111 protein-coding genes and 1 rRNA gene (1 of these 112 cut by a window edge) are annotated in these 112228 nt (G+C 70.8%); 20 read left to right on the top strand and 92 right to left on the bottom strand.

The genetic code is table 11. From position 1 onward, the window contains the following. The 4 genes from AC5RUW_RS08055 to AC5RUW_RS08070 form a co-directional block, all read right to left on the bottom strand. Window positions 1-187: ribosomal RNA gene (locus AC5RUW_RS08055) — 16S ribosomal RNA — on the bottom strand; the annotation flags it as partial. A gap of 701 nt (window positions 188-888) precedes the next feature. After that, entirely contained in the window at window positions 889-2202 is a 1314-nt protein-coding gene (gene tyrS / locus AC5RUW_RS08060; RefSeq protein ID WP_494160222.1) for a tyrosine--tRNA ligase, read from the bottom strand. 13 nt (window positions 2203-2215) lie between these two features. After that, window positions 2216-4483, bottom strand: coding sequence for a HelD family protein (locus AC5RUW_RS08065; protein ID WP_494160223.1), 2268 nt, complete (start codon window positions 4481-4483; stop codon window positions 2216-2218). A gap of 261 nt (window positions 4484-4744) precedes the next feature. Next, window positions 4745-5296 (bottom strand): adenine phosphoribosyltransferase, encoded by a 552-nt coding sequence (locus AC5RUW_RS08070; protein ID WP_494160224.1) that lies wholly within the window; start codon window positions 5294-5296, stop codon window positions 4745-4747. 184 nt (window positions 5297-5480) lie between these two features. On the opposite strand from AC5RUW_RS08070, the gene AC5RUW_RS08075 reads away from it, so the two are divergent. After that, complete coding sequence (locus AC5RUW_RS08075; RefSeq protein WP_494160789.1) at window positions 5481-6476, top strand: aldo/keto reductase; 996 nt, start codon at window positions 5481-5483, stop codon at window positions 6474-6476. Between the two features lie 49 nt (window positions 6477-6525). Here the strand turns inward: AC5RUW_RS08075 and AC5RUW_RS08080 are convergent, their stop codons facing one another. The 12 genes from AC5RUW_RS08080 to argC form a co-directional block, all read right to left on the bottom strand. Further along, window positions 6526-7200 carry a DNA-3-methyladenine glycosylase gene (locus AC5RUW_RS08080; RefSeq protein ID WP_494160225.1) on the bottom strand — a complete coding sequence of 225 codons (675 nt, stop codon included), beginning with the start codon at window positions 7198-7200 and terminating at the stop codon, window positions 6526-6528. A gap of 55 nt (window positions 7201-7255) precedes the next feature. Next, window positions 7256-8095, bottom strand: coding sequence for an SRPBCC domain-containing protein (locus AC5RUW_RS08085; RefSeq protein WP_494160226.1), 840 nt, complete (start codon window positions 8093-8095; stop codon window positions 7256-7258). An 85-nt stretch (window positions 8096-8180) separates the two neighbouring features. Beyond that, window positions 8181-9005: a maleylpyruvate isomerase family mycothiol-dependent enzyme gene (locus AC5RUW_RS08090; RefSeq protein WP_494007419.1), complete on the bottom strand. Its 825-nt coding sequence runs from the start codon at window positions 9003-9005 to the stop codon at window positions 8181-8183. 58 nt (window positions 9006-9063) lie between these two features. Next, complete coding sequence (locus AC5RUW_RS08095; RefSeq protein ID WP_494160227.1) at window positions 9064-9582, bottom strand: pyridoxine/pyridoxamine 5'-phosphate oxidase; 519 nt, start codon at window positions 9580-9582, stop codon at window positions 9064-9066. Window positions 9583-9666: 84 nt separating this feature from the next. Then, window positions 9667-11151, bottom strand: a complete 1485-nt coding sequence (argH, locus tag AC5RUW_RS08100; RefSeq protein ID WP_494160228.1) for an argininosuccinate lyase — start codon at window positions 11149-11151, stop codon at window positions 9667-9669. A 2-nt stretch (window positions 11152-11153) separates the two neighbouring features. Next, a complete protein-coding gene (locus AC5RUW_RS08105) occupies window positions 11154-12362 on the bottom strand; it encodes an argininosuccinate synthase (protein WP_494160229.1) in 1209 nt (402 codons plus the stop codon). A gap of 156 nt (window positions 12363-12518) precedes the next feature. Further along, window positions 12519-13049, bottom strand: a complete 531-nt coding sequence (locus tag AC5RUW_RS08110; RefSeq protein ID WP_494008072.1) for an arginine repressor — start codon at window positions 13047-13049, stop codon at window positions 12519-12521. A 5-nt stretch (window positions 13050-13054) separates the two neighbouring features. Continuing rightward, window positions 13055-14056 carry an ornithine carbamoyltransferase gene (gene argF, locus AC5RUW_RS08115; protein WP_494160230.1) on the bottom strand — a complete coding sequence of 334 codons (1002 nt, stop codon included), beginning with the start codon at window positions 14054-14056 and terminating at the stop codon, window positions 13055-13057. Beyond that, on the bottom strand, window positions 14053-15366 hold the full coding sequence (locus AC5RUW_RS08120; protein ID WP_494160231.1) for an acetylornithine transaminase: 1314 nt from the start codon (window positions 15364-15366) through the stop codon (window positions 14053-14055). The genes argF and AC5RUW_RS08120 overlap by 4 nt, the downstream gene beginning before the upstream one ends. Continuing rightward, on the bottom strand, window positions 15363-16307 hold the full coding sequence (gene argB, locus AC5RUW_RS08125; protein ID WP_494160232.1) for an acetylglutamate kinase: 945 nt from the start codon (window positions 16305-16307) through the stop codon (window positions 15363-15365). The genes AC5RUW_RS08120 and argB overlap by 4 nt, the downstream gene beginning before the upstream one ends. A 16-nt stretch (window positions 16308-16323) precedes the next feature. Next, entirely contained in the window at window positions 16324-17535 is a 1212-nt protein-coding gene (argJ, locus tag AC5RUW_RS08130) for a bifunctional glutamate N-acetyltransferase/amino-acid acetyltransferase ArgJ (RefSeq protein WP_494160233.1), read from the bottom strand. After that, a complete protein-coding gene (argC, locus tag AC5RUW_RS08135; protein ID WP_494160234.1) occupies window positions 17535-18566 on the bottom strand; it encodes an N-acetyl-gamma-glutamyl-phosphate reductase in 1032 nt (343 codons plus the stop codon). The genes argJ and argC overlap by 1 nt, the downstream gene beginning before the upstream one ends. 138 nt (window positions 18567-18704) lie before the next feature. Here argC and AC5RUW_RS08140 point away from each other — a divergent pair, with 138 nt between their 5' ends. Then, window positions 18705-19670, top strand: a complete 966-nt coding sequence (locus tag AC5RUW_RS08140; RefSeq protein ID WP_494160235.1) for a quinone oxidoreductase family protein — start codon at window positions 18705-18707, stop codon at window positions 19668-19670. 17 nt (window positions 19671-19687) lie between these two features. On the opposite strand, the gene AC5RUW_RS08145 is transcribed toward AC5RUW_RS08140, so the two are convergent. The 3 genes from AC5RUW_RS08145 to pheS form a co-directional block, all read right to left on the bottom strand. Continuing rightward, window positions 19688-20338, bottom strand: a complete 651-nt coding sequence (locus AC5RUW_RS08145) for an HAD family hydrolase (RefSeq protein ID WP_494160236.1) — start codon at window positions 20336-20338, stop codon at window positions 19688-19690. Between the two features lie 118 nt (window positions 20339-20456). Beyond that, complete coding sequence (pheT, locus tag AC5RUW_RS08150) at window positions 20457-22997, bottom strand: phenylalanine--tRNA ligase subunit beta (RefSeq protein ID WP_494160237.1); 2541 nt, start codon at window positions 22995-22997, stop codon at window positions 20457-20459. After that, window positions 22998-24077 carry a phenylalanine--tRNA ligase subunit alpha gene (gene pheS / locus AC5RUW_RS08155; RefSeq protein WP_494160238.1) on the bottom strand — a complete coding sequence of 360 codons (1080 nt, stop codon included), beginning with the start codon at window positions 24075-24077 and terminating at the stop codon, window positions 22998-23000. It abuts the gene before it with no gap. A gap of 200 nt (window positions 24078-24277) precedes the next feature. Here pheS and AC5RUW_RS08160 point away from each other — a divergent pair, with 200 nt between their 5' ends. From AC5RUW_RS08160 to AC5RUW_RS08175, 4 genes are all read left to right on the top strand, one after another. Then, the gene (locus AC5RUW_RS08160) at window positions 24278-24667 is read left to right on the top strand and encodes an eCIS core domain-containing protein (RefSeq protein ID WP_494160239.1); all 390 of its coding nucleotides are present in this window, start codon (window positions 24278-24280) and stop codon (window positions 24665-24667) included. Window positions 24668-24719: 52 nt separating this feature from the next. Continuing rightward, window positions 24720-25808, top strand: a complete 1089-nt coding sequence (locus AC5RUW_RS08165; RefSeq protein ID WP_494160240.1) for an Rv2578c family radical SAM protein — start codon at window positions 24720-24722, stop codon at window positions 25806-25808. Window positions 25809-25906: 98 nt separating this feature from the next. Beyond that, window positions 25907-26287, top strand: coding sequence for an ArsR/SmtB family transcription factor (locus AC5RUW_RS08170; protein ID WP_494160241.1), 381 nt, complete (start codon window positions 25907-25909; stop codon window positions 26285-26287). Beyond that, window positions 26284-26775: an SRPBCC family protein gene (locus AC5RUW_RS08175; protein WP_494160242.1), complete on the top strand. Its 492-nt coding sequence runs from the start codon at window positions 26284-26286 to the stop codon at window positions 26773-26775. The genes AC5RUW_RS08170 and AC5RUW_RS08175 overlap by 4 nt, the downstream gene beginning before the upstream one ends. Window positions 26776-26802: 27 nt before the next feature. Here AC5RUW_RS08175 and AC5RUW_RS08180 read toward each other — a convergent pair whose 3' ends face one another. Then, window positions 26803-27261, bottom strand: a complete 459-nt coding sequence (locus AC5RUW_RS08180; RefSeq protein ID WP_494160243.1) for a (deoxy)nucleoside triphosphate pyrophosphohydrolase — start codon at window positions 27259-27261, stop codon at window positions 26803-26805. 251 nt (window positions 27262-27512) lie between these two features. Between AC5RUW_RS08180 and AC5RUW_RS08185 the strand changes: the two genes are divergently transcribed. Then, window positions 27513-28775 carry an MFS transporter gene (locus AC5RUW_RS08185; protein ID WP_494160244.1) on the top strand — a complete coding sequence of 421 codons (1263 nt, stop codon included), beginning with the start codon at window positions 27513-27515 and terminating at the stop codon, window positions 28773-28775. On the opposite strand, the gene AC5RUW_RS08190 is transcribed toward AC5RUW_RS08185, so the two are convergent. The 4 genes from AC5RUW_RS08190 to infC form a co-directional block, all read right to left on the bottom strand. After that, window positions 28772-29713, bottom strand: coding sequence for a TrmH family RNA methyltransferase (locus tag AC5RUW_RS08190; RefSeq protein ID WP_494160245.1), 942 nt, complete (start codon window positions 29711-29713; stop codon window positions 28772-28774). The genes AC5RUW_RS08185 and AC5RUW_RS08190 overlap by 4 nt on opposite strands. Window positions 29714-29725: 12 nt before the next feature. Then, entirely contained in the window at window positions 29726-30370 is a 645-nt protein-coding gene (gene rplT / locus AC5RUW_RS08195) for a 50S ribosomal protein L20, sunset domain variant (RefSeq protein ID WP_494160246.1), read from the bottom strand. Between the two features lie 106 nt (window positions 30371-30476). After that, on the bottom strand, window positions 30477-30671 hold the full coding sequence (gene rpmI, locus AC5RUW_RS08200; RefSeq protein WP_494007442.1) for a 50S ribosomal protein L35: 195 nt from the start codon (window positions 30669-30671) through the stop codon (window positions 30477-30479). Window positions 30672-30784: 113 nt separating this feature from the next. Further along, complete coding sequence (gene infC / locus AC5RUW_RS08205; RefSeq protein ID WP_494160790.1) at window positions 30785-31828, bottom strand: translation initiation factor IF-3; 1044 nt, start codon at window positions 31826-31828, stop codon at window positions 30785-30787. A gap of 314 nt (window positions 31829-32142) precedes the next feature. On the opposite strand from infC, the gene AC5RUW_RS08210 reads away from it, so the two are divergent. Then, window positions 32143-32592: a DUF1844 domain-containing protein gene (locus AC5RUW_RS08210; protein WP_494007443.1), complete on the top strand. Its 450-nt coding sequence runs from the start codon at window positions 32143-32145 to the stop codon at window positions 32590-32592. A gap of 85 nt (window positions 32593-32677) precedes the next feature. Here AC5RUW_RS08210 and AC5RUW_RS08215 read toward each other — a convergent pair whose 3' ends face one another. From AC5RUW_RS08215 to AC5RUW_RS08250, 8 genes are all read right to left on the bottom strand, one after another. Continuing rightward, window positions 32678-33988 (bottom strand): MFS transporter, encoded by a 1311-nt coding sequence (locus AC5RUW_RS08215; RefSeq protein WP_494160247.1) that lies wholly within the window; start codon window positions 33986-33988, stop codon window positions 32678-32680. Between the two features lie 34 nt (window positions 33989-34022). Next, window positions 34023-34871, bottom strand: coding sequence for an SseB family protein (locus AC5RUW_RS08220; protein WP_494160248.1), 849 nt, complete (start codon window positions 34869-34871; stop codon window positions 34023-34025). Window positions 34872-34874: 3 nt separating this feature from the next. Next, window positions 34875-35630 (bottom strand): bifunctional 1-(5-phosphoribosyl)-5-((5-phosphoribosylamino)methylideneamino)imidazole-4-carboxamide isomerase/phosphoribosylanthranilate isomerase PriA, encoded by a 756-nt coding sequence (gene priA / locus AC5RUW_RS08225; protein ID WP_494160249.1) that lies wholly within the window; start codon window positions 35628-35630, stop codon window positions 34875-34877. Window positions 35631-35697: 67 nt separating this feature from the next. Further along, window positions 35698-35856 (bottom strand): hypothetical protein, encoded by a 159-nt coding sequence (locus AC5RUW_RS08230; RefSeq protein WP_494007447.1) that lies wholly within the window; start codon window positions 35854-35856, stop codon window positions 35698-35700. 4 nt (window positions 35857-35860) lie between these two features. After that, window positions 35861-36499 carry an imidazole glycerol phosphate synthase subunit HisH gene (gene hisH / locus AC5RUW_RS08235; protein WP_494160250.1) on the bottom strand — a complete coding sequence of 213 codons (639 nt, stop codon included), beginning with the start codon at window positions 36497-36499 and terminating at the stop codon, window positions 35861-35863. Then, complete coding sequence (hisB, locus tag AC5RUW_RS08240; protein WP_494160251.1) at window positions 36496-37113, bottom strand: imidazoleglycerol-phosphate dehydratase HisB; 618 nt, start codon at window positions 37111-37113, stop codon at window positions 36496-36498. Before hisB ends, hisH begins: the two co-directional genes overlap by 4 nt. Before the next feature lie 37 nt (window positions 37114-37150). Next, on the bottom strand, window positions 37151-38287 hold the full coding sequence (locus AC5RUW_RS08245; RefSeq protein ID WP_494160252.1) for a histidinol-phosphate transaminase: 1137 nt from the start codon (window positions 38285-38287) through the stop codon (window positions 37151-37153). A gap of 124 nt (window positions 38288-38411) precedes the next feature. After that, window positions 38412-38783 (bottom strand): LysM peptidoglycan-binding domain-containing protein, encoded by a 372-nt coding sequence (locus tag AC5RUW_RS08250; RefSeq protein ID WP_494160253.1) that lies wholly within the window; start codon window positions 38781-38783, stop codon window positions 38412-38414. A gap of 341 nt (window positions 38784-39124) precedes the next feature. Here AC5RUW_RS08250 and lexA point away from each other — a divergent pair, with 341 nt between their 5' ends. After that, the gene (lexA, locus tag AC5RUW_RS08255; protein WP_494160254.1) at window positions 39125-39883 is read left to right on the top strand and encodes a transcriptional repressor LexA; all 759 of its coding nucleotides are present in this window, start codon (window positions 39125-39127) and stop codon (window positions 39881-39883) included. Window positions 39884-40051: 168 nt separating this feature from the next. On the opposite strand, the gene AC5RUW_RS08260 is transcribed toward lexA, so the two are convergent. Then, complete coding sequence (locus AC5RUW_RS08260) at window positions 40052-42091, bottom strand: ATP-dependent DNA helicase (protein ID WP_494160255.1); 2040 nt, start codon at window positions 42089-42091, stop codon at window positions 40052-40054. Then, window positions 42084-43649 carry a GTPase HflX gene (hflX, locus tag AC5RUW_RS08265; protein ID WP_494160256.1) on the bottom strand — a complete coding sequence of 522 codons (1566 nt, stop codon included), beginning with the start codon at window positions 43647-43649 and terminating at the stop codon, window positions 42084-42086. The genes AC5RUW_RS08260 and hflX overlap by 8 nt, the downstream gene beginning before the upstream one ends. A 132-nt stretch (window positions 43650-43781) precedes the next feature. Here hflX and AC5RUW_RS08270 point away from each other — a divergent pair, with 132 nt between their 5' ends. Then, complete coding sequence (locus AC5RUW_RS08270; RefSeq protein WP_494160257.1) at window positions 43782-44396, top strand: class I SAM-dependent methyltransferase; 615 nt, start codon at window positions 43782-43784, stop codon at window positions 44394-44396. 10 nt (window positions 44397-44406) lie between these two features. On the opposite strand, the gene dapF is transcribed toward AC5RUW_RS08270, so the two are convergent. The 8 genes from dapF to AC5RUW_RS08310 form a co-directional block, all read right to left on the bottom strand. Next, complete coding sequence (dapF, locus tag AC5RUW_RS08275) at window positions 44407-45357, bottom strand: diaminopimelate epimerase (protein WP_494160258.1); 951 nt, start codon at window positions 45355-45357, stop codon at window positions 44407-44409. After that, on the bottom strand, window positions 45354-46325 hold the full coding sequence (gene miaA, locus AC5RUW_RS08280; protein WP_494160259.1) for a tRNA (adenosine(37)-N6)-dimethylallyltransferase MiaA: 972 nt from the start codon (window positions 46323-46325) through the stop codon (window positions 45354-45356). Before miaA ends, dapF begins: the two co-directional genes overlap by 4 nt. A 2-nt stretch (window positions 46326-46327) precedes the next feature. Then, complete coding sequence (gene miaB, locus AC5RUW_RS08285; RefSeq protein WP_494160260.1) at window positions 46328-47887, bottom strand: tRNA (N6-isopentenyl adenosine(37)-C2)-methylthiotransferase MiaB; 1560 nt, start codon at window positions 47885-47887, stop codon at window positions 46328-46330. A gap of 52 nt (window positions 47888-47939) precedes the next feature. Further along, window positions 47940-48944 (bottom strand): aggregation-promoting factor C-terminal-like domain-containing protein, encoded by a 1005-nt coding sequence (locus AC5RUW_RS08290; protein WP_494160261.1) that lies wholly within the window; start codon window positions 48942-48944, stop codon window positions 47940-47942. Between the two features lie 88 nt (window positions 48945-49032). Continuing rightward, window positions 49033-50337 (bottom strand): coiled-coil domain-containing protein, encoded by a 1305-nt coding sequence (locus AC5RUW_RS08295; RefSeq protein ID WP_494160262.1) that lies wholly within the window; start codon window positions 50335-50337, stop codon window positions 49033-49035. A gap of 96 nt (window positions 50338-50433) precedes the next feature. Next, a complete protein-coding gene (locus AC5RUW_RS08300) occupies window positions 50434-51255 on the bottom strand; it encodes a regulatory protein RecX (protein ID WP_494160263.1) in 822 nt (273 codons plus the stop codon). Between the two features lie 12 nt (window positions 51256-51267). Further along, window positions 51268-52311, bottom strand: a complete 1044-nt coding sequence (gene recA, locus AC5RUW_RS08305; protein ID WP_494007461.1) for a recombinase RecA — start codon at window positions 52309-52311, stop codon at window positions 51268-51270. Between the two features lie 185 nt (window positions 52312-52496). Beyond that, entirely contained in the window at window positions 52497-52718 is a 222-nt protein-coding gene (locus AC5RUW_RS08310) for a DUF3046 domain-containing protein (protein ID WP_494160264.1), read from the bottom strand. Between the two features lie 105 nt (window positions 52719-52823). Here AC5RUW_RS08310 and AC5RUW_RS08315 point away from each other — a divergent pair, with 105 nt between their 5' ends. Continuing rightward, on the top strand, window positions 52824-53333 hold the full coding sequence (locus AC5RUW_RS08315) for a MarR family winged helix-turn-helix transcriptional regulator (protein WP_494160265.1): 510 nt from the start codon (window positions 52824-52826) through the stop codon (window positions 53331-53333). An 87-nt stretch (window positions 53334-53420) separates the two neighbouring features. On the opposite strand, the gene AC5RUW_RS08320 is transcribed toward AC5RUW_RS08315, so the two are convergent. The 6 genes from AC5RUW_RS08320 to dapA form a co-directional block, all read right to left on the bottom strand. Next, complete coding sequence (locus tag AC5RUW_RS08320) at window positions 53421-53846, bottom strand: helix-turn-helix domain-containing protein (RefSeq protein ID WP_494160266.1); 426 nt, start codon at window positions 53844-53846, stop codon at window positions 53421-53423. Between the two features lie 152 nt (window positions 53847-53998). Continuing rightward, the gene (locus tag AC5RUW_RS08325; RefSeq protein WP_494160267.1) at window positions 53999-54478 is read right to left on the bottom strand and encodes a CinA family protein; all 480 of its coding nucleotides are present in this window, start codon (window positions 54476-54478) and stop codon (window positions 53999-54001) included. After that, complete coding sequence (gene pgsA, locus AC5RUW_RS08330; RefSeq protein ID WP_494160268.1) at window positions 54475-55065, bottom strand: CDP-diacylglycerol--glycerol-3-phosphate 3-phosphatidyltransferase; 591 nt, start codon at window positions 55063-55065, stop codon at window positions 54475-54477. The genes AC5RUW_RS08325 and pgsA overlap by 4 nt, the downstream gene beginning before the upstream one ends. A 26-nt stretch (window positions 55066-55091) precedes the next feature. Further along, entirely contained in the window at window positions 55092-57983 is a 2892-nt protein-coding gene (locus AC5RUW_RS08335; RefSeq protein WP_494160269.1) for an FtsK/SpoIIIE family DNA translocase, read from the bottom strand. A gap of 105 nt (window positions 57984-58088) precedes the next feature. Beyond that, a complete protein-coding gene (locus AC5RUW_RS08340) occupies window positions 58089-59780 on the bottom strand; it encodes a ribonuclease J (protein ID WP_494160270.1) in 1692 nt (563 codons plus the stop codon). A 5-nt stretch (window positions 59781-59785) separates the two neighbouring features. Further along, window positions 59786-60706, bottom strand: coding sequence for a 4-hydroxy-tetrahydrodipicolinate synthase (dapA, locus tag AC5RUW_RS08345; protein WP_494160271.1), 921 nt, complete (start codon window positions 60704-60706; stop codon window positions 59786-59788). Window positions 60707-60790: 84 nt separating this feature from the next. Here dapA and AC5RUW_RS08350 point away from each other — a divergent pair, with 84 nt between their 5' ends. Continuing rightward, window positions 60791-61945, top strand: coding sequence for a heparan-alpha-glucosaminide N-acetyltransferase domain-containing protein (locus tag AC5RUW_RS08350; protein WP_494160272.1), 1155 nt, complete (start codon window positions 60791-60793; stop codon window positions 61943-61945). On the opposite strand, the gene AC5RUW_RS08355 is transcribed toward AC5RUW_RS08350, so the two are convergent. From AC5RUW_RS08355 to modA, 8 genes are read right to left on the bottom strand one after another with little or no spacing between them, the layout of a single operon-like run. After that, window positions 61942-62427 (bottom strand): hypothetical protein, encoded by a 486-nt coding sequence (locus tag AC5RUW_RS08355; RefSeq protein WP_494160273.1) that lies wholly within the window; start codon window positions 62425-62427, stop codon window positions 61942-61944. The genes AC5RUW_RS08350 and AC5RUW_RS08355 overlap by 4 nt on opposite strands. A gap of 9 nt (window positions 62428-62436) precedes the next feature. Then, entirely contained in the window at window positions 62437-63195 is a 759-nt protein-coding gene (gene dapB, locus AC5RUW_RS08360) for a 4-hydroxy-tetrahydrodipicolinate reductase (protein WP_494160274.1), read from the bottom strand. Between the two features lie 56 nt (window positions 63196-63251). After that, window positions 63252-63824 carry a molybdenum cofactor biosynthesis protein MoaE gene (locus AC5RUW_RS08365; RefSeq protein ID WP_494160275.1) on the bottom strand — a complete coding sequence of 191 codons (573 nt, stop codon included), beginning with the start codon at window positions 63822-63824 and terminating at the stop codon, window positions 63252-63254. Beyond that, a complete protein-coding gene (locus tag AC5RUW_RS08370; protein WP_494160276.1) occupies window positions 63817-64338 on the bottom strand; it encodes a MogA/MoaB family molybdenum cofactor biosynthesis protein in 522 nt (173 codons plus the stop codon). Before AC5RUW_RS08370 ends, AC5RUW_RS08365 begins: the two co-directional genes overlap by 8 nt. Then, window positions 64335-64829, bottom strand: coding sequence for a cyclic pyranopterin monophosphate synthase MoaC (gene moaC / locus AC5RUW_RS08375; RefSeq protein WP_494160791.1), 495 nt, complete (start codon window positions 64827-64829; stop codon window positions 64335-64337). Before moaC ends, AC5RUW_RS08370 begins: the two co-directional genes overlap by 4 nt. Before the next feature lie 33 nt (window positions 64830-64862). Then, window positions 64863-66275, bottom strand: coding sequence for a molybdopterin molybdotransferase MoeA (locus AC5RUW_RS08380; protein ID WP_494160277.1), 1413 nt, complete (start codon window positions 66273-66275; stop codon window positions 64863-64865). Then, window positions 66272-67072 (bottom strand): ABC transporter permease, encoded by an 801-nt coding sequence (locus tag AC5RUW_RS08385; protein WP_494160278.1) that lies wholly within the window; start codon window positions 67070-67072, stop codon window positions 66272-66274. Before AC5RUW_RS08385 ends, AC5RUW_RS08380 begins: the two co-directional genes overlap by 4 nt. Next, window positions 67069-67836, bottom strand: a complete 768-nt coding sequence (gene modA / locus AC5RUW_RS08390) for a molybdate ABC transporter substrate-binding protein (RefSeq protein ID WP_494160279.1) — start codon at window positions 67834-67836, stop codon at window positions 67069-67071. The genes AC5RUW_RS08385 and modA overlap by 4 nt, the downstream gene beginning before the upstream one ends. A 38-nt stretch (window positions 67837-67874) precedes the next feature. On the opposite strand from modA, the gene moaA reads away from it, so the two are divergent. Together moaA and AC5RUW_RS08400 are read left to right on the top strand one after the other, a co-directional pair. Next, a complete protein-coding gene (gene moaA, locus AC5RUW_RS08395) occupies window positions 67875-68993 on the top strand; it encodes a GTP 3',8-cyclase MoaA (protein WP_494160280.1) in 1119 nt (372 codons plus the stop codon). Continuing rightward, on the top strand, window positions 68994-69254 hold the full coding sequence (locus AC5RUW_RS08400; RefSeq protein WP_494160281.1) for a MoaD/ThiS family protein: 261 nt from the start codon (window positions 68994-68996) through the stop codon (window positions 69252-69254). Between the two features lie 3 nt (window positions 69255-69257). On the opposite strand, the gene AC5RUW_RS08405 is transcribed toward AC5RUW_RS08400, so the two are convergent. The 8 genes from AC5RUW_RS08405 to truB form a co-directional block, all read right to left on the bottom strand. Then, window positions 69258-70643 (bottom strand): M16 family metallopeptidase, encoded by a 1386-nt coding sequence (locus tag AC5RUW_RS08405; RefSeq protein WP_494160282.1) that lies wholly within the window; start codon window positions 70641-70643, stop codon window positions 69258-69260. After that, a complete protein-coding gene (locus AC5RUW_RS08410; protein ID WP_494008076.1) occupies window positions 70644-72857 on the bottom strand; it encodes a polyribonucleotide nucleotidyltransferase in 2214 nt (737 codons plus the stop codon). A 356-nt stretch (window positions 72858-73213) separates the two neighbouring features. Then, the gene (rpsO, locus tag AC5RUW_RS08415; protein WP_494007481.1) at window positions 73214-73483 is read right to left on the bottom strand and encodes a 30S ribosomal protein S15; all 270 of its coding nucleotides are present in this window, start codon (window positions 73481-73483) and stop codon (window positions 73214-73216) included. A gap of 133 nt (window positions 73484-73616) precedes the next feature. Continuing rightward, entirely contained in the window at window positions 73617-74597 is a 981-nt protein-coding gene (locus tag AC5RUW_RS08420) for a bifunctional riboflavin kinase/FAD synthetase (RefSeq protein WP_494160283.1), read from the bottom strand. Window positions 74598-74689: 92 nt separating this feature from the next. Next, window positions 74690-75400 (bottom strand): DUF4345 domain-containing protein, encoded by a 711-nt coding sequence (locus tag AC5RUW_RS08425; protein ID WP_494160284.1) that lies wholly within the window; start codon window positions 75398-75400, stop codon window positions 74690-74692. Window positions 75401-75529: 129 nt separating this feature from the next. Continuing rightward, window positions 75530-75985 carry a hypothetical protein gene (locus tag AC5RUW_RS08430; RefSeq protein WP_494160285.1) on the bottom strand — a complete coding sequence of 152 codons (456 nt, stop codon included), beginning with the start codon at window positions 75983-75985 and terminating at the stop codon, window positions 75530-75532. Then, the gene (locus AC5RUW_RS08435) at window positions 75982-76356 is read right to left on the bottom strand and encodes a hypothetical protein (protein ID WP_494160286.1); all 375 of its coding nucleotides are present in this window, start codon (window positions 76354-76356) and stop codon (window positions 75982-75984) included. The genes AC5RUW_RS08430 and AC5RUW_RS08435 overlap by 4 nt, the downstream gene beginning before the upstream one ends. A 1-nt stretch (window position 76357) precedes the next feature. Beyond that, window positions 76358-77278 (bottom strand): tRNA pseudouridine(55) synthase TruB, encoded by a 921-nt coding sequence (truB, locus tag AC5RUW_RS08440; protein ID WP_494160287.1) that lies wholly within the window; start codon window positions 77276-77278, stop codon window positions 76358-76360. Window positions 77279-77342: 64 nt separating this feature from the next. Between truB and AC5RUW_RS08445 the strand changes: the two genes are divergently transcribed. Then, complete coding sequence (locus AC5RUW_RS08445; RefSeq protein ID WP_494160288.1) at window positions 77343-78494, top strand: pyridoxal phosphate-dependent aminotransferase; 1152 nt, start codon at window positions 77343-77345, stop codon at window positions 78492-78494. A gap of 123 nt (window positions 78495-78617) precedes the next feature. On the opposite strand, the gene rbfA is transcribed toward AC5RUW_RS08445, so the two are convergent. The 5 genes from rbfA to rimP form a co-directional block, all read right to left on the bottom strand. Then, a complete protein-coding gene (gene rbfA, locus AC5RUW_RS08450) occupies window positions 78618-79085 on the bottom strand; it encodes a 30S ribosome-binding factor RbfA (protein ID WP_494160289.1) in 468 nt (155 codons plus the stop codon). 150 nt (window positions 79086-79235) lie between these two features. Continuing rightward, a complete protein-coding gene (infB, locus tag AC5RUW_RS08455; RefSeq protein WP_494160290.1) occupies window positions 79236-82097 on the bottom strand; it encodes a translation initiation factor IF-2 in 2862 nt (953 codons plus the stop codon). Window positions 82098-82229: 132 nt separating this feature from the next. Then, window positions 82230-82631, bottom strand: coding sequence for a YlxR family protein (locus AC5RUW_RS08460; protein WP_494160291.1), 402 nt, complete (start codon window positions 82629-82631; stop codon window positions 82230-82232). Between the two features lie 13 nt (window positions 82632-82644). Beyond that, the gene (nusA, locus tag AC5RUW_RS08465) at window positions 82645-83616 is read right to left on the bottom strand and encodes a transcription termination factor NusA (protein ID WP_494007492.1); all 972 of its coding nucleotides are present in this window, start codon (window positions 83614-83616) and stop codon (window positions 82645-82647) included. Next, complete coding sequence (gene rimP, locus AC5RUW_RS08470) at window positions 83617-84246, bottom strand: ribosome maturation factor RimP (protein ID WP_494160292.1); 630 nt, start codon at window positions 84244-84246, stop codon at window positions 83617-83619. A 108-nt stretch (window positions 84247-84354) separates the two neighbouring features. Between rimP and AC5RUW_RS08475 the strand changes: the two genes are divergently transcribed. Both AC5RUW_RS08475 and AC5RUW_RS08480 read left to right on the top strand, forming a co-directional pair. Then, window positions 84355-85422, top strand: a complete 1068-nt coding sequence (locus AC5RUW_RS08475) for a DUF4439 domain-containing protein (protein WP_494160293.1) — start codon at window positions 84355-84357, stop codon at window positions 85420-85422. A 55-nt stretch (window positions 85423-85477) separates the two neighbouring features. After that, window positions 85478-86467, top strand: a complete 990-nt coding sequence (locus AC5RUW_RS08480) for an aminoglycoside phosphotransferase family protein (protein WP_494160294.1) — start codon at window positions 85478-85480, stop codon at window positions 86465-86467. A 3-nt stretch (window positions 86468-86470) separates the two neighbouring features. Here AC5RUW_RS08480 and AC5RUW_RS08485 read toward each other — a convergent pair whose 3' ends face one another. The 19 genes from AC5RUW_RS08485 to AC5RUW_RS08575 all read right to left on the bottom strand — a co-directional run bounded on the left by AC5RUW_RS08485 (window position 86471) and on the right by AC5RUW_RS08575 (window position 106038). Continuing rightward, window positions 86471-87271: a sulfite exporter TauE/SafE family protein gene (locus tag AC5RUW_RS08485; protein WP_494160295.1), complete on the bottom strand. Its 801-nt coding sequence runs from the start codon at window positions 87269-87271 to the stop codon at window positions 86471-86473. Window positions 87272-87277: 6 nt separating this feature from the next. Further along, window positions 87278-89077: a proline--tRNA ligase gene (locus tag AC5RUW_RS08490; RefSeq protein ID WP_494160296.1), complete on the bottom strand. Its 1800-nt coding sequence runs from the start codon at window positions 89075-89077 to the stop codon at window positions 87278-87280. Window positions 89078-89196: 119 nt separating this feature from the next. Next, window positions 89197-89808, bottom strand: coding sequence for a hypothetical protein (locus AC5RUW_RS08495; RefSeq protein WP_494160297.1), 612 nt, complete (start codon window positions 89806-89808; stop codon window positions 89197-89199). Between the two features lie 451 nt (window positions 89809-90259). After that, on the bottom strand, window positions 90260-90964 hold the full coding sequence (locus tag AC5RUW_RS08500; RefSeq protein WP_494160298.1) for a hypothetical protein: 705 nt from the start codon (window positions 90962-90964) through the stop codon (window positions 90260-90262). Window positions 90965-91139: 175 nt separating this feature from the next. Next, window positions 91140-92030, bottom strand: a complete 891-nt coding sequence (locus AC5RUW_RS08505) for a GNAT family N-acetyltransferase (protein ID WP_494160299.1) — start codon at window positions 92028-92030, stop codon at window positions 91140-91142. Further along, a complete protein-coding gene (gene ispG, locus AC5RUW_RS08510; protein WP_494007501.1) occupies window positions 92005-93171 on the bottom strand; it encodes a flavodoxin-dependent (E)-4-hydroxy-3-methylbut-2-enyl-diphosphate synthase in 1167 nt (388 codons plus the stop codon). Before ispG ends, AC5RUW_RS08505 begins: the two co-directional genes overlap by 26 nt. A 121-nt stretch (window positions 93172-93292) precedes the next feature. Beyond that, on the bottom strand, window positions 93293-93583 hold the full coding sequence (locus tag AC5RUW_RS08515) for a YciI family protein (protein ID WP_494160300.1): 291 nt from the start codon (window positions 93581-93583) through the stop codon (window positions 93293-93295). A 10-nt stretch (window positions 93584-93593) separates the two neighbouring features. Further along, window positions 93594-94124 carry a hypothetical protein gene (locus tag AC5RUW_RS08520; protein WP_494160301.1) on the bottom strand — a complete coding sequence of 177 codons (531 nt, stop codon included), beginning with the start codon at window positions 94122-94124 and terminating at the stop codon, window positions 93594-93596. After that, the gene (locus AC5RUW_RS08525) at window positions 94121-94786 is read right to left on the bottom strand and encodes a MarR family transcriptional regulator (RefSeq protein ID WP_494160302.1); all 666 of its coding nucleotides are present in this window, start codon (window positions 94784-94786) and stop codon (window positions 94121-94123) included. The genes AC5RUW_RS08520 and AC5RUW_RS08525 overlap by 4 nt, the downstream gene beginning before the upstream one ends. 66 nt (window positions 94787-94852) lie before the next feature. Continuing rightward, entirely contained in the window at window positions 94853-96193 is a 1341-nt protein-coding gene (locus tag AC5RUW_RS08530; RefSeq protein WP_494160303.1) for a M50 family metallopeptidase, read from the bottom strand. 36 nt (window positions 96194-96229) lie between these two features. Further along, window positions 96230-97462, bottom strand: a complete 1233-nt coding sequence (gene dxr / locus AC5RUW_RS08535; RefSeq protein WP_494160304.1) for a 1-deoxy-D-xylulose-5-phosphate reductoisomerase — start codon at window positions 97460-97462, stop codon at window positions 96230-96232. 68 nt (window positions 97463-97530) lie between these two features. Then, a complete protein-coding gene (locus AC5RUW_RS08540) occupies window positions 97531-98199 on the bottom strand; it encodes an NAD(P)H-binding protein (protein ID WP_494160305.1) in 669 nt (222 codons plus the stop codon). A gap of 60 nt (window positions 98200-98259) precedes the next feature. After that, window positions 98260-99078 carry an HpcH/HpaI aldolase/citrate lyase family protein gene (locus tag AC5RUW_RS08545; protein WP_494160306.1) on the bottom strand — a complete coding sequence of 273 codons (819 nt, stop codon included), beginning with the start codon at window positions 99076-99078 and terminating at the stop codon, window positions 98260-98262. A gap of 38 nt (window positions 99079-99116) precedes the next feature. After that, window positions 99117-99713, bottom strand: coding sequence for a MaoC family dehydratase (locus AC5RUW_RS08550; RefSeq protein WP_494160307.1), 597 nt, complete (start codon window positions 99711-99713; stop codon window positions 99117-99119). Further along, on the bottom strand, window positions 99697-100344 hold the full coding sequence (locus tag AC5RUW_RS08555; protein ID WP_494160308.1) for a CoA transferase subunit B: 648 nt from the start codon (window positions 100342-100344) through the stop codon (window positions 99697-99699). The genes AC5RUW_RS08550 and AC5RUW_RS08555 overlap by 17 nt, the downstream gene beginning before the upstream one ends. A 1-nt stretch (window position 100345) precedes the next feature. Continuing rightward, window positions 100346-101107: a CoA transferase subunit A gene (locus tag AC5RUW_RS08560; protein ID WP_494160309.1), complete on the bottom strand. Its 762-nt coding sequence runs from the start codon at window positions 101105-101107 to the stop codon at window positions 100346-100348. Window positions 101108-101134: 27 nt separating this feature from the next. After that, on the bottom strand, window positions 101135-102298 hold the full coding sequence (locus AC5RUW_RS08565; RefSeq protein ID WP_494160310.1) for an acyl-CoA dehydrogenase family protein: 1164 nt from the start codon (window positions 102296-102298) through the stop codon (window positions 101135-101137). Continuing rightward, window positions 102285-104429, bottom strand: coding sequence for an acetyl/propionyl/methylcrotonyl-CoA carboxylase subunit alpha (locus AC5RUW_RS08570; RefSeq protein WP_494160311.1), 2145 nt, complete (start codon window positions 104427-104429; stop codon window positions 102285-102287). The genes AC5RUW_RS08565 and AC5RUW_RS08570 overlap by 14 nt, the downstream gene beginning before the upstream one ends. A gap of 7 nt (window positions 104430-104436) precedes the next feature. Continuing rightward, window positions 104437-106038 carry a carboxyl transferase domain-containing protein gene (locus AC5RUW_RS08575; RefSeq protein WP_494160312.1) on the bottom strand — a complete coding sequence of 534 codons (1602 nt, stop codon included), beginning with the start codon at window positions 106036-106038 and terminating at the stop codon, window positions 104437-104439. 161 nt (window positions 106039-106199) lie between these two features. Between AC5RUW_RS08575 and AC5RUW_RS08580 the strand changes: the two genes are divergently transcribed. Beyond that, complete coding sequence (locus AC5RUW_RS08580) at window positions 106200-106814, top strand: TetR/AcrR family transcriptional regulator (RefSeq protein ID WP_494007515.1); 615 nt, start codon at window positions 106200-106202, stop codon at window positions 106812-106814. A gap of 39 nt (window positions 106815-106853) precedes the next feature. Then, the gene (locus AC5RUW_RS08585) at window positions 106854-107339 is read left to right on the top strand and encodes a GNAT family N-acetyltransferase (protein ID WP_494160313.1); all 486 of its coding nucleotides are present in this window, start codon (window positions 106854-106856) and stop codon (window positions 107337-107339) included. A 107-nt stretch (window positions 107340-107446) separates the two neighbouring features. Here the strand turns inward: AC5RUW_RS08585 and AC5RUW_RS08590 are convergent, their stop codons facing one another. The 3 genes from AC5RUW_RS08590 to pdhA are packed head-to-tail and all read right to left on the bottom strand — an operon-like array spanning window position 107447 to window position 111125. Continuing rightward, window positions 107447-108925, bottom strand: coding sequence for a dihydrolipoamide acetyltransferase family protein (locus AC5RUW_RS08590; protein ID WP_494160314.1), 1479 nt, complete (start codon window positions 108923-108925; stop codon window positions 107447-107449). Beyond that, window positions 108922-109977: an alpha-ketoacid dehydrogenase subunit beta gene (locus AC5RUW_RS08595; protein ID WP_494160315.1), complete on the bottom strand. Its 1056-nt coding sequence runs from the start codon at window positions 109975-109977 to the stop codon at window positions 108922-108924. Before AC5RUW_RS08595 ends, AC5RUW_RS08590 begins: the two co-directional genes overlap by 4 nt. Beyond that, window positions 109974-111125 carry a pyruvate dehydrogenase (acetyl-transferring) E1 component subunit alpha gene (pdhA, locus tag AC5RUW_RS08600; protein WP_494160316.1) on the bottom strand — a complete coding sequence of 384 codons (1152 nt, stop codon included), beginning with the start codon at window positions 111123-111125 and terminating at the stop codon, window positions 109974-109976. The genes AC5RUW_RS08595 and pdhA overlap by 4 nt, the downstream gene beginning before the upstream one ends. Window positions 111126-111304: 179 nt before the next feature. On the opposite strand from pdhA, the gene AC5RUW_RS08605 reads away from it, so the two are divergent. Further along, window positions 111305-111796 (top strand): Lrp/AsnC family transcriptional regulator, encoded by a 492-nt coding sequence (locus AC5RUW_RS08605; protein ID WP_494160317.1) that lies wholly within the window; start codon window positions 111305-111307, stop codon window positions 111794-111796. A 206-nt stretch (window positions 111797-112002) separates the two neighbouring features. Here AC5RUW_RS08605 and AC5RUW_RS08610 read toward each other — a convergent pair whose 3' ends face one another. Next, a protein-coding gene (locus AC5RUW_RS08610; RefSeq protein WP_494160318.1) for a monocarboxylic acid transporter crosses the window boundary here: on the bottom strand, window positions 112003-112228 show its end. 1403 nt of this gene lie beyond the right edge of the window; 226 of the gene's 1629 nt are visible here — the last part of the coding sequence; the start codon falls outside the window, past its right edge; the stop codon is at window positions 112003-112005.

Raw genomic sequence — 112228 nt, forward strand, 5'->3', positions numbered from 1 at the left:
CCAGATGGTCGTATCCAGTATTAGACCCGGTTTCCCAGGCTTATCCCAGAGTCAAGGGCAGGTTACTCACGTGTTACTCACCCGTTCGCCACTAATCCACCCAGCAAGCTGGGCATCATCGTTCGACTTGCATGTGTTAAGCACGCCGCCAGCGTTCATCCTGAGCCAGGATCAAACTCTCCGTAAAAAACTACAGACACAACACCACGAACCGGGGAAAACCAGCCCGCAATGCTGCCTAAATTCGAAACCAGCTAAAAGACCGATCCCACCGCACGGGGGTGCGGCAAACCGGCCAAATAACCAATCAAAATAATTGGTATCAATAAACTTGGCACACTATTGAGTTCTCAAACAACAGACACATCCGACCTACTCGGGAAAACCGTTCCAAAACCGGAACTTCCTTTTCCCTTTCGCACCGCCGTGGTGTGTTACAATCCTAAACCCTCCAACCGCTTTCCCGCAAATCCGGGTCTTTCACCGGAAACCAGGCCAACAGGCATTCAGGACCTCCAAAACCACGGATAAAAACCGGCAGCAAAGCCACCCGGAATTCTCATCCGATCAGTTGTGAAGGGGATCGTCGCTCCGCTCTCCGGCGGGCAACAGATTCAACTATACGCACCCGGCCACCCCGCCGCAACTCGACCGGATGTGATCCCGGTCAAGCGGCCCGGTGGCCCGGAACAAGCGCGTTGAACGCGCATTTCCAGTGTAGGCATTCGGGCCGGCGGCGCAAGCCGTTCCCGCAGTCAATCTCTTCACATTGATGGATGCAGCGGAGCGCACTGCCCGCCGCCTGTCCCGGAGACGGCTCAGGCGTCCACCGCACCGGGATGCAGTGGACGCCTGAGGCGTGCCGGGACCCGGACCGGGTCCGGGAGGCTAGTTGACCGTGACCGTCGCCAGGGTGCGCTTGCCGCGGCGCAGCAGCAGCCACTTGCCGTGCAGCAGTTCATCGCTGCCGATCACGGTGTCGACGTCGGTGATCTTCCGGTTGTTCACGTACGCACCGCCGTCGCCCACCGTTCGACGGGCCTCGGAGTTGCTCTTCACGAGCTTCGACGCGACGAGCAGGTCAACGATGCCCAGGGAGTCGGCGCCCACGGTGACCGACGGCAGCTCAGCGGTCGCCGCCTGCAGCGTGGCTTCGTCCAGGTCCGCCAGCTCGCCCTGCCCGAACAGGGCAGCGGAGGCGGCAATGACCTTGTCGGTGGCTTCCGTCCCGTGGATCAGGGACGTGACCTCGTAGGCCAGCGTGCGCTGGGCCTCCCGCTTGTGGGGAGCCTCCTGCGTAACCCGCTCAAGCTCCTCGATCTCCCGCCGGCCGAGGAAGGTGAAGACCTTCAGCCGGGAGACGACGTCGGCGTCGGCGGTGTTCAGCCAGAACTGGTACATGGCGTAGGGGCTGGTCATCGCGGCGTCGAGCCAGATGGCGTTGCCCTCGCTCTTGCCGAACTTGGTTCCGTCGGAGTTCGTGATCAGCGGAGTGCCGAGCGCGTGCACGGACTTGCCCTCCACCTTGCGGATCAGCTCCGTGCCGCTGGTGAGGTTGCCCCACTGATCGGAGCCGCCGGTCTCCAGCACGCAGCCGTACTCACGGTAGAGCTCGAGGTAGTCCATGCCCTGCAGCACCTGGTAGCTGAACTCGGCGTAGCTGATGCCGTCGTCGGAGTTCAGCCGGGAGGCGACGATCTCCTTCTTGATCATCGTGCCCACCCGGAAGTGCTTGCCGATCTCCCGGAGGAAGTCGATGGCGCTCATCGGCGCGGTCCAGTCGAGGTTGTTGACCATCCGCGCCGCGTTGTCACCGTCGAAGCTGAGGAAGCGCTGCACCTGGCCCTGCAGGTAGCCCACCCACTCCGCGACGGTTTCCTTGGTGTTCATGGTCCGCTCGGCGGTGGGCCGCGGATCGCCGACCAGGCCCGTGGAGCCGCCCACCAGCGCCAGCGGGCGGTGGCCGGCCAGCTGCAGCCGGCGCATGGTCAGCAGCTGGACGAGGTTGCCCAGGTGCAGGCTCGGCGCCGTGGGATCGAACCCGCAGTAATAGGTGATCGGGTCACCGGCGAGCAGTTTTTCCAGCTCGGCTTCATCGGTGGAGACGTGGACGAGTCCACGCCACTTCAGCTCCTGCCAGATGTTGGCGAAGGTCGGGTCATTCTGCTGGGCTGCGAGGCCCGTCTGGGTATCCTGTGGCACGCTTTCCAAAGTATCAGGATTCGTCGTCGACTATCCCGGCGGGGACGCTGCCTTCCGCGATAAGACGCAGGCGCTGCGTGGGCCGCGTCATGGCGACGTACAGGTCCCCCACCTTGCCGGCGGCCGCGGTCAGCAGTTCGGACGGTTCCAGGATGACGACGCCGTCGAACTCCAGGCCCTTGGCCTCCCGCGGGTCCATCACCACGATGTCCTGCCCCGGACCGCCGGCGCCGGTGCCCACACGGGAACCGTACTGCCCGGTCAGGGCCGTGCGGACGGCGTCGAGGCGGTGGTCCTCGGTGATCACGGCCAGCAGGCCGCCGTCGAGCGCGTCGAGTTCCTCCGGCAGGACCTGCAGCAGGCGCGGAACCAGCTCCCCGGAGCCGACGCGGTCCACGATCGGAGCCCAGCGGCCCTCGCGGACGGCCTTGGGAGCGGAGACGACCAGGCCGGCGGCGTTGGCCATCCGCACCGCGGCCTCGGCGATCTGCGCCGGGGTGCGGTAGTTCACGGTCAGCTCCTCCAGGGTCCACCGCTCCCCCACGAACGGCTCCAGCGCCTGCTGCCAGCTGGTGGCGCCGGCCGCGGAGCTGGTCTGGGCAATGTCGCCCACCACGGTGAAGGACTTCAGCGGCGCGCGGCGCATCAGCAGCCGCCACTGCATGGCGGACAGCTCCTGAGCCTCATCGACCACCACGTGGCCGAAGGCCCAGGTGCGGTCCACGGCGGCCCGCTCCGCGGCGGTGAGCCGCTCTTCGGCGGCCGCGTTGTGCTCCACCAGCTCCTCGGCGGTGAGGATGCCGGCGGCGCCGGAATCCTCCAGGAAGCCCTCGGTGTTGCGGATCGCGTTCTCGGCCATGGCCAGGTCGCGCTTGCGCTGCTCCTCGCGGGCGGCATAGTCCCGCCCGGCGGAGGCATCGAGGTCGCCGAGCAGTTCGGCTGCCTCATCCAGCAGCGGAACGTCGGCCTCGGTCCAGGGCGCGTCGGGGCTGCGGCGCAGCAGGGCGAGTTCCTCATCGGTGAGGTCCGGGGCGGCCATTTCCAGGTGCCCGGGCTTGGAGAACAGCTCGCGGAGCAGGCGCTCGGGCGTCATCGGCATCCAGGCCAGGTTCAGGGCGATCCGCACGTCGCGGGCGCTGCGCACGTCTTCGGCCAGATAGGCGCGGTCGGCGCTGTTGCCGGCGCCGGAGGAGGCCTCCAGCTTCTCGGTGAGCTGCTCCGTGAGTTCACGCAGCAGGATCTTGACGAAGGTGTTGCGGGCCTCGTTGTGCGGCTTGCCGGTGGCACGGGCCTTGTCGCGGGCGCGGCGGACCTGGCGCGGGCTCAGGGTCAGCGCGGTTCCCTCGACGACGACGCGCCGCGGCTCCGGGTACAGGCGCTGCCGGTTGGCGACGGCGCGGGCGACGGTCTCGGCCATCGACAGCCGGCCCTTGATCTCGGCGACGCGCTGGTCCTCCTCGGCCACGGCACGCACGCCCGGATACAGCTCACCCACGCTGGCCATGACGACGCCGGTCTCGCCCAGCGAGGGCAGCACACGTTCGATGTAGCGGATGAAGGCGTTGGAGGGGCCGACCAGCAGCACGCCCGCGGACTTCAGCCGTTCGCGGTGGGTGTACAGCAGGTAGGCGGCCCGGTGCAGCGCGACGGCGGTCTTGCCGGTGCCGGGCCCGCCCTGGACCACGAGGACGCCGGGCATGGGGGCACGGATGATGCGGTCCTGCTCCGCCTGGATGGTGCCGACGATGTCGGACATCTGTCCGGTGCGCTTGGAGTTCAGGGCCGCGAGCAGTGCGCCTTCGCCCTGCATGGAGGCACCTTCGTCGAGCATGGAGTAATCCAGCACGTCGTCTTCGATGCCCTGCACGTCCCGGCCCTTGAGGATCAGGTGCCGGCGGCGGCGCACGCCCTGCCGTTCGAAGGCGGTCGCCTGGTAGAAGGTGCCGGCCTCGGGGGCGCGCCAGTCCACCATGAGCCGCTGCAGGTCCTCGGTGGAGAGCCCGATCCGGCCGATGTAGCGTGCCTCACCGTCGTCGAGGTCCAGGCGGCCGAAGACCAGGCGGTCGTCCACCGCGTTCAGCTGGGCCAGCCGGTCCTCGTACATGGTCGCAAAGGCGTCCCGCTCCGAACGGTTCTGGTGGGAGCCGCTGGAGTGGCTGCGGCGCACCTGGTCCAGCTGCTCCTGCTTTTCGGCGCGCAGCTCGTCGAGCCGGCGGTAGAGCCCCGCCACATAGGCGCGCTCATGATCCAGCTCGTGCTGGGCAGCGGACTTCTCAGGCATGTTCGGGTTCCCTCTCGGAAAGGCAGACCGTCAATTCTACCCCGGCGGGAAGATTTTTCCACGCCTTCTTTTGCCGGGCGGGGACCGCCACGCGGCGGCACCGCGGGCGGCCGCGGACGGGCCCGGCCGACGCCGCGCGCCGTCGCCCGCCGGGATGCCGCTGTTCACCGCGGGTTCCCTTTCGAACAGCGAAACGGCCCGGAGCTTCCGGGCCGTTTCGGTGGATCGATGGGTGCCGCGCGCCGAGGGCGCCGTCGGCGGCTAGTAGGTGACGAGCGAGGTGACGTCGTAGCCCTTCAGCGCCTGGCGGCCGCCCAGGTCGCCCAGTTCAAGGACGACGCCGAACCCGGCGATTTCCCCGCCGACCTTCTGGATCAGCCGCGCAGCGGCGCCGAGGGTGCCGCCGGTGGCCAGCACGTCGTCGAGGATCAGCACGCGGGAGCCGGCCGGCACGTCATCGATGTGGACCTCGAGGGTGTTGCGGCCGTATTCCATGCCGTAGCTCTCGGAGTACACCGGGCGGGGCAGCTTGCCGGGCTTGCGGACGGTGATGACGCCGCGGTCCGAGGCATAGGCTGCGGCGGCGGCCAGCAGGAAGCCGCGGGCCTCGATGCCCGCGACGTAGTCGAAGGTTCCCTCGAAGGTGCGGACGAAGCTGTCGACGATGGCCCGCAGGGCCGGGCCGTCCGCGAAGACAGGGGTCAGGTCCCGGAAGACGATGCCGGGCTTGGGATAGTCGGGAACCACGGCGCCGAGGCGTTCGATCGTCTCCTGAACGGTCTCGGCGGCCGGTACTGCGTTGCTTTCATTCACCCGTCCACTTTACCCGCTCCCGCCCGCCCTCCCGGGGCCTGCCCGCGCCCCTGTGGCGCTTGTCTCGCCACCTGACCGCGGCAGCGGGGACTGGAATAAAGGGGCGAAGCAGCGCGGTTGCCCTGAGTGGAACGGCCCTGCGACAGGGCCGGGATGCACCGTCGAGAATCAAGGAGTGGAGCTTATGCCCAACCTGCACGAAGCGCTCAGGAACAAGATCGGATTCGGGACGGCACCGCTGGGAAACATGTTCCGGGACATCCCCCAGGACGAGGCGCTGGCCACCGTCGAAGCCGCATGGAATGAAGGCATCCGCTACTTCGACACCGCCCCCTTCTACGGGGCTGGCCTGGCCGAATCCCGGCTGGGTGAGGTGCTCTCCGGGCACAACCGGGACGAGTATGCGCTGAGCACCAAGGTGGGCCGGCTGATCCTCGACGAGGAGGAGGACAAGGGCCCCGGCCTCTTCACCCACGGCCGGGCGAACAAGATCGCCACGGACTATTCAGCTGATGCGACCCTGCGCTCCATCGACGAGAGCCTGTCGCGGCTGAAGACCGACCGGCTGGACTTCGTGTTCATCCACGACACGTCCCGGGACTTCCTCGGCGACGAGTGGGTAACCAAATTCGACGAGGCCCGGCGCGGTGCGTTCAAGGTGCTGGCCCGGCTGCAGGATGAGGGCGTCATCAGCGGCTGGGGGCTGGGCGTGAACACCACCGAGCCCATCGAGCTGGCCCTGGACATGGAGGAGGCCGCCCCTACCATGAGCCTCTCCGCCACCCAGTACACCCTGCTCCAGCACGAGCGGGCCCTGCAGCGGATGATGCCCGCGGCACAGGAGAAGGGGACGGGCATCGTCGTCGGCGGGCCGTTCAACTCCGGCGCCCTGCTGGGCGGCGACTACTTCGACTACGCGGAGATCCCGCCGCAGGTCAAGCAGCGGATCGCCGAGCTGACCGAGGTGGCCGGGCGCCACGAGGTGAGCCTGAAGGCCGCCGCGCTGCAGTTCTCCGCCGCCCACCCGGCAGTGGCCGCGGTGATTCCCGGCTCCAGCCGCCCCGAGCGCATCGCGGAGGACGTGGCCGCCATGAAGGCCGCGATTCCCGGCGCCTTCTGGGACGAGCTGCGGGAGAAAAAGCTCATCTCCGCACAGGCTCCGGTGCCGCGTTCGGCCTAGCAGCGGCGCTGCTGAGGAACGACGCTGACCGGCGGGACGGCGTCCAGGGTTACCCTGGGCGCCGTTCCGCGTTCCGGCGCGGCAGGGCCGTGGCGCCTGCCGCCGGCCGGCGCCGCGCAACCGCGGGACGGTACTTGGAGACGGTGGGATCTCCGGCAATCCAGTACCGCCAGGGGTAGGCCTCTCCCCCGCCCTCGCCGCTGACTCCGACCCGTGGCCCGGTCGAGATGGCCTCCTGCGGCTGCGGCTGCCCGGGCAGGGTCAGCTCCAGGGGCCCGTCAAAGACGTCGGCGCCGTCGAACCGCCGGTCCAGGCCGAGGGCCTGCGCCAGGCGGGCCGGGCCGCGGGCCAGGTCCAGGTCGGTGCGCGGGTTGTTCCGCCGGCGCCGGGCCAGGTCGCGGCCTTCGACGATCTCACCGGCCCGCAGCAGCAGCCCCGTTGCGAATCCCTCTTCACCGCAGACCACGTTGGCGCAGTAGTGCATCCCGTAGGTGAAGTAGACGTAGAGGTGCCCGGCAGGGCCGAACATCGTGTTGTTCCGGGCAGTGCGGCCGCGGAAGGCATGGGAGCCGGGGTCCTGGCTGCCCATGTAGGCCTCCACCTCGGTGATCCTCACGGCCACGGCGCCGTCGTCGTCCTCGCGGCGCAGCACGGCGCCGAGCAGCCACGGGGCGGCGTCGACGGCGGGAACGGCCAGGAGGCTGCGGGCCTGCAACGAATCCATCCCCCGACGTTAGCAAGCACGCCCGGCCACCCGGGAATCGAGGGCCGGCGGGGGGTCAGTCCACTCCGCCGTAGAAGCTCCGCAGCGCGGCGAGGCGGCGTGAATCGGCATGCGGCGTGCCGCCCTGCAGGCGCAGCGCGGCGTCGTCCAGCGCCATGTGCCAGGCGGTCAGCAGCGCCGGAGCGTCCCCTCCGCCGGCCGGCAGCGGCTGGCGGACGACGGCGCGCGACCCGTCGGCGGTGTCCTCCACCTCCACCTCGGAGCCGGCGCCGATGGCCAGGGTGGCGGTGGAGTCGTTGATTGCCCCCGTCGCCTCCCGGGCACCGGCGTCGAACCAGCGCTCGAACAGGATGATGTCGCCGTGCACGGTGCCCATGGTCGGCGAGATGCTGAACTCCTCGGCGTACGCGTCGCGCAGGGCCAGCCAGGTGTCCAGGGCGAATCCGGCGCCGGGCTGGGCTCCGGCCGCCACCGAGGCGAACGCGTCCAGGATGTCCTGCCAGCCGGCGGCGCCCTCGGTGAGGAAGTCGGCCCCGTCGCTGCGGGCCCGGAAACTCAGCAGCGCTCCCCCTTCGCTGTCCAGCACCTGCCACTCGACCACGGACTCGTCTCCGAGGTCGTCCTCCCAGGTGAGCTGGAGGCTGCTGCGCGGGTTCATCTGCAGCACGGTGCCGGTGACCTCCATGCCCTGCCGGTCCAGCCGATATGCGCTGCCCTGCTCCCAGCCGGGGCTGAGCCGGCCGAGCCAGGCGGCCACCTTCGAGGGTGAGGTCAGCACATCCCAGATGTAGGCCGTCGGGTAGTCGAACCGGCGGTCGAACGCCAAGGCATACCCGTCACTGAGTTTTTCGATCCGGCCGGACGGCACGGGATGCGAGGAATCGGGAGCAGTCACGTCGGGACCTCCTGGAGAGCCGCAGGTGACAACAGGTTAGCGACGACGCCGGCGCGGCGGGAGGGGCAAGCGCCCCAACGGGTGCCTACCTGGCCAGTGCCGACGGCCAGGGCAGCAGGTCCGGCAGCCCGCCGCCGTCGACCTCCAGGGTGCCCAGGCTGGGGGTGCGCCCGGCGAGCCAGGCGGCAATGTCGCTGGCGATGCCGCGCACGGTCACCGTGTTGAAGGGCGCCGGCGAGGCCGGATTGGTCAGCACCAGCGGGTCCATGCCCGTGGGTTCCAGCCGCAGCCGCAGGCCCTCCGGCACCCGGGCCGCCAGGAAGTCGAACAGGTGGGCGCAGAGTTCCTGGCTCCAGCCGTCCGGTTCCGGCCCGCTGCCGAGATCGACGGCGTGGATCGCCAGCTCACGCCAGAGCGCCAGCCCGCCCGTCTTCACGGTCCCGTCCCGATAGGAGATGGGCGCGGCCCACGCCGCGTCGTCCAGCCGGTGGAAGGCGGCCCGGGCCCGGTCAAGCCCGGCGGCCACCCGGGTGTGCAGGTCCTCGGCGGGCAGGACGGCGTCGGCCTCGATGGCGGCGTTGCGGCCTTCCGCGCCGCCGTCGTACAGGTCGATGCGGCGTCCGTTTGCCGCGTACTCCAGCTGCCGGGCCATGCCGTGCGCGACGCCGGCGACATGGGCGAGCACGTGGCCGCGGGACCAGCCGGGCAGCAGCGACGGTGCGCGGACCTCGCTGTCGGTGAGCGCCGCGGCGTGCCGGTGGAAGTCCTCCGCTGCCTGGTCGAGGAATTCCAGCAGGCGGGAGGTATCCGGCTCGGAGGCCCCCGCGCCGGCACCGGCGGAGTGCGGCAGGCCGGATGCGGCGGCGTCGGAGCGGTCGGCGGGTGAGGGCACGGAGGTCGGTTCGCTCATGCGACCAGCCTAGCCAGCGGGGCCCCGAAGCAGCAGCCCTGTTACCCGGCCGGCAGTTTCAGAGGGTGTAGCGGTGCCGGATGTGCCGCCGGCCGGGGTCCGCCTGCCAGAACTCGATCTCCACGGGCTGCAGCGCGTAGAGCTGCCAGTCCGGGTTGGCGGGTCCGCCGGCGGACGGACGTTCCGCCCAGTCCCGGGCGGACGCGGCGTCGGAGAGCAGCACGACGGCGCCGGCGACCCGGATCTGGCGTCCTTGTTCCGCCCAGTAGAAGTTCATGGCCGCCCGCGGGTTCGCGGCCAGCTCACGGCCCTTCCGGGAGCTGCGGGCGGTGGCGAAATGCCAGCCGCTGTCGTCGAGGTTCTTCAGGATCAGCATGCGGGAGGACAGGTTGCCGGCGGCGTCCGCCGTCGCCAGCGAGAAGGCGTGCGGCTGGCGGACCCCGGCGGCGAGGGCCTCGTCCAGCCAGGCCCGGAACAGCTGCTGCGGATCCGCCGGCGCGTCGGCCGGATCGAAACCCGGCAGCGCTTCCGGGAAATCAGGCAGGGCGCGCAGCCGGCGGCGGAAGGAGTCGCTCATCGGGCCAGCGTACCGCTGCGCGGACCACGGCGAAGGGCCCGGCGGATCGCTCCGCAGGGCCCTTTACCGTGGTGCGTCCGGAACCTACCCGGCGAAGGCGCGCGCCTCGGCCAGCTGCGCGTGCAGCGCGGCCAGCTGCGCCTCGACGGCGGAGCGGGCGGTGCCGCCCTGGGAGCTGCGCGAATCCAGCGAGCCTTCGGTGCTGAGCACGGAACGGACCTCCGGGGTCAGATGCGCCGAGATGCCGGCGTAGTCCTCATCGGTCAGGTCCCAGAGCTCGACGCCGCGGGATTCCGCCAGCGCCACGGCCTCGCCGGAGAGCTCGTGGGCCTCCCGGAACGGCACGCCCTGGCGGACCAGCCACTCGGCGACGTCGGTGGCCAGCGCAAAGCCCTGCGGGGCCAGCTCCTGCATGCGTTCGGTGTTGAACCGCAGCGTGGCGATCATGCCGGAGACCGCCGGCAGCAGCACCTCGAGGGTGTCGGCGGCGTCGAACACCGGCTCCTTGTCCTCCTGCAGGTCCCGGTTGTACGCCAGCGGCAGGCCCTTGAGGGTGGCCAGCAGCCCGGTGAGGTCCCCGATCAGGCGGCCGGCCTTGCCGCGGGCCAGCTCGGCGACGTCGGGGTTCTTCTTCTGCGGCATGATCGAGGACCCGGTGGAGTACGCGTCGTCGAGCGTGACGAAGGAGAACTCCTTGGTCGCCCAGAGGATGACCTCTTCGCTGATCCGGGACAGGTCCACGCCGATCATCGACGCCACCCAGGCGAACTCCGCGTACACGTCGCGGGAGGCGGTGCCGTCGATTGAGTTCCAGACCGCGGAATCGAAGCCCAGCTCCGCGGCCACGGCGTTGGGGTCCAGGCCCAGCGAGGACCCGGCCAGCGCGCCGGAGCCGTACGGGGACACCGCCGCCCGGCGGTCCCAGTCCGCCAGGCGCTGCACGTCGCGCAGCAGCGCCCAGGCGTGGGCCAGCAGGTGGTGGCTCAGCAGCACGGGCTGGGCGTGCTGCAGGTGGGTGCGTCCGGGCATGGCGACGCCGAGGTGCGCCTCGGCCTGCTCCACCAGGGCGTCCACGGTGGCCAGCACGCCGCGGGCGATGATCCGCGCGTGGTCGCGCAGGTACATCCGGCCCAGGGTGGCGATCTGGTCGTTGCGGGACCGGCCGGCGCGGAGCTTGCCGCCCAGCTGCGGGCCGGCGCGCTCGATCAGGCCGCGCTCCAGCGAGCCGTGCACGTCCTCGTCGGACTCCGCCGGCGTGTAGGCGCCGGAGCGGACGTCGGCGTCGAGCCGGTCCAGGGCGTCCAGCATGCCCTCGAGCTCGTCGTCGGTCAGCAGCCCGGCCTTGTGCAGCACCCGGGCGTGCGCCCGGGAGCCGGCGATGTCGTAGCCGGCAAGCCGCCAGTCGAAGTGGGTGGACTTGCTCAGCGCGGCCAGCGCGTCAGCGGGTCCGCCCGCGAACCGGCCGCCCCAGAGGGCGCCCTGGACCGTCGTGCCGGGTCCGGCGACGCCGGAGGCTGCACCGGGTGCGTCGGGGCCGGCTCCTTCGGCCGGCAGCTTGCCGTTGCCCATGCCTACTTGCCCTCGGCCAGCCGCTGGTCGCGGGAGGAGGCGACCTTGGAGGACATGCCGAAGATCTCGATGAAGCCCCGGGCCATCGACTGGTCGAACGTGTCGCCGGTGTCGTAGGTGGCCAGGTTGAAGTCATACAGCGAGGACTCGGAACGGCGTCCGGTGACGGTGGCGCGGCCGCCGTGCATCTCCAGGCGGATCTCGCCGGAAACGTACTTCTGGGTATCGTCGACGAAGGCCTCCAGGGACTTCTTCAGCGGCGAGAACCACTGGCCGTCGTAGACCTGCTCGGTCCAGCGCTGGTCCACCATCTTCTTGAAGCGGGCCTGCTCGCGCTCGACCGTGACGTTCTCCAGCTCGCGGTGCGCGGCGATCAGCGCCATGGCGCCGGGTGCCTCGTAGACCTCGCGGCTCTTGATGCCCACCAGGCGGTCTTCAACGATGTCGATGCGGCCCACGCCCTGGGCGCCGGCGCGGCGGTTCATCTCCTCGATGGCCTGCAGCGGGGTGACGGCCTTGCCGTCGATGGCCACGGGGATGCCTTCCTTGAAGGTGATCACCGCTTCGTCGGGGCCGGTGGACTGCGCCGGGTCGGACGTGTACTCGTACACGTCCTTGGTCGGGCCGTTCCAGATGTCCTCGAGGAAGCCGGTCTCGACGGCGCGGCCCCAGACGTTGGCGTCGATGGAGAACGGGTTCTTCTTGGTGGTGACGATCGGCAGGTTCTTCTCCTCGGCGAAGGCAATGGCCTTGTCGCGGGTCAGGGCCAGGTCGCGGACCGGGGCAATGCACTTCAGGTCCGGGCCCAGGGTCTGGATGCCGACCTCGAAGCGGACCTGGTCGTTGCCCTTGCCGGTGCAGCCGTGGGACACGGTGCTGGCGCCGAACTGGCGGGCGGCGGCGACCAGGTGCTTGACGATCACCGGGCGGGACAGCGCGGAGACCAGCGGGTAGGCGTCCATGTACAGGGCGTTCGCGCGCAGGGCCGGCATGCAGTACTTGGCGGCGAACTCGTCGCGGGCATCCGCGATGTAGGCCTCGACGGCGCCGCAGTCCAGGGCGCGCTGGCGGATGGTCTCCAGGGACTCGCCGCCCTGTCCGACGTCGACCGCCACGGCGATGACTTCGGCGCCGGTGGCTTCGGCGATCCAGCCGATGGCCACGGAGGTATCCAGGCCACCGGAGTAGGCCAGAACAATGCGTTCGCTCACGAATGTGCTCCTTGCTTGTCAGTGCAGTTGATGGGGGCGGCCGCTGGGGCCGCGGTTCTCCAGCGCTGCGGTTGTTTCAAATCTGCGGTGTCCGGTCTTCGGCGGTCCGCCCGGGCGGATCACCGGCGGGGGTCGGCCCCGGCCCGGTTCCTGTCTCTAGGTTATGCGGTTGTCCGGGGCCTGCCCGTTGGCCGTCGCCTCGTCGGCGATGGCCAGGAACCGGGCGGCGACGTCGGCCCCGCCGTCGGGCTCCCGGGTGACCATCAGGACCGTGTCGTCACCGGCCACGGTGCCCAGGATGGCGGGGATGGTGGAGTGGTCGATCGCCAGGGCCAGGAAGTTCGCGGCACCGGGCGGGGTGCGGAGCACCACGATGTTTCCGGAGGCTTCGGCGGTGACCAGCAGTTCCCCGCAGAGCCGGGCCAGCCGGGCGTCGAGCACTTCCTGGCTGACCCCGGACTGGGGCCGGCGCTCCCCGCCTTCGGACGGAATCGCGTACACCAGGGCTCCCTCCGCGCCGCGCATGCGCACCGCGCCGAGCTCGACCAGGTCCCGGGAGAGGGTGGCCTGGTTGACCTGGATACCCTCGTGGGCCAGCAGCGTGGCCAGTTCGGCCTGCGAGCGGACCGCCAGTCCGGTGAGCAGGGCCCGGATCCGGGCCTGCCGCGCGGTCTTGGTGGCCGGCATGCTCACTACGCGCCGGTCCCTTCCGCCCCGGCCCCGGCGTCGACGCCGGGCAGGGCCGGCAGTTCCGCCAGGCCGCTGGCGGCCATCAGCCAGGCCATCAGCGCCTTCTGCGCGTGCAGGCGGTTCTCCGCTTCGTCCCAGACGACGGACTGCGGCCCGTCGATCACGTCGGCGGAGATCTCGTAGCCGCGGTAGGCGGGCAGGCAGTGCAGCACGATCGCGTCGTCGGCCGCCTGCTCCATCGCCGCGGCGTCCACCGCATAATCGCGGAAGAGTTCCAGCCGTGCGGCCTTTTCCTCCTCCTGGCCCATGGAGACCCAGGTGTCGGTGGCGACGACGTCGGCGCCGGCCAGGGCCTCCGTGGGATCGGTGGTGATCATCACCGATCCGCCGGTTTCCTCCGCGCGGGCCGCGGCGGCATCGACGATCGCCGGGTCGGGCAGGAAACCGACCGGGCCGGCGACGCGGACGTTCATGCCCGCGGTGACGCCGGCGAGCAGGTAGGAGTTGGCCATGTTGTTGGCGCTGTCACCGAGGTAGGCCAGGGTGAGCCCGGCCAGGCGGCCCTTGTGCTCGCGGATGGTGAGCAGGTCGGCCAGCAGCTGGCAGGGGTGGTAGTCGTCCGAGAGGGCGTTGATCACCGGCACCGAGGAGTTGGCGGCCATTTCCTCGAGCCCGGACTGGGCGTAGGTGCGCCAGACGATGGTGGAGACCATCCGCTCCAGGACCTTGGCGGTGTCCGCGACGGACTCCTTGTGGCCCAGCTGGGATTCCCCCGCGCCGATCACCAGCGGCACACCGCCGAGGTCGGCGACGCCGGTGGCGAAGGAAACGCGGGTACGGGTGGAGGTCTTGTCGAAGATGACCGCGACGGTCTTCCGACCGGCACCGGCCGCGGCGTAGGGCTGCGCGGCGTAGCGGTCCTGCTTCAGGGCGGCGGCAAGGTCCAGGACCTGGGCCTGCTCGGCCTGGGTCAGGTCGGTGTCAACGAGGAAGTGGCGGGTCATGGCTGTCCTTTGGAAGTGGCGGCGCGGGCGGCGGCGAGGATGCCGGGCAGTGCGGCGGTGAACGTTGCGGCGGCCTCGGCGGTGAGGATCAGCGGCGGCGCCAGGCGCAAGGTCCGCGGACCGGGGGCGTTGATGATGAAGCCGGCGTCCAGTGCTGCGGTGACGGCGGCCGGGGCGATGTCGGCGTCGAGGTCGAAGCCGATCAGCAGGCCCTCGCCGCGCACCTCGGTGACCCCGTCGACGTCGGCCAGCGCCGCCCGCAGGCCGGCGCCCACGGTGGCGGCGTTGTCCAGCAGGTGCTCGGCTTCGATGGTCTCGAGGACCGCGAGTCCGGCGGCGGTGGCGACCGGGTTGCCGCCGAAGGTGGTGCCGTGCTGGCCGGGGGTGAGCAGGCCGGAGGCCTTGTCGCCGAAGGTGATCAGCGCGCCGATCGGGAAGCCGCCGCCCAGGCCCTTGGCCAGGGTCATGGCGTCCGGCAGCACGCCCTCGGAGGCGAACCAGCGGCCGGTCCGGCCGACGCCGGTCTGCACCTCGTCGATGATCAGCAGCGCGCCGGCGGCGGCGGTCGCCTCGCGGGCGGCCTGCAGGTAGCCGGCGGGCAGCGGCCGCACGCCGGCCTCGCCCTGGATGGGTTCGAGGATGACGGCGGCCACGGTCTCGTCTACGGCGGCGCGCAGGGCGTCGACGTCGCCGAAGGGCAGGTGCTCGACGCCGCCGGGCAGCGGTTCGAACGGCGTGCGGTACGCGGCCTTGGCGGTCAGCGCGAGGGCGCCCATGGTGCGGCCGTGGAACGCGCCTTCCAGGGCCAGGATCCGGGACCGGACGGGAGCGGCTCCGGCGGCTCCGCCGGTGCCGGAGGGAGATGCGCCGTTGCGGCGGGCCAGCTTGAACGCGGCCTCGTTGGCTTCGGTGCCGGAGTTGGCGAAGAACACCTTGGATCCGGTCGGGGCGCCGGTGATCCGCAGCAGCTTCTCGGCCAGCGCCACCTGGGCGGGGCTGGTGAAGAAGTTGGACACGTGCCCCAGGGTCTCCAGCTGGCTGCCGACCGCGGCGGTCAGCGCCGGGTGGGCGTGGCCCAGGGCGTTGACGGCGATGCCGCCGAGCAGGTCGAGGTACTCACGGCCGTCGGCGTCCTGCACGGTGCAGCCGCTGCCGCGCACCAGGACCCGCTGCGGGGTGCCGAACACGCCCATCAGGGAGCCGGCGTAGCGGTCCAGCCACTGCGCGTCGGCGGGTCCGACGCCGGTGCCCGCGGCTGCGGCGTGGTCCGCCGCGGATGCCGGGTGCTTCGGTCCGGTTTCGGTGCTCACGGTGTTTCCTCGGTTTCCTGCGTCCGGGTGGGCTGCGGTTCGTCGTCGGGGGTGATCTGGGTGCCGATGCCGGCGGTGGTGAAGACCTCCAGCAGCATGGAGTGGGCCATCCGCCCGTCGACGACGGCGGCGCGGTCCACTCCGCCGTCGACCGCGGCGAGGCAGGCCTCCATCTTGGGGATCATGCCGGATTCCAGGGAGGGCAGCATGGCGCGCAGCTCTCCCGCGCTGAGGGAGGAGATCAGCGAGGAGCGGTCCGGCCAGTTGGCGTAGAGACCTTCGACGTCGGTGAGCACCACCAGGCGGGAGGCGCCGAGCGCGACGGCGAGGGCGGCCGCGGCGGTGTCGGCGTTGACGTTCAGGACCTGGCCGGTGGGCAGCCCGTCGGCGCCGATTTCCGGGGCGACGGTGGAGATGACCGGAATCCGGCCGCCGTCGATCAGGTCCTGGATGGCGGCGGGATTCACGCCGGTGACTTCGCCGACCAGGCCCAGGTCCACTTCCTCGCCGTCGACGACGGCGGTGGTGCGGACGGCTTCGAGCAGGCCGCCGTCCTCGCCGGAGAGGCCGACCGCGTACGGGCCGTGGGAGTTGACCAGGCCGACCAGCTCACGGCCGACCTGCCCGGTGAGGACCATGCGCACGGCGTCCATCGCTTCGGGGGTGGTGACGCGCAGGCCGCCCTTGAATTCGGATTCGATGCCCAGTCGCTTCAGCATGGCGCTGATCTGCGGGCCGCCGCCGTGCACCACTACGGGGTGCACGCCCACATGGTGCAGGAAGACGATGTCCTCGGCGAAGGCGCGGCGCAGCTCGTCGTTGACCATGGCGTTGCCGCCGTACTTGATGACCATCGTGGAACCGGCGAACCGCTGGATCCAGGGCAGCGCCTCGATCAGGGTGCCGGCTTTGTCCTGGGCCTGTTCGGTCAGTGCGTCCATGTGCTTCTCCCCCGCCCTAGCTGCTGTACGCCGAGTTTTCGTGGACGTACGCCGTGGTGAGGTCGTTGGTCCAGATGGTCGCGGACTCGGTGCCGGCGCCCAGGTCGATTTCCACGGTGACCTCGCGGCCGGTGAGGTCGACCAGGTCCCGCGGTTCGCCGACGCCGCCGTTGCGGCAGACCTGCACGCCGTTGATGGAGACGTTGAGGTTCTCCGGTTCAAAGGCGGCGTCGGTGGTGCCGACGGCGGAGAGCACCCGGCCCCAGTTGGGGTCGTTGCCGAAGATGGCGGTCTTGAACAGGTTGGAGCGGGCGACGGCGCGGGAGGCGGTCTCGGCGTCGGCCACGGTGGCGGCGTTGACGGTGGTGATGGCGATGTCGTGGCTGGCGCCTTCGGCGTCGGTGATCAGCTGGCGGGCGAGCGAGGCGCAGACCTCGGTGAGCCCAGCGGTGAACTCGGCGGCGGCCGGCTCGGTGCCGGAGGCGCCGGAGGCCATCAGCACCACGGTGTCGTTGGTGGACATGCAGCCGTCGGAATCGGTGCGGTCGAAGGTGACGGCGGTGGCGGCACGCAGCGCCGTGTCCAGGGCGGAGGCGTCCAGGGCGGCGTCGGTGGTGAGGACCACGAGCATGGTGGCCAGGCCCGGGGCGAGCATTCCGGCGCCCTTGGCCATGCCACCGATGGTGTAGCCGGGCCCGGTGAACAGGGCCTGCTTGGGCACGGTGTCGGTGGTCATGATGGCCTCGGCGGCCGCGGCTCCGCCGTCGGCGGCGAGCTGTGCGGCGGCGGCTTCGACGCCGGGCAGCAGCTTGTCCATCGGCAGCGGCTCGCCGATCAGGCCGGTGGAGCAGACCAGGACGTCGCCGGCGGAGATGCCGAGCAGTTCGGCGGTCTTCTCCGCGGTGACGTGGGTGTCCTGGAAGCCCTGCGGCCCGGTGCAGGCGTTGGCGCCGCCGGAGTTGAGGATCACGGCGTCCACCCGGCCGTCGGTGACGACCTGCCGGGACCAGAGCACCGGCGCGGCGGCCACGCGGTTGCGGGTGAAGACGGCGGCGGCGGCCTTGGCCGGGCCCTCGTTGACGACCAGGGCGACATCGCGGCCTCCGGAGGCCTTCAGTCCGGCAGCCACGCCCGCGGCCCGGAAGCCGGCGGGAGCGGTGACCGCGCCTGCGGCGTCGGGCCCGGCGGCCGTGCCGCCGGCGGGGGTGCTGTTGGTCTCGGTGCTCATCAGGGTGCTACTCCCAGGGTGGTCAGGCCGGCGGTCTCCTCGAGGCCGAGGGCAATGTTCATGGACTGCACGGCGCCGCCGGCGGTTCCCTTGGCCAGGTTGTCGATCACGCAGGAGACGATGACGCGGTTCGCGTGCGCGTCGAAGGCCAGCTGCATCGCGGCGTAGTTGGAGCCGACCACCATCTTGGTGGCGGGCCACTGGCCCTCGGGCAGCAGCCGGACGAAGTGTTCCCCGGCGTAGGCCTGTTCCCAGGCCGCGCGCAGGGCGACGGCGTCGGCGCCGGGCTTGACCTTGGCCGTGGCGGTGGTGAGGATGCCGCGCGGCATCGGGGCCAGGGTGGGCGTGAAGGAAACGGAGACCTGCTCCCCCGCCGCGTTGGACAGGCCCTGCTCGATTTCGGGGGTGTGCCGGTGTCCGCCGCCGACACCGTAGGGGCTCATGCCGCCCATGACCTCGCTGCCGAGCAGATGCGCCTTGGCGGCCTTGCCCGCCCCGGAGGTGCCGGATGCGGAGACGATGACGACGTCGTCGGGCTCCAGCAGGCCGGCCGTGAAGCCGGGGGTCAGGGCCAGCAGCGAGCTGGTGGGGTAGCAGCCGGGCACCGCGATCCGGCGGGCCCCGCGCAGCTTTTCACGGTTGCCGGGCAGCTCGGGCAGCCCGTAGGGCCAGGTGCCGGCGTGGGCGCTGCCGTAGAACTTTTCCCACGCGGCGGGGTCGCTGAGCCGGTGGTCGGCGCCGGCATCGATCACCAGCACGTCCGGATCCAGCTGTGCGGCGATCTCGGCGCTGGCACCGTGCGGCAGGGCCAGGAAGACGACGTCGTGCCCCGCCAGGTTCTCCACAGTGGTGTCGGTGATTTCCCGGTCGGCAAGCGAGAGCAGGTGCGGTTGGGCGGCGCCGAGCAGGGTGCCGGCGCTGCTGTGCGCCGTGATGGCCCCAACGGAGACCTCGGGATGGTTGGCCAGGATGCGCAGCACTTCGCCGCCGGCGTAGCCGCTGGCACCGGAGACGGCAACGGAAATCGTCATGCCTCCACCTTACACAGGTTTATGCAATGTCGTGAATAATTATGCAGTGCGCTTGTGGCCCACCCTTGCCGCCGGGCGCAGCCGGTGCCCTACGATGGGGAGCGTTTCAGCGACCCTCGCACCGAAGGAATCGAACGCATGCACAAGGCCATTGTCGTCCCCTCCCCCGGCGGTCCGGAAATCCTGCGCTGGGAAGACGTGGACCTGCCCGAGCCGGGGCCGAACCAGTTGCTGGTGCGGGTGGGCGCGGTGGGCGTGAACTTCATCGACACCTATCAGCGCAGCGGCGTGTACCCGATGAAGTACCCGTTCATTCCGGGTGCCGAGTTCGCCGGCACCGTGGTGGCTGCCGGCTTGGCAGTCCGCGGCTTCGCCGAGGGCGACCGGGTGGCCACCGCCGAGGGCGGCGGAGCCTACGCCGAATATGCCCTGCTGGACGCGGACAAGGCCCTGCACGTGCCGCACGGTGTCAGCGACGAGACCGCGGCGGCCCTGCCGCTGCAGGGCATGACGGCGCATTACCTGGTCAACTCCACCTTCCCGGTGCAGGAAGGCCAGACGGTCCTCACGCATGCCGGTGCCGGCGGCGTCGGGCTGCTGCTCACCCAGCTGCTCAAGGCCAAGGGGGCGACCGTGATCACCACCGTCTCGACGGATGAAAAGGAGCAGCTGGCGCGCGGCGCCGGCGCCGACCATGTGCTGCGCTACGAGGGCTTCGCGGAGCAGGTGCGGGAACTGACCGGCGGCACGGGCGTGGATGTCGTGTACGACGGCGTCGGCAAGGCGACCTTCGACGGTTCGCTGGAGAGCCTGCGCACCCGGGGCATGATGGTGCTGTTCGGCGGGGCGTCCGGGCAGGTGCCGCCCTTCGACATCCAACGGCTGAACGCCCTCGGTTCGCTGTTCCTGACGCGTCCGACCATAAGGGACTACGTGCTCACTCCCGAGGAACGCCGCTGGCGCGCCGACGAGCTGTTCGGTGCCGTGGCGGACGGAACCCTGGACGTGCGGATCGGGCAGACCTATCCGCTGGCCGAGGCCGCGCAGGCGCACCGTGACCTGGAGGGTCGCAAAACAACCGGCAAGGTCGTGTTGATTCCGTAGGGCCCGGGGGGCGGAGGTTACGAGGCCAGGGCTGCCAGCTCCGCCCGCAGGTCCGTGCCGGGGACGTGGTGCACGGTCCGGAAGCCCAGAGCCTGGGCCGCGGCGATGTTGGCCTCGTTGTCGTCAATGAAAACGATGTCCTCCGGCGAGGCCCCGAGCTCCTCCGTGACGTGGTCGAAGATCCTCCGGTCCGGCTTCGTCATGCGCAGCTGCCCGCTGAAGAACAGCCGGTCGAAGCGCGGCGCCCAGGACGCGTGCGCCGTGTAGCGCCGGGACATCTCCGCCGGCATGTTGGACAGCACGGCCAGGCGCGCGCCTTCGCCCTGCAGGTCTTCGAGGACGGCGGCGGTTGCAGGGTTCAGGTGTCCCCATTGGTCGGCGTCGAGGGCCTCCAACCGCTCAACCTCCTCGTGATCGGCGGGGCGGCCCAGCACATCGGACCAGAATTCACCCGGGGTGAGCGTTCCGGCGTCGAACTCCTCCCGCCGGCGCCAGTACCGGCTGCCGGGCTCCGCCAGCTGCGTGCCGTCGTCGTCCTTCAGCCCGAGTGCCGCGGCGAGGACCTGCCAGTCCTGCGGCTCGGGGGCCGTGGAGATCACCATGCCGTAGTCGAAGAGGTACCAGGTGCCGGGGCGTGCCAGGGGCGCGGAGGCTGAGGATGCGGTCATCGCGCCAGCATATCGGCGCACTCTTCCGGCATGGAGCGGACGCTCGGAGGAACGCCGAAGGCCCCGCCGGATGAGTTCCGGCGGGGCCTTCGACGCGTGCGGCGTCAATGCAGCGGTTCTAGCGCTGCACGGCTCCGAACCGTTCGGCGGCCAGCGCGACGGCGGCGGCCCGGGATTCGGAGGCCTCGTCGGCGGTCAGCGTGCGGTCCGGGGCTCGGAAGCGCAGCGCGAACGCCAGCGACTTGTGGCCGGGCTCGATGCCGGTGCCGGCGTAGACGTCGAACAGCGCGACGTCTTCCAGCAGCTCGCCGGCGCCTTCCCGCAGCGCCTCGCGGACCTGTTCGGCGGGAACGTCGTCGGCGACCACCAGGGCCACGTCCTGCGTGCTGGCCGGGAAGGCCGACAGCGGGCGGGCGACGATGACGTCAGGCGCCTCGGCGAACATGGCGTCCAGGTCCAGTTCCAGCGCCACCGTCCGGGCGGGCAGGTCGCGGGCGGCCAGCAGCTTCGGGTGCAGCTCGCCGGCGTAGCCGACGGTCTCACCGCTGCGCAGCGACAGCTTCGCGGTGCGGCCCGGGTGGAACGCCTGGTGTGTGCCCTGGCTGACGACCAGTTCCACGCCGAGCGTGTCACCGATCAGGCGGGCGGTGTCCACGGCGTCGGCCCAGTCCCAGGTGCGCGGCGCGTGGCCCGCTCCGGGAGCGGACTCATGGCCGGTGAACACGGCGCCCAGGTGCAGCGGCTGGTGCGGAATGCCCTCATACAGCCCATCCAGGACGTCGTCGGCCGGCTTGGCGCCCAGCGGCGGAATGCCCGCGGTGCCCAGCTGTTCGCCCGGCAGGAAGACCATGGCGGCTTCGAAGAGCGCCAGGTCGCGGAAGCCGCGGGAGATGTTCCGCCTGGCGACCTCAAACAGGCCCGGCAGCACCGAGGTGCGCAGCCAGCCGTATTCGGCGCTGAGCGGGTTGGCCAGCTTCACGGCGGCCACCTCGCCCTCAACGGGGGCACCGAAGGTGTTGTTGTCCTCGGCGGTGACGAACGGGTAGCTGAGCACCTCGGTCAGGCCGGACGCGGCCAGCGACTGCATCACGCGGCGGCGCTGCTGCTGCACGCGGGTCAGGCCGCGGCCGGGCGGGGCCGTGGGCAGCGTCGAGGGGATCTTGTCGTAACCGACCAGGCGGATGATCTCCTCGGTCAGGTCCTCACGGGTTTCCAGGTCCGGGCGCCAGCTCGGCGGCGTAACGGAGTAACCGCCGTCGTTCGCTTCGACGCGCGCTCCGATGGCTTCCAGCGTTCCGGTGATCTGCTCCGGCGTGAACGGGTAGCCGATCAGCTGCTCCGGGAAGCCGGCGGCCAGCTCGATGCGGCGCGGCTCCGGCGCGGTGCCGACGTCGGTCGCGGCGTCGTCGGCGGTGCCGCCGGCAAGCTTGGTGAGCAGGTCGACGGCGCGCTGGGCGGCGACGTCGGCAATGTTCCAGTCCACGCCGCGCTCGAAGCGCTTGGACGCCTCGGAGGGCAGCTTGTGGCGGCGGCGGGAGCGGCCGATGCTGACTTCCTCGAAGTGCGCGGCCTCGATCAGCACCGTGGTGGTGGCGTCGGAGACCTCGGTGGCGGCACCGCCCATGACGCCGGCGATGCCGATGGGGCCGGAGCCGTCGGTGATCAGCAGGTCTTCGGGATCGAGGCTGCGGACCTTCTCGTCGAGGGTCTTCAGCGTTTCGCCGGGGACGGCCCGGCGGACAACAATCTCCCCGCTCAGCTTGTCCTGGTCGTAGAAGTGCAGCGGCTGGCCGAGCTCGAGCATCACGTAGTTGGAGATGTCGACGACCAGCGAGATGGAGCGCATCCCGGCCAGGCGCAGCCGGGAGGCCATCCACGGCGGGGTGGGCCGGGTGGGGTCGATGCCGCGGACGGTGCGGGCCACGAACCGGTCGCAGCCGGGCTTTCCGTAGATGGGCGCGGCGTCGTCCAGGCGCACGGGGTAGCCGGGTTCCGCGGCGGCGGGGACGCTGACGCCGGCGGCCGGGTCGGTGAACTCGGTGCCGGTGGCGTGCGCGTACTCGCGGGCGACGCCGCGGATGGAGAAGCAGTAGCCGCGGTCCGGGGTGACGTTGATTTCCGCCGCCTCGTCGTACAGGCCGAGCAGTTCCATGGCGTCGGTGCCGACCTCGGGATCGAGGCCGATCCGGGACAGGACGAGGATGCCGTCGTGGTCGTCGCCGATGCCCAGCTCGCGGACGGAGGCGATCATGCCGGCGGAGACGTGGCCGTAGGTCTTGCGCGGGCTGATCCGGAAGTCCCCGGGCAGCACGGCGCCGGGCAGGGTGACGACCACCTTGTCCCCGACCTCGAAGTTGTGGGCGCCGCAGACGATGCCCTGCACGCCGGAGGGCTCGATGCCCTTGCCGGTCAGGGTCTGCTCGCTGCCCTCGGGCGCCACGCGGACCTCGCACCAGTTGATGGTCTTGCCGTTGGACTGCGGCTCCTTGACCAGGCTCAGCACCTGGCCGACCACGATCGGTCCGGACAGCTCATCGGCGGGACGGTGCACGTCCTCTTCCTCGAGGCCGACCTTGACCAGTTCGGCCATGACGTCTTCGGCGCGGGACTGCGCCGGCACCTGGGCATACTCGCGCAGCCAGGAAAGGGGGATACGCACTTAGATCTCCATCCCGAAGTGTTCGCTGAAACGTACGTCGCCTTCAATCATGTCGCGCATGTCCGCCACCTCGTTGCGGAACATGAGGGCGCGCTCGATGCCCATGCCGAAGGCAAAGCCCGAGTAGACCTCGGGGTCGATGCCGGCGGCGCGCAGCACGTTGGGGTTGACCATGCCGCAGCCGCCCCACTCGATCCAGCGCGGGCCGCCCTTGGCGCCGGGGTGCCAGATGTCCAGCTCGGCGCTGGGCTCGGTGAAGGGGAAGTAGTTGGGCCGCAGCCGGACCTTGGCCTCGTCGCCGAAGAGCACGCGGGTGAAGTGCTCGAGGGTGCCGACGAGGTCCGCCATGGTCAGGCCCTTGTCGATGGCCAGGCCTTCGAACTGGTGGAAGACCGGGGTGTGGGTGGCGTCGAGCTCGTCAGTGCGGAACACCTTGCCCGGGCAGAGCACGTAGATCGGCAGCTCGCGCTCAAGCATGGACCGCACCTGCACCGGAGAGGTGTGGGTGCGCATCACCAGGTGCGCTTCGGGCGGCTCCACGAAGAAGGTGTCCTGCATTTCGCGGGCCGGGTGGTCCGGCTTGAAGTTCAGGGCGTCGAAGTTGAACCACTCGGATTCCACCTCGGGGCCTTCGGCGATCTCCCAGCCCATGCCGACGAAGATTTCGCTGACGCGTTCCTGCAGCGTGGACAGCGGGTGCCGGCCGCCCATGCGGCGACGGCGCGGAGCGGCGGTGACGTCAACGGCCTCCTCTACGAGGATGCGGGCGTCACGCTCGGCCTCGAGCTCGACCGTGCGGCCGGCGAGCGCCTGGTTGATCCGGCCGCGGGCCGGGCCGATCAGCTTGCCGGCGGCGGCCTTCTGGTCCTTGGGCAGCTTGCCGATCTGGCGGTTGGCCAGGGAGAGCGGAGACTTCTCGCCGGTGACGGCGATCCGTACTTCCTTGAGCGCATCAAGGTCGGCAGCGCCGGCAATGGCGGCGAGCGCGGCGTCGACGGCGGCCGCTACCGCTGTCTCGTCCAGCGGACTGGGTGCCTGCTCGGCGGGTTCGGGGGAAGTCCCCTCGGGAGAATTCGACATGGGTGGTTACCTGTTTCGGCCCGGTGGATGGGTGCTCCGGCGCGATCCTGGCGGAGGGCGCGCGGGAGCCGTGATTCTGCTTCCAGTCTAGAGGACGGGATTCACCGCGCGGCCCGCATGACCTCCACGGGCGGGCGCGGGTTTCCGACGCGCGCCGGGCACAGGCCGGGCACGGCTCCGTGCGCGGCTAGGCTGGCGGCATGGATGTGCGGGCCGCATTGAACCTGGTGAACCTCTCCACGCCTGTCGGCATCCTGCTGGCGCGGGCAGCGGGCTGCCGCATTCGGCGTGGGCCGTCGGGGCTGCTGCTGGCGTCCGGCTGGCAGTTCCGGCTTCCGAGGGCCGCGGCCTTCACCGTGGGCAACGTCGTGCTGTACCGGGACCGCGTGGCACCGCTGCTGCGACCCGGTTCTGCCCTGCTGGCCCATGAGTCCCGGCACAGCTCCCAGTACGCCCTCCTGGGCCCAGCCTTCCTCCCCCTGTATTTCGCGGCCGCGGCATGGTCGGTGCTGCGCACCGGCAACCCCGGCACCGGCAATCCCTTTGAGCGGCTGGCCGGACTGCGCGACGGCGGGTACCCCGCGCCCTGACTTTTCCGCCGCAGCTAGTGCGCTTCCTCGAACATGTGTTCTAATACTGTGCATGAGATGGGCCGGACAGGAAACCACCGCCGAGACCTCCGACGCCCTGCTGTCCCTGCAGGGACTGGTCCGCAGCGTGCGCACGCCGGAGTTTGCCGGCGTCACCTTCCACGAAGTGGCGTCGAAGTCGGTGCTGAACAAGGTCGCAAAGACGTCCTCCATGCCGTTCGGATGGACGGTGAATCCCTACCGTGGCTGCTCCCACGCCTGCGTGTACTGCTTTGCCCGGCGCACCCACACCTACCTTGATCTGGATGCCGGCATGGACTTCGATTCCCAGCTGGTCGTCAAGGTCAATGCCCCGGAGGTGCTGGGCCGGGAGCTGGCCAGGCCGTCCTGGCAGCGCGAGCACGTCGCCATGGGCACCAACACCGATCCCTATCAGCGGGCCGAGGGCCGCTATCAGCTGATGCCGGGCATCATCCGGGCCCTGGCCGACTCGGGCACCCCGTTCTCCATTCTGACCAAGGGAACCCTGCTGGCCCGGGACCTGCCGCTGCTGAAGTCCGTGGCAGCCGAGGTGCCGGTCAGCATGGGCATCTCGCTGGCACTGTTGGATCCGGACCTGGCGCGGCGGGTGGAGCCCGGCACCCCCACCCCGAAGGCGCGCCTGGACCTGATCCGCCGCCTGTCCGATGCCGGCATGGCCTGCAATGTCATGGCCATGCCGATCCTGCCCTGGCTGACTGACGGCGACGAATCCCTTGACGCGCTCTTCGCCGCGCTGGCCCGGGCGGGGGCTGACTCCGTCACCGCGGGCGCACTGCACCTGCGTCCCGGCGCCAGGGAATGGTTCATGGCGTTCCTGGCACGCGACTACCCCGGCTTGGTGCCGCGCTACCGGGAGCTGTACGCCGGCGGCAGTTACGCCTCCAAGGAGTACCGGCAGTGGCTGACCGGACGCGTCCGGCACTTCAAGTCCCGGCACGGCTTCGATCGGCGGCGCTCCTTCCTCCGCCCGCCGCGCAGCGGCGCCAACACAACCGGCGCCGCTGCGCCGTCCGTCCCTGCTGACCAGCAGGGCATCGCCGCCCCCGCCCTCTTCGGTCCTGACGACGGACAACGGACCGGCTCCGACACCCTGTTCTGAATTTCCTTCCCGCAGCCCTTGTCCGGATCCAGCCTGGAGCCTAACCTACAACCATCTGGTTGTAAGTCGAGCCGGATCGTGTGGACGGAGAGGCAACGATGGACCGGACAGCTGAAAGCCTCGACCGGTTGTTCCGTGCCCTCGGCGATCCCACCCGCCGCGACATCCTGCGGCGGGTGGGAGAGGCAGAGCATTCGGTCAGTGACCTGGCCCGGGACTACCCGCTGAGCTTTGCCGCCGTGCAAAAGCACGTGGCGCTGCTGGAGCAGGCCGGCCTCGTCAGCAAGCACCGGCACGGGCGGGAGCACCTGGTGCGCCCGCTGCCCTCCGGGCTCCGCAGCGTCCGCACGGCTTTGGATGAACTGGCAATCCTCTGGGAGCAGCGCATCGGACAGATGGGCGCACTGCTCACGGACGGCCGGGCAGCACCTGACGAAGAACGGGCACGCCCCGAACCCCAGGAAGGACAGGTCCCATGAGCGTCACTGATGTGCAGAAAGACTACGATTCCCTCTCCCTCACGCTGACGGCCGAGCTGCCGGCACCGCCGGAGCGCGTCTGGCAGCTCTGGGCCGACCCCCGCCTGCTGGAACGCTGGTGGGGCCCGCCGACCTGGCCGGCGACCATGGACAGCTTCGACTTCCGGCCCGGAGGGGAAGTGGCCTACCACATGACCGGCCCCGGCGGCTCCGTCGCCCGCGGCTGGTGGCTCCTGCGCTCCATCGAGGAGCCCGTCGCACTGGCCTTCGACGATGGGTTCGCCGACGACGACGGCCGGCCGAGCACGGAGCTTCCGGTGATGCCGACCGTCGTGGAGCTGAAGCCGAACGGAGACCGCGGAACCACCATGACCATCAGCACCGCCTGCGCCACCCGACAGGACATGGAGCGGGTCCTGGAGATGGGCATGGCGGAGGGCCTCCAGGAGGCTGTCGGCCAGATGGACGGCCTGCTGGTCTCGGCCTGACAGCCGGCCTCCGGGTCCGCCGAAAGGTCAGGGCCGGGCGCAGGCGGCCTGCAGGACCGCGGCGACAATCGGGAAATCCGCAGGAATCCAGTCGAGTCCGGTGAGCTCGGCGCGCCACAGCGGCACCCAGCGCAGCTCGTCATGGTCCTGCAGCGGCCGGGCCTGACCGGAGCGGATCTCCGCCAGCCAGACCCGCATGGCCGCCTTCGGGTTCAGCGGCCAGCCGGCCGCCGTCGGCCCCGGCACCTCGGCTCCCAGCACGACGTCGACCCCCAGCTCCTCGCGCAGTTCCCGTTCCAGGGCGGCCTCGCACTTCTCCCCCGGCTCCACCTTGCCGCCGGGAAATTCCCACAGGCCGGCCAGGGACGGCGGAGCGCTGCGGCGGGCCGCCAGCATCATGGTCGGCTCAGCGAGGGAGTCAACGATGGCGGCGCCCACCACCTGGATGAGGGCTGCGGGGACGGCGGCGTCTGCTGATGAAGGCACCCGTTGATTCTAGCCGTGCGGTCCTCGGCGGCCGCGCCCGCTGAGAGGCTGGAGCCGGCGCGGTCGGAGGCGAAGGGACGCCGGCACGGCACGTTGTTGGACAGGGCCGGCTGGAGCCGATGCCATACCGCGGTGCCGCAGCCGCTACGCTGATTTGTGCAGCGACGGCAGCGGAGCCGCACTGTCCTCCCCTTCCCCTGACGGTGCCCGGCCCTGCCCTGCCCGCAGGGCCGCCGACCGTGAAAGAAGCCATGTCCCGCCCTGCACCGACCTTGCCCCGCCCCGCGTCCTCCCCTGCCGGCGTCCGCCTTGCCATCTTCGCCCTGGCCGTCGGCGGATTCGCCATCGGCACCACGGAATTTGCCATCATGGGCCTGCTGCAGGAGATGGTGGCCGACCTCGGGGTGTCGGTCCCCGAAGGCGGCGCCGTGATCTCCGCGTACGCCCTGGGCGTCGTTGTCGGCGCGCCGCTGTTGGCCGCGCTTGGGGCACGGCTGCCCCGGAAGAACCTGGCCGTGGGGCTCATGATGCTCTTCACCCTCGGGAACCTGTCCTCGTTCTTCGCTCCGGACTACGGCTGGCTGCTGGTCACGCGGTTCATCTCCGGGCTTCCGCACGGGGCGTTCTTCGGGGTCGCGGCCGTCATCGCCGCTTCCCTCGTGATTCCCACCAAGCGTGCCCAGGCGATCTCGATGGTGATGCTGGGCCTCAGCATCGCCAACGTCATCGGTGTTCCCGCCGCCACCTGGCTGGGACAGACCGCCGGCTGGCGCTGGATGTTCGTGGTGGTCGCCGGGCTTGGCGCGCTCACCGTCGTGCTCACCGCGCGGAGGATTCCCTACGAGGCGGCCCACCCGGACGCGAGCATCCGCCGCGAGCTCGGGGCGCTGCGCCGGGTCCAGGTCTGGCTGGCCCTGCTGATCGGCACTGTCGGCTTCGGCGGCTTCTTCGCCGTCTACACTTACATCTCCCCCACGATGACGGACCTGGCCGGCTTCCCGACGTCGGTGCTTCCGCTCATCGTGGGTCTTTACGGCGTCGGCCAGGTGGCGGGCAACGTGATCGGCGGCTGGGTCGCCGATCGCAACGTGCTGGGCAGCATCTACGCCATCCTGGCCGCGACGGTGCTCATCCTGCTCGGCTATGCCTGGCTGGTCCAGTATCGGATCCCCGCGCTGGTCTTCGTCTTCCTCGTCGGGCTGATCGGCTCGATGCTGGTGCCCCCGCTGCAGACCCGGCTGCTGGATGTCTCCCCCGGAGCGCAGTCGCTGGCGTCGTCGCTGAACCACGCGGCGCTGAACATGGCCAACGCGCTGGGTGCGTTCGTGGGCGGCGTCGTCATTGCCTGGGGCTGGGGATACCGGTCGCCGGCGCTGGTGGGAGCCGGCCTGGCGGTCATGGGCCTGGCCGTGGCGCTGTTCAGCGGACTGCTCGAGCGCCGCCGGTCAGGTGCCCCTGAAGCGGCGGGGCAGGCGGCGGCCGAAGGGTCATCCGCCCGCTCAGCGCAGCGCTAGCGCCGCTGGGCGCGGGCGGAGGCGTAGAGGCACACGGTTGCGGCGGTGCCCACGTTGAGGCTCTCCGCCTCGCCGTAAATGGGTACGGCGACGCGGTGGTCCGCGGCTGCCAGCTCGGCGTCGGACAGGCCCTGGGCTTCGTTGCCGAACAGCCAGGCGGTGGCGTCCTCAAGCCGGGGACCCGAGGCCGGTGCGGTGCCGGCCGGATCCTCGAAGCCGTCATTGCGCACGGAGTCGGCGTCACGGGGCACGAGCCTGCGGAGCGCGGCTTCGTCCTGCAGAGCGTCAAGGTCTGCGCTGCCGTAACCGTCCGCGGCCAGGAGGGTGATGTCGCGGTCGCGCAGCTGCACGGCCAGGGCGTCGAAGTCCTGGCCGGTGATCACCGGAAGGTGGAACAGGGAACCGGCGGTGGACCGCACGGCCTTGGGATTGTGGATGTCAACGCTGCTGCGGGTGAGCACGACGGCGTCCGCGCCGGCCGAGTCGGCCGCGCGGAGGATGGTGCCCGCATTGCCCGGATCCCGCACTTCGCACAGGACGGCGATCAGGCGGGCCCCGGCGTCGAGCACGTCCTCGAGCCGCGGCGCAGGGATGTGGCAGACCGCCACGATGCCCTGCGGGTTGACGGTATCGGCCATGGCGGCGAGGACCTCGTCGGTGGCCAGGCGCAGCGGCACGCCGCGCGCCAGGTCGGCCAGCTCGGGCAGCCGGTCCAGGCAGGCACCGGTCGCGTAGACCTGCGCGACGACGGCCGAGCCGCCGGCGGCCACGGCCGCGCGGTGCGCGGACAGCGCCTCACGGACGGCCTGCGGCCCTTCGGCCAGGAACGTCCCGGTCTTTAAGCGCGACGGGCGCCCGGCAAGCCGCGCCACCTCCTTCACCCGGTCAGCCCGGGGGTTGGAAAGCAGCGGAGCCTGCGGGCGCCCGTCGATGCTCATGCGTTCGAGGACTTAGCCCTGGAACTTCTGGCGGGCTTCGCCGCCTGCCGGCTCGAGGCCGGCGGCCTTGGCGGCCTCAACGGAGTTGAACCAGTACTCGGCAACGGTCTGCTCGTACCAGGTGGAACCCGGAACGTGGTACTTGCCGGTGGCGGCACCCTTGATGACGTAGCCCTCGGGAGCCTCGCCTTCGGAGGCCTTGAAGCCGGCGTCAGCGGCGGGAGCGGCGGGAGCGGCAGCGGTCTTCGGAGCCGGAGCGGCGACAGCGGCAACGGCCGGAGCGGCCTTGGCCGAGGTGTCGGCGGGCAGGGCGTCCTTGGCAACCTGGACCAGGGTGGCGAAAGCGTTGGCGTCGTTGACGGCCAGCTCTGCCAGCATGCGGCGGTCGACCTCGACCTCAGCGGCCTTCAGGCCCTGGATCAGGCGGTTGTAGGTCAGGCCGTTGGCCCGGGAGGCAGCGTTGATGCGCTGGATCCACAGGCGGCGGAAGTCACCCTTGCGCTTGCGGCGGTCGTTGTAGCTGTACACGTACGAGTGCAGCAGCTGCTCCTTGGCCTTACGGACCAGGCGCGAACGCTGGCCCCGGTAGCCCTTGGCGCGCTCAAGAATTACCCGGCGCTTCTTCTGGGCGTTGATCGCCCGCTTCACACGTGCCACGTGCGTACTCCTTATCTGCTGTTCCCGGACCTCTCACGGCAGGGCCGCGGGCGGGAACGAATGGTGATTAGTGGGTGGCGGCTTCCGCCGCCGAAGGAAGAAGGGCTTACTTGCCCAGCATCTTCTTGATGACCTTGGCGTCCGCCGGGGCGACGATCTGGTCGGAGGCCAGGCGGCGGGTCAGGGTGCTGGACTTGTGCTCCAGGTAGTGACGGCGGTTGGCCTGCTGGCGCTTGAGCTTGCCGGAACCGGTGAGCTTGAAACGCTTCTTGGCGCCGCTGTGGGTCTTCATCTTCGGCATGGGAACCGATCTCCTTAATGGTTTCCGCGGCGGACCGCGGGGCTTTGAACGCCCTGGGAGGGGCGTCAGGGTTTACTGAACTGCCAGGCTGGGCCGGCGGAGCAGCGCGGGTGTTACTCCGCGGCGTCCGGCTTGCTCTGGCTGCGCGGGGCGGGTCGGCCACCGGGCTTGGGTGCGCCCTGCGGCTTGGGGCGCGGGGCCGGCTTCATGGCCGAAGGCTTGGGCATCGCGGTGGGCTTCGGAGCCGGCATCGGCTTCGGAGCGGGTGCCGGGGCCGCATCCGCCGCCGGCCGCGGGGCCGGAGCAGCCTTCGGCGCTGCCGCGCGGGGAGCCTGCGCCCTGGGCGCAGCCGCACGGGGAGCCGGCGCCTTCGCGGCGGACTCGGTCCGCGCGGCGCTGGTGGTGCTCCGCTCGGCTTCGGTCCGTGCCGGTGCCTGCGCCGCCGCAGGTGCCTGGGCCGGGGCCGAGGCTGCGGGACGCTGCGGGGCTTCGCCGCTGCCGGTGCCCAGGCGCAGGCCGCCCGGGATCAGGTCGGCCAGGCTCTGCGTCATGGGAGCTTCGGCACCGGAGGTGTCGACGCGGGACGCGCGGCCGCTCTTGGCCTCTTCCTTCTGGGCAGTGCGGCGGGCTTCGGCCTTGGCCTCCGCCTTGTTCTTCAGCGGTCCGATCACCATGACCATGTTGCGTCCGTCGATGCGCGGAGCGGACTCCACGACGCCGACCTCGGCCACGTCATCGGCGAACTTCTGGAGCAGCCGGATGCCCATTTCGGGGCGCTGCTGCTCACGGCCGCGGAACTGGATCATGGCCTTGACCTTGTCCCCGGCGGCGAGGAAGCGGATCGCGTGGCCGCGCTTCGTCTCGTAGTCGTGGGTGTCGATCTTGAGGCGGAACCGGATTTCCTTCAGCACCGTGTTGGTCTGGTTCTTCCGGGCCTCACGGGCCTTGACGGCGGCTTCGTACTTGTACTTGCCGTAGTCCATTAGTTTGCAAACCGGCGGCTTGGCCTGCGGCGCCACCTCGACAAGATCCAGATCGGACTCGGCTGCAAGGCGCAGGGCGTCTTCAATACGCACCACTCCCACCTGTTCGCCGGCCGGCCCTACCAGCCGCACCTCGGGGACGCGGATGCGATCATTGATTCTTGGCTCGCTAATGTTTCAGCTCCTGTTTGTCTGGGTACGGCAGCCGCCTGCAAATGAAGAAGGCCTCCAAATTGCACGCGCAATCGGAGGCCTCTGATCGGCTGCGCCGTCCCTGACGGTGCCTACCCGCGGCGCTTCAAAGGCGAACGCTGGTTCGCCGTGACGCTGGCCGCAGGGCCGACCTGAACCCGGCAACTCCGGCCGAAACGGCTCGGGCTGACGCGGGTGGGAGGAGTCTCCGCTTGCAAACCGGCCGCCGGTCTTCGATGCCCGCAGGGGCACCCGAAAATACCGACGATCGGCTGGTCTGTGACAAGCTTACCAGTATGAGTACCCCACAGAGCAATCCGGCAGGCGGATCCTCCCGCCATGCCTTCCCCGAAACCTCGGAGCCGGCCGGCGATGCAGCCCGCGAAGCCGCCGAGCAGGCAGCGGCTGAGCGCGCCGTCGCCGAGCAGATGCGCGACATCGCCGAGGTGGCCGCCGTCGAAGTCATCACCACCACCGCCGTCCACCTCATGAGCGCGGCGGCTGTCAAGTGCGGCCTGGCCGAAGGCCCGGACGCCGAAGAGCTCAAGGACCTCGACGAGGCCCGCAAGCTGATCACCGCGCTGGCCGGCCTGGTCACCGCCGCGGCACCCGAGATCGGCAGCCAGCACGCCGGCCCGTTGCGTGACGGCCTGCGCTCCCTGCAGCTGGCCTTCCGCGAGGCCTCGGTCATCCAGGATGCTCCGGGCAAGGGCCCGGGCGAGAAGTTCACCGGCCCGGTCAACTGACCCGTTTCACCGTTCCGGCATCCGCTGCCGCCGCCCGCCGGGCGGCGGCAGCGCTGCTTAACCCAGGTGACCGGCCCCGCGTCGACTAGCGCACGGCGGCGGCCCGACGGTGGGCGAGGGCGCGCACCGTCAGCACCAGGCAGCCCATGAGGACCACCAGGCCGCCGGCGAAGGAGAAGCCGGCCCACGGGCCGATCGCGTCGATCGCCAGGCCGGTGGCCGGGGCACCCAGGGCGGTGCCCGAGGTGAGCGCGGAGCCGTACCAGCCCATGGCCTCTCCGCGGCGCTCCTCGGAGACCAGGTCCGCCACCCGCTCCGACGCGGAGGAGAGCACCGGGGCGCAGAGCAGCCCGGGAGCAATCGAGAGCAGCGCCAGGCTGAGAGTGTCGGTGGCGAAGGACATCGGAATGGTGAGCACCGCCATCGCCAGCAGCAGCAGCATGGGCGGAATCCGGCGGTTCATGGCGCCGTAGAGGATGCCGCCGATCGCCGAGGCGGCGCACCAGCAGGCGAAGACGAGCCCGAGCTGGCCGGAGTGTCCCGTGCCTTCGAGCAGAGCCACGATCCCGACGTCGGTCGCCGACAGGAGCAGCCCGGCGCCCGCCGCCACCGTGAAGACCACGGCGACGCTGACGGTCACCCAGGACAGGCCCGCCGGCAGCGCGGAGCGGACCCGGCCGCGCAGGCCCGGACGCCGTTCGCCGCTCAGCGCCAGTTCCGCGCTGGCCTCCCCGATCGACGCGGGGGCGGAGGCGACGACGGCCGCTGCGGCGGCGTCCTGGTCGTCGGCCTCTTCCACCGCGGTCATTGCCGCCGGACTGCGGGTGGGCGGGTTGAACCACATCAGCAGCAGGCCGGCCGCAGCGGTGCAGAGTCCCACGAGGGTCAGGCCGAGGGCGGAGGAGACCTGGGTGGCGATGACCGCCCCCAGTGCCGGGCCCATCATGAAGACCAGTTCCGTGGCGATCGAGTCCACGGCGAACGCCGTGCGCCGCTGCTCCCCTTCGGCCAGCACCCCGAGGGCCTGCCGCACCACCGAGAAGACCGGCAGCGTGAACAGGCCGCCCACCAGGGCCAGCACCAGCACCCACTGGTAGCTCACGTGCGGCACGACGGACCAGATCACGGCTTCGGAGATGACCGAGGGGATCAGGGCCCGGCGCAGGCCGACGGTGTCAACCCGCCGTCCTCGCCACGGTGCTCCCACAGCGATGCCGATGGTGACCAGGGCCGCGACGACGCCGGCTTCGGCGTAGCCGCGGTCCATCGTCATGACGATGTGCAGGGTCAGCAGCACTCCGGCCGCCGAGTGCGGGAAGCGGGCGATCATTCCCACCAGGAGGACCCGGCGGATGGGGGCATGGCGCAGCAGCTGCCCATACAGTTTGAAGTTCACGGCACGTCTTTCCTGGCGGCACTGCCGCCTGGGGTCAGCGCGTGAGTTTCAGTTCGAGTGAATCAACGCGCTCAACGAAATCGGGATGGGCGGCCAGCCGCTGCTGGAGCGTTCCGGCGATGCTGCGCACCGCGTCCGCGTCCAGGCCGGGCGTGAGCCGGAGGATGAGCCTCAGCTCGGGCCCGCTGCCGCCGCCCGGGATTACTGTACCCGCTGCGGTGCGGCTCGCCGTTCCGGGGCCCGCCGTGAGGCGGACGTCCAGCACGGCCGGTTCCTCGGCGGCCAGCGCGCCTACTGTTTCGGCGAGCTGCGGGTCCGCGTACGACGGCGTCCACGGCTTCTGCTGCGCCAGGGCCCAGAGCGCCGGGCGGCGGACGACGAAGGTCACATCCCCGCCCGGATCCAGCACCATCAGCTGCGCCTCTTCTGACACGGCGGACAGCGCCGCGCGGGCCGTGTACGCGGCGACCGGCCGGGCGTCGGGGTGCCAGCGCTGCAGTGCGTCCACGGAGGTGAAGGCCGGAAGGGCCTTGCGGCCGTCCGGTGCGGTGAGGGTCACCAGCGCCATGTCGGCCTGCTTGTCCGAGGTCAGGCCGTCGTGGCCCTCGGCCTCCTCGCCGAGCGTGGCGACGATGGGCACGAACAGCCGCGCGGTGGCCAGCGCCGCGACCACCGCGGTTTCGGAGCCGGTTCCGGCGGCGAGGTCGGCGACGGCGGCCAGGTAGCCGGCGTCGGCGGCGCCGTCGTCCTGGTCGAAGTTGTGCAGCGGGTTCCCGTCGCCGCTGAGGTCGCGCCCCGACCAGGGCCGGCCGGCGGAGTCCGTCGGCCCGCCGGCTGCGGCCAGGGCGGCGGCAATGTGTCCGGGCAGGGCGCGCTCGGCCATGGCCTAGGCCTGGCTCCGCGGACGGCCGGCGACGTCGAGCGCCTGCGGCAGGGTAAAGGCGCCGGCGTAGAGCGCCTTGCCGACGATGGCGCCTTCCAGGCCCAGGGGAACGAGCTCGCGCAGGGCGGCGAGGTCTTCGAGGTTGGAAATACCGCCGCTGGCGACGACGGGGCGTTCGGTGCGCTGCAGCACCTCGCGCAGCAGTTCGAGGTTGGGACCGCGCAGGGTGCCGTCCTTGGTGACGTCGGTGACCACGTAGCGGGAGCAGCCCGCGTCCTCCAGGCGGGCCAGGACCTCCCACAGGTCGCCGCCGTCGCGGGTCCAGCCGCGGGCGGCCAGGGTGGTGCCGCGGACGTCGAGGCCGACGGCGATCGCATCGCCGTAGCGGGCGATGGCGCTGGCGGTCCAGCTGGGGTTCTCCAGGGCGGCGGTGCCCAGGTTCACGCGGCGGGCACCGAGCTCGAGGGCCTTTTCCAGGGACTCGTCGTCACGGATGCCGCCGGAGAGCTCCACCTTGATGTCCAGCTTCTCCACCACGCGCTTGAGCAGCGGCAGGTTGGAGCCGCGGCCGAAGGCTGCGTCCAGATCCACCAGGTGGACCCATTCCGCGCCGTCGTTCTGCCAGGCCATGGCCGCGTCCAGCGGGTCACCGTAGCTGGTCTCGCTGCCGGCCTCGCCCTGGACCAGGCGCACGGCCTGCCCGTCGGCGACGTCGACGGCGGGCAGCAGTTCGAGGATGGGGGTGTCGGAAAGGCTCATCGTTCTCTTTCGATACGGTGCCGGCGGCCCGGAGGGTGCCCGGCGGGGTGGTTGGCGGACCCGGCGGTCAGGCGAGGTCGAGGGTCAGGAAGTAGGCGGCCAGCAGGGCCATGCCGGCCAGCACCCAGAAGCTGATTGATATGAGCTTGGAAAAGCCCTGGGCGCGGAAGGAAATGGCGCCGCCGATCAGCAGCCCTGCCAGGCCCATCAGGATGATGCTCCACATGGCGTCAGTCCAGCGTCTTGATCCAGTTGTCCAGCAGGGCAGCCCCGGCGTCGCCGGACTTCTCCGGATGGAACTGGGTGGCGGACAGCGGCCCGTTTTCCACGGCGGCAACAAACGGGCCGCCGTGCTCGGACCAGGTGACCAGCGGCGGGCGCATGGCCGGCTGGGTCACATCGAAGTCCCACTTCTGCACCCCGTAGCTGTGCACGAAGTAGAACCGTTCGTCCTCGATGCCGGCGAACAGGCGGGAGCCTTCGGGCACCGTGACGGTGTTCCACCCCATGTGCGGCACGACGTCGGCGGCGAGGCGCTCGACGGTGCCGGGCCACTCCCCCATGCCCGGGGTGCGGACGCCGTGCTCCACCCCTTCCTCGAAGAGGACCTGCAGGCCCACGCAGATGCCCAGGACGGGGCGGCCTCCGGCGACGCGGCGGCCGATCATCCGGATCCCGTCGACGTCCTTCAGGCCCTGCATCACCGCGGCGAACGCACCGACGCCGGGGACGACGAGCCCGTCGGCGTTCAGGACGTCGTCCGGCTTGGAGCTGAGCGTGACGTTCGCGCCGGTGCGCTCCAGAGCGCGGACGGCGGAGTGGATGTTCCCGGATCCGTAGTCCAGGACGGTGACGTTGCGGGTGCTCACAGCGCACCCTTGGTGGAGGGGATGCCCTCGACCCGGGGATCGGGCTCGACGGCGGCGCGCAGGGCCCGCGCGAAGGCCTTGAACTGGGCTTCGACGATGTGGTGCGGGTCGCGGCCCCCGAGCACGGTCATGTGCAGGCAGATCTGCGCGTGCAGGGTGATCGCCTCGAACACGTGGCGGGTCAGCGAACCGGTGAAGTGGCCGCCGATCAGGTGGTATTCCTGCCCTGCGGGTTCGCCGGCGTGCACCAGGTAGGGACGGCCGGAGATGTCGACAACGGCGTTCGCCAGCGCCTCGTCGAGGGGAACGGTGGCCTCGCCGAAGCGGCGGATGCCGGCCTTGGTGCCCAACGCTTGGCGCAGCGCCTCCCCCAGCGTGATGGCGACGTCCTCGACGGTGTGGTGGACGTCGATGTGGGTGTCCCCGGTGGCCTGGACCGTGAGGTCGATCAGGGAGTGCTTGGCCAGTGCCGTGAGCATGTGGTCATAGAACGGCACGGACGTGCTGATGTTGGAACGGCCGGTGCCGTCCAGGTCCAGCTCCACGACGACCGACGACTCGCTGGTGCTGCGTTCGAGCCGGGCGGTGCGTCCTGTGGTGGTCTCCACGGTCATGAAAGTCCTTCGAAGTCGGTAGGGGCTGAGAACCAGTCTAGTGCGCGGCGCCGACGCCGGCCCGGCCGGCGTCGTCCTGGGACAGCAGGGCGCGCAGGGCATCCAGGAAGGCGGTGGTTTCCGCTTCGGTTCCGGCGGTGACGCGGAGGTGGCCGGGAATGCCGACGTCGCGGATCAGCACTCCGGCGTCCAGCAGTCCCTGCCAGATGCGGTGCGGCTCGGCCAGGCCGCCGAAGAAGACGAAGTTGGAGTCGGAGGGGGCGGGGGTGAGCCCCAGCGCCGTCAGCTCATCGACGATCCGGTCGCGCTGGCCCTTGATGTCCTCGACGTTGGCGAGCAGCGCGTCGGCATGGGCGAGGGCGGCGTTGGCGGTGGCCTGGGTCAGGGCCGAGAGGTGGTAGGGCAGGCGGACCAGGCGCAGCGCGTCGGTAATCTCCGGGGCCGCGGCCAGGTAGCCGATGCGGGCGCCGGCGAGGGCGAAGGCCTTGCTCATGGTGCGCGAGACGATCAGCCGTTCGCGGCCGGGCAGCAGTTCCAGCGCGCTGGGCGTGCCGGTGTGCGAGAACTCGGCGTAGGCCTCGTCGACGATCACGATGGCGTTGCTTGCCTGGCCCGCCTCGTAGACGGCTTCGACGACGTCCAGGCCCAGCGCCGTACCGGTCGGGTTGTTCGGCGAGCAGAGGAAGACGATGTTCGGTGCGGCGTCGCGGACCTGCGCGGCGGCCGACCCGGCGGTGAGGGTGAAGTCGTCGGTGCGCTTTCCGGACAGGTAGGCGGTGCCGGTGCCGCTGGCCAGCAGCGGGTACATGGAGTAGGTCGGCGGGAAGCTCATGGCGGTCCGCCCCGGTCCGCCGAAGGCCTGGAGGATCTGCTGCAGGACCTCGTTGGAGCCGTTCGCCGCCCAAATGTTGTCGCGGCCCATGCCGTGGCCCAGGTACGCAGCCAGGCGGTCCCGCAGTTCCGTGAATTCACGGTCGGGGTAGCGGTTGAGGCCCGTGGCGGCTTCGGAGACGGCGGCCACGATGGCCTCGCGCACATGTCCGGGCAGGCCATGGGTGTTCTCATTGACGTTCAGCAGGACGGGTACTTCCAGCTGCGGGGCGCCGTAGGGCGAAAGGCCGCGGAGATCGTCGCGGAGCGGAAGGCGGTTGAGTTTGTCCAGCTGTTCAGTCACCCGTCCAGCTTAAGTCCGCAGGCACTGCTGGGGAGAATCCCGGGGCGGGGGGTTACGGCCCTGCGGCTGCAGGGGCTCACGCGCCGCAGCTACCGGGGGCAGATGCAGGTGGTGGTCCGGCCGCTCAGCGGGAGACTGGTACGTAAAGCTGCGCGCCGGCCGGGATGGTGGCTTCCTGCAGGTTGTTCAGCTCCATGATGTCGGCGACGACGGCGCGCGGGTCGCGGCCCGGGACGTAGCGGTCCGCCAGCCCCCACAGCGACTCGCCGGTCTCCACGCTGACCTGCAGCGTGTGGGCGGCCGGGTCCTGCGTCTCGCTGCCGGCGATCGCGGGGGCGGTGAAGAAGGCTGCCAGGAAGATCAGGGCAGCGGTGGCCAGCATGACCGGCAGGCCCACCAGGACCAGGCGGCCGCGGCGGGTCAGGCGCAGCGGGGCAGCGGAACCGGCGGTGGACGACGGCGTGGCGGATAGGCCGGGCTGGAGTGCGAGTGACATGGTTTTCCTTTCCGAACCGCGGGGCCCATCAGGCTCGGGCGGAGCGGTTTCGAAGCTTGTTTCGAAAGTCGAGCCCGCTAAGGGCACTTCACTTTCGAATCTTTGTTCGATCAGCTGGATCCTTTCTAGCACCTGTCTACGAACGTTGTCGAGACTCGCTCGAACAAATGTTTGAAAACAGGGGGCTGCTCCCCTAGCGTTGAGAGCAGCACCGGAAGCTGACAGAAGCGAGTCCATCACCCGCCTCTGACAAAACCGCCGGGAGCCGCGGGCGGGACCGCCGTCCGCACGCTGGAAGAACGCGGCCGGATGCACCGGCCGCCGGCCTGAAGGGAAGCGCCGTGGCACGCAGGACTGTAAGCGGAGGCACCGATGCCTCCACCTCCGGGCGCCCGGCCAAGGGCCTGACTCCCCGCCAGCAGAAGATCCTGGAGACCATCCAGCGGTCCGTCAGCAGCAACGGCTACCCGCCGTCCATGCGCGAGATCGGCGACACCGTGGGGCTGGCCAGCCTCTCGAGCGTGACCCACCAGCTGGGCCAGCTGGAAAAGCTCGGCTACATCCGCCGTGACCCCAAGCGGCCCCGCGCCATGGAGATCCTTACTCCGCTGATGCTTCGGGATGCCGAGCCCGCAAAGCCGGCCGCGCCGGCTGACGCAGACCCGGCTCCCTCCGGCGGCACGGAGGCGGGGAACGTCACCGCCCTGCGGACGGACACCGCGCTGGATACCGCCATGGTTCCCCTGGTCGGCCGCATTGCCGCCGGCGGTCCGATTCTCGCGGACCAGCAGGTTGAGGACATGGTGCCGCTGCCCCGGCAGCTGGTGGGCCACGGTGAGCTGTTCATGCTGCGGGTCTCCGGCGACTCCATGGTCGACGCCGCCATCTGCGACGGCGACTGGGTGGTGGTCCGCCGCCAGCCCACCGCGGAGAACGGTGACATCGTGGCCGCGCTGCTCGATGACGAGGCCACGGTCAAGACCTTCCGCCAGCGCGAGGGCCACACCTGGCTGCTGCCGCAGAACACGCGCTACGAGCCCATCCCGGGCGACCACGCCACGATCATGGGCAAGGTCGTCTCCGTGATGCGGTCGCTGTAGGCGCCCCTGCCGCGCTTCGGGAGGTTTTCGCCCCCGACCAGCGGCGCCGGCATCGGCGCTGCGGTCGGGGGCGTTTGCGTGCGCGCCCCGTCCCGGCCCTATATGGCATCCGAACGGGTCAGCCGTGGCAAGCGGCCAGCGGCTGGGCGTCCTGTCCTCTGCGGAGCATCAGGCCCCGGCGCCGGCCTTTGACGCGGCGGCCAGCCGCTGCAGCGCCTTCAGCACCACGGCCCGGTCGGCGGTCGGCCAGAACGGCGGCAGCGCCGAACGCAGGAAGCCTCCGTACCGTGCCGTGGCCAGGCGCGAGTCCAGCACGGCCACCACGCCCTGGTCCCCCGCTGCACGGATCAGCCGGCCCGCGCCCTGGGCGAGGCGGATCGCGGCGTGCGTCGCGGAGACGCTCATGAACCCGTTGCCGCCGGCGCGGGCCACGGCCCGGCTGCGGGCCGTCATCAGCGGATCGTCCGGGCGCGGGAACGGAATCCGGTCCAGCACGACCAACCGGCACGACGGACCGGGAACGTCCACGCCCTGCCACAGCCCCATGGTGCCGAACAGGCAGGTCCGCTCGTCCTCGGCAAACTGCTTCACGAGCGAGGCCATCGAAGACTCGCCCTGGCACAGGATCGGCACGTCCAGCCGTTTCCGCATCGCCTCGGCGGCCTCTTCGGCCGCCCGGCGTGAGGAGAACAGGCCCAGCGCCGCGCCGTCGGAGGCGGCGATCAGCTCGGCCAGCTCGTCGAGCTGGGCCTCGGAGGTTCCCCGCTCGGGCTTGGGCAGGTCCTTGGCTATGTACAGCATCCCCTGCCGGGGATAGTCGAAGGGGCTGCCGACGTCGGCGCCCTCCCAGGCGGGCGCGCCCGGACCCTGGAGGCCGAGCGCACCGGCCACCGGGCCGAACTCGGAACCAATGGCCAGGGTGGCGCTGGTCAGCACCACGGTGTGCCCGTCGAACAGGTTCTCCCGCAGCTTGCCGGCCACGGACAGCGGGGCGATGTTCAGCGTTGCCGGCGCGTCATCGTCGGGCGGCTGGTAGCCGCCGGAGGGTGAGAAGGTGCTGCTGCGCGAGGCCCAGACGACTTCACCGGATTCGGGCGCGGATTCCAGCCGTTCGCACAGTTCAAGGATCGCCATCAGCCGGGAGCGGGCCATCTGCCGACCGCCGTCGGCGTTGTCCTGCCCGTCCGGCTTCGAATCAGACAGCGCGACGCGGCACGCCTCGCGGACGCGCCCGACGGCCAGCAGCTGGTCTTCGTTCAGCCCCGCGGGCAGCAGCCCGGAGGCAATGCCCTCGATGGCAGCGTCGAAGGCGCGGCCGGCGTCGGCAAGTTCCTGCACGCTGGCGCTGGTGTGCTTGCGGGCCGCGGTCACGGCGGAGCTGATGGTGCCGCCGGAGAGCTGGCCGGTGACCGCTCCGGTGACGCGGTCGGCGAGCTCATGCGCCTCGTCGATGACCACCACGTCGTAATCGGGCAGCACCGCCAGCCCCTCGAAGGCCGCGATGGCCAGCAGGGCGTGGTTGGTGATGACCAGGTCCGCTTCGGCCGCCTTGGCGCGCGCCCGTTCGCTGAAGCACTCTGCGGCCATCGGGCATTTCTGGGCGCCCAGACACTCCATGGAGGTCACGGAGACCTGCCGCCAGGCCCGGTCGCTGACGCCGGGCACCAGCTCGTCGCGGTCCCCGGTCTCCGTCTCCTCGACCCATTCGTGCAGGCGCTGCACGTCGCGGCCCAGCGCGCTTACCGGGCCGGTGCCGCGGGCGGGGTGGCCGACGGCGTTTTCCTCGCCCAGCACGAACAGCGCGCCGGGGTCGTCTTCGTCGGGAAAGCCGCCGCCGGTCTTGTGCAGGCAGACGTAGTTGCTGCGGCCCTTCAGCAGCGCGACGTCGACCGGGCGGGGCAGCTCCGGCTCGAGGGCCCCCAGCAGGCGGGGCAGGTCACGGCCGACGATCTGCGCCTGCAGCGCGAGCGTGGCCGTGGAGACCAGCGCCGGTTTCTCGCTTTCCACCGCATGGGCCACCAGCGGCACCAGGTACGCCAGCGACTTGCCGGTGCCGGTGCCGGCCTGGACCAGCAGGTGGCGGCGGGATTCGATCGCCTCCGCCACCTGCCGTGCCATCTGGTGCTGGCCTTCGCGGTTCTGCCCGCCCATCGCCTGGACGGCGGCGTCGAGCAGCGCGAGGACCTTCTCGGGGCGCTGCTTAGCCATGGGTGGTGAAGGGCTCCAGTTCGGGAGCCAGTCCTTCCCGAACCATGACGCGGAGCCTAGTGCCCTCTTCGACGTGGTCCATGGACAGGATCTCGGTGTCCTGGCTGTGCAGCCGGGACACCACGTCGCCGCGGTCGTAGGGAACCAGCAGCTCCAGCTCCACGGCGGGCCGCGGGATGGAGGCCGAGATGGTTTCGAGCAGTTCGTCGATGCCTTCACCGGTCCGAGCCGAAACCACCACGTGCCGGCGTTCGCGCTGCCGCAGCCGCTCGAGCACGAACGGATCGGCGGCGTCGGCCTTGTTGAGCACGATGATCTCCGGCACCTTGCGGGCGTCGACCTCGGCGAGGACCTCACGGACCGCCGCGATCTGGCCTTCCGGATCCGGATGCGAGGCATCCACCACGTGCAGGATCAGGTCGGCGTCGGCGACCTCCTCCAGCGTCGAGCGGAAGGCCTCGACCAGCTGCGTGGGCAGCGACCGCACGAAACCGACGGTGTCGGCCAGCGTGTAGCCCAGCCCGTCGGGGGTCTCGGCCCGGCGGATGGTCGGGTCCAGGGTGGCGAACAGGGCGTTCTCCACCAGCACCCCGGCGTTGGTCAGCCGGTTCAGCAGCGAGGACTTGCCCGCGTTGGTGTAACCGGCGATCGCCACCGAGGGCACCGCGTTGCGCTGCCGGTTGGCCCGCTTGGTTTCCCGGGCGGGCTTCATGGCGGCGATTTCGCGGCGCAGCTTGGCCATCCGGTTGCGGATCTTCCGCCGGTCCAGCTCGATCTTGGTTTCACCGGGACCCCGGGAGCCCATGCCGGCGCCGGCCGAGCCGACCTGGCCGCCGGCCTGCCGGGACATCGATTCGCCCCAGCCACGCAGGCGCGGCAGCAGGTACTCCAGCTGCGCCAGCTCGACCTGGGCCTTGCCCTCGCGGGACTTGGCATGCTGGGCGAAGATGTCCAAAATCAGCGCGGTGCGGTCAATGACCTTGACCTTGACGATGTCCTCCAGCCCGCGGCGCTGCGACGGAGACAGCTCACTGTCCACGATCACGGTGTCGGCGCGGGTGGCCATCACGATGTCCTTGAGTTCCTGCGCCTTGCCCGAGCCCAGGAACGTGCCGGGGTCCGGCTTCAGCCGGCGCTGGATGATGCCGTCGAGCACCTCGGAGCCTGCGGTTTCGGCCAGGGCCGCCAGCTCGCGGAGCGAGTTCTCGGCGTCGGCGGATGTCCCTTCGGTCCACAGTCCGGCCAGGACCACGCGCTCCAGGCGCAGCTGCCGGTATTCGACCTCGGTGACGTCTTCAAGTTCGGTGGAGAGGCCGGCGACGCGGCGCAGGGCGCGCCGTTCCTGCAGGTCCTGCTGCTCACCGTCGTAGTCGGAATGCTCCTGGCCTGGTTCATCCAGTGCCTGGGCCCGACCGTGCTTCGCTGTGGCGCCGTTCGGCCCGGCCGCAGCCTTGGCCTCCACAGCGCTGTCCTTCGCGAGGATCCTGTCGATTACCCCCTGGATTTCCTCCGGAGACAGCTCCGGGGACGAGGCGACAGGACGGGAATTATTGGTCATGGTCTCCTTTAGGATTCGTTACACACCATCCTAGGCCAGAGCCTGTCGATGTGCCTGTTGTGGTCAACGTCGCGCAGCGCCATTTTCTTCCCGTCCTCAGCCGGTGGCAAGGGCGCACTAGGCTTGGGGATTATGGGTTCAGAGCACTACTTCAGTTCGCAGCCGTCCGGGCCGGAAACGCGCCGGCGGATCAGCGTGGTCCTCGACGGCGCGGAGCGCACCGTCCAGACGGCCGGCGGCATCTTCTCCCCCGACGGCGTGGACAAGGGCACTGCCGTCCTGCTTGCCGAGGCGCCTGCACCCGCAGCCGACGGCGTGCTGCTGGACATCGGCTGCGGCTGGGGGCCGATCGCGCTCACCCTCGCCCTGAAGTCTCCGGCGGCGCAGGTGTACGCCGTGGACGTCAACGAACGCAGCCTGGGCCTCACCCGTGACAACGCCGCGGCTCTCGGCCTGGACAACGTGCGCGCCTGCCTGCCCGAGGACGTTCCGGGCGAACTGCGCTTCGACACCATCTGGTCCAACCCGCCCATCCGCATCGGCAAGGAGGCGCTGCACGCCCTGCTGCTGCAGTGGCTGCCGCGGCTCGCGCCCGGGGGCAGCGCCTGGCTGGTGGTGCAGAAGAACCTGGGCTCGGACAGCCTGCAGAAGTGGCTGGCAGGCGAGCTGGGCGCCGGCTACGCGGTGTCCCGCTACGCGACCGACAAGGGCTTCCGCGTGCTGCAGGTGGAGCGCACCGCGGCCTGACAGGGGCGGGTCAGAGCACCGTTCCGCGGGCCACCAGCACGGCGGGGCCGCTGAGCTCAACGTGCTCGCGGCCGTCAGGGCCGGGGAGGAAGCGCACGCCCACCGTCCCGCCGGGCACGTCCACCGACCAGGCGTCGGGCGCTCCGGCGCCGGCCCAGAACCGGGTCGCGACGGCGGCGGCGCAGGCCCCGGTGCCGCAGGACAGGGTCTCCCCCACGCCGCGCTCGTGCACGCGCATCGTCACCTGGCCGATGCCCTCGACCACGAGCGGTTCGGCCGGCACCACGAACTCCACGTTGGTGCCGTCCTCCGGCTCCGGAGAGACCGAGGGCGCGCGGGTGAGGTCGGTGGCGGACAGCTCGGCCAACTCCGCCAGCGCGACGACGGTGTGCGGGTTGCCCATGCTCACGGACAGTCCCGGGCGCGGCACCTCGAGGCCGCCGGCGTCGACCACGGTGTCCATGGCCTTGGCGGCGGCGTGGTCGGGATAGATGAACTCCCACGGCCCCATGTCGACCGCGTATCCGCCGGCGACGCGGGTCACCAGCTTGACGCCCGCGCGGGTGCCGATCGGCAGCACGGCGCCTTCGGGCAGCACGGCCAGCCCTTCCTCGATCAGGAAGTGCACGAACACCCGCACCCCGTTGCCGCACATTTCCGAGATGCTGCCGTCGGAGTTGCGGTAGTCCATGAACCACTCGGCCTGCGGCTCCGTCTGCAGCAGCGCCTGGCCCTCGGGCAGGTGGCGGGAGGGTACGGCGCGGATGAAGCCGTCGGCTCCCAGTCCGAGCCGGCGGTCGCACAGCGCCGCGGTTTCGGCCGCGGTGAAGTCCCGGGCGCCCTCGGGGTCGGCGACGAGCAGGAAATCGTTGCCGGTGCCGTGGCCCTTGGCAAACACGGTGCCGGCCAGCGAGGCGGGCAGGCCGGAGGCGGACAGCGGCTGGGTGGAAAGGGTGCTCACCGTTCCAGAATAGCGGTGACAGCGCTCTCTGCCTGCGCCGCCAGCGCGGGATCGTCGTGGGCGAACCACTGGATCCGCTCGTCGGCGCGGAACCAGGTGAGCTGCCGCCGGGCGAACTGCCGGGTCGCGACGACGGTCTGTTCGGCGGCCTCGGCCACGGTTGCCTCGCCGTCGAGCACCTGCAGGAACTGGGCGTAGCCCAGTGCGCGCGACGCCGTCCGGCCGCTGCGCAGCCCGCGTGTGTCCAGGGCGCGCACCTCCTCCGGCAGGCCGGCGTCGACCATCCGCTGCACCCGGTCAGCGAGCCGGACGTGCAGCACCGGGCGATCCACGCTCAGCCCGATCTGCAGGGCGGGCTGGAAGTACTCGCGGCGGGGCATGTAGGAGCTGAACGGGCGGCCGGTGAGCCGGTGGACCTCCAGCGCGCGGACCACCCGCCGTGCGTCGCCCAGCCGCTCCGCCGACACCGGATCGACGGCGGCCAGGCGGGCGCGCATCGCCTCGAGCCCGACGGCGGCGAGCTCGTCCTCGAGCACCCGGCGCACCCGGGGGTCGGTGCCCGGAAACTCCAGCACGTCCAGGGCAGCGCGCACGTACAGGCCCGATCCGCCGACCAGGATGGGCAGCCGGCCGCGGGAGCGGATCTCATCGACCGCCCGGCGGGCCTGCGCCTGGAACGCGGAGACGCTGGCCTCCTCGGTGACCTCCATGATGTCCAGCAAATGATGGGGCACTCCGCGGCGTTCGGATTCGGGAATCTTGGCGGTGCCGATGTCCATTCCGCGGTAGAACTGCAGGGCGTCGGCGTTGATCACCTCGCCGTCCAGGCGCAGCGCCAGTTCGACGCCGAGGTCGGATTTGCCGGATCCGGTGGGGCCGACGACGGCGACCACCGGCAGCCGCTGCGCGGCGGCGTCGGGCCCGGCCGCGGCGCGTACGGGCGCCGGCGCGGGGACGGGTTCGTCCATGCCTAGCGGCGCACGGGCAGCGTCGGCATGCCCAGCGAGACGCCCTTGCCGCTGCCGGTACCGGGGGCGGGCACGCCGCAGGATTCAGCCTGCGCCCGGTCCCAGGCGTCGCCGGCACGGGAGCGGCGGAGCTTGTAGTCAGCGGCGGTGGCCGGATCGGAGATCAGGTGGAACCCGGCGGATGCCGTGATCGGCACGGTGACCAGGTCCCCCGGGCGCGGGGCTTCGGCGCCCTCGGGCACACTGAAGTGGACCAGCCGCTGGTCCGGGGCCCGGCCGGAGAGCCGGCCGGTCTCCTCGGCCTTGCGGCCGGAGGCTGCGGTGGCCATGACCTCCACGGTGCGGCCGACCTGCTTGGCGTTTTCCTCGGCGCTGATCCGGTCCTGCAGGGCAACCAGGCGTTCGAAGCGCTCCTGCACCACGGCCTTGGGCAGCTGGTCCGCCAGCTCCGCGGCGGGCGTGCCGGGCCGCTTGGAGTACTGGAAGGTGAAGGCGGTGGCGAAGCGGGACTGCTCGACGACGTCGAGCGTGGCCTGGAAGTCCTCCTCGGTTTCGCCCGGGAAGCCGACGATGATGTCGGTGGAGATGGCCGCGTGCGGCATCCGCTCACGGACCTTGTCCAGGATCCCGAGGAACTTCTTCGAGCGGTAGGACCGCCGCATGTCCTTAAGCACCTTGTCGGAGCCGGACTGCAGCGGCATGTGCAGCTGCGGCATCACGTTGTGCGTCTCGGCCATGGCTTCAATGACGTCGTCGGTGAAAGCGGCCGGATGCGGGCTGGTGAAGCGGACGCGTTCCAGGCCTTCGATGTCGCCGCAGGCGCGCAGCAGCTTGGCGAACGCACCGCGGTCGCCGAATTCGACGCCGTAGGAGTTCACGTTCTGGCCCAGCAGAGTGACCTCGATGGCGCCGTCGTCCACCAGTGCTTGGATTTCGGCGAGAATCTCGCCCGGGCGGCGGTCGCGCTCCTTGCCGCGCAGCGAGGGCACGATGCAGAAGGTGCAGGTGTTGTTGCAGCCCACGGAGATGGAGACCCAGCCCGAGTGCACGGAGTCCCGCTTGGTGGGCAGCGTGGAGGGGAAGACCTCCAGGGATTCGAGGATCTCCAGCTCGGCCTTGGAGTTGTGTCGGGCCCGGTCCAGCAGGGCCGGCAGCGAGCCGATGTTGTGGGTGCCGAAGACGGCGTCCACCCACGGCGCCTTGCGCAGGATGGTGTCGCGGTCCTTCTGCGCCAGGCAGCCGCCGACGGCGATCTGCATGCCCGGGCGGGACTCCTTCACCGGAGCCAGCAGGCCCAGGTTGCCGTAGAGCTTGTTGTCCGCGTTCTCCCGCACCGCGCAGGTGTTGAACACGACCAGGTCCGCCTGGTCGCCGTCTGCGGGCACATATCCGGCGTCTTCCAGCAGACCGGAGATGCGCTCGGAGTCGTGCACGTTCATCTGGCAGCCGAAGGTACGCACCTGGTAGGTGCGCGGATGCTCGGCGGCCTGTTCCTGCGGGGCGGAGGTAACTGTCAAACTCACCCTCCTAGGGTACGTCCCCGGCAGCGGTGCCGCGGACATCGGACGGGCCCTTTCGCCGCCGGCGGCACAGCCGGAGGGACGGCCGCAGCGGCTAGTACCAGTTGTTGGCGTAGTGGAAGTTCAGAGCCGAGCAGGGGCTGCCGTAGCGGGACTGGATGTAGGTCAGTCCCCAGCGGATCTGTGTCTGCGGGTTGGTGAGCCAGTCAGGGCCCGTGGAGGCCATCTTCTCGGCCGGCAGCGACTGTGCGATGCCGTAGGCGCCGCTGCCGGCATTCGTGGCGGAGGTGAGCCACTCGGATTCCTTGGTCCAGAGCGCGTCCAGGCAGGTCATCTGGGACGCGTCCCAGCCGTATCCGGCCAGGGCGCCGGCTGCGTAGGCCTTGGCGGCCGCCGGGTCATCCACCGGGACGGCGGCCGCGGCGGCCTCCGTGGCGGCGGCTTCGGCGGCTACCCGCTCCGCCGCCGCTGCTTCGTCCGCGGCGGCCCTCTCGGCGGCGGCTGCTGCGGCCTCGGCAGCGGCCCGTTCCTGGTCGGCGGCAGCGGAGGCATCGGCCGGTGCGGCTTCGGTCTCCGCGGGCCGGGCACCTGGGTCCGTGTCTGTGTCTGTAGCCGCGCCGTCAGCCGTCGGGGCGGCGGCCGCCTCGGAGGCGATGCCGACCGGCTCCGGTGCAGCGGTTTCGGAGGCGGCCGGCGACGCCACGGCCGCGGCCAGCGAAAGCGCCACGGAAGAGCGCAAGTCCTCGCCGGCGATGGCGCTGCCGACGCCGGTCACGGCCACCACCGCGCCCAGCCCCAGGGCTGCCGCAGCCTGCACCCTGCGGGCACGACGGCGGCGTCGGCGCTCGGCAGCGGCCTCGCGCCGGGAGGACGGCCGCGCGGGCTGGGCGGAGCCGGCGGGCACGGCGGGCGGGGCGGGGACGGCGGGCGGGGCGGGGACGGCGGGCACGGCGGGCGGGGCGGGGACGGCGGAGCTGCGGCTCCGGGAGCCGGGGGTCGGATCCGGTTCGTGTGAGGGGCCGGACGCCCTGTCCTGCAGGGCGGACGGGCGCTCCGGACGGGCCGGTGCGGACAGCGGGGACGGATGCGGTGAGGTCACAAGCGCGAGACGCTACCGGCCGTTTCTGGGAGAAGTCTCAGAACGGTAACGGCACGGAAACCGGGCCCGGCGGCCCGGAACAGGCGGTTCAGTACCAGTTGTGGCGCTCGGAGTGGGCCCACGCGCCGCACGGGCTTCCGTAGCGCCACTTGATGTAGTCCAGCCCCCAGTTCACCTGCGTGCGGTAGTTGGTCCGCCAGTCGTCTCCGAAGACCGACATCTTGGAACCGGGTAGGGACTGGGGAATGCCGTAGGCCCCTGACGAGGGGTTATGCGCGCTCGTTCGCCAGTTGGACTCCCGGTTCCACAGGTCGACGAGGCAGCGGAACTGGCCCTGGTCCCATCCGAAGCCGCCCATCCTGGACGATGCGTAGGCCTGGGCACCCGCGGGGTCGTCCACCACCGGCGCAGGGGCCGGAGCCGGAGGCGCGGCCGGCGGCGGGGCCGGCTGCGGAGCCGGGGCCGGAGCCGGGTCCGCAGGCGCGGGCGGCGTCGGCGGCGTGGGAAGAATCACGGTCGGAGGCTGCTCGGGTGCGGGCTTGGGCGGTGCGATGGCTTCGGGCCTGTCCTGCTGTCCCCGGCCGGCCTCCTGCGCCTGGTCACGTGCCGCCTGCGCCGCCTGCTCCTGCTGTTCCCGGAACGATTCCTCGGCCCGCTGCCGGCGGAGCCGTTCCGCTTCCTCGGCGGCGGTGGTCTCGCGCAGCGCGGCCAGCTGGTCGAGCATGACGGCGGCCTGCTCACGCCCCTCGACGACGGCCGCATCCGCCGCAGCCGCAGCCGCCTGTGTCTCGGTCAGGGCGGCCCGGGCTTCGCCGGACAGCCGCTCGTGTTCGCTGCGTGCCTGCTCCTGCTGTTCCCGCAGGCTCTCCGCAATGTCGGCAACGGAGCGGGCTTCGGCATAGACGCGGCCGGCACGGTCGGTGACCCGATACAGGGCGCCGATCGCCTGGAGGCTGTCTCCGCCGGGTTCGGTCTCGAGGAGCAGCCCGAGGGTGCTGTCCGCTCCGCCGTTCTTGTAGGTATGGGCGGCGAGGGCCCCGACCTGCCGGGACAGTTCGCGGGAGCGGGCTTCGGCGGCGGCCTGCCGTTGCTCCAGCTCCGCGACCCGTTCCTCGGCGGCGGCGAGGTCGGATTGGATGAGGGCGTACTCGGAGGAGGCGGCGACCGCTGCGTTTCCGAGGGCGCCGGCTTCTTCCTCGAGCTCGAGGAGAGAGGCTTCAAGCCGGCCTGCGTGCTCGGCAACGGCGGCGTCGTCGCCGATGGCCTGTTCGATCTGGTCCCAGGTGAGCGCGTCCTGCGCAGCAGCGGGGGAAGCCGCGAGCAGGGCTGCGGCAAGGATGCCCGCAGCGGCCGCTGCCTGGACCGGCAGCAGTCCCTTTGTCATTCGCCCCATGGGCCTCATCTTTAACATCGCGAGCGTTAGCTTACTTCAGCGCTGCGGCTCGCGGGCAGAGCGATGATAACAGCGGGATACCGATTGTTTTGGCCGTCAGAATTCGGCCTCGTCGGCCCCTTCGAGTTCGTCTCCGATCGCTTGCCCAACGGCCCGATAAGCCAGACCAGGCGGATAGCCGCGCCTGGCCAGCATGGAGACCAGCCGGCGGGTCTGCCTGTCCTTCTGGTCGCGGTCGGTGAGGTCGATCCGGGCGGGAAGCCGGCGCCGGGCCAGCTCGACAGCGGCCTGGTATTCATCGTCGTCGTCGATTTCAGCCAGGGCCTCGTCGGCCAGGTCTCCCGTGATGCCCTTTTCGCTCAGTTCCCTGCGCAGCGCGCCCCGGGCAAGGCTGCGGGTCCGGGAGCGGCTGCGCACCCACATCCGGGCAAACTCGGCGTCGTCGATGAGCCGGACCTCTTCGAAGCGGTCCAGCACGGCTGCAGCGACATCAGCGGGAATCTGCTTTTCTGCGAGCTTGTCCGCCAGCTGTCGGCGGCTGCGGGCCGCCCCGGTGAGCTGCCGCAGGACAATCGAACGGGCCTGCTCGTAGGGGTCCTCCGAGGGCCCTGCGGCTCCGCCGCCCTTGGACGAGCCGCGGTCCTCGGCGCCGGCCCCCTTCCGCCGGCTCCGCTCCGTCCGGGATCCGCCCCTGCCCTTGGAGCCGCGCCGGCCCGTGGCCCCGGGCCACCCGTCGTCCTCCCCGTCCGGCAGGAACTCTCCGCTGCGCTCACCCGTGTCCGGTTCCGCGGTGTGCGGCGCGTCCGGGGGCTCGGCGTTGTCCCTGGCGGGTCGGTTTCGTGTTCGGGCAGGTGACGGCGAAGCCGCCCCCGGGTCGGGAGCGGCTTCGTCGGCCAGCAGGGAATTCCAGTCAGCCACGGGCGCCTGCCGTCAGTCCCCGACGGCCTTCAGCTTCGGCTCGGCGTCGGATTCCGGCGTCGGGTCGATGCCGACCTTCTCGCGGAGGCGGCGCTCGATTTCGTCGGCGAGCTCCGGGTTGTCGTGCAGGAAGCGGCGGGCGTTTTCCTTGCCCTGGCCCAGCTGGTCGCCGTCATAGGTGAACCAGGCACCGGACTTCTTCACCAGCCCGTTCTCCACGCCCATGTCGATCAGGCCGCCCTCGCGGGAAATGCCCTGACCGTAGATGATGTCGAACTCGGCCTGCTTGAAGGGCGGGGCCATTTTGTTCTTGACGATCTTGGCGCGGGTGCGGTTGCCGACCGGGTTGCCGCCCTCCTTGAGGGTTTCGATGCGGCGCACGTCGATGCGGACCGAGGCGTAGAACTTCAGCGCCTTGCCGCCGGTGGTGGTCTCGGGGCTGCCGAAGAACACGCCGATCTTCTCGCGGAGCTGGTTGATGAAGATGGCCGTGGTCTTGGTCTGGTTCAGGCGGCCGGTGATCTTCCGGAGTGCCTGGCTCATCAGGCGGGCCTGCAGGCCGACGTGGCTGTCACCCATTTCGCCCTCGATTTCGGCGCGGGGCACCAGCGCGGCCACCGAGTCGATGACGATGATGTCCAGCGAGCCGGAGCCGACCAGCATGTCCATGATCTCCAGGGCCTGCTCGCCGGTGTCCGGCTGGGAGACCAGGAGGGCGTCGACGTCGACGCCGAGCTTGCGCGCGTATTCGGGATCGAGGGCGTGCTCGGCGTCGATGAACGCAGCGATGCCGCCGTTTTTCTGGGCGTTGGCTACGGCGTGCAGGGCGACGGTGGTCTTGCCGGAGGATTCCGGCCCGTAGATCTCCACGACGCGGCCGCGCGGCAGGCCTCCGATGCCGAGGGCGATGTCCAGGGCGATGGAGCTGGTGGAAATGGTTTCGATGGGAGCACGGGTATCGTCTCCCAGCCGCATGATGGAGCCCTTGCCGAACTGCTTGTCGATCTGGGCGAGGGCGGCTTCTAGCGCCTTGGCGCGGTCTGCAGGAGCAGGCATTCTTCACCTCGTTGAGTGTGGCTGTGGGGGATGGCTTAATCCTCTGCCACAACCGTAAGCGGAGGCACTGACAAAACCTGTGCCGAGCCGCCCTTGTGGATATTCGATCGCGTCCGGAGGGGTGCCGGTTACGATGTGATCGTACCGGGGTCCGAACAAATATTCGAACCCATCTGTCGGCGTGTCTAGTTGGCGGGCTTGATGTCCCGGCCCAGCCGACGTTCCTGCGGAACGTCCTGCATTTCGCAGACGGCCAGCCAGACAGCCTTGGCGTCCGCTCCGCGCTTCAGCGCTTCGGCCGCCGTGACTCCCCCGACTGCACCGAGGACCAGGTCACCGGCGAGGACCCGGGAGTAGGCGGGCCCGAATTCGTCGTCCATGAGCCGCCAGAAATCGCTGATGCGCATGCCTCCATGCTCTCACGCACCCGCGATGCCCGGCAGGGTCCTCCAGCCACGCGGGTGCCGCCGCCGCCTGCTCCCCTGTCCCTCACGTCGGCCTAGACTTGGAGGATGAGCATTGCAGGCGGCGGAACGCCGGGCGAGGATCCGGTGGAGTCACTGGAACATCAGCTGAGCCTGCTCTGGCGGCGGGCGCGGTCCAACTCGCACCGGATCGCCCGGCTGGTGCACCCGGATATGGAGTCCTCCGCGTACGGCCTGCTGGTCCTGCTGCAGCGCTGCGGGGCCATGCGGCTGACGGACCTCGCCGCGGAGATCGGCGTCGGCAAGCCGTCGGTGAGCCGCCAGGTGGTCATGCTGGAAAAGCTTGGACTGGTGCGCCGCGAGGCCGACCCCGACGACGGGCGGGCCCAGGCGATCAGCCTCACCGGGGAAGGTACCCGCCGCCTCGCCGCCGTGCAGCAGGCGCGCAAGGGACACTTCCGCGAACTGTTGGCCCACTGGCCGCAGGACGACATCACCCAGCTGGCCCAGCTGCTGGACAAGCTCAACCGCTCCTACTCCGTGGCGGCGGGGCCCGCCGGGCAGCCGCCGGCCAGCGGCGGCACCGAAGGTAAGTAGCCCGGAACGCAGTTTGGCCCCGCCGCTTCCGACGGGGCCAAACCCGTAAGGCTGTTAACGGCGGCCGGTCAGGCCGCCGTGGTGGATTTAGGGGGTTCGGGCGAGGTCCCGGGCCATGTCCTCCGGAAACTCACGGGCGAACTCCCGCGAGAACTCGGTGGGGACGGTATCGGGGATTGCCACGCCCTCGGCGCTGGCCACCCGGTCGCTGACCTCTCGAAGCATCAGGGACAGGGGAACATCGAGCGCGCCGCAGATAGACGAAAGGAGCTCCGAGGAGGCCTCTTTCTGGCCCCGCTCCACCTCGCTGAGGTAGCCGAGGGAAACCCGGGCGCTGTGCGAGACCTCGCGCAGGGTGCGACCCTGGCGCTGACGGACGTCACGGAGGACGTCACCGATCTCGTGACGAAGAACTACCATCTTGCGCTCCTTTGGCTCCCGGTGTGCTTCTTCCGCCAACCCTACATCCCGCCAGCGTACAACGCCGTTCACGGATACGGGCTGCTTGACCATCTGATTCGTTCCTGCTCCCTCTGGGTTCGGTCTGCGTGTTTTCGCCGCAGAACGTTTTTCGATCCTAAACCGGAAACCTTGGGGGTTCCTGATACCTACAACCGGGCCGTGACGGGATTTGTTCCCGGTCCGGGGCCCCGCTGCGCGGGGCCTCAGCGTTGGGACCGCGCCACGTGCCCGCCCAGCATGGCCAGCGCCTGCGCGCAGGCCTGCGCCCGGATTTCGGCCCGGTCTCCGGTAAACCGAAAACCGCGCGAAATGCTTCCCGCACCGTCCGCAAGGCCGATGAACACCGTGCCCACCGGCTTGCCGTCGTGCGGTTCCGGCCCTGCCGCCCCCGTCGTGGAGACGGCGATATCGGCGTGCAGCCGGCGCCTGGCGCCGGCGGCCATCTGGCGGGCCACCTGCGCGTCGACCGAGCCGGCCCGTTCCAGCACGTCGGCCGAGACGCCGAGCATGGAGGCCTTCACCTGGCTGCTGTAGGCGACGACGCCGCCGAGCAGTACGGCCGAGGCACCGGGCACATCGGCGAGGGCCGCCGCCACCAGGCCGGCCGTCAGGGACTCGGCCGTGGCCACGGTCAGGGACTGCCCGCGGCAGGCGTTGATGATCTGTTCAGCCGCGCTGCTCATCGCCGCACCGCGGAGCGGCGCAGCCGGACCGCCTGCACCACATAGTCGAGGCCGGTCACCACCGTGATGACGACGGCGGCCGCCATCACCGTCGCGCCGATCCACCAGGCCCAGGCTCCCAGCCACGCAGTCAGCGGCAGCAGCAGCAGGAAGATGGCCAGCGTCTGCACAACCGTCTTGAGCTTCCCGCCGCGCGAGGCGGCCATGACGCCGTAGCGGATGACGACGAAGCGCATCACCGTGATCCCCAGTTCGCGGACCAGGATGACGATGGTGACCCACCACCACAGCTCGCCCAGGATCGAGAGCATCACCAGTGCGGAGCCGATCAGCAGCTTGTCCGCGATGGGATCGGCGATCTTGCCGAAGTCGGTGATGAGGTTGCGGCTGCGGGCCAGGTCGCCGTCGAGCTTGTCGGTATAGATCGCCACCGCGAAGGTGGCGACCGCCAGCCAGCGGAACAGGCCGTCGCGGCCGTCGTCGGCCACCAGGAACCCAACGAACAGCGGAACCATGAGGATCCGCACGATGGTCAGGACATTGGCGATGTTCAGGGTCTTGGCCCCGCCGGCGGAAGAAGTGCTCACGTCCTTAGACTAACTGCTGCATCCGGTCAGCGCCCGGTCAGGCTCCAGGCATCTTCGGATCCGTCGTCATCGGCGCCGTCGTGATACTCCACGGCCTGCGGCCGTGCCTCCAGGTCCGCCTGGACCAGGTCCACCGGCCCCTCCCCCTCATCACCGAAACCATGGTTGGCGTTGGCGTTGTCGGCCAGCGCCGCGGCCTCGGCGCCTCCGCCGGCCGGCTCCTGCCCGCTGATCGCGGCCAGGGTGGCGGCGAGGTCGTCCGGTTTGACCAGCACGTCGCGGGCCTTGGATCCCTCGGAGGGCCCGACGACGCCGCGGGACTCCATCAGGTCCATGAGCCGGCCGGCCTTGGCGAACCCCACCCGCAGCTTGCGCTGCAGCATGGAGGTGGAACCGAACTGCGTGGTGACCACCAGCTCAGTGGCCTGCAGCAACAGGTCCAGGTCGTCTCCGATGTCGTCGTCGATCTGCTTCTTCGGCGCCGAGACGGTCACGTCCTCGCGGTACACGGCCCCGAGCTGGCCCTTGACGTGGTCCACCACGCGGTGGATCTCGGATTCGGTGACCCAGGCCCCCTGCACACGCATCGGCTTGCTGGCGCCCATGGGCAGGAACAGGGCGTCACCCTGGCCGATCAGCTTCTCGGCGCCGGGCTGGTCCAGGACCACGCGGGAGTCGGTGACGGACGACGTCGCGAACGCCATCCTGGAGGGCACGTTGGCCTTGATCAGACCGGTCACGACGTCGACGGAGGGGCGCTGCGTGGCCAGGACGAGGTGGATGCCGGCGGCACGGGCCAGCTGGGTGATGCGCACGATGGAGTCTTCGACGTCGCGCGGGGCGACCATCATCAGGTCGGCGAGCTCGTCGACGATCACCAGCAGGTACGGGTAGGGCTTCACGACGCGCTTGGACCCGGCCGGCGGCACCACCTTGCCGTTGCGCACGGCCTTGTTGAAGTCGTCGATGTGCTTGAACCCGAAGTTCGCCAGGTCGTCGTAGCGGGTGTCCATTTCCCGGACCACCCACTGCAGGGCCTCGGCGGCCTTCTTCGGGTTGGTGATGATCGGGGTGATCAGGTGCGGCACGCCCTCGTAGGCGGTCAGCTCCACGCGCTTGGGGTCCACCATGATCATCCGCACCTCGTCGGGGGTGGCGCGCATGAGGATCGAGGTGATCATCGAGTTCACGAACGAGGACTTGCCCGCGCCGGTGGCGCCGGCCACCAAAAGGTGGGGCATCTTGGCCAGGTTCGCGACGACGAAGCCGCCTTCGACGTCCTTGCCGACGCCCATGACCATCGGGTGCTCGGTGCGGCGGGCGTTGCCCGAGCGCAGCACGTCGCCCAGCGACACCGTCTCGCGGTCGGTGTTCGGGATTTCGATGCCGATCGCGGACTTGCCCGGAATGGGCGACAGGATGCGCACGTCGGAGCTGGCCACCGCGTAGGCGATGTTCTTCGACAGGGCGGTGACGCGCTCGACCTTGGTCCCCGGGGCCAGTTCGATCTCGTACCGGGTGACGGTCGGGCCGCGGGAGAAGCCGGTGACCTTCGCGTCGACGTTGAACTGGTCCAGCGTGGAGGTCAGGGCGGCGACCACTGCGTCGTTGGCCTCGGAGCGTTCCTTGGCCGGCGGGCCGGCGGGCAGGAAGTCCGACGGCGGAAGCGTGTAGGTGACGTCCCCGGAGAGCTGCAGCTGCTCGGTGCGCTGCGGGATCGGGGTGGCCGGCGGCACCGGCTGGACCGGCTTCGAGGGCACCGCGGGTGCGGCGGCCGCGGCGACGGGAGCGTCGGAGGGCAGCTCCGGCAGCACGGCCAGCGCCTCGGTCGGCGGCTCGGCTCCGTCCACCGGCAGGCCCTGCTGGCGGCGGATCTTCTGCGTTGCCAGTTCGGACTGGGTGGGGCGGCGGACCCCCGGGGGCACCGCGGGCCCGGCCGGGGCACTGTCGGAACCGCCGTCGCGGTCCTGGCCGGCGGGGGCGGGCGCATCGTCGTCGCCGTCCAGCACCGCGCGTTCGAAGGCCTCGTCGCCGGCGAAGCCCTCCTCGTGGCGGGCGGCGGCGCGGGCCTCCTTCCGGTCCCGGCGGCGCTGCTTGCGGTCCTTGACCTTCTGCTGATGCGTTTCGTAGAGGTAGCTCTGGTCGTGGCGTTCCGGATCGTCCTCGGCCAGGTCCTGGCCCATCAGGTGCTCGTAGAGCGCGCGCAGGCGCATCGGGATATGCCGGAACGGAGTGGCGGTGACGATCAGCACGCTCACGAAGACCAGCAGCGAGAGCAGCAGCAGCACCGGCCAGCGGGTCAGGGCGGCTGAGAGCGGGCCGGCCACGAGGAAGCCGACGACGCCGCCGGAGGCCCACAGCTTCTCGGCTCCGTCGGCCAGGGAGGGCAGTCCGCCGATGATGTGCGTGATGCCGGAGCCGGCGAACAGCATGATGGTCAGCCCTATGCTGATCCGGCTGTTGGCGCGCTGGCGCTCGGGATAACGGATCAGGCGCACCGCGGCGGTGAGCAGCATGAAGGGCAGCACGACGGCCATCCAGCCGAAGGTGCCGGCGGCGCCGGCGTGCACGACGTCGGCGACCGGGCCGCGCAATGCCCACCACTCGACCGCCGCGACGGCCAGGGCGAGCAGCAGCAGGAAGAAGCCGGTGCCGTCACGGCGGATCTCCCGCTCCGGATGCACGTCGGTGCCCAGCTTGCGGATGCCGGCGCCGACAATGCGGGCCAGGCCCATCCAGGCGCCCTGGACCGCGCGCAGCGGCAGCGGCAGCTCATCGCCGTAGCCGGGATCGGAGGGGCGGGCCTTGGCCGTGGAACGGGACTTGGAAGCACTTCCCTTGCCGCCCGAGGACCGTCCCGAGCCGGTGCCCGAGCCTCGGCCGGTGGTCCTGGAGGTACTGGAGGTGCGTGTGGCCATACCTGCCACGGTACCGCAACGGGCGCCGGGACCGGCGGATTTCAGCCGGTCCCGGCGCCCGTTGCGCCTGATGCAGGTGGTGGCGCCGGTGCGTGCGCCGGGCGGTCAGGCTTCCAGGACCACCGGTACGATCATCGGCCGGCGGCGCAGCCGGCGGCTGACCCAGGTGCCCACCACGCGGCGGACGACCTGCTGCAGCTGATAGGTGGTGTGCTCCTTATTGGAGGTCACGGCCTCCTGCAGGGCTGCGTTGATCTTCGGCTTGATCTCGTTGAAGACGGCGTCGTCCTCAGCGAAGCCGCGGGCGTGGATCTCCGGGCCGGAAACGATGGTCCCGTCGGTCCGGTTGACGACGGTGATGACCGAGATGAAGCCCTCCTCGCCGAGGATGCGGCGGTCCTTGAGGTCCGCGTCGGTGATCTCGCCCACGCTGGACCCGTCGACGTACACGAAGCCGCACTCCACCGAACCGACGATGCGGGCCTTGCCGTCCTTGAGGTCGACGACGGTGCCGTCTTCGGCGAGGATCACATTCTGCGCCGGAACGCCGGTGGACTCGGCCAGCCGGCCGTTGGCGATCAGGTGCCGGGTCTCGCCGTGCACCGGCATGACGTTGGCCGGCTTGAGGATGTTGTAGCAGTACAGCAGTTCACCGGCGGAGGCGTGGCCGGAGACGTGGATCTTCGCGTTGCCCTTGTGCACGACGTCGGCGCCGAGCTTCATCAGGCCGTTGATCACCCGGAAGACGGCGTTCTCGTTTCCCGGGATGAGCGAGGAGGCGAGGATGACGGTGTCGCCCTGGCCGACCTGGATGCGGTGGTCGCCGTTGGCCATCCGGGACAGGGCCGCCATCGGTTCGCCCTGGGAACCGGTGGACATCAGCACCAGCCGGTTGTCCGGCAGCTTGTCCACCTCCTTCAGGTCCACCAGGATGTTCTTGGGCACGTTCAGGTAGCCGAGTTTCTCGGCGATGGCCATGTTGCGGACCATCGAGCGGCCCACGAAGCAGACCTTCCGGTTGTGCGCCGCGGCGGCGTCGAGCACCTGCTGCACGCGGTGCACGTGCGAGGAGAAGGACGCGACAATGATGCGCTTCTGCACCTTGCCGAACAGGTTCTCCAGTACCGGGCCGATTTCGCGCTCCGCGGTGGTGAAGCCGGGAACGTCGGCGTTGGTGGAGTCGGGCATGAACAGGTCCACGCCCTCCTCCCCCAGCCGCGAGAAGGCGCGCAGGTCGGTGATCCGCCCGTCCAGGGGCAGCTGGTCCATCTTGAAGTCGCCCGTGTGCAGGACGGTGCCGGCCTCGGTGCGGATGAACACGGCCAGCGCGTCGGGAATGGAGTGGTTCACGGCCACGAATTCACACTCGAACGGGCCGAACTGCTCGATCTGCCCCTCCTGCACGGTGAGCGTGAAGGGCTTGATGCGGTGTTCCTGCAGCTTCGCCTCGATCAGGGCCAGCGTGAGCTGGGACCCGATGAGCGGGATGTCCTGCTTCAGGCGCAGCAGGTACGGCACCGCACCGATGTGGTCCTCGTGGCCGTGGGTCAGCACCACGCCCACCACGTCGTCAAGCCGGTCCTCGATGTAGGAGAAGTCCGGAAGGATCAGGTCCACCCCGGGTTGGGACTCCTCGGGGAAAAGCACCCCGCAGTCGACGATCAGCAGCTTGCCGTTGATCTCGAAGACCGCCATGTTGCGGCCGATCTCGCCAAGGCCGCCCAGGGCGACGATCCGCAGGGTGTCCTCAGCCAGTTCGGGAGGAGCCTGCAGTGTGGATACTGCGCGTTCTGTCATGTTGTTTATGCCTCGTTCTGGGAAAAATCCCATCCTGCTTCGGCCAGGTCCGCCAGGACAGACTCCATCTCGATGGCGTCGGGCTCCACCAGCGGCAGCCGGACGGCGGCGCTGGGGAGGACTCCCTGCATCTTGAGGATCTGCTTGGCGGACACGGCACCTGGAATGTGGGTCATCACGGCGCGCACGATCGGGTCGAGCTCGAAGTGGAGGCGGCGGGCCTCCGCGAAGTCGCCGGCGGCGGCCGCGTCGATCAGTGCGCGGAACCGCGCGGTGGCGACGTGGGCGGAGACGCTGACCAGGCCGACGGCGCCGGCGGCCATCCACGGCAGGGTCAGGCCGTCGTCTCCTGCGTACACGTCGAGGGTGGTGTTGGCCAGCACCCGGGTCACCGCGGCGAAGTCCGCCTTGGCGTCCTTGAGGGCGAGGACCTGGGGAATCTCTGCGAGCCGGAACATGGTTTCGGTGGCAATCGGAATGCCCGCGCGGCCCGGAATGTCGTAGATCATGATGGGCAGGTCGGTGGCCGCGGCCACCGCCTCGAAGTGGCCGACGACGCCGCCCTGCGTCGGCTTGTTGTAGTAGGGCGTCACCACGAGCTGGGCGTCGGCGCCCGCCTTCGCTGCGCGGCGGGCCATCTCCACCGAGTGGGAGGTGTGGTTGGTGCCGGTGCCTGCAATGACCTTCGCGCGGCCCCCGACGGTCTCGGCGACGACGCGGAACAGGTCCTCTTTCTCGCTGTCCTCCAGGGTGGAGGTCTCCCCCGTGGTACCCGAAACCACCAGGCCGTCGCAGCCGTCCCGGACCAGCTTGTCGGCAAGGGCCGCGGTGGTATCGAAGTCCACCTCGCCGTCGGCGGTGAAGGGGGTGACCATGGCGGTCACCAGTGTCCCGAAGGGGCGGTCGCGAATGTCAGAGTCAGCCATAGGTAAAACGTTACCCGTTGCCCGGTGGATTGGGACAACGGCGGCGGGAGCCGCCGTCATGCCCGCCTGTGAGACGATGACGGAATGAGCGCACGGCTGAGCGGAATCGACGCCGCACGCGGAATCGCCCTGCTGGGCATGATGGCCACGCACGCGCTGCCGCTCTGGGACCCGGCCACCGGTGACCCGACCGCCGCGGCCCTGATCTTCTCCGGCCGGTCCTCCGCCCTTTTCGCGCTGCTCGCCGGCGTCGGCCTGGCGCTGCTGACCGGGGGCCGGAACCCCGGCGGAAGCAGCCCGCGGCCACGGGCCGGAATCGCCGTCCGTGCCGTCATCATTGCCCTGGTCGGGCTGACGCTGGGCGGGCTGGACGTCAGCATCGCCGTCATCCTGTTCCATTACGCCGTCCTGTTCCTGCTGGCCCTGCCGTTCGTGCTGATGCCGCTGCGGCGGGTGGCCGCCTGGGCCGCGGGCTGGGTGTTGCTCTCACCGGTGGCCGCCTATCTGGTCCGCCCCTGGCTCGGTGACGTGGTGTCGCCCGCCGAAGTGCCCGGCAACATCACCTGGGACGCCTTCGCCCACCCGGGCACACTCGCTGCGGATGTGTTCTTCACCGGGTTCTATCCGGCCATACAGTGGCTGAGCTACCTGCTGGTCGGGCTGGCCATCGGGCGGCTGGACCTGCGGCGGCTGAACACGCAGCTGGGCCTGCTGGTTGCCGGCGTCGGCGCCGCGGCGGGGGCGAAGGTCGCCAGCTGGTGGCTGCTCGGGCCCCTGGGCGGCTTCGCGGCGCTGGAGGCAACCGACAGCGGCCGGCGCTGGCCGCTGGCCCGGATGCTCGAGGTCAACTTCAGCGCGGTGGACCAAAGCGGGTCCTGGTGGTGGCTGGCCACGAGCGCTCCCCACTCCGGGACGACGCTGGACCTGGTACATACGGCCGGGTGTGCGGCGGCCGTGCTGGGCGCCTGCCTGCTGCTGACCCGCCGGGCCAGCGTGCTGCTGCCGCTCTCGGCGGCCGGCGCCATGACGCTGACCCTTTACAGCCTGCACGTGTGGGCGATGTCGGTGCTGGACGCGCAGGATCCGCTGCCGGACCCCTATCTGGTGTTCTGGGCGCAGGCGGCTGCGGCGGTGCTGATCGGCCTGCTCTTTGTGCGGCTGGGCTCCCGCGGCCCGCTGGAGATGGTGGCCTCCGGTGCCTCACGGGCAGCGAGCGAGTCGGTGCCCGTGCGCCGCTAGGAGCGGCCGGCGGACTGCTCGGCCTGGAACAGCTTCACGGCCTGCCGCATGCTGCGCCGGGCGCGGGTGCGGTCCCCGGACGCGTCGTAGGCCTGGGAGAGCCGGAACCAGGAGCGCCAGTCCTCCGGCGCCGCCTCCGCTTCGGCCTGCCAGCGCGGGAACTGCTCGTCCGCGGCCTCGCGGATGATGCGTCCTGCGGGAGTGCGGGGCAGGTCGTCGACCGGCAGCCCGCCCTCCTCGGCCAGCCGGTGCGCCATTTTTTCGGTGTTCAGGCCGAACATCAGCTCGCGGATCAGCGCCCAGGCCCCGACGACGGGCAGCACCAGGTAGGCCAGCCCCATGGCCTTGGCGGTCAGCTGCGGCGCACCCAGCAGCACGATCCCCCGCTGCCCCGCCACGATCATGTAGAAGACCAGCAGGATGGTGACCAGCAGGACGCCGAGCTTGGCCTTGTTGGAGAAAAGGCCCTTGAGGAATGACAACGCGGTTCCTTAGTCGTTCAGGTTGAGGTAGCCGTCGAGCCCGACGGTCAGTCCGGGGTGCGCGGCGACCTGCCGCACGCCCAGCAGCACGCCGGGCATGAAGGAGGCCCGGTCGAAGGAGTCGTGCCGGATGGTCAGCTGCTCACCCCGTCCGCCGAACAGCACCTCCTGGTGCGCCACCAGGCCGCGCAGCCGCACCGCATGCACGCGCACGCCGTCGACGTCGGCCCCGCGCGCGCCGGGCAGTTCCTTTTCGGTGGCGTCCGGGGAGGGGCCGACGCCGGCCTCCGCCCGGGCGGCTGCGATCAGCGACGCGGTGCGCACGGCCGTCCCGGACGGGGCGTCCACTTTGTCCGGATGGTGCAGCTCGACGACCTCGACGGACTCGAAGTACCGCGCTGCCTTCTCGGCGAAAGCGGTGGCCAGCACGGAGCCGAGGGCGAAGTTCGGGGCAATCAGCACGCCGGTGCGTGGGTGCCCGGCCAGCAGGTCCCGGAGCCGGTCCAGCCGGGCAGCATCCCAGCCGGTGGTCCCGACGACGGCGTGCATGCCGTGGTCGACGGCGAAGCGGACGTTGGCCTCGGTGCTGTCCGGGACGGTGAGGTCCACGACGACCTCGGCACCGGCGGAAACCAGCGTCTCGAGGCTGTCGCCGCGGCCGAGGGCGGCGACGAGCCGCAGGTCGGGTGCGGCCTCAACGGCGCGTACTGCTTCGGATCCCATTCGGCCCGATGCGCCCAGCACCGCCACGGCCAACTGCTCATTCATGTTTTCAACATTACCGTCCGGGCGCCGGCTCCTCCGACGCCGGCCGGGGCGCACGGTCAGGGGGCGTCGTCTCCCACGCCCACCCACTCGGTTCCGCCGTCCTCGAAGCGCTGTTCCTTCCAAACCGGCACCCGTTCCTTGACGGTGTCCACCAGCTCGCTGCACGCGGCGAAGGCCTGGCCCCGGTGCGCGGCGGCGGCGGCGCCGATCAGTGCCGCGTCCCCGACGGCAAGCTCGCCGATGCGGTGTGCCACCCAGAGCCGGACGCCGGGATGCCGGGCGGCGACGTCGGCGGCGACCTCCGCAATCACCCGCTGCGCGGTGGGGTGGGCGGTGTAACCAAGCATCTGCACGCCGCTGCGCCTGCCGTCGTGGTTGCGGACCACGCCGCCGAAGGTGACGACGGCGCCGCATTCGTCCGAACGGACGGCCTGCTCGGCGTCGGCGGCGCTGATCGGTTCGGCGGAGACCGAAGCGTGCAGGACGCCGCTGGCCAGCCCCGTGCCCGGATCGTCAGCAGGCTGCCCGGCAGGGCCCGGCATGGAAGCGGCCTGCCCGGCCGCCCTGTCGTTTGTGTCAGCGGCGTTTGTGCCGGGGGCGTTCCTGCCGGCGTCGTGGTTATCAGCCATGCCCGTGTTCTCCCTCCAGCTGTCCGCAAATGTGCCCGATGATCGGTTCCAGCACCGCCAGCCCGTCGGCGACGGCACCCGGGGACCCGGGCAGGTTGACCACGAAGGTCCGGCCGGCGGTGCCGGCGCAGCCCCGGGTCAGCGCGGCCATGGGTGTCTTGGTGCGGCCGTCGGCGCGCAGGGCCTCCATGACGCCGGGCAGTTCACGGTCCAGCAGCGGCCGGGTCTGTTCCGGGGTGACGTCGGTGGGGCTGATGCCTGTGCCGCCGCTGGTGATCAGCACGGCCGGCGCCAGCTCCAGCATGCGGCGCAGCGACTCTCCGACCGCCGGGCCGTCGGGCACCACCTCGGCCAGGGCGACGTCGAACCCGGCGGCGTAGAGCCAGTCGGCGAGCAGCGGCGCGCACTCGTCCTCGTAGGTGCCGGCGGCGGCGCGGGTGGAGGCGATCAGCACGCAGGCGGTGCGCCGGGGGCCGGCAGCGGCCGCGGTTCCGGCGGCGGGATCGTAGCTCACAGGGACCAGTCTCCGCTCTTGCCGCCGGATTTGGCGAGGACCCGGGTCTCGGCGATCACCGCGTGCTTGTCCACGGCCTTGATCATGTCGTAGAGCGCCAGCGCGGCGACCGACGCGGCGGTCAGCGCCTCCATTTCGACGCCGGTGACGGCCCGGGTCTTGACCGTGGCGTCGATGGCGACGCTGTCCTCGCCGGGCTCGAAGTCCACGGTCACCTTGGTCAGCGGCAGCGGGTGGCACAGCGGAATCAGGGTGGAGGTCTGTTTGGCCGCCATGATTCCGGCGATCCGCGCGACGGCGAGGGCGTCGCCCTTGGGCAGGCCGCCGTCGAGGAGCAGGCGCAGCACCTCGGGAGTGGTGCGCAGCACCGCCCGGGCGGTGGCGGCCCTGCTGGTCTCCGCTTTGGCTGATACGTCGACCATGTGCGCCGAGCCGTCCTCGCGCACGTGGGTCAGGGACGGGGAATTCTCGCCGGCTGTCTTGCCGGCCATGTGGTCAGCCACTGGTGGTCCTCTCGCGGTGCCTTACTCCAACAGCCATACTGCCATCTCCGCGCCCTCCGGGACCTGCCCGGCGTCGGCCGGAAAGTGGACGAGCGCATTGGACCCCGCCAGCGCGTGCACCAGGTGCGAGCCCGGGCCGCCGATGAGTTCGACGACGCCGTCGGCGTACCGTCCGCGGCGCACCTGGTGCCGGCCGGTCGGGCTGGTGGCCGACGCCGCCAGCCGGGCCCGGACCTCCCGCCGGGGCGGCGGGCCGCCGGGCAGGCCGGACAGGGCCGGGCGCAGGAACATCTCGAAGGACACCAGTGAACTGACCGGATTGCCCGGGAACGCGAGGAACGGCACCCCGTCCATGCTGCCGATCCCCTGCGGCCCGCCGGGCTGCATGGCCACAGACAGGAACCGGAGGCCCTCGGAAGCCAGGGCCTGGCGCACCACTTCGTAGGCGCCTTTGCTGATGCCGCCGGAGCTGACCACCAGGTCAGGGTCTTCGCGGGCCAGGTCGGCGCGCAATCGCTGCAGGAACAGGGCCGGTGCGTCGGCCAGGATCCGGGAGGCGGCGACGTCGGCGCCGGCGTCGGCCAGCGCGGCGGCCAGCAGGGTGGTGTTGGCGTCGTGGATCTGCCCAGGCTCCAGGCGGGCGCCGGGCGGGCGGACCTCGTCGCCGGTGGTCAGCAACAGCACGCGGGGGCGGGCCCGGACGGCCACCTCCGCCAGGCCCAGGGCGGCGAGCAGGCCGAGCTGCGCCGCACCCAGCCGGGTGCCGGCGGGCAGGGCCAGGGTTCCGGCGGCGATGTCGCTTCCCGCTGCCCGCACGAAGCGGCCGGGATCGACCGGCGCCGGCAGCCGCACCTCTCCCCCGGCCTCGATGAAGCGGGACGGCAGCGCCTCCTCGACCGGAACCACGGCGTCCGCCCCGGCGGGCAGCATGGCGCCGGTCATGATCGGCACCGCGGTGCCCGGCGCCAGCGGCGGCGCCGTCGCTCCGGCCGGTACGGGGTCGCCGACCGGCAGGCTGACCGTCCCCGAAAGCCCGCCGTCGGCTTCGTCCGTGCCCGGCACGGTCAGGTCGGCGGAGCGGACGGCGTATCCGTCCATCTGCGAGTTGGCGAACGGCGGCAGGCTGCCGGGGGCGCGGATGTCGGCGGCGGTCAGCAGCCCGCGGGCCTGGAGCAGGGGCAGCGTGCGTACGGCGGGGGGCCGGGCGGCAAAGCGGTCGATGAGCAGGCGCCGGACGGCGTCACGGTGTTCGGCGACGCTGCGTGCCCCGCCCCCGCGTTCCGTACCGTGCCCGGCTCCCCTGCCCTGTGCCTCCGCCGGGCCGTGCTCCGGCTTCCGCGCCGGTTCCCCGGCTCCGTGCGCCGGGGTCGGGGTCCGTGCTTCCGTTCCGTCTGCTGTGCCGTGCTCCATGGAACGGGAATTGTAGGCGCTCATCGCGGCAGCAGCCTCCCTGCCCCGATCCGTGCCAGCACCAGCAGCGCCAGGTACAGGCTGATGAGCAGCAGGCAGATACCCAGCGCCAGCTGCGGCTGGCTGGAGTTCAGGCTCAGTTCGATCTGCAGCGGCAGGGTGCGGGTGCGCCCTTCGATGCTGCCGGCGAAGGTGATCGTGGCGCCGTACTCGCCCAGGGAGCGGGCGAAGGCCAGCAGGGCGCCGGAGACAATGCCGGGGAGGGCCAGCGGCAGGGTGATGTGGCGCAGGATCGCGGTCGGCCCGGCACCCGACGTCGCTGCGGCCAGTTCCAGCTCCGGGTCCACCTCGCGGAGGCTGGCGTGCGCGGCGACCACGAAGAAGGGCAGCGACACGAAGACCTGGACAATGACGACGGCGGCCGGCGTGTAGCCGACGCCGAGCCCGGCGGCGTCCAGGAAGCGTCCGACGAGCCCCTGGCGGCCCCAGAAGTACAGCAGGGCGATGCCGGAGACCACAGGCGAGAGCACCAGCGGCACCAGCAGGATCCCGCGCAGCAGCTGGATCCAGGGCCCGCCCAGCCGGCTGAAGAGCACGGCCAGGGGCAGGCCCAGGAGCACGCAGAGCACGGTCGAGGCCAGGGACGTTCCCAGCGAGAGGCCCAGGGCGGTGCGGGCCTGCCCGGAGGCCAGGACGGAGCCCATGTCGGTCCAGGGAACGTTGGCCAGCAGCGCGGCCAGCGGACCGGCGCTGAAGAGCAGCCCGGCGGCGGCGGGAATCCAGAGCCACGCCGGGACGGTGGAGCGGGTGCGGATGCTCATCCTGCAGGCTCCGCGGGCTCGAACCCGGCGTCGCGAAGGATGGGCTCCGCTCCGCCGGCGGCCAGCCAGTCATAAAACGTCACGGCCGCCGGGTTGTCGGCCCCTTCGACGGTGAGCGCGGCCGGATACCGGTTCGGCTCCGGATCGTCCAGGTCAAGATAGGTGACGCCCTGGTCCGCAGCGGCGAGGGCATCGGTGAGGTAGACCAGTCCGGCGTCGGCCTGGCCGGTGGCGACCTTGGTCAGCACCGACCGCACGTCGTCCTCCCGGCTTTCACCGTTCAGCTCCACCCCGGACGCGGTCAGCACCCGCTCCGCCGCCCTGCCGCAGGGTACCGACTCCGCGCACGCGGCGGCCCGCACGCCGTCCCCGGCGAGGTCAGGCAGGCCGTCCACGGCACCGGGGTTTCCCGGGGCCAGGGCCAGCACCAGGCGGTTGGCGGCGATAATTGTCTCCTCGGCCAGCAGGCCGGCCTCGCGCAGCGGCGCCAGCGACTGCTGGTCAGCGGCGACAATGACGTCGGCCCGGGCGCCCGAGAGGATCTGCGCGGCGAGCTGGCTGCTGGACCCGACGTTCAGGCGCAGCGGGGCCTCCGGCCAGGCCTGCCCCATCTCCTCTGCCGCCTCGCTGAGCGAGGCCGCGGCAAAGACGGTGACCCCGTCGGCTGGGGCGGCGGACCCGCCGTCGGGCGCCGGTGCGCAGGCCGCCACGGCGAGCACCAGGCCGGCGGCAAGGGCCGCGGCGGCGGGGTGATGGATGCGCATTCCTAGAGCCTATCGGGGAAAGAGCGTAACCTCGTGGAATGGGAATCTCGCTGGGAATGCCTGCCGTCCGGTCCCGCACCGGAGCCGCGGACGCCTCTGTTCCCGTCCCCGCCGGTGTTCCGGGGCTGGCCGTCAGCGACGGCCTGATGGACCGTTTCGGCCGACGTGCCACGGACATGCGCCTGTCGCTGACGGACAAATGCAACCTTCGATGCACCTACTGCATGCCCGCCGAGGGCCTGCAGTGGCTGGCCAAAGACAACCTGCTCTCCCGTGCGGAAATCGTGCGGCTGGTCCGGGTCGGCGTCGAGCAGCTGGGCATCAGGGAACTGCGGCTCACCGGCGGCGAGCCGCTGGTCCGCGCGGACCTCGTCGACATCATTGCGGACCTGCGTGCCGCCCACCCCGACCTGCCGATCTCGCTGACGACCAACGCCCTCGGCCTGGACCGCAAGGCCGCGGCACTCAAGGACGCGGGCCTGACCCGCATCAATGTCTCCTTGGATTCCCTCCACCCCGGCACGTTCGCGCAGCTGACCCGCCGCCCGTTCCTGGAGCGGGTCCTGGCCGGCATTGAGGAGGCTGCCCGGGTGGGGCTGGGCCTGGTGAAGATCAACGCCGTGCTCATGCGCGGGATCAACGACGCCGAGGCGCCGGACCTGCTGGACTGGGCCCTGCAGCGCGGCTTCGAGCTGCGGTTCATTGAACAGATGCCGCTGGATGCCGACCACGGCTGGACCCGGGAGGGCATGGTGACCGCCGGAGACGTGCGGGCCCGGCTCCAGGAGCGGTTCGTCCTGGCCCCCGATCCGCGCAGCCGCGACGGGGCTCCGGCGGAGCGCTGGCAGGTCTTCCGGCCCGGCTCCACGGAACCGGCCGGCACGGTCGGCATCATCGCGTCGGTCACCGAGCCGTTCTGCGCGGATTGCCGGCGGACCCGGATCACGGCCGAGGGGCAGGTGCGCAGCTGCCTGTTCTCCCATGAGGAGACCGATCTGCGGGCCCTGCTGCGCTCCGAGGCGACCGACGAACAGGTGGCCCTGCGTTGGCAGGAGGCCATGTGGGGCAAGCCGAAGGCCCACGGAATGGACCACGTCGGCCTCGATGCGGAAGACTATGTCCAGCCGGACCGAACCATGAGCGCGATAGGTGGCTAAGTGCTGATCCGTTATTTCGGCGCCGCGAAGGCGGCCGTCGGCCTCAATGAGGAGACCCTGGACCACGGGTCCCTGGCCCTGGACGAACTGCTCGACAAGCTCGCCGCCCGGCACCCCGACCCGCCGGAGGGCGTTCCGCCGCTGAAGACCGTGATCGGGCGCAGCACTTTCCTCGTCAACGAAACCGCCGTCCGCGACCGGACACGTGTCCTGGCCGCGGACGACGTCGTCGACATCCTGCCCCCGTTTGCCGGCGGCTGAGGCCTAGAAGCCGAGTTCCGCCGGCGACTTGAACGGGCCCACCACCGTGATGGTGCGCGGGGCCGCGGCCAGCTCGGCGGCCAGTTCCTGCACCTGCTCCGCGGTGACGGAACGGATGCGGGACAGCGATTCTTCAATGTCGATGAACTCGCCGGTGACCAGTTCGGCCCGTCCCAGGCGTGACATCCGCGACCCGGAATCCTCCAGGCCCAGGACCATGCCGCCGGAGATCTGTCCCAGTGCCTTGGCCAGTTCGCCCTCGTCCACCCCGTCGGCGGCCAGCCGCTCGAGTTCCGCAGCCAGCAGGTCCAGGACCTCGCGGGTGCGCGACGGCGAGCAGCCGGCGTACATTCCGAAGTATCCGGCATCCGAGTAGGCGGCGGAGAAGGAGTACGTGGAGTACGCCAGGCCGCGCTTTTCGCGGATCTCCTGGAACAGGCGGGAGGACATTCCCCCGCCCAGGATGGTGTTGAGGACGCTCATCGCGAACCGCCGGTCGTCCGTGGCGGTCAGCGCGGGGCAGCCGATGACCACGTTCGCCTGCTCCACCGGGCGGTTGATGACCTCCACCCCGCCCGTGGAAACGATGCGCGCGGGCTCGGCGCTGCGCCGCGGGGCAGGCAGGGCCGTCTCAGCCAGCTCCCAGCCGGCCTTGGACAGGGCGTCCCGGACCATAGCGCAGACGTGGTCGTGGTCCAGGCCGCCGGCGGCCGTCACCACCAGCTCCCCGGGCCGGTAGTACCGCCGGTAGTGGTCCAGCACGGCCTCACGGGACACCTCGCGGATGGCCTCCGGGGTGCCGCCGATGGGCCTGCCCAGCGGATGCCCGGCAAGCACCGCTTCAGTAAACTTCTCGTGGCAGAGGTCCGCGGGATCGTCCATGTCCATGGCGATCTCTTCGAGGATGACGCCGCGCTCCTGCTCCAGTTCCTCCGGGTCGATCAGCGCGGAGGTGACCATGTCCGCGATGACGTCGATCGCCATCGGCAGGTCGGAGTCCAGCACCCGGGCGTAGTAGCAGGTGCTTTCCTTGGCGGTGGCGGCGTTGGATTCCCCGCCGACCTCGTCGAACGCGGAGGCGATGTCCATGGCGTCCCGGCGTGCCGTGCCCTTGAACAGCAGGTGCTCCAGGAAGTGGGTGGAGCCGTGCCGGCCCTCGGCCTCGTCCCGGGAGCCGACGCCCACCCAGAAGCCGATGCTGGCGCTGCGCTGGCCCGGCATGGCTTCGGTGAGCACCCGGACGCCTCCGGGCAGCACGGTGCGGCGGACGAGCGCTCCCCCGGCGTTGCCGACGGTGATGTCCGGCTCGGTGGAATTAGTCAGTGGAAGACGGACAACCGTCCCGGGCTGGTGCCCGGGACGGTTGTTCGATGCAGCTGCAGCAGGCATTTACTCCGCCGGCTCGGCTTCCGCCGCGGCCTCTTCAGCCACGACCGGCGCCAGGGACAGCTTGCCGCGGTCATCGATCTTGGTGATCTCCACCTGGATCTTCTGGCCGACGCCGACGACGTCCTCGACGTCGTCAACGCGCTTGCCGCCGGCGAGCTTGCGCAGCTCGGAGATGTGCAGCAGGCCGTCCTTGCCCGGGGTCAGGGAGACGAACGCACCGAAGGTGGTCGTCTTGACCACGGTACCGAGGTACCGCTCGCCGATTTCGGGGACCTGCGGGTTGGCGATCGCGTTGATCGCCGAGCGGGCAGCCTCGGCGGAGCCGCCGTCGGTTGCGCCGATGAGGACCGTTCCGTCATCTTCGATGGAGATGTCGGCGCCGGTGTCCTCCTGGATCTGGTTGATCATCTTGCCCTTCGGGCCGATGACCTCGCCGATCTTGTCCACGGGGATCTTCACCGAGATGATCCGCGGAGCGAACTCGGAGAGCTCGTCCGGAGCATCGATGGCGGCTTCCATCACGTCGAGGATGTGCAGGCGGGCTTCGCGGGCCTGCTTCAGCGCGGCGGCCAGGACCGAGGCGGGGATGCCGTCGAGCTTGGTGTCGAGCTGGATTGCAGTGACGAACTCGCGGGTGCCGGCAACCTTGAAGTCCATGTCGCCGAAGGCATCTTCGGCGCCGAGGATATCGGTCAGGGCGGCGTAGCGGGTTTCACCGTCGACCTGGTCGGAAACCAGGCCCATGGCGATGCCGGCAACCGGTGCCTTCAGCGGCACACCGGCGTTGAGCATGGACAGCGTCGAGGCGCAGACCGAACCCATCGAGGTGGAGCCGTTGGAGCCGAGGGCCTCGGAGACCTGGCGGATGGCGTACGGGAACTCCTCACGCGAAGGCAGCACCGGGACCAGGGCCCGCTCGGCCAGGGCGCCGTGGCCGATTTCGCGGCGCTTGGGCGAGCCCACGCGGCCGGTCTCACCGGTGGAGTACGGCGGGAAATTGTAGTTGTGCATGTAACGCTTGCGCGTCACCGGGGACAGCGAGTCGATCTGCTGTTCCATCTTCAGCATGTTCAGCGTGGTGACGCCCATGATCTGGGTTTCACCGCGCTCGAAGATCGCGGAGCCGTGCACGCGGGGCAGGACCTCGACCTCGGCGGTGAGCTGGCGGATATCCGTCAGGCCGCGGCCGTCGATGCGGACCTGCTCCTTGAGGATGCGCTGGCGCACGACCTGCTTGGTGACCGCGCGGAAGGCTGCGGAGATTTCGCCCTCGCGGCCTTCGAACTGCTCGGCCAGGGAGGCCTTGACCTCGTCCTTCAGGGCGTCGGCAGCGGCGTCGCGCTCCTGCTTGTCGGCGATGGAGAACACGGAGGCCAGCTTCTCGGCGGCAGCGGCGTTCACGGCGTCGTACACGTCGTCCTGGAAGTCCAGGAAGATCGGGAACTCGACGGTCGGCTTCGCAGCGCGGGCGGCCAGGTCGGCCTGGGCCTCGCACAGAACCTTGATGAACGGCTTCGCGGCCTCGAGGCCCTCGGCGACGACCTCTTCGGTCGGGGCGGTGGCGCCCTCTTCGTTGATCAGGTTCCAGGCGTTGTCGGTGGCTTCGGCCTCGACCATCATGATGGCGACGTCGTCACCGGCGATGCGGCCGGCAACCACCATCGAGAACACGGCGCGCTCCAGCTCGGAGTGCTTGGGGAAGGCAACCCACTGGCCGTCGACCAGGGCGACGCGGACGCCGCCGATCGGGCCGGAGAACGGCAGGCCGCTCAGCTGGGTGGACATGGAGGACGCGTTGATCGCGACGACGTCGTAGAGCACGTCGGGGTTGATCGACAGCACGGTCACGACGACCTGGACCTCGTTGCGCAGCCCCTTGACGAAGGCCGGGCGCAGCGGGCGGTCCATCAGGCGGCAGGCCAGGATCGCCTCGGTGGAGGGACGGCCTTCGCGGCGGAAGAAGGAGCCGGGGATGCGGCCGGCGGCGTACATGCGCTCTTCCACATCGACGGTCAGCGGGAAGAAGTCAAAGCCTTCACGCGGGGACTTGCCCGCGGTGGTGGCGGAGAGCAGGGTGGTGTCCTCGTCGATGTAGACCATCGCGGAACCTGCGGCCTGCTTGGCGATGCGGCCGGTTTCAAACCGGACGACGCGCTTTCCGAACTTGCCGTTGTCAATGACGGCTTCGGAGAACTGGATTTCGGGACCCTCCAAAAGAGTCACCTCCGTTTCTGTTTCGCGGAGGCAACTGGCATCGTCCGTGAAGTGCGTGCCTGTGGCACGTACTTCCGCACCCGGTCTTCGATCGAGGCCCACGGGCCGGGCGGGAAGTCCCGCACGTCCCGGAGACCACTACCGAGGACCGCGAATGCCTGCGATGCCGGTTGTCTCCATGTTCATGGATTATTCAGTTGTACGTGCCGCCGCCAGGCGGCACGGTGTCCTGCGGCCGTGCCGTCGGTATGACGGCCGTGCCGCTCAGGCAGGTGCGCTTCCGGTGTGCCGGTGTCCATGTCTGCCTGCGCAAAAGGCGGCTCCCCGCGTGGCGCGGGGGCCGCCTTCCACGAAGACTATCGACGCAGGCCGAGACGCTCGATGAGCGCGCGGTAACGTGCGATGTCGGTCTCGCGCAGGTAGGTCAGCATGCGACGACGGCGACCGACCAGGGCCATCAGGCCGCGGCGGGTGTGGTGGTCGTGCTTGTGCATCTTCAGGTGCTCGGTGAGGTCCGAGATGCGGCGCGAAAGAACGGCGATCTGAACCTCGGGCGAACCGGTGTCGCCTTCCTTCAGCGCGTATTCCTGAATGATGGCCTGCTTGACAGCGGGATCGAGTGCCAAAAAACTACTCCTGTTGCTTGTGCCGTGAGGCCCGGTCAGCCCGTCGCCGCCGGGTGTCCTGCGGCCGCTCCGGTGTCCCGGCACGGGCAGGAAAATTCAGCCGCCACGGACCGCAGCCGAATTTTTCCCCAGTTTACCCGTCCGCCGCACGTTCTGTCGAAAGCACCTCCCGGGTGCGCCGCACGTCCAGCCCCATCTGCTCCACCAGCGCCTCGGGACCGGTGTAGGCGACCATGCCCCGCAGCCGGTCCACGAACTCGACCACGACGTGCTGGCCGTAGAGGTCGAAATCCTCCACATGCTCCCGCGGCCGGCCGATCACGTGTGCCTCGACCTGCCGGGAGACGCCTTCGAAGGTGGGGTTCGAGCCGACGGAGACCGCGGCGGGCCAGCGGTCGCCGGACTCGTCCAGCAGCCAGCCGGCATAGATTCCGTCGGCGGGCACCAGACCCGCGGATTCCGTGGCGAGGTTGGCGGTGGGAAAGCCCAGCTCACGGCCGCGGGCGGCGCCGTGCACCACCTCGCCGCGCATCCGGTGGCTGCGTCCGAGCAGGCGGGCGGCCGTGCGTACGTCGCCGCGGCCCAGCGCCTCCCGGATCCAGGTGGAAGAGCAGCGCCGGCCGTCGGCCGTCTCCCCCAGCACGCCGTAGTCATCCACGGCCACCACGCTGAAGCCGAGCTCACGGCCCAGGGTGCGCATGGTCTCCAGATCCCCGCTGTTGCCGCGTCCGAACCGGACGTCGTGGCCGATCACCACCGCCTTGGCACGCAGCCCCCGGACAAACACCGATTCGACGAATTCGCACGGGCTCATCGCCGCCAGGTCCAGGGTGTAGGGCATCATCAGCAGGCCGTCGAGGCCGGTGGCCGCAAGGGCTTCGATGCGGTCCCGGGTTCCCATGATCAGGTTCGGGGCGCTCTCGGGGCGATGCACCTGCGCCGGGTGCGGGTCGAAGGACACCGCGACGGCGCGCGCCCCTTCGTCGCGGGCCACCTTCACCAGCCGCGAGAGCACGTGCTGGTGGCCCAGGTGGACGCCGTCGAAATTGCCGATGGTTACTGCTGTGGGGCCGAAGTCCGGGGGCACCTGGTCCAGGTCGTTCCAGCAGTCCACTCAGGCTCCTTAGCCGGCTGTCGTCTCATCGCGGTAGTCCCGGCAGCCACGGCCGGCCGCTGAGGGACCTATCCATTATGGCGGAAAACCGGTCAGCTCCGCGCACCGCCGCCGGATCCGCCGTCAAGGCGGCCCTGAGCGTATTCGGCCCGCAGGGCCACGGTCTTGGCGATGAAGCGGTGCCAGACCAGCAGCGCCGGCGGAAACGCCAGCTCCAGGATCATGAGCACGATCATGGTGAAGTGCGGGGTGCCGGAGAAGGCCCAGGAGAGCACCCGGCCCAGGCCGCCGAGGAAGACCATGAGACAGACAAGCCACAGCATGTTGGCCCACTGGAACTTTACGGCGATCGCCACGAAGGCCGCGCCGACGCCGACCATCATCATGGAGAAGAACCGGAACTGGCTCTCAAGGGACGGGTTGACCTCTCCCCCGTCACCGCCGGCGACGCCTCCGGTGCCGGCGATGAGGTAGTAGATGCCCATCGCCGCGATGAGCAGGCCGACGGCCACCACCACGGCGCGGAACACGCCCCAGGCGGAGTTGTCGTGCTGCGGGGTTTTGGGGCGGTTCTTTTCGGATCCGCCCGGTGCCGTTCCCCGCTGAGCGGCAACCCGTCCGGCTGCGCCGCGGCCGTCAGCGGCGGCGCCGCCGTCAGCGGATGCCGGCTGTCCGGCGTCGGGCGCGCCCGGCCGGGACGGGCTTCCCGCTCCGGCCGTTGGGGCGGGGTCTTCGGTGCCGGTCCGCGGCACGGCGGGCCGGCGGCTGCGGCCGGGCAGGTCTCCGGTTCCGGGTGAGGTCATCTGCCTGTCCCCCTCTGGTGGGCGGAGCGGACTCCGCGGCTCCCATGCCGACACCCATCAGCATGCTGTCGGTTTCAGCATACGTCTGTTGGGCACCGGTCAGCGGGAGGCGCCCGGGAACCGGTCCTGCTAGGCCCGGGCTGTCCGGCCGCCGGGAGCAGTCGTGTCGCGGTGGGTCAGCAGCCACCACAGGCCTACGGTCGGCAGCACCAGGGGCACGTAGCCGTAGCCCATCCCGAAGCCCGACCACACCGTGTCGTCGGGCAGGGCGGCCGGGTCGAGCAGGCCGAACAGGCCCACGCCGACCACGCCGGCGAGCTCGATGCTGACCGCGGCCAGTCCGGTCACGTAGGCGTTGCGGCCGGGGCGGGCCAGCGCGACGGTGGCGATGATGTAGACGACGGCGGCGAAGGCGGAGAGCAGGTACGCGACCGGCGCGTGGTCGAACTTGGTGGCGATCTGGAACGCGGCGCGTGCGGTGGCGGCCAGGGCGAAGATCCCGTAGACAGCGACGAGCAGCCGGCCGGGGCCGGTCAGACGGGCCGGGGTTGGACGCTGGTGCCGCTCAGGCAGGAGGCGGTTCATGCTGCTTGGACTCCATCCCAGATCTGCTCCATGCGGAAGATCATGACGAAAACGGTGACGCCGACGGCGCCGAGGACGAGGTTGCTCCACCGGCTGCGGTCCATGATGGCCCACCAGAAGGCGCCGATCGGAATCAGCATGGCGGTGGCGTAGTAGCCCCAGAACTCCCAGGCCGGCCCGGCGAGGGCTTCTCCGCCCGCTATCCGGATGCCGGCACCGATGCCGTAGACGACCAGGTAGAGCAGGACGGCGGCGTCCGCCAGGATCGTGATGTCGTTGGGGCCCTGCCGCAGTACCGCCGCACCGATGCAGAGGATGGACGAGACCAGGCAGACCAGGGCGCCGATGACGAACATGGGATCGACGACCATCTCAGGACTGCCCTCCGGGAGCGAACACGAGGATGGGTTTGGCCTGCTCCCCGCGGTCCTCCAGCAGGGCGGTGAGGCTGCCGTCGGGGGCGAAGGCCGCGACGGGACCGGCGGTGCCGCCGGCGGGCACGCGCCTGCCGTGGGAGACGGCGTCGGCCTCTTCCGCGTCCAGTTCCCGGTTGGGGAACAGGGCCCGCGCGGCCTCGTCCAGGTCGAGCAGGCGCAGCTCCTCGGCGAGCTCCTCCAGGGTGGCGGCCTGGCCGATGTCGTACGGGCCCACCTGGGTGCGGCGCAGCGCGGTCAGGTGTCCGCCCACGCCCAAGGCTTCGCCGAGGTCGCGCGCCAGGGCGCGGATATAGGTTCCGGAGGAGCACTCGACGGTGACGTCGACGTCACGCAGGCGGCCGCCCTGCTCGCGGCGGATCGCGTGCACCTCGAAGCGGGAGACGGTCACCGGGCGCGCCACGAGGGCCACCTCGGCGCCGGCCCGGACCCGGGCGTAGGAACGCTCGCCGTTCACCTTGATCGCGCTGACGCTGCTGGGCACCTGCAGGATGTCGCCGGTGAGCGCGGCAACGGCGTCGTGGATCTGCTCGTCGGTGACGGCTGCGGCGATATGCTCGGCCGTCACTTCGCCTTCGGCGTCGTCGGTGAGGGTGGACTGGCCCAGCCGGATGGTCGCGGTGTAGGTCTTGCCGGTGCCCACGATGTAGGTCAGCAGCCTGGTGGCGCGGTTGATTCCCACCACCAGCACGCCGGTGGCCATCGGGTCCAGCGTGCCCGCATGGCCGACCTTCCGGGTGCCGGCGAGCCTGCGCAGGCGGGCCACCACATCGTGGCTGGTCCATCCCTGCGGTTTGTCCACAATAATCAGTCCTGATCGGACCTGCCCGGAATTCACGCCTTTCAGTATATGGCGCATCGGTGACGCGGCCGGACCGGGCCGGGCTGCGGGGGCCGGCCCCCGCGGCGGTAGCATTCGGACCATGCCGCAGCTCTCACCCCACGTCCGCGCCGTCGAGCCCAACCAGATCCGGGAGATCACCCAGGCCGCCTGGGCCAGCCCCGGCGCCATCGTGCTCAGCATCGGCGAGCCCGGCTTCCCCACGCCGGCCCATGTGCTGGAGGCCGGACAGTCGGTGCTTGCGCGCGATGAGACCGGTTACACGCCCAACGCCGGCATCCCGGCCCTGCGCTCCGCCTTCGCGGACTACGCCTCGGCCCGGACCGCGACCCCGGTCGACGCCGGCCGGGTCTTCGTCACCGCCGGGGCCCAGCAGGGTCTGCACCTGTTGATGAGCATGGTCCTTGATGCGGGCGATGAGATCCTGGTGCCCAATCCCGGCTATCCCACCTTCGAAATGACCGCCCGGCTGCTGCACGCCGAGCCGGTGCCGTATCCCCTGTGGCCCGCCCATGGATTCCAGCCGCGGATCGAGGACCTTGAGGCACTGATCACCCCGCGCACCCGGGTCCTGCTGCTGAACTCGCCGTCCAATCCGCTCGGCGCGGTGTTCGACGCCGACCTGACCCGGGCCCTCGTGGAGCTGGCGGCCCGCCACGACCTCTGGATCATCTCGGACGAATGCTACGAGGCGTTCACCTACGATGTGCCGCACGTCAGCCCCCTGGCGTTCGACGATCCCGGGCCGGGCCGGGGCCGGGTGCTCGTTTCCCAGACCCTGTCCAAGACCTACGGGCTGACCGGGCTGCGGGTGGGCGCGCTGATCGTCCCCGCCGGGCTGCAGGAGCGGATGAGCATCATCAACGAGGCGATCGTCTCCTGTGTGGCCTCGCCGTCGCAGTACGCCGCCCTGGCCGCGCTGACCGGGCCGCAGGACTACGTCCGCCGTGCGGCCGAGCACTACCGGCAGAACCGGGACGCGGCCGTGCAGGTGCTGGCGGGCCTCGGCATCCCCTATCTGCCAGCGGACGGGGCGTTCTACCTGTGGGCGGACCTCTCGCATGCCTCCGGCGGCGATGTGCGCGCCTGGGCCCGGGGCTTCCTGGCCGAGCACAACGTAGCCGTAGCACCGGGTACCGCGTTCGGTTCCATCGGCGAGGACTGGATCCGGATCGCGCTCTGCGGGGACCGGGACCAGCTCGTGGAGGGACTCGCCCGGCTCCCCCGCCGCTGAGTCGGCACAGCGGAAGGGAGCGGATCCTGCGGATCCGCTCCCTTCCCGTTCATGCCGGTTCCCGTGCCGGCCGCAGCCGCGTCCTGCGGCTGCGGCCGGGAACAGGCCTGTTGCCTGTGCCGGTCAGCGCCCCTGCGTCTCCGCAGTCCCGCCGTCGTCGCCGGCATCGCCGTCGTCGTCCCGCCGGTACGGGTCGGGATCGCCGGCGTAGTTTGCGCCCTGCTTCAGGGCCGCCAGTTCCTCGTCGCGCTTGCGCGCGGTGCGCAGCAGCTCTTCGAGATGGCTGGCGTTGACGGGGATCTCGTCCGGAACGAACTCGAGCGTCGGGGTGAGGCGGACGGTGATGTTGCGGCCCACTTCGGCCCGCAGGATGCCCTTGGCGGACTCGAGGGCGGCGCGGGTGCCCGCAGCCTCCTCCTCGTCGCCGAAGACGGTGTAGTAGAGCGTCGCGTGCTGCAGGTCATTGGTGACGCGGGCGTCGGTGATGGTGACGAACCCGAGCCGGGGGTCCTTGACTCGCCGTTCCAGTGCCTGCGCGACGACGACCTTGATGCGGTCGGCCAGTTTGGCTGCGCGTGCCGGATCTGCCATTGCCCCTCCTTTATGTGTGTCCTAGAGAAAATCGTACGACGCCGTGCGGCCTCGGCCGGAATCGGCGCCGGCAGACGTCGGGCCGGGAACCGCCCGGCGGTTCCCGGCCCGACGCCGGTCCGGGGGCCCTCAGGCCCCCGGACGTCAGTGCTAGACGCGCGGCTTCTCGCGCATTTCGAAGGTCTCGATCATGTCGCCCTCGCGGAGGTCGTTGAACGAGCCCAGGCCGATGCCGCATTCGAAGTCGGTACGGACTTCGGTGGCGTCGTCCTTGAAGCGGCGCAGGGACTCGACCTGGAGGTTCTCGGCGAGGACCTTCCCGTCGCGGACCACGCGGGCCTTGGCGTTGCGGCGGATGACGCCGCTGCGCACGATCGAGCCGGCGATGTTGCCGAACTTGGAGGACCGGAAGACCTCGCGGATTTCCGCGGTGCCCAGCTGGGCCTCTTCGTACTCGGGCTTGAGCATGCCCTTGAGCGCCAGTTCGATGTCCTCGATCGCGGCGTAGATGACCGAGTAGAAGCGCATGTCGACGCCTTCGCGGTCGGCCAGGTCCGCAACGCGCTCGGCGGGACGGACGTTGAAGCCGATGATGATGGCGTTGTCGACGGTCGCCAGGTTGACGTCGTTCTGGGTGATCGCGCCCACGCCGCGGTGGATGACGCGCAGCTGCACGCCTTCGCCCACGTCGATCTTGAGCAGCGAGTCCTCCAGCGCTTCGACGGCACCGGACACGTCGCCCTTGAGGATGAGGTTGAGGGTGTCAACCTTGCCCTCGGCCACGGCCTGGTCGAAGTCTTCCAGGCTGATGCGCTTGCGGCGCTTGGCCAGTGCGGCGTTGCGGTCGGCGGCTTCACGCTTTTCGGCGATCTGCCGGGCGGTGCGCTCGTCGTCGGTGACGAAGAACGTATCGCCGGCCCGCGGGACGGTGGACAGGCCGAGGACCTGGACCGGGCGCGACGGCCCGGCTTCGGTCACGTTGTCGCCGTTCTCGTCGAACATCGCACGGACACGGCCGTGGGCGGTGCCCGCCACGATGGTGTCGCCCACCTGCAGGGTGCCGGACTGGACCAGGACGGTCGCGACGGCGCCGCGGCCCTTGTCCAGGTTCGCTTCGATGGCGATGCCGCGTGCGTCCTTGTCCGGGTTGGCACGCATGTCCAGGGCGGCGTCGGCCGTCAGCAGGACGGCTTCGAGCAGGCCGTCGATGTTGATGCCCTGGCGGGCTGAGACCTCGACGAACATCGTGTCGCCGCCGTACTCCTCGGGAACCAGGCCGTACTCGGTGAGCTGGCCGCGGACCTTCTCCGGGTTGGCGCCCTCCTTGTCGATCTTGTTCACCGCGACGACGATCGGCACGTCGGCCGCCTGGGCGTGGTTCAGCGCCTCAACGGTCTGCGGCATGACACCGTCGTCGGCAGCGACCACCAGGACGGCGATGTCGGTCACCTTGGCACCACGGGCACGCATGGCGGTGAACGCCTCGTGGCCCGGGGTATCGATGAAGGTGATCGCGCGGTCCTGATCCTCGTGCTCCACGTGGATCTGGTAGGCACCGATGTGCTGGGTGATGCCGCCGTGCTCGCCTTCGACCACCTTGGTGTTGCGGATGGCGTCCAGCAGGCGGGTCTTGCCGTGGTCGACGTGGCCCATGACGGTCACTACCGGAGGACGTGCCTCCAGCTGGTCGTCGGACTCGGCTTCCAGCTCGGCCTCGAAGTCGATGTCGAAGCTGCTCAGCAGCTCGCGTTCCTCGTCCTCCGGGGAGACGACCTGGATCTTGTAGCCCAGCTCCTCGCCGAGGACCGAGAAGGTCTCTTCGTCCAGGGACTGGGTGGCGGTCGCCATTTCGCCGAGGTGGAACAGCACGGTCACCAGTGCTGCCGGGTTCGCCTCGATCTTGTCGGCAAAGTCGGTGATGGACGAGCCGCGGCGCAGGCGCACCACGGTGTTGCCGTTGCCGCGGGGGACGCTGACGCCGCCCAGCGACGGAGCCGACATCTGCTCCAGTTCCTGCCGCTTCGCCCGCTTCGACTTGCGCTGCTTGCCGCGGCCTGCGCCGCCCTTGCCGAACGCGCCGGCGGTGCCGCCGCGTCCGCGACCGCCCTTGCCGAAGCCGCCGCCGACCGGACCGCCGCCGCCGCCGGGACCGCCGCCGGGACCACGGCGTGCACCGCCGGGTCCGCCGCCGGGACGTGCGGCCGGGGCCGGACGCTCAGTGCGGTTGGGCATCATGCCCGGGTTCGGCCGCGCGGCGCCGCCGGGACGGGGTGCGCCGCCGGGACGGGGTGCGCCGCCGGGACGCGGGGCACCCGGACGGGGCGCGCCCGGACGGGGACCTGCGGCGCCGGGGGTGCCGGGACGCGGAGCCGGAGCGCCGCCGTCTTCACGGCGTCCACCCGGTCGGGGCATGCCCTGCGAGGTGGCAAACGGGTTGTTGCCCGGGCGCGGTGCACCTTCGCCGCGGCCACGGGGCCGGGGCATGCCCTGGGACGTGGCGAACGGGTTGTTGCCCGGGCGCGGTGCACCCTGGCCGGGACGCGGAGCGCCGGGGCGCGGGGCACCCGGACGGGGCCCGGCCTCGCCGGAGCCGGACTCAGGCTTGGGCGCCGCCGGAGCGGACGGGGCGGGGGTTTCTGCTGCGGGAGAGGCCGGAGCCGGAGCAGCAGGGGCTTCGAAGACGGGAGCCGCCGGGGCCGGAGCGGCCGGAGCGGGAGCTTCCGGAGCCTTCGGCGCGGGCTTGGCCTCCGCTGCGGGAGCCGCGGGACCTGGCTTGGCGGCACCGGGCTTGGGGGCGGAGCCGTTGCCTGCCGGGCGCGGGGCGGCGGCCGGCTTGGACGACGCCTTCGACGCTGCGTCGGGGAAGGCCCCGCGAAGCTTCTTGACTACGGGTGCCTCAATCGTTGAAGAGGCGGAACGGACGAATTCGCCCAGTTCCTGCAGTTTGGCTACTGCATCCTTAGAGGTAATGCCGAGCTCTTTGGCGAGCTCGTGTACGCGGACCTTGGCCACATTTCTCCTGTCTCGGTCCGCACCGAGGCAGGTACGAACCGTCTATTTTGCGGGAGCCGCGGCTGCGTATGCAGCACGACCCTTCACAGAGCACATGAAAGTACTCATCGCTGGGTACTCATCGGGTTTCCATCAGATTGCTGACCCGCTTTCAGGTTGGACGGTTTCGGAACCGCTCCCGGTCGGAGCGTTTCCTCGGGCCTGGAACCATTCGGCTACTTCGTGCGTGTCCGCCGGGCCCCGGAAGGCCCGGTTGAACGCACGTCGCTTGGCAGCCGAGGCCAGGCAGGCCGGGTCGGGATGCAGCCATGCTCCCCGCCCGGACATGCGGCGGTGTTCATCTACGCGGACGACGACGCCGTCCGCGGCGGAAATGCCCACCAGCCGCAGCAGTGCGGCCTGGTCATCGACGCTCCGGCACCCCACACAGGTGCGCCGCGGAACATGTCCGACGGCGCGGGAGGTGCTGAAGCGAAGCGGCGACCCGGCCTCATACAGTCTAACCCTTTTCCGGTGAACTGCATTCCCTGCCATGGGGCCGGCCCGCCTAGCCCTGCTTCGCGTCGGAAACGATGTCGATCCGCCAGCCGGTCAGCTTGGCTGCGAGCCGGGCGTTCTGCCCTTCCTTGCCGATCGCCAGCGAAAGCTGGTAGTCGGGAACCACCACGCGGGCGGACCGGGCGTCGGGGTCGGTGATCTGGACCGACACGACCTTGGAGGGCGAAAGGGAGTTCGCGATGAAGGTGGCCGGATCGGAGCTGTAGTCGACGATGTCGATCTTCTCGTCATGCAGCTCGTTCATGACCGCGCGGACGCGGGCACCCATTTCGCCGATGCAGGCACCCTTGGCGTTGATGCCCGGGACGTTGGCCTGCACCGCGATCTTGGTGCGGTGGCCCGCCTCCCGGGCCAGGGCCACGATCTCGACGCTGCCGTCGGCGATCTCGGGAACCTCCAGCTCAAAGAGCTTGCGGACCAGGCCGGGGTGGGACCGGGACAGGGTGATCGACGGGCCCTTGAAGCCGCGGCGGACGTCGACGACGAACGCGCGGAGCCGGGTCCCGTGCGTGTACTTCTCGCCGGGGACCTGCTCGGGCGGCGGCAGCAGCGCTTCGATGGTGCCCAGGTTCACCTGGATCATGTGCGGATTGTTGCCCTGCTGGATCTGCCCGGAGACCAGCTCGCCTTCCTTGCCGCGGAATTCGCCGAGGATGTGGTCGTCCTCGACGTCGCGCAGCCGCTGCAGGATGATCTGCCGCGCGGTGCTGGCGGCGATCCGGCCGAAGCCGGCTGGGGTGTCGTCGAATTCGCCGACCGGCTCGCCGTCGTCGTCGAGCTCGGTGGCCCAGATCGTGACGTGGCCGCTCTTGCGGTCCAGTTCGGCGCGCGCCCGTTCCTGCGCGCCGGCGGTCTTGTGGTAGGCGACCAGCAGCGCCTGTTCAATCGTGGGGATCAGCAGGTCCAGCGGGATTTCCCGCTCGCGTTCCAGCAGCCTCAGCGCGCTCATATCAATATCCATCTAGGCCTCCTCAGCTGTGGTGTCTTTGTCATCGCCGGCGTCATCGTCCAGCGGCTCGTCGTCCAGGTGGGTGAATTCGACCTCCACCCTGCCCCGGCGGATGTCCCCGAAGGCCAACCGGGTCGGCTCGCCCTGCTTCGGAACCATGCCCTTCTTCGCGGGCAGTTCCGGGATCAGGGTGATCCCGTCCTCCCCTACCTCGGTGAGCCGGCCCGTGAGGTCCTCGCCCTTCAGCAGGTCGACGCGGACCTTCCGGCCCAGGTTCCGCTTCCAGTGCCGCCGCTCCGTGAGGGGACGGGAAAGGCCCGGGGAGGAAACCTCCAGGTTGTAGGGCCGCCCGTCGTCGGCGGGATCGTTGTCCATCGCGTCCGAGAGCACCTTCGCCGCCTCGGAAACGCGGTCAAGGCTGATGTTGCCCGGTACGTCCTCGGGCAGGTCGATGATCACGTGCACGGTGCGGTGGGCGCCGGCGATGCGGATCTCAACATCCTCCAGGAACAGTCCCTGTTCGTGCGCAACCGGCGCCAGGTAGTCCCTGAGCCGCTGCCGTTCGGCGCTTACCTCCGCATTCACTGCGTTCCTGCGGTAGTTCGACGTCGTGTCTTTCCCGTGGCCGGGCCGAACCGCCATAGCTGCCTCCCACTTGATGATGTTGTAGCTCCTAGCCTACCGACTTTCCCGGGCGCTCCGCGCACGCCGCCTGCGTCCGCACCCCCTGACGTGAGACGATCGACTGTTGTGAACTCCCCTGCCCCCGCCCCCGATCCGGCCCCGGCCGCCGGGCACCGTGCTGCCCGCGTCCTGCGCCGCGGCCTGCTGCTGGTGCTGCTGGGCGTTGCCGTGCTGGGCCTGGGGCTCCAGACGCCGGAAGGCGGCGGTGCCATGTCCCGGTCGTTCTCCGATGACGCCCGGCACTCCGCCCGCGAGGAAGCCCGCAGGCTGGCCGGCCAGGCCGCCGCACTGGGCCACGGGGACCAGGCGGAGGCGCTGAACGCCCAGGCCGCCGCACTGGCCGATCCCGAGCTCCGTCCCCTCCCCCTGTCTTCAGGGCCTGTCGACGGGGCCGCCGCCCGTCCGGCAGCCGACGCGGCCGCCGTACCCGGGGACTACGTCCTGGCCCTTGCCGACGCCGCCCGGACCAACCTTGGAAACGCCGTGCGGGCCGACGGCGGCACGGCACGCCTGCTGGCCTCGGTGGGAACCGGACAGTGGCTGCTCGCCGCAGAGGCCGCCGCCGACGCCGGCCTGGCGCGCCCCGCCGCACCGGACTCCTGGGCGCCGGTCGCCGCGGACACACCGGCCTGCACCGACCCGGCACAGGGAAACGGTTCCGGCGCGCCGGCGGACGCCGCCGGGACCGGCAACCGTTCCGGCGGGGAAGACGCCGCCGACGCCCTGCAGGCCGCAGTGGATGCGGAATACGGCGCCGCCTACGCCTATGAGGTGGTCCAGGCGCGGCTGGGGCCGTGGCGGCCCGACCCGGCGCTGGCCGCAGCGTCCCGCGCCCATGCCGACCACGGCGCCGCCGGGGTGGACCTGCTGCCGCTGGTGTGCCGCCCCGCGCTCGCCCCGGCGCCGGCCTATGCCCTCGACGGGAGGTTCGCATCCGCCCCGGAGGCGGCGCTGGAGGAGCTGGAGCAGTCGCTGCCCGGGGTCTACGCGGAGCTGATCAGCCTCAGTGAAGGCCAGGTGCGGTCCTGGGCGATCGACCGACTGGTCCAGACTGCGGAGCACGCCGCAGCTGATCACGGGACGGAGCCCCTGCCCGGGCTGCCGTCCGGAGCCGGTGACCTGCCGTGGACCTGACCGCGGACATCCCGACGGCGGCGGAGATCGCGGCGGCGCCTGCCCAGGCAGTGCCGTGACCCCGGCCGTTCCCGAGGAACTGATCCGTCGTTACCGCGGCAGCCGCCAGGGCCGCGACTGGCTGGAGTCCCTGCCCGGCCGTCTGGCGTCCGCCCTCGACGGGCTGGGACTCGAACCGGACCCGGCGGATGCAGGCCGGGCCTGGCACGGCCGCGGCGCCCTGGTCGTTCCGGTCCGCGGCGCCGCCGGCCGGGCCGTACTGAAGTTCGCCTATCCGCATCCCGAAGCGGCCGCCGAGGCGACCGCCCTCCAGCTGTGGGACGGCGCGGGAGCCGTCCGGCTGCTCAGCCGCGATGCCCCCGGCGGCTGCCTGGTCCTGGAACGCCTGGCGGAGGGCAGAAGCCTGCTCACCGAGGACATGGACACGGCCGTCGCCGAGTGGGGGCGGCTGATGCGGGTGCTCTCGCTGCCCGCCGGCGACGGCGCCGCCTGGGCCGAACTGCCGTCGGCGGCAGCCCGGGCCGAGCAGCTCAGCGACGAGATCCCGGCCGACTGGGAGGCGCTCGGCCGCCCGTTCGAGCGCTGGCTCATGGAAGCCGCGCTTGAAACCGCCCAGACGCGGGGCGCCGTCGGCCGGCGCAGCAGCAACGATGTCCTGCTGCACGCGGACCTGCACTACGGCAACATCCTGCTCCGTCCCGACGGCCGCCCGGATCCGGGCGGTTTCGTGGCGATCGATCCGCAGGCCATGGTCGGAGAAGCGGAGTTCGCCGTCGCGCCGATGCTGTGGAACCGCCTGGATGAGCTGGACGGGATGCGCCCGGCCGCGGACCTGCGGCGCCGCCTGGCTGCCCTCTGCCGGGCCGGCGGGCTGGATGAGCGGTCGGCCGTGGAGTGGGCAATCCTGCGGGAAGTCCGCAACGCGCTGGACTATTTCCTCGACGGCGTCCCGGCCGAGGCGCAGCGCTCCATCTGGGTGGCCTCGGCGCTGACGGGCCGGCTCCACCCGGGGCTGCCGCCGGTCCGGCTGCTTCCGGCGCCCTGAGGCTCAGGCGCCGCGGATGTTTTCCGCGTAGACGTCCCAGCCCAGCTTCACGATGAGGGCGCTGACCACCACCAGGAACACGATCCGCACAAACCGGCTGCCCTGCTTCACGGCCATCCGGGCGCCGAGATACCCGCCGACCATGTTGGACAGGCCCAGGACGAGGCCGAGCCCCCAGAGCACGGAGCCGTGCGGAAGGAAGAAGGCCAGGGCACCGAGGTTCGTGGCCATGTTCACGATCTTGGCCTTTGCACTGGCCGCCAGGAAGTTGTAGCCGAGGAGCACCACCATGGCGATCACCAGGAAGGACCCGGTACCGGGGCCGATCAGCCCGTCGTAGAAACCGATCACCGCTCCGATGGCTGCTGCTGTGCCGTAGTGCCGGCGGCCGGTATGGCGCAGCTGTGTGAGCTCCCCCACCGTGGGCCGCGCGGCCGTGAAGACGGCAACGACAATCAGTGCGACGACGATGATGGGCTTGAACACCGAGGACGGCAGGGACGCCGCCAGCACGGCCCCGCCGAAGCTGCCGGCCAGTGCCACCCCGGCCATCGGCAGGGCGGTGCGGAGGTCCGGATGGGCCCGGCGGTAATAGGTCACCGCACTGGTGGTGGTCCCGAACACCGAGCCCATCTTGTTGGTCGCGAGGGCCTGCACCGGGGTGATGCCGGGCACCAGCAGCAGCGCGGGGAGCTGGATCAGCCCGCCCCCGCCGACCACGGCGTCGACCCAGCCGGCGGCCAGGCCGGCCACCACCACCAGCAGGAGGGTGGCGGCCTGGACGTCCTCGAGACCTGAGACCACGGCCGGCTACTGCCGGGCGGCGCGGAGCACGTAGTCGACGGCGTCGTCCACCGGGACGTTCTCGGCGGCGCCGGTGGCGCGGTCCTTGACCTCCACGACGCCGTCGGCCAGGCCGCGGCCGACCACCAGGATGGTGGGCACGCCGATCAGTTCGGCGTCGCCGAACTTCACGCCGGGAGAGACCTTGGGCCGGTCGTCGTAGATGACTTCGAGGCCGGCGGCCTCCAGATCGGCGCTGAGCTTTTCCGCGGCTTCGAAGACATCGGCACCCTTGCCGGTCGCGACCACGTGCACGTCGGCCGGTGCCACGGAGCGGGGCCAGATGATGCCCTTGTCGTCGTGGTTGGACTCGGCCAGGGCCGCCACGGCGCGGGTGACGCCGACGCCGTAGGAGCCCATGGTGACGGTGGCCAACTTGCCGTTGCGGTCCAGGACCTTCAGGCCCAGCGCTTCGGCGTACTTGCGGCCGAGCTGGAAGATGTGGCCCATCTCGATGCCGCGGGCAGCCTCGAGCGGTCCGGAGCCATCCGGAGCCGGGTCCCCTTCGCGGACCTCGACGGACTCGATGACGCCGTCCCAGGTGAAGTCGCGGCCGGCGACCAGCCCGATGACGTGCTTGCCGGTGACGTTGGCGCCGGTGATCCACCGGGTGCCTTCCACCACCCGGGGGTCGACCAGGTAGAGCAGGCCGGTGGCGGATTCAGAGCCGAGCACGGCCTCGGAAAGCGAAAGGCCCGGGCCGATGTAGCCCTTGACCAGGCCGGGGTGCTTGGCCAGATCCTCGTCGCCGGCGGCGTCGACCTCCACCTCGCCGCCCATCTCAAGGTGCGTGCCGATGTTCGCTTCGATGCGCTTGAGGTCCACCGTGCGGTCGCCGGGAACGCCGACGACGACAACCTGCCGCTCTCCGGTCGGCAGGGTCACGGCCAGGACCACGTTCTTCAGCGTATCGGCGGCCGTCCACTCCCCTTCCGCGCGGGGGAAACGGGCGTTCACGTCGGCGACCAGGGTCTCGATGGTCGGGGTGTCCGGGGTGTCGACGACCTCGGCCGCCGGCGCGTCGGCGTAATCGACCGGCTCGGGGGCCACCGTGGTGACCGCCTCGACGTTGGCCGCGTAGCCGCCGGCGGAACGGACGTAGGTGTCCTCGCCGACCGGCGTCGGGTGCAGGAACTCCTCGCTCTTCGAGCCGCCCATGGCGCCGGACACCGCGGAAACGACCACGATGTCCAGGCCCAGGCGCTCAAAGATGCGCAGGTACGCGCCGCGGTGCGCCTGGTAGCTGGCCTCCAGCCCCTCGTCGTCGATGTCGAAGGAGTAGGAGTCCTTCATGATGAACTCGCGGCCGCGCAGCAGGCCGGCGCGGGGGCGCGCCTCGTCCCGGTACTTGTTCTGGATCTGGAACAGGGACACCGGCAGGTCCTTGTAGGAGCTGTAGAGGTCCTTCACCAGCAGGGTGAACATTTCCTCGTGCGTGGGAGCCAGCAGGTAGTCGGCGCCCTTGCGGTCCTGCAGGCGGAACAGGTTGTCGCCGTACTCGGTCCACCGGTTGCTCGCCTCGTAGGGTTCGCGCGGGAGCAGCGCCGGGAAATGCACTTCCTGGGCACCGATGGCCGCCATCTCTTCACGGATGATGCCTTCCACCTTGCCGAGCACGCGCAGGCCCAGCGGCAGCCACGAGTAGATGCCCGGGGCAGCCCGGCGGATGTATCCGGCGCGGACCAGCAGGCGGTGGCTGGCGACGTCGGCGTCGGCAGGATCCTCGCGGAGCGTGCGGAGGAAAAGGGTGGAAAGTCGAAGGACCACGCTGGGAAATCCATTTCTGCAGCGCACAGGCTGCATCCGAGAGTTGGAACTGAATCTAATCTAGCGCCTCGGCGACGTGCCGCCGTCCAGCGCCGCACCCGCCCCGGCCGTGGCCCGCGTCAGGGAAGGCGCGCCAGTTCGGCGTGCACGGCCCCGATCAGCTCCGCCGCCTGCCCGACGGCGGCGGCCGGGTCCGCGGGGGAAGTCACGGACACCTGTACCCGGTGGTGGCCCCGAACGCTGCTGACGCTCAGAGTCCGGAGCTGTTGCCCGGCGCCCTCGGCGACGGTGCGCACAGCGGTGATGCCGGGCAGGGAGCCCGGCACCTCGACGGCCTCGGCCCTGGTGGCCACGGTGCGGCCTGCGACGGTCATGGTGAATTCGGAGCACTCGGCAAGCAGCCGCCGTGCGGCCTCCTCCCGGCCGGCCAGGGCCAGGGGATCGGGGGAAGAGACCACCGCGACCGTTTCGGCGGCTGCAGATCCCGCCCCTGCCGTGACCAGCAGGGCGACGCTGTCACCGGCGGTCATGGCGGAGACTTCATCGGCGGCCAGGGCAGCGCACGCCTCCGGTTGAATTCCGGCCGCGCCGAGGGCAGTGCGGGCGGCCTCGGCCTGCGCCTCCAGCTCGGCGGCTCCGACGAGCCGGGCATCCAATCCCCGGCTGCCGCGGACCGCCAGCAGCACCTGTTCGAGTTCGGTTGAGGTGAGCCAGCGTGTGTCGGCAGGCAATGCGGATGACGTTCCGGCAGCGCCCGACGTCGTCGGGACGGTGCCGCCGGGACCTGTCGCGCCCCGTGTAGGGGCCGGTGTCGGTCCGGCGGCCGGTGACGTCGCAGGGACAGGGTCGGTCGGCCCGACGGGCGGCGATGCCGGGCTGCTGCAGGCCGCCGCCAGCATCACCACCGCGGCTGCGCCGAGCGTCCTGATCGTTCTCACTGCTCCCCCTCCGGTACGGCCCGGGAGCCGCCCCGGTGCCTGCGGCCATTAAACCCCACCGGTGCGGGCGACGGGGCCGGTTCTCCGGCCCGGGGACGGACAGGCGCGCCGCCGTGCAGGGCCGGGCGGGGTGCCAGGCACGCGGTTACGAAGGCGGGGCGGGCAGCCACGGCGCAGGGGCCGGGCCCGAAGGCCCGGCCCCTGCCGGTGAACCGCCCGCCGGGACTTCCCGGCCGGGCCTGTGCTACTCCTCGAGCTCCGCGAGGATGGCGTTGATAAGCTCCTCGGCGTCGGCCACCACGGCCTCGGGATTCGCGGGATCGAACTGGGCGACGCTCACATGCAGCGTTCCCGACAGGGCGCTGATCTGGACCGCTTCGGCTGTTCCGTCCTCCCGGGTGATGACTGTCCGGACGCCCTGGGTCGTCGGCGCGTCCGTCGACGCGTCCAGGCTCTCCGCCTCCCCGGTGACGACCATGCCTGCGGTCTCCATGGTGAATTCGGCGCAGTCGGTAAGCATCTGCTTGGTGGTATCAGCCTGTTCCTCGGTCTTCGACGAATCCTCGTAGCTGACCACGGTCAGCAGACCGTCCCCGACAGCCATGGCCGCCAGGTTTCCGTCGCCGATGCCCTCGTCCAGGGCGGAGGCAATGAGCGTCTGGCACTGGTCCGGCGTCGTCGTGACGTCGGGAAGCGCGCCGGAGAGCTGCGGACGCAGCATGGCGTCGTTCTCGACGTCCCCTGAAAGCCCCTTGTCCGCCTTGACCGCTTCCAGCGCCGCCTCGAGCTCGTCGGGCGTGTACTGCTCAGCCCCTACGGCCAGCGTGGGCGTAGGGGTCGACGACTCCGCCGGCGCGGCCTCCGCGCCACCCTCGGAGTCGCCGGCGCAGCCGGTCAGCGCAAAGGCGCCGGCAACGAGCAACGCTCCGACCTTCATCGTTTTGTTCACTTTGTCCCCCCCAGATTCATTGTCCGTTGGCCTGTCCGACGACGGCCGGAGCCGCCGGCGCAGACGCCGAGACCTTCACATAGAAAGTATGCTTGTGATCCTAGCGTTGTGACTGACCACACGTGAAATCCGCTCGGAGCAACGGCCGCCGAAGGCGGAGGACGGCGGACGGCGGCTAGAACAGGACCGTGGCGAACGTGCCGACCTGCCGGAAGCCGACGGCGGCATAGACGCTGCGGGCGCGCTCGTTGTAGTGGTTGACGTAGAGGCTGACCTGTGGAGCCACCTCCAGGGCGGCGGCGACGACGGCGGACATGTACCCCGCACTGCGCCCCTGCCCGCGGTACCGGGGATTCATCCACACGCCCTGGATCTGCACGGCGTCGCGGGACACCGTTCCCAGTTCGGCCTTGAACACCACTTCCCCGTCGTCATTGATGTGGGCAAGCGAATGCCCGCGCTGGATGAGCCCGCGGACCCGGTTGCGGTAATGCCGGTCCCCGCCCGCGACGGGAGAGTAGCCGACTTCCTCTTCGAACATCGCCGTGCAGGCCGGCAGCAGTACGTCCAGCTCGGCCGGCCGGGTGTGGCGCAGGCCGGCGGCAGGCGGCACCGGTGAACGCGCGTCGATCTGAAGCAGCGGCTGGCTTTCGCGGATCGCGAAGGGCCGGGGCGAGGCATGCTGCAGCTCAGACCAGATGCTTAGGACGCCTTCGGCCGGGCCGAAGACGGAGGAGAAGCGGCGTCCGCTGCGCGCCAGCCAGGCGCCCAGCTCCGGCCCGGTGTCGGCGGTGACGCCGACGGGGACGAGGTTCACTCCGGCCCAGCAGGCGCTGAGCAGCCGCCCGCCGTCGAACGCCCCCACCACCTGACCACCCGCGGCCGTCGGCGCGGCGGACCCGGCAACCTCCAGGTGCGATGCAATGAAGATGTTCGCTACCGGGTCCTCAGCCGCCAGCGCACGCAGCGCGGCAGTGTCTTCGCGCGCAAGGATGCGCAGCGAGCCGGTGTGCTGTCCGCTGCGGATCCTGCTGCCGTTCCTAGCCGACGGTAACCATGGGGCCACCCGTGCCAGCACCTTCGCCATCGGCCTCCCCCATATCCTCGGCGATCCTCATCGCTTCCTCGATCAGCGTCTCCACGATCTGGTCTTCGGGGACGGTCTTGATGACCTCGCCCTTGACGAAGATCTGCCCCTTGCCGTTGCCCGATGCTACGCCAAGATCAGCCTCGCGCGCTTCCCCCGGACCGTTCACCACGCAGCCCATGACGGCCACGCGGAGCGGGACGGTCAGGCCTTCGAGGCCGGCAGTGACCTCGTCGGCCAGGGTGTAGACGTCCACCTGGGCGCGGCCGCAGGAGGGGCAGGAGACGATCTCGAGCTTGCGCGGGCGCAGGTTCAGCGACTGCAGGATCTGGTTGCCCACCTTGACCTCCTCCACCGGCGGGGCGGAGAGGGAGACCCGGATGGTGTCGCCGATGCCCTTGGACAGCAGCGCCCCGAAGGCGGTCGCGGACTTGATGGTGCCCTGGAAGGCCGGGCCCGCTTCGGTCACCCCAAGGTGGAGGGGCCAGTCGCCGCGCTCGGCGAGCAGCTCGTAGGCGCGGACCATGACCACCGGGTCGTTGTGCTTGACGGAGATCTTGAAGTCATGGAAGTCATGCTCCTCGAACAGCGAGGCCTCCCACACCGCGGACTCGACCAGCGCCTCCGGCGTGGCCTTGCCGTACTTGGCCAGCAGGCGCGGGTCCAGCGAGCCGGCGTTGACGCCGATGCGGATCGACACGCCGGCGTCCTTCGCCGCCTGCGAGATCTGCTTGACCTGGTCGTCGAACTTGCGGATGTTGCCCGGGTTCACGCGGACCGCGGCGCAGCCCGCGTCAATCGCGGCGTACACGTACTTCGGCTGGAAGTGGATGTCGGCGATGACCGGGATCTGCGACTTCTTCGCGATGATCGGCAGGGCCGCCGCGTCGTCGGCGCTGGGGCAGGCCACCCGGACAATGTCACACCCGGAGGCCGTCAGTTCGGCGATCTGCTGCAGGGTGGCGTTGATGTCGGTGGTCGGCGTCGTTGTCATGGACTGGACGCTGACCGGGAAATCGGAGCCCACACCCACGGAGCCCACTTTGATCTGGCGGGTCTTGCGGCGCGGCGCCAGAACGGGCGGCGGGGCGGCTGGCATTCCAAGGTTGACCGAGGTCAAAACGTCCTCCAAGTGCCCCGGGGGGCAAGTTATCCGTGTCGGTGTGCGCCTGTGGGCGCCTAACCATTATCCACCCGGGCGGGCCCTCCCGCGGCGGAGCCCGCCCGACTTCACTGCGGGCTTAGAGCAGGTGGGCGAAGGCGCCCAGCACAGGCTGCCATTCGGTGGTCTTCAGGCCGGACACCAGGCCGTGGACCGCGAACGGGTCCTGGCGGAGCAGCTCGTTGAGCTCCGCCTCGCTGGCGGCCCGGAAGATCAGCAGAGCGCCGGCGCCGTCGGCGAACGGTCCGGTGGCCAGCACCGTCCCCGCCTCGACGAGCTCCGCGAGCCACTGCCGGTGGGCGGGCCGGTACTCGTCCCTGACGTGGGCGGATTCTGCGTCGTATACGTATTCAACAGCGAAGATCAACATACTCACCAGCCTAAGTGATGGGGTCCAGGACAAAGATGCGCACGGCTACGGCCACGCCCACGGCCCACAGCATGGAGGTCAGCGTGCCAATGATGAACCGCTCGGCTGCGGCAGGGGTCTCCTTCAGCTCCGCATATCGGCCCAGGCCCTTGATCGCGACCACGTAGGCGATGGCCACGGGCTCGGAGGCCAGGATGGCGGTGGCGACCGCGAGGCGCTCCAGGAAACCGATGAGCAGACCGCCGCGGAGTACCGTCTCCGGGGGCGGGGCGGAGGCCGCCGGGTCGGGGGCAGGCGCCGTCGCCTGGGGTTCGGGCCCGCCCGGCGGCGCCTCGGCGTGCACCTGGAGCCCGGGGCCGGGGCCGCCCGGTGAAGAAATCCGCAGATCCAGCACCTGGTCCGCGGCAGGATCGGCAGGCGGGGACGCGGGACGGGGCGGGTCCACCACCCGGGCCAGGCGCAGCACCAGCAGGGTCAGCGGCCACCCGAGCACCGCTGCGGCAGCCAGTGCCAGGACCACCCAGAGCGTCTCGACCATCATCCGTTCCGTCCATCCTCTCCCGGCTGCCTGCTCCGCGTCGTGCGGCCGACCGCCGTCCCCTGGGGCTGCGTGGCCTGCCGGTCAGCTTCGGCCAGCAGGTGCGCGGCGACGGGGCGGGCGGCCCATTCCTCTTCCCATCCGGCCCGCAGCGACGCCTTGCTGACGGACTGCGAGGTGATGCCGAGCCTACGTGCCGCCTCCGACTGTGCCCCCCAGCGACCCGGCTCCAGCTCGTCAAGGATCCGCCACTCGGCCTCGGAGCGTTCCTGTACGAGGCGTGCCAGCAGGACGAGCACCGCTTCGGCGGCGGCGGCTGCGGGGCTGCCCTCGACGGCGACGCCGGGCCGGGCCCCGGACTTCTTCGACCGGTCCACGGCGCGGCGGGCCGCCACGAAGGCCTCTCCTGCACCTTCGCGGGAGGCAGCCGGCAGGGGCAGGCGCACCGGCCCGACCCCGATGCCGATATGCCAGCGCCCGTCACGGACGGCGCGCAGCGCGACGTCGATCACGGCGGCGGGGTCCTCCAGTACGCCCTGGACCTCGTCCCCCACCGTGCGCTCAAAGGGCAGGACGGCCGGAAGGTCGCCCAGCAGCCCGAGCAGGGCGGGGACGGCGTCCGGGCTGCTGCGGCTGTTCTTCTGGTCCAGTGTCATGACGAACATGCTTGAGACCGTATATGCGCTCAAATCGATTTACAACCTTTTGGGCGTTCAAATCCATTTGAGCGCTTAGAACAGGCTGACCGGCTTCACGATGTCCGCGTAGATCAGCAGGGCTCCCATGGCCATCAGGAGCACGGCCATCGCATAGGTGAGCGGGAGCAGCTTGGCCATGTCGAAGGGCCCGGGATCCGGGCGGCGGAACAGCTTCGCCACGCCGCGCCGCAGCGACTCCCACAGAGCCCCCGCCACGTGGCCGCCGTCCAGCGGCAGCAGCGGAATCAGGTTGAACACAAACAGCGCCAGGTTCACGCTGGCTACCAGCCCGATCAGCGTGGCGACGCGGGACTCGAGGTCGATGCTCTCCATGGCGGAGATCTCCCCGGCGATCCGCCCGACTCCGACGACGCTCATCGGACCGTTGGGATCCCGTTCCTCGCTCGAGAACGCAGCCTGCGCCACATCCACCAGCCGCTGGGGCAGGTTGATCACGACCCCCGCAATGCCCTGCAGGTTCTCCCCCACCGTGGGCAGCACGGTGGAAACCGGCTGGCGGACCAGCTCCTGGGAGGCACCTACACCGATGAAACCGACCTCCTCGGTCAGGGCGTTGCCGGCGTCGTCGGTGGCAGCGGTGCCATCCTCCGCCGCCACCGGCCGCTCGGTCAGCAGCGGGGTGATCACCGTGTCATGCCGGACGCCGTCGCGCTCGTAGGTCAGCGGGACCTCCCTCCCGGCGGCCTCGCGGATCCAGCCGGAAAGCTCCGCCCAGCCGGTGACCTCCCGGCCGTCGAAGGCCGTGATGGTGTCGCCCGGCAGCAGCCCGGCCTCGTGGGCCGGCGCCGCGGGATCCTCGGCGGTGCAGGCGGTCTGGCCGGTCTCGGCCTGGCGCTGGGCGGTGACCACGCATTCGTTGACCGAGGCGAGGGTGGTGGTGGCCTGGGCGGTGCCGAAACCGCTGAGCAACACGCCGAAGAGCACGGTGCCGATCACCAGGTTCATGAACGGTCCGCCGAGCATGATGATGATGCGCTTGATGACGGGCAGCCGGTAGAACACCCGGTTTTCGTCCCCGGGCTGCAGCTGCTCGGCTGAGGCCTGCCGGGCGTCCGCGGCCAGCTGCTGGAACATGCCGGTGCTGGAGGCGCGGACCGCGCCGTGGTCCTCCCGGTTCGGCGGGAACATGCCGATCATGGACACGTAGCCGCCCAGCGGGAGGGCCTTGACCCCGTATTCGGTTTCGCCGCGGCGTCTCGAGAAGACGGTGGGCCCGAATCCGATCATGTACTGGGTGACCCGGACCTTGAACAGCTTGGCGGGCACCAGGTGCCCCACCTCGTGTAGGGCGATGGAGACGGCAATGCCGGCCGCCACGAAGAGCACGCCAAGGATAAAGAGCAGAACGGTCAACGGAGGTCCTTTGGATCAGTCAGGGCAGGTGCCCCTTCAGCGTCCACAACGTTCGCGGGCCAGCCGGCGTGCCCGCTGCTCCGCGGCCAGCACCGACTGCAGGCTGAGGGGTCCGTCCTCCACATGCGCGTCGAGTACGGCGGTGATCGTATCAACGATGTCTGTGAACCGGATGAGACCGTCGTGGAAGGCGTCCACGGCTTCCTCGTTGGCGGCGTTGTAGGCGGCCATGAACGTGCCGCCGCGGGCCGCGGCGGACTTCGCCAGCGCGACGGCGGGAAAGGCCTCCTCATCGAGCGGCTCGAAGGTCCACTGGGCGGCCCTGGTCCAGTCGCAGGGCTTTGCGGCGCCAGGCACGCGCAGCGGCCAGCCCATGCCCAGGGCGATCGGCAGGCGCATGTCTGGCGGGGAGGCCTGGGCGATGGTGGAGCCGTCCGTGAACTGCACCATGGAGTGCACAATCGACTGCGGGTGGACCACCACGTCGATCCGCTCGAGTGGAATGTCGAACAGCAGGTGCGCCTCGATCACCTCGAGGGCCTTGTTGACCATCGTGGCGGAGTTGGTGGTCACCATCCGGCCCATGTTCCAGGTGGGGTGCGCCAGCGCCTGTTCGGGGGTGACATCGTCGAGCTCCGCCCGTTTCCGGCCGCGGAAGGGGCCGCCGGAGGCGGTGACGATGAGCCGGTCCACCTCGGTGAACGTTCCCGCGCGCAGCGCCTGGGCCAGGGCCGAGTGCTCCGAGTCGACCGGCACGATCTGTCCGGGACCCGCGGCGCGGCGGACCAGTTCCCCGCCGACGATGAGCGATTCCTTGTTCGCCAGGGCGAGCAGGTGGCCGGCGGACAGGGCGGCAAGGGTGGGTTCGAGGCCGATGGAGCCGGTGATCCCGTTCAGCACGACATCGGCGGCGGGCCAGGCCGCGACGGCCGAAGCGGCCTGCGGGCCGGTGAACAGCTCGGGCTCATAGCCGGAGACGCCGGCGTCGGAGGCGGCGTCCCGGATCGCTTCCCGAAGGGTCGGCAGGTCCACGGCCGCGCACCCGACCGCCTCCGCACGGGTATGGACGGCCTGCCGGGCCAGCTGCGCGAGGTTTCCGCCGCCGGCGGCCAGGGCGACGATCCGGAAGCGCTCCGGCGCTTCGTCGGCGACGTCGATGGCCTGGGTGCCGATCGAGCCGGTCGAGCCCAGCAGGACCACGCGGCGCGGGATGTCTTCGGGCGGATAGGAGGCGGAAAACACGGCGGCGGACGGGTCGGGAAGCTGCATGGTCCCAGTATCCCGCACCCGGGGGCCGCGGCGGCCTCCGGGTGCGGTGCGGCGGGCCTCCGCCGAGCCTAGCCGAGTCCGGCCACGGCCTCCGTGATCGGGGTGCTTCCGCTGATCAGGCCCAGCACCTGGCCGGCGCCGTTGCCGGTGCGGACCAGTTCGGCCAGCACCGCGGCGACGTCGGCGCGCGGGATCTCGCCGTTCTCCGCACCCGGGGCCAGTTCCACCAGACCGCCGGCCGGGTCGTCGGTGAGGCGGCCCGGGCGCAGGATGGTCCAGTCCAGGGCGGCCCTCGACCGCAGGTCCTCCTCGGCGGCGAGTTTGGCCGTCAGGTAGGCGTGCATCACTTCGTCGAGGCCCTCGGGCCGGGCTCCGTCACGGACGGATTCCACGCCGCTGGAGGAGATCTGCACCAGCCGCGGGACGCCTGCCTCCTCGGCGGCGGCGGCGAGCAGCACCGCCGCGCCGCGGTCCACCGAGTCCTTGCGTTCGATGCCGCTGCCCGGCCCGGCGCCCGCGGCGAACACGGCGACGTCGGCCCCGGTGAGCACCTGCACGACGTCCTCGGTCGTGCTGTTCTCCAGATCGATGACGACCGGGGCCACGCCGTCCTGTTCCAGGTCGGGAATGTGGTCGGGGTTGCGGATCAGTCCGGCAACGTCGTTTCCGTCGGCCACCAGCAGGCGGGCGGCGATGCGGGCAATCTGTCCATGGGCTCCAGCAATCACGATTCGCATACCGGGGGTAACGGACGTCACCGGAAAATCATTCCCCTGCTTATTGTTTTGGCGTTTGTACTACGCGCTGACACCGGCCCGGCGCAGGGTCTGCTCGGCCTGCCGGAGCAGCGGGCCGTCAATCATTTCCCCGCGGAAGCGGAACACCCCGCCCTGCCCGGACGCCTCGGCAAGCAGCTCGCGGGCGTAGGCCACGGCCTCCTCGCCCGGAGCGTAGGCGGCACGGACGGCTGCTGCCTGCGAGGGGTGGATGCAGGCTTTGGCGGCGAAACCCGAGGCGGCGGCGTCCGCCGCCTCGGCCTCCAGGCCGGCCAGGTCGGAGATGTTGCCGTAGATCGCGTCGATCGCCCCCTTGCCGGCGGCCCCGGCGGCGAGCAGCACGGTGGAGCGCGCGGTGGCGGCAACGTGCCGGTAGCGGCCCGAGGCGTCGCGGCTGGATTCCCCGCCCAGGCTGGCGATCAGGTCCTCCGCGCCCCACATCAAGCCGGTGACGTTCTGCAGCCGGGCGATCTCCGCTGCCCGCACCACGCCGGCCGCGGTTTCCAGCAGCGCGACGACGTCGTACCCGGCCAGGGCGTCGGCGAGCGCGTCAGGGTCCTCCGCCTTGGCCGCCATGACCGTGCGGAACCCGGTGGCGGCGAGCGCCTGCAAATCTGCCTGGAAGTCCGCGCTGCCCACCGGGTTCACCCGCACGATGGTGCGGCCGGGATCCAGGGCCGCCGTGCGCAGGTTGGCGCGGGCGGCGTCCTTGTCCGCGGGCGCGACGGCGTCCTCCAGGTCCAGGATGACGGCATCGGCGCGGTCCGCGGCCTTGGCGAACCGGTCGGCGCGGTCGCCCGGGCAGAACAGCAGGGCCGGGCCCATGGGGAAGGTGGTCATCTTTCGCGTGCTCCTATCGTCGTGCCAGGCAACCCAACTTACCCGCCGTTGGCCCGGCCCGGCGGAGTGGGAGGTGTCGGGGCGGCATCGGGGGCCGGGGCAGCGGCGTCCTGCTCCGCGGCATGCCCGGCTTCGGTCCACATCAGCGCGGTACGGGTGAAGGTGGCCACCACGGTGCCGTCCTGGTTGCGGCCGGTGTGGGACAGGGTGACGATGCCCTGCCCCGGCCGGGATCCGGAGAGCCGCTTCTCTGTCACGAGGGTCTCGGAGTAGAGGGTGTCGCCGTGGAAGAGCGGATGCGGAAACGACACATTCGTCAGGCCCAGCTGCGCCACCAGGGTGCCCTGGGTCAGCTGCGCCACGGACTGGCCGACCATGACGGCCAGCGTGAGCATGGAGTTGACCAGCCGCTGCCCGAAGGGCTGCCCAGAGCTGTAGGCGGCATCCAGGTGCAGCGGCTGTGAATTCATCGTCAGCGTGCTGAACAGGACGTTGTCCGCTTCGGTGAGCGTGCGCCCCGGGCGGTGGGCGTAGACCGTGCCGGTGTCCAGCTCGTCGAAGTACAGTCCCCGCTGGAGCACGACCCGGCCGGCGGCTGCCCCGGCGGCCGGGCCGGTGTCAGGCTGCCGGGTCAAGGGCCACCTCCAGCGGGGCGCCGGTGGCGGCGGTGACGTCCTCAACGCTGACGCCGGGAGCGGTCTCCCGCAGCACCAGCCCGGCCGGCGTCACCTCGATGACGGCGAGGTCGGTGACGATCAGGTTCACGCACCCCTGCCCGGTCAGCGGCAGCGAGCACTCGGACACGATCTTCGGGCGCCCGGCCCGGTCCACGTGTTCCATCATGACGATCACCCGCTTGGCCCCGAAGACCAGGTCCATGGCTCCGCCCATGCCCTTGACCATCTTGCCGGGGATCATCCAGTTGGCCAGGTCGCCGTTGGCGGCGACCTCCATCGCGCCCAGCACGGCGACGTCGACGTGCCCGCCGCGGATCATGCCGAAGGACGCTGCCGAGTCGAAGAACGCCGCGCCGGCGTTTACCGTGACGGTTTCCTTTCCCGCGTTGATCAGGTCAGCGTCGACGTCGGCCTCCGAGGGATAGGGCCCGACGCCGAGCACCCCGTTCTCCGAGTGCAGGACCACTTCCACCCCGTCGGGAATGAAGTTGGGGATCAGGGTCGGCATGCCGATGCCCAGGTTCACGTACTGTCCGTTGCGCAGCTCGCGGGCCACCCGGGCGGCGAGTTCGTTGCGGGTCAGCGCCATCTCAGGACTCCTTCGACTGGGCGACGGTGCGTTTTTCGATCCGTTTCTCCCCCGGCCCGGTGTGGACCACGCGCTGGACGAAGATGCCCGGCACGTGCACCTGCGCCGGATCGAGCTCGCCGGGCTCCACGAGTTCCTCCACCTCGGCGATGGTGATCCTTCCGGCCATGGCGCAGAGCGGGTTGAAGTTCATGGCGGTGGCCCGGAACACGAGGTTGCCGTGCCGGTCCCCCTTCCAGGCGTGCACCAGCCCGAAATCGGGGGTGAGGGACTCCTCCAGCACGTAGGACCGGCCGCCGAAGCTGCGCACCTCCTTGGCGGGCGAGGCGACGGCCACGTTGCCCTCGGCGTCGTAGCGGCGGGGCAGGCCGCCCTCGCTGACCTGCGTTCCGACGCCGGCGGGCGTGTAGAAGGCAGGAATGCCGGCTCCGCCGGCGCGCAGCTTCTCGGCGAGGGTGCCCTGCGGGGTGAGTTCGACCTCGAGTTCGCCGGCCAGGTACTGGCGCGCGAACTCCTTGTTCTCCCCCACGTAGGAGCTGACGGTGCGGCGGATCCTCCCGTCGGCCAGGAGCCTGCCGAGTCCCCAGTCGTCCACGCCGCAGTTGTTGCTTACGGTTTCCAGGCCGGTGGTACCGCGGGCGTGCAGCGCTTCAATGAGTGCAGCCGGTACTCCGCAGAGCCCGAAGCCGCCTACGGCCAGGGACGCGCCGTCGGGAATATCCGCGACGGCCGCCTCCGCGCTGGCCACAACCTTGTCCATCATGTGCCGGTCCTCCTGAATCGCCGTTGATCAGAGTCCGAGGTCCCGGGCGATCAGCATCAGCTGCACCTCCGTGGTGCCTTCGCCGACCTCCAGGATCTTCGAGTCGCGGTAGTGCCGGGCCACCCGGAATTCGTTGATGAACCCGTAGCCGCCGAAGACCTGCGTCGCGTCGCGCGCATTGTCCATGGCCGCCTCGCCCGCGATCAGCTTAGCCATGGCCGCCTGGGCTTTGAAGGGCCGGCCCGCCAGCAGCCGTGTGGCGGCGTCGTACCAGGCCAACCGGGCGGTGTGGGCGCGGGCGACCATCCGGGCGATCTTGAACTGGATGCCCTGGTACGTGCCGATGGCGGCGCCGAATGCCTGCCGTTCCTTGGCGTAGCGGACCGCCTCATCCACGCAGCCCTGGGCCGCTCCGGTGGCGAGGGCGGCGATGGCGATGCGCCCCTCGTCGAGGATGTTCAGGAAGTTCGCGTAGCCGCGGCCCTCCGTGCCGAGCAGGTTCTCCTCCGGCACGCGGACGTCGGTGAGGCTGAGCGGGTGGGTGTCGGAAGCGTTCCAGCCGACCTTGTTGTACGCCGGCTCGGCGCGGAAGCCGGGGGTGTCGGTGGGCACGAGGATGGTGGAGATCTCCTTGCGCACGCTTCCGTCGGAGGCCTCCCGGGTGCCGGTAACCGCGGTGACGGTGACCAGCCGGGTGATGTCGGTGCCGGAATTGGTGATGAATTCCTTGCTCCCGTTGATCACCCAGTGTCCGTCCTCGCGGCGGGCCGTGGTGCGGGTGCCGCCGGCGTCGGAGCCGGCCTCGGATTCCGTCAGGCCGAACCCGGCGAGCGCTTCGCCGGAGGCGAGCATCGGCAGCCACTGCTGCTTCTGTTCCTCGGTGCCGAAACGGTAGACGGGCATCGCGCCGAGGGAGACGGCGGCTTCCAAGGTGATCGCCACCGACTGGTCCACGCGCCCGATTTCCTCCAGCGCCAGGCCGAGGGCGAACGCGTCGCCGCCCATGCCGCCGTATTCCTCGGGGAACGGCAGCCCGAACAGGCCCATCTCTCCCATCTGCGCGACGACCTTGTACGGGAAGCTGTGCTCCTCGTCGTGGCGGGCGGAGACGGGGGCGATCACCTCGTCGGCGAACTCCCGGACCGCGGCGACCAGGTCGCGGTGTTCGTCGCTGAGCTCAAAGTCCGGCATGGGCTGCTCCTTCGTTGGTGGTTGCGGTTTCGGCTGCCGGTTCGGCGGCGGCCGCCGCCGGCTCCGGCGCTGGGTCCGGGTCCGGATGGATGAGGGCCAGCTGCTGCCCCGCCTTGACGAGGTCTCCGGGGCGAAGGGTGAGGGCGACGACGCCGGCTACGGGTGCGGTGAGGCGGTGCTCCATCTTCATGGCCTCCACGCTGAGCAGCAGGTCCCCGGCCTGCACCCGGGCGCCGTCGGGCACGGCCACCGCGGTGACGGTGCCGGGCATCGGGGAACGGACGGCGGGGTCGGCGGCGCCGGCGGGACGGCCGGCCGCGGCGAGCCGGGCTGCCAGCAGCTCCCGGCGGGACGGGACGTGCAGGGCTGTGCTCCAGCCTCCGGCTCCGAGCCACCAGGTGGGCCCGGCGTCGGGGTCCGCGGCCGGTTCGCGGGCGGCGGCCCAGCGGTGCCGGACTCCGTCCAGTTCCAGGCGGGCCTCGCCCGGTGCCAGGGTGAGCGCCGCGGGGACGGACGGGCCGCCGCCGATGCTGATTCTCCAGCCGTCGGGCCCGCGGCGCAGCTCGACGTCGGTTCCCGCGCTGCCGCCGGCCGGCAGCACGGTGATCCGCTGCGGGGCCGGGCTGCCCAGCCGGAACCCGTCGGCCCGGGTCCAGGCGCTGCCCGTCCCCTGCCCTGTCTCTGCGGGAGGTGCCGCGGCCCCGGATGCGTGCAGGAGTGCGGCTGCGGCGATCTCGGGTTCCTGCGCCGCGCGGAACCCGAGGTCCGGGAGCCGCCGCTCGATCAGGCCGGTGTCCAGGACGCCGGCGCGCACGTCGTCGTCCGCTGCGAGCAGCCGGAGGTATTCGATGTTGGTGCCCACGCCGAGCACCTCGGTGCGGGCCAGGGCCCCGTCCAGCCGGTCCAGCGCGGTGCCGCGGTCCGGCGCCCAGGCGATGACCTTGGCCAGCAGCGGGTCATAATCGGTGCCGATCTGCAGGCCCGGCGCCAGTGCGGAGTCCACCCGGAGGCCCGGCCCGGCGGGTTCACGCAGGTGCAGCACCGTTCCTGCCGCAGGCAGGAACCCGTCAGCAGGGTTCTCCGCGTAGACGCGTGCCTCGACCGCGTGCCCGTCCAGCCGGATGTCCTCCTGCTGCAGCGCCAGAGCCTCACCCGCGGCGATGCGGACCTGCCATTCGACCAGGTCGACGCCGGTGACCAGCTCCGTCACGGGGTGCTCGACCTGCAGCCGGGTGTTCATCTCCATGAAGAAGAACTCCCCGGGTGCCTCGGCGGGCACCAGGAACTCGACGGTGCCGGCGCCCACGTAGCCCACGGAGCGGGCGGCGGCGCAGGCCGCCTCCCCCATCCGGGCCCGGGCGGAATCGTCCAGCAGCGGGGAGGGCGCCTCCTCGATCACCTTCTGGTGCCGGCGCTGCAGGGAGCATTCGCGTTCGCCCAGGTGGATGGTGTTCCCGTGCCGGTCGGCCAACACCTGGACCTCGATGTGCCGGGCCGTGGGCACCAGCCGTTCCAGCAGGAGGGTGTCGTCGCCGAAGGCGGCTGCGGCCACCCGGCGTGCCGCGGCCAGCGCCCCTGGCAGCTCGGCTGCCGTGGAAACCGCCTGCATGCCCTTGCCGCCGCCGCCGGCCGACGGCTTGATCAGCAGCGGAAAGCCGACGTCGGCCGCCGCCGCAATCAGCGCTGCGTCGTCCAGGCCGGGTTCGGAGACGCCGGGGACCACGGGCACTCCGTGGCCGTGCACGTGGTTGCGGGCGTTGATCTTGTCCCCCATGAGCCGCAGCGCGTGCGTGCCGGGTCCGATGAACACGATGCCGGCGTCGTCGAGCGCCTCGGCCAGGGCCGGGCTTTCGCTGAGGAACCCGTAGCCGGGGTGCACGGCGTCGGCGCCGGCGCGCTGGGCGGCGCGCACCAGTGCGGGAACGTTGAGGTAGCTTTCGGCCGGCGCGGCCGGTCCCAGCCGGACGGCGACGTCGGCCTCGCGGACGTGGCGGGCACCGGCGTCGGCGTCGCTGTAGACCGCGCCGGAGCGCAGGCCCATTCGGCGCAGCGTCCGGATGATGCGGACCGCGATTTCGCCGCGGTTGGCGACCAGGACGGTGCCCAGGCGCGGGTCGGGGGTGGTGGTCATCAGTGCCTCACATCCGGAACAGGCCGAAGTTGCTGTCGGGCAGGGGCGCCTGGGCGCAGGCGGCGAGCGCCAGCGCCAGCACCCGACGGGTATCCGGCGGATCGATCACCCCGTCGTCCCAGAGCCGGGCGGTGGAGTACCAGGGGTTCCCCTGCGCCTCGTAGGCCTCACGGATGGGGGCCTTGAACGTCTCCTCGTCCTCCGCGGACCAGCTGCCGCCGGCCGCCTCCAGCCCGTCGCGCTTGACCGTCGCGAGCACGGCGGCCGCCTGGCTGCCGCCCATCACGCTGATCCGCGCGGCCGGCCACATCCACAGGAAGCGCGGGGAGTAGGCGCGCCCGCACATGGAGTAGTTGCCGGCGCCGAAGGAGCCGCCGATGACGACGGTGAGCTTGGGTACGCGGGCCGTGGCGACGGCGGTGACCATCTTCGCGCCGTGCCTGGCGATGCCGGCGGCCTCGTAGTCCCGGCCGACCATGAAGCCGGAGATGTTCTGCAGGAAGATCAGTGGAATGCCGCGCTGGTCGGCCAGTTCAATGAAGTGGGCGCCCTTGAGTGCCGATTCTCCGAAGAGGACGCCGTTGTTGGCGATGATGCCCACCCGGTGCCCGTCCAGGCGGGCGAAGCCGGTGACCAGGGTGGGCCCGTACTCCTTCTTGAACTCGTGGAACGACCCGGCGTCCACGAGCCGGCGGATGACTTCATGCACGTCGTAGGGGGTCTGCGGATCGGTGGGCACCACGTCGTAGAGCTCCGCCGGGTCCCGCTCCGGTTCCACCGGTTCCACCGCGGCCCAGCTGTACTCGGGCGGGGCCAGGGTCGCGACGATGTCGCGCACGATCTCCAGCGCATGCCCGTCGTCTTCGGCGAGGTGGTCCGCCACCCCGCTGGTCCGGGCGTGCAGTTCACCGCCCCCGAGCTCCTCCGCCGTCACCACCTCGCCTGTGGCCGCCTTGACCAGCGGCGGGCCGCCCAAAAAGATGGTGCCCTGGTTCCGGACGATCACCGTCTCGTCGCTCATCGCCGGCACGTAGGCTCCGCCGGCGGTGCAGGATCCGAGCACGGCGGCGATCTGCGGGATGCCGGCAGCGGACATCCGCGCCTGGTTGTAGAAGATGCGGCCGAAGTGCTCGCGGTCCGGAAAAACCTCGTCCTGGCGCGGCAGGAAGGCGCCGCCGGAGTCGACCAGGTAGATGCAGGGCAGCCGGTTCTCCAGCGCAATCTCCTGCGCGCGCAGGTGCTTCTTGACGGTCATCGGATAGTAGGTGCCGCCCTTGACGGTCGCGTCGTTGCAGACAACCATCACTTGCCGCCCATGGACCAGTCCGATGCCGGTGATCAGCCCCGCGCCGGGGCACTCGCCGTCGTACATGTCCTCGGCCGCCAGCGGTGCGACCTCCAGGAAGGGGCTGCCTGCATCCAGCAGCTGCCCGACCCGGTCGCGGGGCAGCAGCTTGCCCCGCCCGAGGTGCCGCTGCCGGGCCCGGTCCGGGCCGCCCAGCGCCGCGCGCCGCAGCCGTTCGTGCAGCTCCGCGGCGAGCCTGCGCTGTCCAACGCCCGGCGCGGCGGCATCCGTTCCGGGGCCGTGCGGGGATTCCAGGGTCTTCATCGACGTCCTCGTCCTAGCTTCGGTGCGGCTGCCTCCCGGGCAGCCCGGTTAGCGGTCATTAACTGGGCCACACGTTAGTGGCTATTAACCGAACTGTCCACCACAATGGAACCGTTCCTGCTCCCCCGGGTTTCGTGCCCGGCCGCTAGCGAAAGGCATGCATGGGCACCGCCAACGACATCCCCGTCCGTTCCACCGGACGCAGCCAGGCGAAAGCCTCCCGGCGCACCGCCGTGCTCGCCGCCGCGGCCGCGCTGTTTGCCGAGCGCGGCTACAACGGGGTGTCCATCGAGGAGCTCGGAGCGGCGGCCGGCGTCAGCGGGCCGGCCGTCTACCGCCACTTCCCCAGCAAGTCGGCGGTGCTCTCCGCCCTGCTCATCGGCGTCAGCGAGGACCTGCTGGAGGGCGGGCGCGCCGTCGTCGGCGAATCCTCCACCGCCGAGGAGGCGGCGAGCGGGCTGATCGAGTTCCATGTGGACTTCGCCCTGGGCCAGGCGGACGTCATCCGGGTCCAGGACAGGGACCTGGCCAGCCTGGCGGAGGAGGATGAGCGCAGGGTGCGCTCGCTGCAGCGCCAGTATGTGGAGGTCTGGGTGGACGCCGCGGCGGCGCTGCACCCCGATTCCGACCTGCCGCTGCTGCGCCGGCGGATCCAGGCCGTCTTCGGCCTGATCAACTCCACCTCGCACACCGTGGGACGGCGGATGTCCGCCCGCGAGACCGCGCGGCTGCGCTCGCTGCTCGAACGCATGGCCTGGGCCGCACTGAATGCCTAGTACGCTGGAGACCGATACCCCTGAGCAGAAAGACCTGCCGTGAGCACACCCGCTGACATCCGGCTCCGCGCCGTGGAGCCCTCCGACCTGGAGAAGTTCTTCACGCATCAGCTGGACCCGAGCGCCAACCACATGGCCGCCTTCGCCGCCAAGAATCCCGCCGACCGCGGCGTCTTCGACCACCACTGGCACTCCATCCTCAACGACGACGGCGTCACCGTGCGCACCATCGAGGCCGACGGCGAGGTGGTGGGCAGCATCCTGGCCTACAGCAGCCCCGACGCCGCCCCGGAGATCAGCTACTGGATCGACCGGGCACGCTGGGGCCAGGGCATTACGACCGCCGCCGTCGGTCTGTTCCTCCAGGAGTACACCGCACGCCCCCTGCGCGCCCGCGCTGTGGCCGACAACGTCAGCTCGATCCGCATCCTGGAAAAGTACGGCTTCAAGGTCATCGGCGAGGCCCAGGGCTTCGCCAACGCCCGCGGCGCCGTCGTCCGGGAGCTCGAACTCGAACTGTCCTAGTCCGTCCGCCCGCCGTCCGCAGCGAAGCGGACGACCGGCACGGCGGGTCAAGCCCGGGACGCCTGCACTGCAGGCGTCCCGGGCTTCAGTTCTTAAGGATCCGCCGCTTAGAACGCCAGGGCGAGGGCCGGCTCCCGCAGCACGTCGCCGAGGTCGGCGAGGAAACGGGAGCCCTGTTCTCCGTCCACCAGCCGGTGGTCGAAGGACAGGCTGAGCGTCATCACCTCACGCAGCGCAATGGCTCCCTCGTGCTCCCACGGGATCCGCCGGACGGCGCCGAGCGCCAGGATGGCGGCCTCCCCCGGGTTCAGGATCGGCGTCCCGGCGTCGACGCCGAAGCTGCCGACGTTGGAGATGGAAAACGTGCCTCCGGTCAACGCCGAGGGCTGGCTGCGGCCGGCGCGTGCGGTGGCGGTGAGCTCATTGATCGCCGCCGCCAGGCCGTGCAGGTCCAGCGCCTGCGCATCCTTGATGTTCGGCACCAGCAGCCCGCGCTCCGTCGCCGCCGCAATCCCCAGGTTGACGTAGCGGTAGCGGATGATCTGCCGGCCCTGCTCGTCCCACCGCGAGTTCAGGTCCGGATGCCGCCCCAGCAGCACGCAGGCAGCCTTGGCCGCCATCGTCAGCGGGGACAGGCGGATTCCCTCGTAGGCGGGCCGGGTGCGCAGGCGCCGGAGCAGGTCCATGGTCGCGGTCACGTCAACGGTCAGGAACACGGTGGCGTGCGGCGCCGTGAAGGCGCTGGACACCATGGCGGCGGCGGTCATCCGCCTTACGCCCGCAATGGGAATGCGCTCCTGCCTCGGATCGGTGTCCGCGCCGGAGGCCGGCAGGACGGCCGGAGCCGCGGCGCCGGATGGGGCCGCAGGAGCGGCGGGCGCTGCGGCAGGGGCCTCCGCCCCGGCGCCGGTTCCGGCGGCGGCCAGCACGTCGGGGCGCTGTACCAGGCCGTCCGGGCCGCTGCCGGTCAGCTGTTCGAGGTCCACCCCCAGGTCCCGGGCCAGCTTCCGGACCGGCGGCGTCGAGCGGCGCCTGGTGCCGCCGGCCGGCACTGCGGGAACCGCGAGCGCGTCGGCAACAGCAGGCACGGCAACAGCCGGTTCCGCCGCAGGGGCCGCCGGAGGTGTGACGAGCGCGCCCGCGGCGGGCGCATGCCCGCCGCTGAGGGCCTGGACCTGCAGCCCCGTCCGCGCGCGGCGGGCCGGCCTGCCGGCGGAGTCCGGCGGCGCGCCGTAGCCGACGAGGGTGGGCTCCCGCGTCGGAGCCTGCTCCCCCTCACCGCCGGCGTCCGGCCGGCTGGCCGGAGGCCCCGCCGGAGTCCCGGGCCCGGCAGGGGCGTCGTCGGCGGCCGGGATGTCGAAGGAGACGATCGGCGCGCCCACCTCGACGACGGTGCCGGGCTGCTCGTGCAGGCGTGCGACGACGCCGGCGTAGGGCGAGGGCAGTTCCACGATGGCCTTGGCGGTCTCGACCTCGGCGATCACCTGGTTCAGCGTTACGGTGTCTCCCTCGCTGACCCGCCAGCTGAGGATCTCGGACTCGGTGAGCCCCTCCCCGAGGTCGGGCAGGCAGAACTCGCGGATCATGCGCCCACCTCCTGCACGGCCGGCACCTCAAGCGGACGGACCGGGGCATGCCCGCCGAGCGGATTCAGCGAGTTCGGACGGCGCATCACCCGGTCAATGCCGTCAAGGATGCGGTCCAGGTCCGGCAGGTGGTGCTGTTCCAGCCGGGCCGGCGGATACGGCACGTCAAAGCCCGTGACCCGGACGGGGGCGTGTTCCAGCCAGTCGAAACAGCGTTCGGTGATGACCGCCGCGATTTCGGCGCCCGGCCCGGCGACCTGGGCCGCCTCGTGGGCGATCACCAGCCGTCCGGTGCGGCGGACGGAGGCTTCGACGGTCGGCAGGTCCAGCGGTGCCAGCGAGCGCAGGTCGATCACCTCCACCGAGATGCCCTCGGCTTCAGCCGCCGATGCGGCTTCGACGGCGGCCGGCACCAGCGGGCCGTAGCTGACCAGGGTGGCGTCGGTGCCCGCCCGCGCCACCCGGGCCGCTCCCATCGGCAGGTCCGCCGCAGCGTGCTCGTCCACCTCGCCCTTGGCGTGGTAGCGCCGCTTGGGCTCGAAGTAGAGCACCGGATCGTCGGAGGCGATGGCCTGGCGGATCAGGGTGTAGGCGTCCTGGGGGTTCGAGGCGGAGACCACCCGCAGCCCGGAGGTGTGCATGAAGTACGCCTCCGGAGACTCCGAGTGGTGCTCCGGGGACCCGATGCCCCCGCCGAACGGCACCCTGATGGTCAGGGGCAGCCGGACGGCGCCGCGGGTGCGGTAGTGCATCTTCGCCACCTGGGAGACGATCTGGTCGAACGCCGGATAAATGAACCCGTCGAACTGGATCTCCACCACCGGCCGATAGCCGCGGAACGCGAGCCCGACCGCGGTCCCGACGATGCCGGACTCGGCCAGCGGGGAGTCGATCACCCGGTGCGCGCCGAAGTCCTTCTGCAGCCCGTCGGTAATCCGGAAGACCCCGCCGAGGGTGCCGATGTCCTCGCCGATGAGCACCACCTTGGGGTCCTCCTCCATGGCCCGGCGCAGGCCGGCATTGATCGCCTTGCCGAGGGTCATGGTGCTCATGCCCCACCTCCGGCCGGGGTGCCTGCCTGCGGTTCGGCGAACATGGCCAGGTACCGTTCGTAGTCGCCCTGCTGGCCTTCCAGCCAGCTGTGCGGTTCGGCGTATACGTGGGCGAAGACCTCCAGCGGCTGCGGATCCGGCATGCCGATGCATCCGGCGCGCAGGCGGGCCGCGACGTCGTCGGCCGCTTCCCCCACGCGTGCCCGGAAGTCCTCGGAGAACGCTCCGGCGTGCGTGAGATGGGCCTCGATCCGTGACAGCGGATCCCGCGCGCGCCAGTCCTCCAGCTCGTTGGCGTCGCGGTAGCGGGTGGGGTCGTCGGCCGTGGTGTGCGGGCCCATGCGGTAGGTGACGGCCTCGATGAAGGTGGGCCCTCCCCCGGTGCGGGCCCGTTCCAGGGCCGCCCGGGTGGCGGCGAGCACCGCCAGGACGTCGTTGCCGTCCACCCGGATGGAGGGAATCCCGAATCCGGGCGCCCGGTGGGCGATGGGGACGCGGGCCTGCACGCCGACCGGTTCCGAGATGGCCCAGTGGTTGTTCTGGCAGAAGAAGATCACCGGGGCCTGGAAGCTGGCGGCGAAGACCATGGCCTCGTTGACGTCGCCCTGGCTGGTGGCGCCGTCACCGAAGTAGGTGATGACGGCGTCGTCGCTGCCCTCGGCCGCGATGCCCATGCCGTAGCCGGCGGCGTGCAGCGACTGCGCGCCGATGATGATCTGGGTGGGGGCCAGGTTCACCTCGAACGGATCCCATGCGCAGCCGGCATTGCCGCGCCAGACCTTCAGCAGGTCTTCAGGCGCAACGCCGCGGCAGTAGGCGACGCCGTTCTCGCGGTAGCTGGGGAAGACGAAGTCCGAGGGGCGCAGGGCGCGGACCGAGCCGATCTGCGAGGCTTCCTGGCCGAGCAGCGGCGGCCACAGGCCCAGCTGGCCCTGGCGCTGAAGGGCGGTGGCCTCGGCGTCGATGCGCCGGATCACGGCCATGTCCTCGTAGAGGTCCTGCAGGGCGGCGTGGTCGATGTCCTGGACCAGGGGGTCGTAAAGCGCGTCGGCCACCCGCTCGCCGTCGGGCCTGATGAGTTGGAGCAGCGGTTCGTCGGGGGCAGTTCCGGAGTTCTCGGGGTGCCGTACCGGGGTATGCAGGGACACTTTGATGCGTATCCTTCCAGGGTCGGGCCCCTGGGGTGGCGGGGCCATACCGGACTCCGGGCTCCGTTGCCCGGTTACGTGTGACCATACTCACACTGACCACGGGGCACAACCATCCGGTGCCAGCCTGCGCATCCTGCCCTAACTGTGGTCAGGATCACCTGTTAGCGTTGCGCACTATGCCTCTCCTGGATCGAACCGACCTCCGTCTCCTCCTGGCCCTCGCACGGGAGCCCGGGCGCACCGTCGTCGCCCTCGCCGCCCACCTGGGCATTTCGCGCAACACCGTGCAGGCCCGCATGGGCCAGCTGGAGCGCCGCCGGGTGTTCCTGCCGTTCGAGCGCCGGATCGATACCGGCGCGCTGGGTTACGCGCTGCTGGCCTTCGTGCATGTTCATGTGCGCCAGCAGCAGCTCGAGGAAATCGTCACCGCAATCGGGGATCTTCCCGAGGTGGTGGAGGCCCATGGGCTGACGGGCGACGCCGACCTGCTGCTGCGGGTGGTGGCCGCCGACGCCGAAGAGCTCTTTGCCGTCAACCGCAGACTCCTGGCCATCCCCGGGGTGGAGCGGTGCGACACGAACCTGGCCATGGGCGAGCTGATTCCCTTCCGGGTGCAGCCGCTCATCGAACGCGGGCTTGCCGGCGAACGGGTGCCGGCGCAGGAATGAAAGCGGAGGCAGGGCCCGCACCAGGTGCGGACCCTGCCTCCTTGGGGTCCCGGCCGGTATCCCCCCTCGGCCGGGACGTCTGCGGCGCCGCGGGCGCCTCTGCCCTGATCTATCGGCAGCTGCAGCTCCGGGGTCAGCCGGAACCGGTTATTCCCTGGACCTTTCGGCGGGAATCCGGCGGCTGCGCCCCCGCGGCACCTGCGATGTCAGTGATCCACCGCCTTCTCGGCGCCGACGCCGGTCAGCGACCGGACCTCCATTTCCGCCTGCTTTTCCGGCGACTCCACTCCCTTGTCGGTGATGGTGCCGAGCCAGCCGAGGATAAACGCCAGCGGAATGGACACGATGCCGGGGTTGGAGAGCGGGAAGACCGCGAAGTCCGCGCCGGAGATCATGGACGTCTCCGCCCCGGAGACCACCGGGGAGAGGATG

The sequence above is a fragment of the Arthrobacter sp. Y3222053 genome (assembly GCF_059092805.1).

Coding starts and splice junctions, on each gene's coding strand:
- AC5RUW_RS08065 (WP_494160223.1), bottom strand. CDS start 4,483: ATGCCTGAGAAGTCCGCTGCCCAGCACGAGCTGGATCATGAGCGCGCC.
- AC5RUW_RS08075 (WP_494160789.1), top strand. CDS start 5,481: ATGCCCAACCTGCACGAAGCGCTCAGGAACAAGATCGGATTCGGGACG.
- AC5RUW_RS08080 (WP_494160225.1), bottom strand. CDS start 7,200: ATGGATTCGTTGCAGGCCCGCAGCCTCCTGGCCGTTCCCGCCGTCGAC.
- AC5RUW_RS08090 (WP_494007419.1), bottom strand. CDS start 9,005: ATGAGCGAACCGACCTCCGTGCCCTCACCCGCCGACCGCTCCGACGCC.
- AC5RUW_RS08095 (WP_494160227.1), bottom strand. CDS start 9,582: ATGAGCGACTCCTTCCGCCGCCGGCTGCGCGCCCTGCCTGATTTCCCG.
- argH (WP_494160228.1), bottom strand. CDS start 11,151: ATGGGCAACGGCAAGCTGCCGGCCGAAGGAGCCGGCCCCGACGCACCC.
- AC5RUW_RS08110 (WP_494008072.1), bottom strand. CDS start 13,049: ATGCCGGCCACCAAGACCGCGCGGCAGGCCCGGATCCGGGCCCTGCTC.
- argF (WP_494160230.1), bottom strand. CDS start 14,056: ATGACCCGCCACTTCCTCGTTGACACCGACCTGACCCAGGCCGAGCAG.
- argB (WP_494160232.1), bottom strand. CDS start 16,307: ATGGACGCACTGACCGAACAGGCCCAGGACAAAGCCGGCACCCTGATC.
- argJ (WP_494160233.1), bottom strand. CDS start 17,535: ATGAGCACCGAGACCAACAGCACCCCCGCCGGCGGCACGGCCGCCGGG.
- argC (WP_494160234.1), bottom strand. CDS start 18,566: ATGACGATTTCCGTTGCCGTCTCCGGTGCCAGCGGCTACGCCGGCGGC.
- AC5RUW_RS08140 (WP_494160235.1), top strand. CDS start 18,705: ATGCACAAGGCCATTGTCGTCCCCTCCCCCGGCGGTCCGGAAATCCTG.
- AC5RUW_RS08145 (WP_494160236.1), bottom strand. CDS start 20,338: ATGACCGCATCCTCAGCCTCCGCGCCCCTGGCACGCCCCGGCACCTGG.
- pheS (WP_494160238.1), bottom strand. CDS start 24,077: ATGTCGAATTCTCCCGAGGGGACTTCCCCCGAACCCGCCGAGCAGGCA.
- AC5RUW_RS08160 (WP_494160239.1), top strand. CDS start 24,278: ATGGATGTGCGGGCCGCATTGAACCTGGTGAACCTCTCCACGCCTGTC.
- AC5RUW_RS08165 (WP_494160240.1), top strand. CDS start 24,720: ATGAGATGGGCCGGACAGGAAACCACCGCCGAGACCTCCGACGCCCTG.
- AC5RUW_RS08170 (WP_494160241.1), top strand. CDS start 25,907: ATGGACCGGACAGCTGAAAGCCTCGACCGGTTGTTCCGTGCCCTCGGC.
- AC5RUW_RS08175 (WP_494160242.1), top strand. CDS start 26,284: ATGAGCGTCACTGATGTGCAGAAAGACTACGATTCCCTCTCCCTCACG.
- AC5RUW_RS08185 (WP_494160244.1), top strand. CDS start 27,513: ATGTCCCGCCCTGCACCGACCTTGCCCCGCCCCGCGTCCTCCCCTGCC.
- AC5RUW_RS08190 (WP_494160245.1), bottom strand. CDS start 29,713: ATGAGCATCGACGGGCGCCCGCAGGCTCCGCTGCTTTCCAACCCCCGG.
- rpmI (WP_494007442.1), bottom strand. CDS start 30,671: ATGCCGAAGATGAAGACCCACAGCGGCGCCAAGAAGCGTTTCAAGCTC.
- AC5RUW_RS08210 (WP_494007443.1), top strand. CDS start 32,143: ATGAGTACCCCACAGAGCAATCCGGCAGGCGGATCCTCCCGCCATGCC.
- AC5RUW_RS08220 (WP_494160248.1), bottom strand. CDS start 34,871: ATGGCCGAGCGCGCCCTGCCCGGACACATTGCCGCCGCCCTGGCCGCA.
- priA (WP_494160249.1), bottom strand. CDS start 35,630: ATGAGCCTTTCCGACACCCCCATCCTCGAACTGCTGCCCGCCGTCGAC.
- AC5RUW_RS08230 (WP_494007447.1), bottom strand. CDS start 35,856: ATGTGGAGCATCATCCTGATGGGCCTGGCAGGGCTGCTGATCGGCGGC.
- hisB (WP_494160251.1), bottom strand. CDS start 37,113: ATGACCGTGGAGACCACCACAGGACGCACCGCCCGGCTCGAACGCAGC.
- AC5RUW_RS08250 (WP_494160253.1), bottom strand. CDS start 38,783: ATGTCACTCGCACTCCAGCCCGGCCTATCCGCCACGCCGTCGTCCACC.
- AC5RUW_RS08260 (WP_494160255.1), bottom strand. CDS start 42,091: ATGGCTAAGCAGCGCCCCGAGAAGGTCCTCGCGCTGCTCGACGCCGCC.
- hflX (WP_494160256.1), bottom strand. CDS start 43,649: ATGACCAATAATTCCCGTCCTGTCGCCTCGTCCCCGGAGCTGTCTCCG.
- AC5RUW_RS08270 (WP_494160257.1), top strand. CDS start 43,782: ATGGGTTCAGAGCACTACTTCAGTTCGCAGCCGTCCGGGCCGGAAACG.
- miaA (WP_494160259.1), bottom strand. CDS start 46,325: ATGGACGAACCCGTCCCCGCGCCGGCGCCCGTACGCGCCGCGGCCGGG.
- miaB (WP_494160260.1), bottom strand. CDS start 47,887: ATGTCCGCGGCACCGCTGCCGGGGACGTACCCTAGGAGGGTGAGTTTG.
- AC5RUW_RS08295 (WP_494160262.1), bottom strand. CDS start 50,337: ATGGGGCGAATGACAAAGGGACTGCTGCCGGTCCAGGCAGCGGCCGCT.
- recA (WP_494007461.1), bottom strand. CDS start 52,311: ATGCCTGCTCCTGCAGACCGCGCCAAGGCGCTAGAAGCCGCCCTCGCC.
- AC5RUW_RS08310 (WP_494160264.1), bottom strand. CDS start 52,718: ATGCGCATCAGCGATTTCTGGCGGCTCATGGACGACGAATTCGGGCCC.
- AC5RUW_RS08315 (WP_494160265.1), top strand. CDS start 52,824: ATGAGCATTGCAGGCGGCGGAACGCCGGGCGAGGATCCGGTGGAGTCA.
- AC5RUW_RS08320 (WP_494160266.1), bottom strand. CDS start 53,846: ATGGTCAAGCAGCCCGTATCCGTGAACGGCGTTGTACGCTGGCGGGAT.
- AC5RUW_RS08325 (WP_494160267.1), bottom strand. CDS start 54,478: ATGAGCAGCGCGGCTGAACAGATCATCAACGCCTGCCGCGGGCAGTCC.
- AC5RUW_RS08335 (WP_494160269.1), bottom strand. CDS start 57,983: ATGGCCACACGCACCTCCAGTACCTCCAGGACCACCGGCCGAGGCTCG.
- AC5RUW_RS08340 (WP_494160270.1), bottom strand. CDS start 59,780: ATGACAGAACGCGCAGTATCCACACTGCAGGCTCCTCCCGAACTGGCT.
- dapA (WP_494160271.1), bottom strand. CDS start 60,706: ATGGCTGACTCTGACATTCGCGACCGCCCCTTCGGGACACTGGTGACC.
- AC5RUW_RS08350 (WP_494160272.1), top strand. CDS start 60,791: ATGAGCGCACGGCTGAGCGGAATCGACGCCGCACGCGGAATCGCCCTG.
- dapB (WP_494160274.1), bottom strand. CDS start 63,195: ATGAATGAGCAGTTGGCCGTGGCGGTGCTGGGCGCATCGGGCCGAATG.
- AC5RUW_RS08365 (WP_494160275.1), bottom strand. CDS start 63,824: ATGGCTGATAACCACGACGCCGGCAGGAACGCCCCCGGCACAAACGCC.
- moaC (WP_494160791.1), bottom strand. CDS start 64,829: ATGGCCGGCAAGACAGCCGGCGAGAATTCCCCGTCCCTGACCCACGTG.
- AC5RUW_RS08380 (WP_494160277.1), bottom strand. CDS start 66,275: ATGAGCGCCTACAATTCCCGTTCCATGGAGCACGGCACAGCAGACGGA.
- AC5RUW_RS08385 (WP_494160278.1), bottom strand. CDS start 67,072: ATGAGCATCCGCACCCGCTCCACCGTCCCGGCGTGGCTCTGGATTCCC.
- modA (WP_494160279.1), bottom strand. CDS start 67,836: ATGCGCATCCATCACCCCGCCGCCGCGGCCCTTGCCGCCGGCCTGGTG.
- moaA (WP_494160280.1), top strand. CDS start 67,875: ATGGGAATCTCGCTGGGAATGCCTGCCGTCCGGTCCCGCACCGGAGCC.
- AC5RUW_RS08405 (WP_494160282.1), bottom strand. CDS start 70,643: ATGCCTGCTGCAGCTGCATCGAACAACCGTCCCGGGCACCAGCCCGGG.
- AC5RUW_RS08425 (WP_494160284.1), bottom strand. CDS start 75,400: ATGACCTCACCCGGAACCGGAGACCTGCCCGGCCGCAGCCGCCGGCCC.
- AC5RUW_RS08430 (WP_494160285.1), bottom strand. CDS start 75,985: ATGAACCGCCTCCTGCCTGAGCGGCACCAGCGTCCAACCCCGGCCCGT.
- AC5RUW_RS08435 (WP_494160286.1), bottom strand. CDS start 76,356: ATGGTCGTCGATCCCATGTTCGTCATCGGCGCCCTGGTCTGCCTGGTC.
- truB (WP_494160287.1), bottom strand. CDS start 77,278: ATGCGCCATATACTGAAAGGCGTGAATTCCGGGCAGGTCCGATCAGGA.
- AC5RUW_RS08445 (WP_494160288.1), top strand. CDS start 77,343: ATGCCGCAGCTCTCACCCCACGTCCGCGCCGTCGAGCCCAACCAGATC.
- rbfA (WP_494160289.1), bottom strand. CDS start 79,085: ATGGCAGATCCGGCACGCGCAGCCAAACTGGCCGACCGCATCAAGGTC.
- AC5RUW_RS08460 (WP_494160291.1), bottom strand. CDS start 82,631: ATGGCAGGGAATGCAGTTCACCGGAAAAGGGTTAGACTGTATGAGGCC.
- nusA (WP_494007492.1), bottom strand. CDS start 83,616: ATGGATATTGATATGAGCGCGCTGAGGCTGCTGGAACGCGAGCGGGAA.
- rimP (WP_494160292.1), bottom strand. CDS start 84,246: ATGGCGGTTCGGCCCGGCCACGGGAAAGACACGACGTCGAACTACCGC.
- AC5RUW_RS08515 (WP_494160300.1), bottom strand. CDS start 93,583: ATGTTGATCTTCGCTGTTGAATACGTATACGACGCAGAATCCGCCCAC.
- AC5RUW_RS08520 (WP_494160301.1), bottom strand. CDS start 94,124: ATGATGGTCGAGACGCTCTGGGTGGTCCTGGCACTGGCTGCCGCAGCG.
- AC5RUW_RS08525 (WP_494160302.1), bottom strand. CDS start 94,786: ATGTTCGTCATGACACTGGACCAGAAGAACAGCCGCAGCAGCCCGGAC.
- dxr (WP_494160304.1), bottom strand. CDS start 97,462: ATGCAGCTTCCCGACCCGTCCGCCGCCGTGTTTTCCGCCTCCTATCCG.
- AC5RUW_RS08540 (WP_494160305.1), bottom strand. CDS start 98,199: ATGCGAATCGTGATTGCTGGAGCCCATGGACAGATTGCCCGCATCGCC.
- AC5RUW_RS08545 (WP_494160306.1), bottom strand. CDS start 99,078: ATGACCACCTTCCCCATGGGCCCGGCCCTGCTGTTCTGCCCGGGCGAC.
- AC5RUW_RS08555 (WP_494160308.1), bottom strand. CDS start 100,344: ATGGCGCTGACCCGCAACGAACTCGCCGCCCGGGTGGCCCGCGAGCTG.
- AC5RUW_RS08560 (WP_494160309.1), bottom strand. CDS start 101,107: ATGATGGACAAGGTTGTGGCCAGCGCGGAGGCGGCCGTCGCGGATATT.
- AC5RUW_RS08565 (WP_494160310.1), bottom strand. CDS start 102,298: ATGCCGGACTTTGAGCTCAGCGACGAACACCGCGACCTGGTCGCCGCG.
- AC5RUW_RS08570 (WP_494160311.1), bottom strand. CDS start 104,429: ATGACCACCACCCCCGACCCGCGCCTGGGCACCGTCCTGGTCGCCAAC.
- AC5RUW_RS08575 (WP_494160312.1), bottom strand. CDS start 106,038: ATGAAGACCCTGGAATCCCCGCACGGCCCCGGAACGGATGCCGCCGCG.
- AC5RUW_RS08580 (WP_494007515.1), top strand. CDS start 106,200: ATGGGCACCGCCAACGACATCCCCGTCCGTTCCACCGGACGCAGCCAG.
- AC5RUW_RS08590 (WP_494160314.1), bottom strand. CDS start 108,925: ATGATCCGCGAGTTCTGCCTGCCCGACCTCGGGGAGGGGCTCACCGAG.
- AC5RUW_RS08595 (WP_494160315.1), bottom strand. CDS start 109,977: ATGAGCACCATGACCCTCGGCAAGGCGATCAATGCCGGCCTGCGCCGG.
- AC5RUW_RS08605 (WP_494160317.1), top strand. CDS start 111,305: ATGCCTCTCCTGGATCGAACCGACCTCCGTCTCCTCCTGGCCCTCGCA.